At 44.8% G+C, this 115,343-nt stretch carries 109 protein-coding genes, 1 tRNA gene, 1 pseudogene, 1 riboswitch and 2 other annotated features (2 of these 114 only partly in view); of the genes and pseudogenes, 20 read left to right on the top strand and 91 right to left on the bottom strand.

Going from position 1 to position 115,343, the window contains the following annotated elements; translation table 11 throughout:
* The 11 genes from lonB to ilvB all read right to left on the bottom strand — a co-directional run.
* On the bottom strand, nt 1-54 hold the start of the coding sequence (lonB, locus tag NX903_RS13450) for an ATP-dependent protease LonB (RefSeq protein ID WP_004398923.1). The gene continues 1,605 nt to the left of window position 1, outside the view; only the first 54 of its 1,659 coding nucleotides appear in the window; the start codon lies at nt 52-54; its stop codon lies off the left edge, out of view.
* A 151-nt stretch (nt 55-205) separates the two neighbouring features.
* The gene (gene clpX / locus NX903_RS13455; protein WP_003229613.1) at nt 206-1,468 is read right to left on the bottom strand and encodes an ATP-dependent protease ATP-binding subunit ClpX; all 1,263 of its coding nucleotides are present in this window, start codon (nt 1,466-1,468) and stop codon (nt 206-208) included.
* A gap of 271 nt (nt 1,469-1,739) precedes the next feature.
* Complete coding sequence (gene tig, locus NX903_RS13460) at nt 1,740-3,014, bottom strand: trigger factor (RefSeq protein ID WP_086344162.1); 1,275 nt, start codon at nt 3,012-3,014, stop codon at nt 1,740-1,742.
* A gap of 227 nt (nt 3,015-3,241) precedes the next feature.
* Entirely contained in the window at nt 3,242-4,246 is a 1,005-nt protein-coding gene (gene ddcA / locus NX903_RS13465) for a DNA damage checkpoint antagonist DdcA (RefSeq protein WP_086344163.1), read from the bottom strand.
* Nucleotides 4,247-4,364: 118 nt separating this feature from the next.
* The gene (gene leuD / locus NX903_RS13470) at nt 4,365-4,964 is read right to left on the bottom strand and encodes a 3-isopropylmalate dehydratase small subunit (RefSeq protein WP_014480472.1); all 600 of its coding nucleotides are present in this window, start codon (nt 4,962-4,964) and stop codon (nt 4,365-4,367) included.
* 12 nt (nt 4,965-4,976) lie between these two features.
* Nucleotides 4,977-6,395 carry a 3-isopropylmalate dehydratase large subunit gene (gene leuC / locus NX903_RS13475; protein WP_003229604.1) on the bottom strand — a complete coding sequence of 473 codons (1,419 nt, stop codon included), beginning with the start codon at nt 6,393-6,395 and terminating at the stop codon, nt 4,977-4,979.
* Between the two features lie 49 nt (nt 6,396-6,444).
* Entirely contained in the window at nt 6,445-7,542 is a 1,098-nt protein-coding gene (gene leuB / locus NX903_RS13480) for a 3-isopropylmalate dehydrogenase (protein ID WP_086344164.1), read from the bottom strand.
* Between the two features lie 20 nt (nt 7,543-7,562).
* Nucleotides 7,563-9,119 (bottom strand): 2-isopropylmalate synthase, encoded by a 1,557-nt coding sequence (locus NX903_RS13485; protein WP_086344165.1) that lies wholly within the window; start codon nt 9,117-9,119, stop codon nt 7,563-7,565.
* Nucleotides 9,106-10,134, bottom strand: a complete 1,029-nt coding sequence (ilvC, locus tag NX903_RS13490; protein WP_003222549.1) for a ketol-acid reductoisomerase — start codon at nt 10,132-10,134, stop codon at nt 9,106-9,108. The genes NX903_RS13485 and ilvC overlap by 14 nt, the downstream gene beginning before the upstream one ends.
* A 23-nt stretch (nt 10,135-10,157) precedes the next feature.
* Nucleotides 10,158-10,676, bottom strand: coding sequence for an acetolactate synthase small subunit (gene ilvN / locus NX903_RS13495; protein ID WP_004399096.1), 519 nt, complete (start codon nt 10,674-10,676; stop codon nt 10,158-10,160).
* Nucleotides 10,673-12,397 (bottom strand): acetolactate synthase large subunit, encoded by a 1,725-nt coding sequence (ilvB, locus tag NX903_RS13500; RefSeq protein ID WP_021480256.1) that lies wholly within the window; start codon nt 12,395-12,397, stop codon nt 10,673-10,675. The genes ilvN and ilvB overlap by 4 nt, the downstream gene beginning before the upstream one ends.
* A 121-nt stretch (nt 12,398-12,518) precedes the next feature.
* Nucleotides 12,519-12,765, bottom strand: a binding site (T-box leader).
* A 446-nt stretch (nt 12,766-13,211) separates the two neighbouring features.
* Between ilvB and cotQ the strand changes: the two genes are divergently transcribed.
* Together cotQ and NX903_RS13510 are read left to right on the top strand one after the other, a co-directional pair.
* The gene (cotQ, locus tag NX903_RS13505; protein WP_024572292.1) at nt 13,212-13,547 is read left to right on the top strand and encodes an inner spore coat protein CotQ; all 336 of its coding nucleotides are present in this window, start codon (nt 13,212-13,214) and stop codon (nt 13,545-13,547) included.
* 163 nt (nt 13,548-13,710) lie between these two features.
* Nucleotides 13,711-14,166 carry a GNAT family N-acetyltransferase gene (locus NX903_RS13510; RefSeq protein ID WP_086344167.1) on the top strand — a complete coding sequence of 152 codons (456 nt, stop codon included), beginning with the start codon at nt 13,711-13,713 and terminating at the stop codon, nt 14,164-14,166.
* Nucleotides 14,167-14,294: 128 nt separating this feature from the next.
* Here the strand turns inward: NX903_RS13510 and NX903_RS13515 are convergent, their stop codons facing one another.
* On the bottom strand, nt 14,295-15,599 hold the full coding sequence (locus tag NX903_RS13515) for a Kelch repeat-containing protein (RefSeq protein WP_144486731.1): 1,305 nt from the start codon (nt 15,597-15,599) through the stop codon (nt 14,295-14,297).
* A gap of 217 nt (nt 15,600-15,816) precedes the next feature.
* On the opposite strand from NX903_RS13515, the gene NX903_RS13520 reads away from it, so the two are divergent.
* Nucleotides 15,817-16,641 (top strand): YsnF/AvaK domain-containing protein, encoded by an 825-nt coding sequence (locus tag NX903_RS13520; RefSeq protein WP_086344168.1) that lies wholly within the window; start codon nt 15,817-15,819, stop codon nt 16,639-16,641.
* A 63-nt stretch (nt 16,642-16,704) separates the two neighbouring features.
* Here NX903_RS13520 and NX903_RS13525 read toward each other — a convergent pair.
* The 12 genes from NX903_RS13525 to sdhC form a co-directional block, all read right to left on the bottom strand.
* Nucleotides 16,705-16,778: transfer RNA gene (locus NX903_RS13525), tRNA-Arg, on the bottom strand.
* Between the two features lie 129 nt (nt 16,779-16,907).
* Nucleotides 16,908-17,417, bottom strand: a complete 510-nt coding sequence (locus tag NX903_RS13530; RefSeq protein ID WP_086344169.1) for a metallophosphoesterase — start codon at nt 17,415-17,417, stop codon at nt 16,908-16,910.
* Nucleotides 17,418-17,432: 15 nt separating this feature from the next.
* Nucleotides 17,433-18,029 (bottom strand): XTP/dITP diphosphatase, encoded by a 597-nt coding sequence (locus NX903_RS13535; RefSeq protein WP_015251523.1) that lies wholly within the window; start codon nt 18,027-18,029, stop codon nt 17,433-17,435.
* A 12-nt stretch (nt 18,030-18,041) separates the two neighbouring features.
* Entirely contained in the window at nt 18,042-18,779 is a 738-nt protein-coding gene (rph, locus tag NX903_RS13540) for a ribonuclease PH (RefSeq protein WP_003246039.1), read from the bottom strand.
* A 110-nt stretch (nt 18,780-18,889) separates the two neighbouring features.
* A complete protein-coding gene (gene gerM / locus NX903_RS13545; RefSeq protein ID WP_021480263.1) occupies nt 18,890-19,990 on the bottom strand; it encodes a spore germination protein GerM in 1,101 nt (366 codons plus the stop codon).
* Nucleotides 19,991-20,104: 114 nt separating this feature from the next.
* A complete protein-coding gene (racE, locus tag NX903_RS13550) occupies nt 20,105-20,923 on the bottom strand; it encodes a glutamate racemase (RefSeq protein WP_015251521.1) in 819 nt (272 codons plus the stop codon).
* A gap of 7 nt (nt 20,924-20,930) precedes the next feature.
* The gene (locus NX903_RS13555) at nt 20,931-21,371 is read right to left on the bottom strand and encodes a MarR family winged helix-turn-helix transcriptional regulator (protein ID WP_003229573.1); all 441 of its coding nucleotides are present in this window, start codon (nt 21,369-21,371) and stop codon (nt 20,931-20,933) included.
* 244 nt (nt 21,372-21,615) lie between these two features.
* Nucleotides 21,616-21,840: a spore germination transcription factor GerE gene (gene gerE, locus NX903_RS13560; RefSeq protein WP_003184172.1), complete on the bottom strand. Its 225-nt coding sequence runs from the start codon at nt 21,838-21,840 to the stop codon at nt 21,616-21,618.
* 115 nt (nt 21,841-21,955) lie between these two features.
* Complete coding sequence (locus NX903_RS13565; protein WP_086344170.1) at nt 21,956-22,399, bottom strand: acyl-CoA thioesterase; 444 nt, start codon at nt 22,397-22,399, stop codon at nt 21,956-21,958.
* Nucleotides 22,400-22,459: 60 nt separating this feature from the next.
* Nucleotides 22,460-23,221: a succinate dehydrogenase iron-sulfur subunit gene (sdhB, locus tag NX903_RS13570; protein ID WP_003229569.1), complete on the bottom strand. Its 762-nt coding sequence runs from the start codon at nt 23,219-23,221 to the stop codon at nt 22,460-22,462.
* Between the two features lies 1 nt (nt 23,222).
* Entirely contained in the window at nt 23,223-24,983 is a 1,761-nt protein-coding gene (gene sdhA / locus NX903_RS13575; RefSeq protein ID WP_003229567.1) for a succinate dehydrogenase flavoprotein subunit, read from the bottom strand.
* 33 nt (nt 24,984-25,016) lie between these two features.
* Nucleotides 25,017-25,625, bottom strand: a complete 609-nt coding sequence (gene sdhC / locus NX903_RS13580; RefSeq protein ID WP_003222512.1) for a succinate dehydrogenase cytochrome B558 — start codon at nt 25,623-25,625, stop codon at nt 25,017-25,019.
* Nucleotides 25,626-25,917: 292 nt separating this feature from the next.
* On the opposite strand from sdhC, the gene NX903_RS13585 reads away from it, so the two are divergent.
* Nucleotides 25,918-26,364, top strand: a complete 447-nt coding sequence (locus NX903_RS13585; protein WP_003222508.1) for a YslB family protein — start codon at nt 25,918-25,920, stop codon at nt 26,362-26,364.
* A 43-nt stretch (nt 26,365-26,407) separates the two neighbouring features.
* Here NX903_RS13585 and NX903_RS13590 read toward each other — a convergent pair whose 3' ends face one another.
* The 14 genes from NX903_RS13590 to zapA form a co-directional block, all read right to left on the bottom strand.
* Nucleotides 26,408-27,634, bottom strand: a complete 1,227-nt coding sequence (locus NX903_RS13590; protein ID WP_086344171.1) for an aspartate kinase — start codon at nt 27,632-27,634, stop codon at nt 26,408-26,410.
* 125 nt (nt 27,635-27,759) lie between these two features.
* A riboswitch (Lysine riboswitch) is annotated at nt 27,760-27,939 on the bottom strand.
* 64 nt (nt 27,940-28,003) lie between these two features.
* Nucleotides 28,004-29,776, bottom strand: a complete 1,773-nt coding sequence (uvrC, locus tag NX903_RS13595) for an excinuclease ABC subunit UvrC (protein ID WP_015714476.1) — start codon at nt 29,774-29,776, stop codon at nt 28,004-28,006.
* A gap of 135 nt (nt 29,777-29,911) precedes the next feature.
* Entirely contained in the window at nt 29,912-30,226 is a 315-nt protein-coding gene (gene trxA / locus NX903_RS13600; RefSeq protein WP_003222500.1) for a thioredoxin, read from the bottom strand.
* A 322-nt stretch (nt 30,227-30,548) separates the two neighbouring features.
* Nucleotides 30,549-32,036, bottom strand: coding sequence for an alpha-L-arabinofuranosidase AbfB (abfB, locus tag NX903_RS13605; protein WP_086344172.1), 1,488 nt, complete (start codon nt 32,034-32,036; stop codon nt 30,549-30,551).
* A 217-nt stretch (nt 32,037-32,253) separates the two neighbouring features.
* Entirely contained in the window at nt 32,254-33,231 is a 978-nt protein-coding gene (gene etfA / locus NX903_RS13610; protein WP_086344173.1) for an electron transfer flavoprotein subunit alpha, read from the bottom strand.
* A gap of 35 nt (nt 33,232-33,266) precedes the next feature.
* The gene (etfB, locus tag NX903_RS13615; RefSeq protein ID WP_014480500.1) at nt 33,267-34,040 is read right to left on the bottom strand and encodes an electron transfer flavoprotein subunit beta; all 774 of its coding nucleotides are present in this window, start codon (nt 34,038-34,040) and stop codon (nt 33,267-33,269) included.
* Nucleotides 34,041-34,054: 14 nt separating this feature from the next.
* On the bottom strand, nt 34,055-34,831 hold the full coding sequence (locus NX903_RS13620) for an enoyl-CoA hydratase (protein WP_024573019.1): 777 nt from the start codon (nt 34,829-34,831) through the stop codon (nt 34,055-34,057).
* Between the two features lie 14 nt (nt 34,832-34,845).
* On the bottom strand, nt 34,846-35,430 hold the full coding sequence (gene fadR / locus NX903_RS13625; protein WP_070547620.1) for a fatty acid metabolism transcriptional regulator FadR: 585 nt from the start codon (nt 35,428-35,430) through the stop codon (nt 34,846-34,848).
* Between the two features lie 104 nt (nt 35,431-35,534).
* Nucleotides 35,535-37,217: a long-chain-fatty-acid--CoA ligase LcfA gene (lcfA, locus tag NX903_RS13630; protein WP_086344174.1), complete on the bottom strand. Its 1,683-nt coding sequence runs from the start codon at nt 37,215-37,217 to the stop codon at nt 35,535-35,537.
* A gap of 188 nt (nt 37,218-37,405) precedes the next feature.
* Nucleotides 37,406-37,810 (bottom strand): DUF350 domain-containing protein, encoded by a 405-nt coding sequence (locus NX903_RS13635; RefSeq protein ID WP_003237674.1) that lies wholly within the window; start codon nt 37,808-37,810, stop codon nt 37,406-37,408.
* A gap of 14 nt (nt 37,811-37,824) precedes the next feature.
* Nucleotides 37,825-40,182, bottom strand: coding sequence for an endonuclease MutS2 (locus tag NX903_RS13640; RefSeq protein ID WP_086344175.1), 2,358 nt, complete (start codon nt 40,180-40,182; stop codon nt 37,825-37,827).
* Nucleotides 40,183-40,202: 20 nt separating this feature from the next.
* Nucleotides 40,203-41,915 (bottom strand): DNA polymerase/3'-5' exonuclease PolX, encoded by a 1,713-nt coding sequence (polX, locus tag NX903_RS13645; protein WP_003229538.1) that lies wholly within the window; start codon nt 41,913-41,915, stop codon nt 40,203-40,205.
* Nucleotides 41,916-41,987: 72 nt separating this feature from the next.
* Nucleotides 41,988-42,521, bottom strand: coding sequence for a CvpA family protein (locus NX903_RS13650; RefSeq protein ID WP_014477597.1), 534 nt, complete (start codon nt 42,519-42,521; stop codon nt 41,988-41,990).
* A gap of 6 nt (nt 42,522-42,527) precedes the next feature.
* A complete protein-coding gene (gene zapA, locus NX903_RS13655; RefSeq protein ID WP_003229534.1) occupies nt 42,528-42,785 on the bottom strand; it encodes a cell division protein ZapA in 258 nt (85 codons plus the stop codon).
* A 133-nt stretch (nt 42,786-42,918) separates the two neighbouring features.
* On the opposite strand from zapA, the gene rnhC reads away from it, so the two are divergent.
* The gene (gene rnhC, locus NX903_RS13660; RefSeq protein ID WP_086344176.1) at nt 42,919-43,860 is read left to right on the top strand and encodes a ribonuclease HIII; all 942 of its coding nucleotides are present in this window, start codon (nt 42,919-42,921) and stop codon (nt 43,858-43,860) included.
* A 191-nt stretch (nt 43,861-44,051) separates the two neighbouring features.
* Here rnhC and pheT read toward each other — a convergent pair whose 3' ends face one another.
* Complete coding sequence (pheT, locus tag NX903_RS13665) at nt 44,052-46,466, bottom strand: phenylalanine--tRNA ligase subunit beta (RefSeq protein ID WP_137200915.1); 2,415 nt, start codon at nt 46,464-46,466, stop codon at nt 44,052-44,054.
* 15 nt (nt 46,467-46,481) lie between these two features.
* Complete coding sequence (gene pheS, locus NX903_RS13670) at nt 46,482-47,516, bottom strand: phenylalanine--tRNA ligase subunit alpha (RefSeq protein ID WP_004398818.1); 1,035 nt, start codon at nt 47,514-47,516, stop codon at nt 46,482-46,484.
* Between the two features lie 81 nt (nt 47,517-47,597).
* Between pheS and NX903_RS13675 the strand changes: the two genes are divergently transcribed.
* Nucleotides 47,598-47,804, top strand: a complete 207-nt coding sequence (locus tag NX903_RS13675; protein WP_004398812.1) for a hypothetical protein — start codon at nt 47,598-47,600, stop codon at nt 47,802-47,804.
* A 66-nt stretch (nt 47,805-47,870) separates the two neighbouring features.
* Here the strand turns inward: NX903_RS13675 and NX903_RS13680 are convergent, their stop codons facing one another.
* Nucleotides 47,871-48,617 (bottom strand): TrmH family RNA methyltransferase, encoded by a 747-nt coding sequence (locus NX903_RS13680; RefSeq protein ID WP_015714484.1) that lies wholly within the window; start codon nt 48,615-48,617, stop codon nt 47,871-47,873.
* Between the two features lie 118 nt (nt 48,618-48,735).
* Here NX903_RS13680 and sspI point away from each other — a divergent pair, with 118 nt between their 5' ends.
* The 4 genes from sspI (at nt 48,736) to NX903_RS13700 (ending at nt 52,972) form a co-directional block, all read left to right on the top strand.
* Nucleotides 48,736-48,951 (top strand): small acid-soluble spore protein SspI, encoded by a 216-nt coding sequence (sspI, locus tag NX903_RS13685; RefSeq protein ID WP_021480275.1) that lies wholly within the window; start codon nt 48,736-48,738, stop codon nt 48,949-48,951.
* A 68-nt stretch (nt 48,952-49,019) separates the two neighbouring features.
* Nucleotides 49,020-50,126 (top strand): CdaR family transcriptional regulator, encoded by a 1,107-nt coding sequence (locus NX903_RS13690; RefSeq protein ID WP_086344177.1) that lies wholly within the window; start codon nt 49,020-49,022, stop codon nt 50,124-50,126.
* 102 nt (nt 50,127-50,228) lie between these two features.
* Nucleotides 50,229-51,641: a glycolate oxidase subunit GlcD gene (glcD, locus tag NX903_RS13695; protein WP_086344178.1), complete on the top strand. Its 1,413-nt coding sequence runs from the start codon at nt 50,229-50,231 to the stop codon at nt 51,639-51,641.
* Nucleotides 51,638-52,972: a (Fe-S)-binding protein gene (locus NX903_RS13700; RefSeq protein WP_024572937.1), complete on the top strand. Its 1,335-nt coding sequence runs from the start codon at nt 51,638-51,640 to the stop codon at nt 52,970-52,972. Before glcD ends, NX903_RS13700 begins: the two co-directional genes overlap by 4 nt.
* 38 nt (nt 52,973-53,010) lie before the next feature.
* Here NX903_RS13700 and NX903_RS13705 read toward each other — a convergent pair whose 3' ends face one another.
* From NX903_RS13705 to NX903_RS13770, 14 genes are all read right to left on the bottom strand, one after another.
* Entirely contained in the window at nt 53,011-53,379 is a 369-nt protein-coding gene (locus NX903_RS13705; RefSeq protein ID WP_225510034.1) for a VOC family protein, read from the bottom strand.
* Nucleotides 53,294-53,482, bottom strand: coding sequence for a hypothetical protein (locus NX903_RS13710; RefSeq protein WP_080262655.1), 189 nt, complete (start codon nt 53,480-53,482; stop codon nt 53,294-53,296). Before NX903_RS13710 ends, NX903_RS13705 begins: the two co-directional genes overlap by 86 nt.
* Entirely contained in the window at nt 53,425-55,221 is a 1,797-nt protein-coding gene (gene cstA / locus NX903_RS13715; protein ID WP_046381260.1) for a carbon starvation protein CstA, read from the bottom strand. The genes NX903_RS13710 and cstA overlap by 58 nt, the downstream gene beginning before the upstream one ends.
* Before the next feature lie 151 nt (nt 55,222-55,372).
* Nucleotides 55,373-56,875 (bottom strand): alpha-L-arabinofuranosidase AbfA, encoded by a 1,503-nt coding sequence (gene abfA / locus NX903_RS13720; RefSeq protein ID WP_086344179.1) that lies wholly within the window; start codon nt 56,873-56,875, stop codon nt 55,373-55,375.
* A gap of 18 nt (nt 56,876-56,893) precedes the next feature.
* Nucleotides 56,894-57,739 (bottom strand): arabinose ABC transporter permease AraQ, encoded by an 846-nt coding sequence (araQ, locus tag NX903_RS13725; protein ID WP_014480513.1) that lies wholly within the window; start codon nt 57,737-57,739, stop codon nt 56,894-56,896.
* Complete coding sequence (locus NX903_RS13730) at nt 57,740-58,681, bottom strand: carbohydrate ABC transporter permease (RefSeq protein ID WP_003229507.1); 942 nt, start codon at nt 58,679-58,681, stop codon at nt 57,740-57,742. It abuts the gene before it with no gap.
* A 35-nt stretch (nt 58,682-58,716) separates the two neighbouring features.
* Entirely contained in the window at nt 58,717-60,018 is a 1,302-nt protein-coding gene (locus NX903_RS13735) for an ABC transporter substrate-binding protein (RefSeq protein WP_086344180.1), read from the bottom strand.
* 30 nt (nt 60,019-60,048) lie between these two features.
* Nucleotides 60,049-61,233 (bottom strand): sn-glycerol-1-phosphate dehydrogenase, encoded by a 1,185-nt coding sequence (egsA, locus tag NX903_RS13740; protein ID WP_086344181.1) that lies wholly within the window; start codon nt 61,231-61,233, stop codon nt 60,049-60,051.
* Complete coding sequence (araL, locus tag NX903_RS13745) at nt 61,230-62,048, bottom strand: sugar-phosphatase AraL (RefSeq protein WP_072557130.1); 819 nt, start codon at nt 62,046-62,048, stop codon at nt 61,230-61,232. Before araL ends, egsA begins: the two co-directional genes overlap by 4 nt.
* Nucleotides 62,026-62,715, bottom strand: coding sequence for an L-ribulose-5-phosphate 4-epimerase (gene araD, locus NX903_RS13750; RefSeq protein ID WP_086344182.1), 690 nt, complete (start codon nt 62,713-62,715; stop codon nt 62,026-62,028). Before araD ends, araL begins: the two co-directional genes overlap by 23 nt.
* A 16-nt stretch (nt 62,716-62,731) precedes the next feature.
* Nucleotides 62,732-64,414 (bottom strand): ribulokinase, encoded by a 1,683-nt coding sequence (gene araB / locus NX903_RS13755; protein WP_064670921.1) that lies wholly within the window; start codon nt 64,412-64,414, stop codon nt 62,732-62,734.
* Between the two features lie 13 nt (nt 64,415-64,427).
* Nucleotides 64,428-65,918, bottom strand: coding sequence for an L-arabinose isomerase (gene araA / locus NX903_RS13760; protein ID WP_086344183.1), 1,491 nt, complete (start codon nt 65,916-65,918; stop codon nt 64,428-64,430).
* Between the two features lie 177 nt (nt 65,919-66,095).
* On the bottom strand, nt 66,096-67,067 hold the full coding sequence (abnA, locus tag NX903_RS13765) for an arabinan endo-1,5-alpha-L-arabinosidase AbnA (RefSeq protein WP_086344184.1): 972 nt from the start codon (nt 67,065-67,067) through the stop codon (nt 66,096-66,098).
* A 196-nt stretch (nt 67,068-67,263) separates the two neighbouring features.
* Nucleotides 67,264-68,349, bottom strand: coding sequence for a M42 family metallopeptidase (locus tag NX903_RS13770; protein WP_086344185.1), 1,086 nt, complete (start codon nt 68,347-68,349; stop codon nt 67,264-67,266).
* A gap of 183 nt (nt 68,350-68,532) precedes the next feature.
* Here NX903_RS13770 and ysdB point away from each other — a divergent pair, with 183 nt between their 5' ends.
* On the top strand, nt 68,533-68,925 hold the full coding sequence (gene ysdB / locus NX903_RS13775) for a sigma W pathway protein YsdB (protein ID WP_003229493.1): 393 nt from the start codon (nt 68,533-68,535) through the stop codon (nt 68,923-68,925).
* A gap of 15 nt (nt 68,926-68,940) precedes the next feature.
* Here the strand turns inward: ysdB and NX903_RS13780 are convergent, their stop codons facing one another.
* Genes NX903_RS13780 through infC form a run of 4 tightly spaced genes read right to left on the bottom strand, consistent with a single transcriptional unit; the run spans nt 68,941 to nt 70,392 of the window.
* Nucleotides 68,941-69,210, bottom strand: coding sequence for a DUF1294 domain-containing protein (locus NX903_RS13780; RefSeq protein WP_003229490.1), 270 nt, complete (start codon nt 69,208-69,210; stop codon nt 68,941-68,943).
* A gap of 56 nt (nt 69,211-69,266) precedes the next feature.
* Nucleotides 69,267-69,626, bottom strand: a complete 360-nt coding sequence (gene rplT, locus NX903_RS13785; protein ID WP_003222420.1) for a 50S ribosomal protein L20 — start codon at nt 69,624-69,626, stop codon at nt 69,267-69,269.
* Nucleotides 69,627-69,657: 31 nt separating this feature from the next.
* Nucleotides 69,658-69,858: a 50S ribosomal protein L35 gene (gene rpmI / locus NX903_RS13790; protein WP_003222418.1), complete on the bottom strand. Its 201-nt coding sequence runs from the start codon at nt 69,856-69,858 to the stop codon at nt 69,658-69,660.
* Between the two features lie 12 nt (nt 69,859-69,870).
* Nucleotides 69,871-70,392, bottom strand: a complete 522-nt coding sequence (infC, locus tag NX903_RS13795) for a translation initiation factor IF-3 (protein WP_010886591.1) — start codon at nt 70,390-70,392, stop codon at nt 69,871-69,873.
* A gap of 58 nt (nt 70,393-70,450) precedes the next feature.
* Nucleotides 70,451-70,581, bottom strand: a sequence feature (ribosomal protein L20 leader region).
* Between the two features lie 255 nt (nt 70,582-70,836).
* On the opposite strand from infC, the gene NX903_RS13800 reads away from it, so the two are divergent.
* Nucleotides 70,837-71,535 carry a hypothetical protein gene (locus NX903_RS13800; RefSeq protein WP_144486735.1) on the top strand — a complete coding sequence of 233 codons (699 nt, stop codon included), beginning with the start codon at nt 70,837-70,839 and terminating at the stop codon, nt 71,533-71,535.
* Nucleotides 71,536-71,566: 31 nt separating this feature from the next.
* Here NX903_RS13800 and lrgB read toward each other — a convergent pair whose 3' ends face one another.
* From lrgB to lytS, 4 genes are all read right to left on the bottom strand, one after another.
* Nucleotides 71,567-72,262: an antiholin-like protein LrgB gene (gene lrgB / locus NX903_RS13805; RefSeq protein WP_003229482.1), complete on the bottom strand. Its 696-nt coding sequence runs from the start codon at nt 72,260-72,262 to the stop codon at nt 71,567-71,569.
* A gap of 21 nt (nt 72,263-72,283) precedes the next feature.
* Entirely contained in the window at nt 72,284-72,724 is a 441-nt protein-coding gene (lrgA, locus tag NX903_RS13810) for an antiholin-like murein hydrolase modulator LrgA (RefSeq protein WP_014477620.1), read from the bottom strand.
* 133 nt (nt 72,725-72,857) lie between these two features.
* Nucleotides 72,858-73,583 (bottom strand): two-component system response regulator LytT, encoded by a 726-nt coding sequence (gene lytT / locus NX903_RS13815; protein WP_086344187.1) that lies wholly within the window; start codon nt 73,581-73,583, stop codon nt 72,858-72,860.
* Entirely contained in the window at nt 73,561-75,342 is a 1,782-nt protein-coding gene (lytS, locus tag NX903_RS13820) for a two-component system sensor histidine kinase LytS (RefSeq protein ID WP_015251492.1), read from the bottom strand. Before lytS ends, lytT begins: the two co-directional genes overlap by 23 nt.
* Nucleotides 75,343-75,508: 166 nt before the next feature.
* Here lytS and NX903_RS13825 point away from each other — a divergent pair, with 166 nt between their 5' ends.
* Nucleotides 75,509-76,291, top strand: coding sequence for an HAD family hydrolase (locus tag NX903_RS13825; protein ID WP_015251491.1), 783 nt, complete (start codon nt 75,509-75,511; stop codon nt 76,289-76,291).
* A gap of 40 nt (nt 76,292-76,331) precedes the next feature.
* Here the strand turns inward: NX903_RS13825 and thrS are convergent, their stop codons facing one another.
* From thrS to NX903_RS13870, 9 genes are all read right to left on the bottom strand, one after another.
* Entirely contained in the window at nt 76,332-78,263 is a 1,932-nt protein-coding gene (thrS, locus tag NX903_RS13830) for a threonine--tRNA ligase (protein ID WP_014480529.1), read from the bottom strand.
* A gap of 395 nt (nt 78,264-78,658) precedes the next feature.
* Complete coding sequence (gene ytxC / locus NX903_RS13835; protein ID WP_041351315.1) at nt 78,659-79,504, bottom strand: putative sporulation protein YtxC; 846 nt, start codon at nt 79,502-79,504, stop codon at nt 78,659-78,661.
* A 78-nt stretch (nt 79,505-79,582) separates the two neighbouring features.
* On the bottom strand, nt 79,583-80,224 hold the full coding sequence (locus NX903_RS13840; protein ID WP_041351313.1) for a TVP38/TMEM64 family protein: 642 nt from the start codon (nt 80,222-80,224) through the stop codon (nt 79,583-79,585).
* A 33-nt stretch (nt 80,225-80,257) separates the two neighbouring features.
* Nucleotides 80,258-81,193, bottom strand: coding sequence for a primosomal protein DnaI (dnaI, locus tag NX903_RS13845; protein ID WP_038827989.1), 936 nt, complete (start codon nt 81,191-81,193; stop codon nt 80,258-80,260).
* A 27-nt stretch (nt 81,194-81,220) separates the two neighbouring features.
* Nucleotides 81,221-82,639, bottom strand: a complete 1,419-nt coding sequence (gene dnaB, locus NX903_RS13850) for a replication initiation membrane attachment protein DnaB (protein WP_021480291.1) — start codon at nt 82,637-82,639, stop codon at nt 81,221-81,223.
* A 114-nt stretch (nt 82,640-82,753) separates the two neighbouring features.
* Nucleotides 82,754-83,212, bottom strand: coding sequence for a transcriptional regulator NrdR (gene nrdR / locus NX903_RS13855; RefSeq protein ID WP_003223586.1), 459 nt, complete (start codon nt 83,210-83,212; stop codon nt 82,754-82,756).
* Nucleotides 83,213-83,485: 273 nt separating this feature from the next.
* Nucleotides 83,486-83,866, bottom strand: coding sequence for an adenosylmethionine decarboxylase (speD, locus tag NX903_RS13860; protein WP_003223584.1), 381 nt, complete (start codon nt 83,864-83,866; stop codon nt 83,486-83,488).
* Nucleotides 83,867-84,104: 238 nt separating this feature from the next.
* Entirely contained in the window at nt 84,105-85,127 is a 1,023-nt protein-coding gene (locus NX903_RS13865; RefSeq protein WP_003229459.1) for a glyceraldehyde-3-phosphate dehydrogenase, read from the bottom strand.
* 205 nt (nt 85,128-85,332) lie between these two features.
* The gene (locus NX903_RS13870) at nt 85,333-85,713 is read right to left on the bottom strand and encodes a winged helix-turn-helix transcriptional regulator (RefSeq protein ID WP_021480292.1); all 381 of its coding nucleotides are present in this window, start codon (nt 85,711-85,713) and stop codon (nt 85,333-85,335) included.
* Between the two features lie 183 nt (nt 85,714-85,896).
* On the opposite strand from NX903_RS13870, the gene NX903_RS13875 reads away from it, so the two are divergent.
* Together NX903_RS13875 and ytbE are read left to right on the top strand one after the other, a co-directional pair.
* Entirely contained in the window at nt 85,897-87,087 is a 1,191-nt protein-coding gene (locus NX903_RS13875) for an MFS transporter (protein WP_064670919.1), read from the top strand.
* A gap of 23 nt (nt 87,088-87,110) precedes the next feature.
* Complete coding sequence (gene ytbE, locus NX903_RS13880; RefSeq protein ID WP_003229455.1) at nt 87,111-87,953, top strand: aldo/keto reductase YtbE; 843 nt, start codon at nt 87,111-87,113, stop codon at nt 87,951-87,953.
* A gap of 40 nt (nt 87,954-87,993) precedes the next feature.
* On the opposite strand, the gene coaE is transcribed toward ytbE, so the two are convergent.
* The 10 genes and pseudogenes from coaE to NX903_RS13930 all read right to left on the bottom strand — a co-directional run bounded on the left by coaE (nt 87,994) and on the right by NX903_RS13930 (nt 100,142).
* Nucleotides 87,994-88,587 carry a dephospho-CoA kinase gene (coaE, locus tag NX903_RS13885; RefSeq protein ID WP_021480294.1) on the bottom strand — a complete coding sequence of 198 codons (594 nt, stop codon included), beginning with the start codon at nt 88,585-88,587 and terminating at the stop codon, nt 87,994-87,996.
* Between the two features lie 15 nt (nt 88,588-88,602).
* Nucleotides 88,603-89,253: pseudogene (gene ytaF / locus NX903_RS13890) on the bottom strand (sporulation membrane protein YtaF); the annotation flags it as partial.
* 148 nt (nt 89,254-89,401) lie between these two features.
* Nucleotides 89,402-90,232, bottom strand: a complete 831-nt coding sequence (mutM, locus tag NX903_RS13895; protein WP_015714500.1) for a DNA-formamidopyrimidine glycosylase — start codon at nt 90,230-90,232, stop codon at nt 89,402-89,404.
* 22 nt (nt 90,233-90,254) lie between these two features.
* Nucleotides 90,255-92,897 (bottom strand): DNA polymerase I, encoded by a 2,643-nt coding sequence (polA, locus tag NX903_RS13900; protein ID WP_077671524.1) that lies wholly within the window; start codon nt 92,895-92,897, stop codon nt 90,255-90,257.
* Nucleotides 92,898-93,140: 243 nt separating this feature from the next.
* The gene (gene phoR / locus NX903_RS13905) at nt 93,141-94,880 is read right to left on the bottom strand and encodes a sensory box histidine kinase PhoR (protein ID WP_077671523.1); all 1,740 of its coding nucleotides are present in this window, start codon (nt 94,878-94,880) and stop codon (nt 93,141-93,143) included.
* Nucleotides 94,873-95,595, bottom strand: coding sequence for a two-component system response regulator PhoP (gene phoP / locus NX903_RS13910; protein WP_014477634.1), 723 nt, complete (start codon nt 95,593-95,595; stop codon nt 94,873-94,875). Before phoP ends, phoR begins: the two co-directional genes overlap by 8 nt.
* A 211-nt stretch (nt 95,596-95,806) precedes the next feature.
* Nucleotides 95,807-96,745 (bottom strand): malate dehydrogenase, encoded by a 939-nt coding sequence (gene mdh, locus NX903_RS13915; protein ID WP_003237775.1) that lies wholly within the window; start codon nt 96,743-96,745, stop codon nt 95,807-95,809.
* A 43-nt stretch (nt 96,746-96,788) separates the two neighbouring features.
* Nucleotides 96,789-98,060 carry an NADP-dependent isocitrate dehydrogenase gene (icd, locus tag NX903_RS13920; RefSeq protein WP_014477637.1) on the bottom strand — a complete coding sequence of 424 codons (1,272 nt, stop codon included), beginning with the start codon at nt 98,058-98,060 and terminating at the stop codon, nt 96,789-96,791.
* A 164-nt stretch (nt 98,061-98,224) separates the two neighbouring features.
* The gene (gene citZ / locus NX903_RS13925; RefSeq protein WP_004398810.1) at nt 98,225-99,343 is read right to left on the bottom strand and encodes a citrate synthase; all 1,119 of its coding nucleotides are present in this window, start codon (nt 99,341-99,343) and stop codon (nt 98,225-98,227) included.
* A 334-nt stretch (nt 99,344-99,677) separates the two neighbouring features.
* Nucleotides 99,678-100,142, bottom strand: coding sequence for a DUF441 domain-containing protein (locus NX903_RS13930; RefSeq protein WP_004398695.1), 465 nt, complete (start codon nt 100,140-100,142; stop codon nt 99,678-99,680).
* A gap of 96 nt (nt 100,143-100,238) precedes the next feature.
* On the opposite strand from NX903_RS13930, the gene ytvI reads away from it, so the two are divergent.
* The gene (gene ytvI / locus NX903_RS13935) at nt 100,239-101,354 is read left to right on the top strand and encodes a sporulation integral membrane protein YtvI (RefSeq protein ID WP_004399115.1); all 1,116 of its coding nucleotides are present in this window, start codon (nt 100,239-100,241) and stop codon (nt 101,352-101,354) included.
* Nucleotides 101,355-101,387: 33 nt separating this feature from the next.
* On the opposite strand, the gene NX903_RS13940 is transcribed toward ytvI, so the two are convergent.
* The 7 genes from NX903_RS13940 to dnaE all read right to left on the bottom strand — a co-directional run bounded on the left by NX903_RS13940 (nt 101,388) and on the right by dnaE (nt 111,692).
* Nucleotides 101,388-101,771: an FxsA family protein gene (locus NX903_RS13940; protein WP_015251477.1), complete on the bottom strand. Its 384-nt coding sequence runs from the start codon at nt 101,769-101,771 to the stop codon at nt 101,388-101,390.
* A gap of 92 nt (nt 101,772-101,863) precedes the next feature.
* Nucleotides 101,864-103,621, bottom strand: coding sequence for a pyruvate kinase (gene pyk, locus NX903_RS13945; RefSeq protein ID WP_024573339.1), 1,758 nt, complete (start codon nt 103,619-103,621; stop codon nt 101,864-101,866).
* A gap of 42 nt (nt 103,622-103,663) precedes the next feature.
* Nucleotides 103,664-104,623, bottom strand: coding sequence for a 6-phosphofructokinase (gene pfkA / locus NX903_RS13950; protein WP_003237788.1), 960 nt, complete (start codon nt 104,621-104,623; stop codon nt 103,664-103,666).
* Between the two features lie 183 nt (nt 104,624-104,806).
* Nucleotides 104,807-105,784, bottom strand: a complete 978-nt coding sequence (accA, locus tag NX903_RS13955) for an acetyl-CoA carboxylase carboxyl transferase subunit alpha (protein WP_003229417.1) — start codon at nt 105,782-105,784, stop codon at nt 104,807-104,809.
* Entirely contained in the window at nt 105,769-106,641 is an 873-nt protein-coding gene (accD, locus tag NX903_RS13960; protein WP_024573337.1) for an acetyl-CoA carboxylase, carboxyltransferase subunit beta, read from the bottom strand. The genes accA and accD overlap by 16 nt, the downstream gene beginning before the upstream one ends.
* A gap of 334 nt (nt 106,642-106,975) precedes the next feature.
* Nucleotides 106,976-108,208, bottom strand: a complete 1,233-nt coding sequence (maeB, locus tag NX903_RS13965) for an NADP-dependent malic enzyme (protein ID WP_014664951.1) — start codon at nt 108,206-108,208, stop codon at nt 106,976-106,978.
* A gap of 136 nt (nt 108,209-108,344) precedes the next feature.
* The gene (gene dnaE / locus NX903_RS13970; protein WP_086344188.1) at nt 108,345-111,692 is read right to left on the bottom strand and encodes a DNA polymerase III subunit alpha; all 3,348 of its coding nucleotides are present in this window, start codon (nt 111,690-111,692) and stop codon (nt 108,345-108,347) included.
* Between the two features lie 139 nt (nt 111,693-111,831).
* Here dnaE and ytrH point away from each other — a divergent pair, with 139 nt between their 5' ends.
* From ytrH to NX903_RS13985, 3 genes are all read left to right on the top strand, one after another.
* The gene (gene ytrH / locus NX903_RS13975) at nt 111,832-112,173 is read left to right on the top strand and encodes a sporulation membrane protein YtrH (RefSeq protein WP_003229410.1); all 342 of its coding nucleotides are present in this window, start codon (nt 111,832-111,834) and stop codon (nt 112,171-112,173) included.
* The gene (gene ytrI, locus NX903_RS13980; RefSeq protein WP_003229408.1) at nt 112,170-112,673 is read left to right on the top strand and encodes a sporulation membrane protein YtrI; all 504 of its coding nucleotides are present in this window, start codon (nt 112,170-112,172) and stop codon (nt 112,671-112,673) included. Before ytrH ends, ytrI begins: the two co-directional genes overlap by 4 nt.
* A 101-nt stretch (nt 112,674-112,774) precedes the next feature.
* The gene (locus tag NX903_RS13985; RefSeq protein ID WP_003229407.1) at nt 112,775-112,966 is read left to right on the top strand and encodes a hypothetical protein; all 192 of its coding nucleotides are present in this window, start codon (nt 112,775-112,777) and stop codon (nt 112,964-112,966) included.
* Nucleotides 112,967-112,983: 17 nt separating this feature from the next.
* Here NX903_RS13985 and nrnA read toward each other — a convergent pair whose 3' ends face one another.
* Nucleotides 112,984-113,925 (bottom strand): bifunctional oligoribonuclease/PAP phosphatase NrnA, encoded by a 942-nt coding sequence (nrnA, locus tag NX903_RS13990; protein WP_004398971.1) that lies wholly within the window; start codon nt 113,923-113,925, stop codon nt 112,984-112,986.
* Between the two features lie 130 nt (nt 113,926-114,055).
* Here nrnA and NX903_RS13995 point away from each other — a divergent pair, with 130 nt between their 5' ends.
* Nucleotides 114,056-114,358, top strand: a complete 303-nt coding sequence (locus NX903_RS13995) for a YtpI family protein (RefSeq protein ID WP_003229401.1) — start codon at nt 114,056-114,058, stop codon at nt 114,356-114,358.
* Nucleotides 114,359-114,376: 18 nt separating this feature from the next.
* Here the strand turns inward: NX903_RS13995 and NX903_RS14000 are convergent, their stop codons facing one another.
* Nucleotides 114,377-115,343 carry the 3' portion of a CBS domain-containing protein gene (locus tag NX903_RS14000; protein WP_086344189.1) on the bottom strand. It continues 353 nt past the right edge of the window, so only the last 967 of its 1,320 coding nucleotides appear in the window; its start codon lies beyond the right edge, outside the window — the gene reads right to left on this strand; its stop codon occupies nt 114,377-114,379.

Below are 115,343 nucleotides of genomic sequence, written 5' to 3' on the forward strand. Positions count from 1 at the left end.
GATGATGATCCCAAAAAACAGCTGAATAAATAACGCGATCCCTGTCCAACTCATGGTGGTCCCTCCTGAAAAACAATTTATGTATCCAATTCATTCCTCTGATTGCTAGTATCTCCCATAGAAGACGGGAATAAACGTTTTTCCGGAAGAGTTGCATGCAAAAAAACCTCCTGAGTGTTACCACTCAGGAGGTTCGTGCTTATCTTTATGCAGATGTTTTATCTTGGCTTACCTCAGTGCCGTCTTTCAATAAGAGGCGAGGAGGCTCTCCGTGTGTCACAGTTGCCCCGGTAATTACACATTTTTCAATGTCATCACGAGAAGGCAGCTCAAACATCACATCAAGCATGATGCCTTCAATGATGGAACGGAGTCCGCGTGCTCCAGTCTTGCGTTCAATTGCTTTTTTAGCAATTTCAGAAAGCGCTTCTTCTTCAAACTCAAGCTCAACGTTGTCAAGCTCAAGCATTTTCTTGAATTGCTTAACTAGAGCGTTTTTCGGTTTTGTTAAGATCGCAACCAATGCTTCTTCGTCAAGCTTTTCAAGGCTTGCAATAACCGGAAGACGTCCGATAAATTCAGGAATTAACCCGAAACGGAGCAAATCTTCAGGAAGCACTTTTGAAAGAAGATCTTCTTTCTCAAGATCAGCAGCTTTATTGTCGGCACCGAATCCAATCACTTTTTGGCCTAAACGGCGTTTGATGATTTGTTCGATACCATCGAAAGCTCCGCCGCAAATGAACAAAATATTTGTTGTGTCAATTTGAATGAATTCTTGATGAGGATGCTTACGTCCACCTTGAGGCGGCACGCTTGCCACTGTACCCTCAAGAATTTTAAGCAATGCCTGCTGTACACCCTCACCTGACACATCACGTGTGATAGACGGGTTTTCAGATTTTCTAGCCACTTTATCAATTTCATCAATATAGATAATGCCTTTTTCGGCTTTTTCCACATCATAATCAGCAGCTTGGATGAGCTTCAAGAGAATATTCTCTACATCTTCACCCACGTATCCAGCTTCAGTCAAAGATGTAGCGTCCGCAATCGCAAACGGCACATTTAAAATGCGAGCCAATGTTTGCGCCAGAAGGGTTTTACCGCTTCCCGTAGGGCCGATTAATGAAATATTACTTTTTGAAAGCTCAACATCATCAACTTTGCTGTTAGAGTTAATGCGCTTATAGTGGTTATACACAGCAACAGCAAGTGATTTCTTCGCTTGATCTTGGCCGATGACATATTCATTCAAAATTTCGCGAATTTCCTGAGGCTTTGGTACGTCTTTAAATTCTACTTCTTCTTCTGTTCCGAGTTCTTCCTCTACAATTTCAGTGCAGAGTTCGATACATTCGTCACATATATATACACCAGGTCCAGCTACAAGCTTACGAACCTGATCTTGTGTTTTTCCACAGAACGAGCATTTTAATTGTCCTTTTTCCTCGTTAAATTTAAACATTCTTTCACCCCTTAATCTTGTCTCACTTTTTCTTTTACCGGCAGAGCAAAAGAAAATGATTCTTGAAACGAACGAGTATGTATTGCATTTTACCATACTTTCCAAAAAGACGGTAACAATGTGTTTCTGACTTGCACATTCTATATGTATGACAAAAAACAGCCCTGCATTAACTATATTGCCCCAAGAAAAAGAGATAACTCATAATTGTACAAAACAAGGCACGAATGATTCGCGCCCTGTTTTATTAGTACTATTATTATGCACCATATTAACGGTTTTCTACAAGAAAATCAATTGCTTTGCGAACTTTTAAATCTTCTTTCATCGCGTCAGTAGAACCGATGGCTTGTTTAATATTTTCAACAGGCATGTTGTATGCTTCAGCCATTTTTGTAAGCTCAGCATCAACTTCCTCATCTGATACTTCAAGGTTTTCCGCTTTCGCAATCGCCTCAAGAGTCAGGTTAGATTTTACGCGTTTTTCAGCATCTTCTTTCATTTGCTCTTTAAGCGCAGCTTCATCTTGGCCTGAGAATTGAGTGTAAAGCTCAAGGTTCATGCCTTGCATTTGCAGACGCTGTTCGAATTCTTTCAGCATGCGGTCAAGCTCAGTGTCGACCATTGCTTGCGGAACATCGATTTCAGCATTTTCAGAAGCTTTCAGAACAAGCTCTTCACGCAATTTAGCGTCAGCTTCGTTTTCTTTTGCTTCTTCTAAACGTTTCTTTGTTTTTTCAGTTAATTCAGCAAGTGTTTCCACTTCTTCATCGATATCTTTTGCGAATTCATCGTCAAGCTCAGGAAGCTCTTTCGCTTTGATTTCGTGAATTTTCACTTTAAACACAGCTGGTTTGCCTGCAAGCTCTTCAGCGTGGTACTCCTCAGGGAATGTCACTTCAACATCCTTCTCAGCGCCTGCTTCAAGGCCAACTAATTGATCTTCGAAGCCAGGGATGAATGAACCAGAACCTACTTCTAGAGAGTAGTTTTCAGCTTTTCCGCCTTCGAAAGCTTCGCCGTCAACGAATCCTTCGAAATCAAGAACAACTGTGTTTCCTTCTTCAACGGCGCCTTCTTCTTTAACAACAAGCTCAGCTTGACGCTCTTGAAGGGCTTTTAGTTCGTTTTGAACATCTTCGTCAGTTACAGCTGTGTCGTCTTTTTCAATGCCCAGGCCTTTGTATTCGCCAAGCTTCACTTCAGGTTTTACTGTTACTTTCGCAGTGAAGATTAAGCTTTCGCCTTTTTCGATTTTTTCAACATCGATTTCAGGACGGTCTACAGGCTCGATTCCAGCTTCTTCAACCGCTTTAGGGTATTCTACAGGAAGAAGAATATCCAAAGCATCTTGGTAAAGAGCTTCTACGCCAAAGCGCTGTTCGAATAATCCGCGAGGAATTTTACCTTTACGGAATCCAGGAATTGAAACTTGTTTTACTACTTTTTTAAATGCATCATCAAGTGCTGTTTTAAACGTTTCAGCATCAACTTCAACCGTTAAAACGCCTTCATTGCCTTCTTGTTTTTCCCATTTTACAGACATGTGTTTCCCTCCAAAAATCTATTCAGGTTGTGTCGGTCTTCCATTCTAAAGCAATCATTCGGCTTCGTCCAACAAAAACAAAGCTGCCAAAGATCAGAATCATTATGTATAGATGTTAATAATGAACTGCAAAGCCTGTCCAACCGTATTTCTTATAACCCGTTATACACAAATACAACCACTATATTATAACATAACACATAGCGCTTTCAACTATATGGCGCGATTTACAAATAAGAAATTTCTTCAATATCTTTTAACATTGTGCAAGCTTCATCGAGTTCTCTGTCTGTAAATTCATACATCATATGAAGTTCTTCTCTTTCAATTTCAATTCCGTGCATCTCGTAACCGACTTTATGCAGGGCAGCCGCCCAAAGGTCAGCCGACAGCAATTTCGGCTGGAACGGATATAAAACGTACAAATGTCTTCTCCACAATTCTTCTACTGCCGCATATAAGGTTGGATTTTCATTTCCAAGTGTCTCATCCAGCACCCTGAGAACACGGTGCAGAATCGGGGCGGCATCAGGCGGAACAATCTCAGACGGTTCAATTGTCAACGACTCGCCAAATTTGCTAATGTGTACAGGTTTACTGTACTCATGCTCAGCTAACAGCATGACAATCATCGTTTTGATAATCGGATGGGCTGAGGGGTCTTGGAGGATTGTTTTGAGCAATCCTGTATACTTTGCTACGTTACGGTCTTTTAAGGAATGGATGAGATTCATTTGCTCCTCAGGGCTTGCCAGCACTTTCTCGGTGTCAATTGTATCCTCATATTCTTCGGCCCAAGCCTCGTCCTCACGATCTGGATCGGTCATTTTCCGGCTGAAATCCAGCAGCTTATAAAATTGCTCGGCGCTTTCTGCCGGCAGCTGATTTTCTTCCAAAACGGCTTCAATGGTGCTTTTGACTTCTTCGTACTTTTTGAGCTGAATTAAGATGGTCATGTACACCTGCAAAACCGTAAAATAATGGCCATAACCTTCTTTGAGCATCTTCTCGCACACGCTTTCTGCCTTTTCCAGCTCGCCCAGCTCTAAAAAGCAGATGGCCATCCCTAAGTGAAGATCGGATTCAGTATCATCATATTTCATCGCTTCTGAAAACAGTTCAAGCGCTTCTTGATACTTTTTTTCCTTGAGTGATGACATCCCTTTTTCCACAAGGCGGTCTTTCAGATGAGGAAAAGGAATAATTTTTGCGTTTTTCTTGTCATGCGTCATACCTATATTCCTTTCAGGCATTTATTTTGTTCAAGTGTATCAACACCTGTGAACAAAAACAAGAAATGAAAGGTTTCACCAGGCAAAAAAAGCCGCCGGACAAATACCGGCCGCTTTTTCAGGCTTGAAGCCAAGAGCTTCTTTGTGATTCAAATTGCTTGATTTCATCTTCCAGCAGCAGCGTTAATGAAATTTCATCATATCCGTTGATCAGCATCTCTTTCCAATGCGGATCAACTTCAAATGAAATTTGATTGCCTTCACTGTCATGAATCAGCTGCTTTTCAAGGTCAACAGTCATTTGCAATGACTGGTTTTCATACTGGCCGACAAGCTGTTTCCAATTGTCATATGGCATGCGGATCGGAAGCATGCCGTTTTTAAAGCAGTTCTGATGGAAAATATCAGCGAATGACGGCGCAATGATAATTTTAAACCCATAATCATCAAGTGCCCACGGAGCGTGTTCACGCGATGACCCGCAGCCGAAGTTTTCTCCTGCTATTAAAATGGAAGCTCCTTGATAAACAGGCTGGTTTAATTCAAATTCAGGGTTCGGTTCACCATTCGCATCATATCTCCAATCAAAGAATGCAAAACGCCCGTAGCCTGTTCTTTCAATCCTCTTCAAAAATTGCTTAGGAATAATCTGGTCTGTATCCACATTGATCCGATTTAATACGGCTGCTTTCCCCGTATGTGATTTCAAAGGTTCCATCTCGCGCACTCCTTACACAACTGTTTTTTCCTGATAAAACTTTCTGACATCAACGAAGTGTCCGTGAATGGCAGCCATCGCAGCCATTGCCGGGCTGACGAGATGTGTTCTTGCACCTTTTCCTTGTCTGCCCTCGAAGTTGCGGTTAGAGGTTGATGCACAGCGCTCTCCCTCAGGAACAACATCATTATTCATACTCAAACACATGCTGCAGCCTGACTCTCTCCATTCAAATCCAGCTTCCAAGAAAATCTGGTCAAGCCCTTCTTTTTCAGCCTGAAGCTTCACGCTTTGGGATCCGGGCACGACGATGGCCCTTACGCTGTCAGCTACCTTCTTCCCTTTGATCATGTCAGCAGCCTGTCGAAGGTCAGTCATGCGGGAATTTGTGCAGGAACCGATAAATACGTGCTCCACTTTAATGTCTTCAATTTTCTGATGAGGAGTCAGTCCCATATATTCATAAGCGCGAATCGCTTCTTTTTTATCATCTTCTGCAGAAAAGCTTTCCGGCGCAGGAACTTCAGAATCGACAGGAAGAACCATTCCCGGGTTAATGCCCCATGTCACCATAGGGGAAATTTTGTTGCCGTCAAGGACGATAGATTTATCGTAAACAGCGCCCGGGTCTGTGCGCAGCGCCTTCCATTCCTCTACGGCCTTGTCAAATTCTTCGCCTTTTGGCGTGTACTTGCGATTTTTGCAATATTCAAACGTCACCTCGTCAGGTGCAATCAAACCTGCTCTTGCTCCTGCTTCAATTGACATGTTACAAACAGTCATTCGTTCATCCATCGTCATATTTCTGAATACTTCCCCAGTGTACTCAATGACGTAGCCTGTGCCGAATTTCACACCGTATTTGCCGATGACAGCAAGGATGACATCCTTTGCCGTTACCCCTTTTTGAAGCGTTCCATCCACGCGCACTTCAAGTGTTTTTGGACGTTGCTGCCAAAGTGTCTGTGTGGAAAGGACATGTTCAACTTCACTCGTCCCGATTCCAAATGCAAGAGCGCCGAAAGCGCCATGTGTTGATGTATGACTGTCACCGCACACAATCGTTTTCCCTGGAAGCGTTAAGCCCAGTTCAGGGCCGACGACATGGACAATCCCTTGATCCACACTGTGAAGATCGGCAAGGCGCACGCCAAATTCCTCACAGTTTCTTTCAAGCGCCGTTACTTGGCGTTTCGCAACTTCATCCTTTATCTCAAAACGATTGACAGTCGGGATGTTGTGGTCCATTGTCGCAAATGTGTTTTGGGGTCTTCTGACCTTTCTTCCCTTTTGTCTCAAACCTTCAAATGCCTGAGGAGACGTCACCTCATGAATGAGGTGCAAATCAATATAGAGAAGATCCGGCTTTCCCTCACCATGTTTTACAATATGCTGATCCCAAATCTTTTCGATGATTGTTCGAGGCATCATCTTTTATTTCCTCCCTCTACCTAGAGCTAAGACCGCTTAACGTAAGCTGTCACACATTAGAAATTGTATTTTCACTCATGATTGCCGCCTTAACTTCCTCTGTAATGGCCTGAGTGCCGCTGAACTCTTCACCCCGTGCCAAGTCTCTTGTTCTTTTTCCGGAAGCCAAGACTTTGTTTACCGCATCTTCTACAGCTTTCGCTTCCTCTTCAAGCCCGAAAGAAGTTCTCAAAAGCATTGCCGCTGACAATATGGCTGCGAACGGATTTGCCATCCCTTTACCGGCAATATCAGGCGCGGAGCCATGAACAGGTTCAAACAGATGAAGACCAGAGCTTGATAGGCTGGCTGACGGGAGCATTCCGAGCGAGCCTGTAAGCATGGACGCTTCATCGCTTAAGATATCACCGAACATATTTTCAGTCACCACGACATCAAATTGATTCGGTGCATAAATTAGCTGCATGGCCGCGTTATCCACAAGCATGTGCTCAAGCTTCACATCAGGAAACTCTTGTGCAACGTCCTCAGCCACTTCACGCCACAGCCGGCTTGATTCAAGAACATTCGCTTTATCTACAGAGGTCACTTTGCCTTTTCTGGCTGCCGCCATTTTGAAGCCCTCTCTGATCACTCGTTCAATTTCCGTTCGCTTATAAAACAGTGTATCTACTGCTTCCTGCTCACCTTTAGTGTTTACATAGCGTTTGCTCGGCTGGCCGAAATACAAGCCGCCTGTGAGCTCACGAACGATAACGAAATCAACATTATCTATATATTCTTTTTTCAAAGGCGAAGCGTCAGAAAGGCTTTCAAATACCTTCACAGGCCGCAAATTCGCAAACAAATCAAGCTGTTTTCTGATGCTGAGCAGCCCTTTTTCCGGTCTCAGTTCCGAAGGATTTTGATCCCATTTCGGTCCGCCGACAGCGCCAAGCAATATCGCGTCTGCATTTTTACAAGCAGCAACGGTTTCCTCCGGGAGGGGGTTATGATGTTCATCAATAGCCGCCCCTCCAATCAGGCCATATTCAAATTCAAATTCATGGTTAAAGCGTTCGGCAACACTTTTCAGTACGTCTGTCGCTGATTCTAATACTTCAGGGCCGATCCCGTCTCCGGGCAATAGAGCAATACGTTTCTTCAAGTTAACCGTTCTCCTTTCTTTTATGATCCGACAGCTGTGTGATTTTTCAACCCGCTCATATTCGACTGGAAAACCAATTGACGGTTTACTGCGTTCAAATAGGCTTTCGCTGATGCTTCTAATACGTCTTGCGCTATGCCCCGCCCTGCCGATTCTTTTCCGTTCACCAAAACTCTTACATACACCTGGGCAAATGCATCTTCGCCTTTTCTGTTAGACTGAATGCGGTAGTCTAAGAGCTCCACGTCCTTATCGATGCAGCGCTCAAGCGTATTGTAGATTGCTTCCACGCTTCCAGCTCCAGTTGCAGCTTCCTGAATAAGCTCTGCGTTTTCTTGATTTTTCAAAGAAAGAGTAGCCGTAGGGACCTGACTTGTTCCGTAATGTACTTGCAGAGAAAGAAATTCATACCCAATCTTGCGATCTGTTACTTTTTCTTCTAAAATAAGAGAAACAAGATCCTCATCAGTGATTTCTTTTTTCTTCTCAGTCAACTCTTTGAACATCATAAAGAATTTATTAATCTCTTCACTGTCAAATTGGAATCCTAAAGCAGTCAGCCGGTCTTTAAATGCGTGGCGTCCGGAATGTTTACCTAGGACAAGCGCATCTGCGGTTACGCCGACAAGCTCCGGTGAAATAATTTCATAAGTCGATTTTTCCTTTAAAAAGCCGTCCTGATGGATGCCTGATTCATGAGCAAATGCATTATCTCCAACAACCGCTTTGTTGCGCGGGACAGCCATGCCTGTCAGTTTGCTTACTAAATCACTTGTTCTCTTAATCTCGTTCAGAGTAATACCTGTTTCGACTTGGTAGAAATCTTTTCTGGTATGGAGGGCTACGGCAATTTCCTCTAGTGCCGCATTTCCGGCTCTTTCACCGATCCCGTTCACAGCGCATTCGATTTGATCAGCGCCATTTTCAATCGCAGCAAGAGAGTTTGCGACTGCCATTCCCAAATCATCATGACAGTGGGCTGAAAGCTTTGCTTTGTGAATGTTCGGAACGTTTTCCTTCATATATTTAAAGATATTTCCGTATTCCGCCGGGGCCAGGTAGCCGACAGTGTCCGGAAGATTGATAACACTGGCGCCTGCGTCAATCACTTTTTCGACGATTTCTGCTAGAAACGGCAGTTCAGTGCGGCAGGCATCTTCCGCTGACCATTGCACAATCGGAAAACGTTCTTTTGCGTATGTCACCATTTCAACCGCTCTTTCAATGACTTGCTCACGTGTCATTTTCAGCTTGTGCTTCAAATGAATGTCCGATGTGGCGATAAAAACATGAATTCTCGGGTGAGAACCTTCTTTTAACGCTTCCCAAGCAGCATCAATATCACCTTTTACACAACGGGCCAGACCAGTTACTGAACAATTTTTAATGGTTCTTGCGATTTCCTGAACAGCTAAAAAGTCACCTCGGGACGAAGCGGGAAATCCCGCTTCAATGATATCTGCCCCGAGTCTTTCGAGCTGCTTAGCTATGGCAAGTTTCTCCTGTGTATTTAAGTTCACTCCAGGGGACTGTTCACCATCACGAAGCGTCGTATCGAAAAAATTAATTTTGCGCAACGGAGACCACCGCTTCCTTCTTCTTGCCTTGTTTCACAAACGGCATCATTTCACGAAGCTTTCTTCCCACTACTTCGATTTGATGTTCGTTCTCGCTTGCATTGATAGCGTTGAAACGAGGACGGTTTACTTGGTTTTCGACGATCCACTCTTTTGCGAATGTTCCGTTTTGGATATCTTTTAATACTTCTTTCATAGATTCTTTTACTTTAGCGTCCACAACGCGAGGGCCTGATACGAAATCTCCCCACTGTGCTGTGTCAGAGATTGAATATCTCATTCCTGCAAGTCCTTCTTCGTACATAAGGTCTACGATTAATTTCAGCTCATGAAGGCACTCGAAGTATGCAAGTTCAGGCTGATAACCTGCTTCAGTTAATGTTTCAAATCCGGCTTTGACAAGCGCGCTTAATCCGCCGCAAAGAACTGCTTGCTCACCGAACAAATCTGTTTCTGTTTCTTCTTTAAATGTCGTTTCTAATACGCCCGCTCTTGCGCCGCCGATTCCTTTAGCATAAGCGAGGGCTTTGTCTCTTGCTTCTCCAGTCACATCTTGATAGATTGCGAACAATGCAGGTACGCCAGCTCCTTGCTCATATGTTCTTCTTACCAAGTGTCCCGGGCCTTTAGGGGCCACTAAGAATACATCTACATCCGCCGGAGGAACAATTTGATGGAAATGCACGTTAAATCCATGAGCGAATACTAATGATTTTCCTGCTGTCAATTCATCTTTGATTTCAGCTTCGTAGACTTTTTGCTGCTGCTCATCCGGAAGCAGAACCATGATGATTTCGGCTTGGGCTGCCGCTTCTTTTACTGAAAATACTTTATGTCCGTCTTCTTGGGCTTGAGTGAAAGATTTTCCTTGTCTAACACCGACGATCACGTCTACTCCGCTTTCTTTAAGGTTCAGAGCATGTGCGTGGCCTTGCGAACCGTACCCGATAACCGCTACTGTTTTTCCAGCCAATACGTTCTCTTTGATATCACCGTTATAATATACTTTTACCATTTCAATCTCTCCCTTGTTATGTTTTATACAATAGATATTGTTTTATTGGATGACGCCTTTTGCTGGGTACCCCTCGCAAAAGCCGTTGTACCTGTTCTCGCGATTTCTTTAATGCCATAAGGTTTCAATAACTCAATAAGCGCTTCAATTTTGTTAGATTCACCTGTCACCTGAACAACGATGCTGTCTCTGCTGACATCAACGACAGAGGCTCTAAACGGTTCTATGATTCCATTAATCTCTGTTCTCGTTGAAGGCGCGGAGACAACCTTGATTAAGGCCAGCTCCCTCTGGACAATCGATTGATTTGTGATGTCTGTGACTTTCAGCACATCAATCTGTTTGTTGAGCTGTTTCGTTAACTGTTCAACATCATTTTCTCCTTCAACGTGAACGACGAAGGTGATTCTGGAAACGCCGGCTGTTTCTGTGTGTCCAACTGTAATGCTTTCAATGTTGTAATGCCTTTTTGTGAATAGACCGGTGATCCGGTTTAACACTCCGGAGCGGTTCACCACAGTCAATGTGATAATTCTTTTCAAGGTTTCACCCCCACCATTTCATGCAGCCCTTTCCCCGGAGCCACCATCGGGAATACTTTTTCTTCGCTGGCAACCCGCACGTCAATGACAACAGGTTCTCTTGATGTTAATGCCTCTTCCAGCTTTACCTTTGCTTCCGCTTCTGATGAAATTCTGATGCCTTTAATGCCGTATGCTTCGGACAATTTAACGAAGTCAGGCTGAGAAGCGAATTTAGATTCTGAATAACGTTCTTCATAGAAAATTTCCTGCCACTGTCTGACCATTCCGAGACAAGCGTTATTTAAAATCACTACCTTGACCGGAAGATTTAATTCGCGAATAACATCGAGTTCTTGAAGCGTCATTTGGAAACCGCCGTCTCCGACAACCGCGACAACAGTAGCATCTTTTTCGGCCAGCTGTGCGCCGATCGCCGCCGGAAGACCGAATCCCATCGTTCCAAGTCCGCCTGACGTGACCCATTTATCTGCTTTTTGGAACGGATAAAATTGCGCTGACCACATTTGATGCTGGCCTACATCCGTTGCGACAATGGCCTCTCCTTTTGTAAATTGATGAATATATTCAATCAATTTCTGAGGTTTAAAACCTTCTTCTTCATTATCTACATACCAGAGCGGATACTCTTCTTTCCATTCGGCGAGCTGTTTTTTCCATTCGCTTGAATCGCTTTGTTTGCCGTCTTGTTTGATCAGCTCCTGCAGGACAATTTTGCTGTCTCCGACTACAGGAATCTGTGTTTTCATGATTTTACCGATTTCAGCTGGATCAATATCGATGTGAGCAATCTTTGCGTTTCTGGCAAAGTGTTTCAGGTTTCCTGTGACACGGTCATCAAAACGGGCGCCGATACTGATTAATAGATCACATTCATGAAGGGCCATATTGGCTGTATAAGTACCGTGCATCCCCGCCATCCCCAGGAAAAGCGGATGGTCAGCCGGGAAGCCTCCGAGTCCCAAAAGGGTGTGTGCCACAGGGATTTGCTGCTGTTCAGCATAATTTTTTAATTCTTCTGACGCTTTTCCGTGCAGTACGCCCGCACCCGCCAGGATCACCGGTTTTTTCGCACTGCTCACGGCTTCCACAAGCTTGCGGATCTGCAAATAATTCGGCTCTGTTGTCGGCTGGTATCCCGGGAGATTCATCTCATGATCGTAGCTGAATTCTCCTTCAATTGTTGCTACATCTTTCGGAATATCAATCAATACAGGTCCGGGTCTTCCAGTTGTTGCAATATGGAACGCTTCTTTAATGATGCGCGGCAGATCTTCCGGCTGGCGAACCTGGTAGCTGTGTTTTGTTACTGGCATCGTAATCCCTAAAATGTCCGCTTCCTGAAATGCATCGCTCCCGATTACAGAGGTTGCTACCTGCCCTGTAAAGACGACTAACGGCAATGAATCAATCATGGCATCAGCAAGGCCTGTAACAAGGTTTGTCGCTCCCGGTCCTGACGTGGCAATGACGACACCCGGTTTTCCGGAGACTCTTGCGTATCCCTCCGCTGCATGAATTGCGCCTTGTTCGTGACGGGGAAGGATATGTACCAACCCTGAATTGTATAGCTTATCGTAAATCGGAAGCACAGCCCCGCCCGGATAACCGAAGATCATTTCTACTTTCTCTTTTTTTAATGATTCAATCAGCATTAATGCTCCGCTCATCGTCTGTGTACATTTGGCAGATGCTGAATCCACCTGTACATTAGTCCCCATTTTAGTTCCTCCTTTTGGATTTTCATCCTCTAAAGATCAATCTTTTATTAGCTTTATAGCTGATTATTCAATAAAAAAAGCCTTTCCGCCCACAATCAGCCGCGCAGTATATGCGATAGCTAAAAGGGGCGAAAAGGCTTTTCTTTCCGCGGTACCACCCTTGTTTACGGCCTGTTAATCGGCCGTCTCATGGATATTTCTATCCGCTTTAGTAACGAGTGAATCAAGTTCACCCGGCCAAGTCCTACTGTCATTTCAGACTGGCACTCTGAGGCGAGTTCACCTTGTAAAGCTTCGCCGGTTCTCAGCTAACCCGGTTCTCTGTGGAAAGCTTTTTCAAGGCTACTTATCCTCATCTGCGCTTTTCATATTCAGCCTTCGGAACGGCTTTCCAGCTGTTCAAGAAGGTCGTTTGTTTTTCATTTTTTTAGAATCATATTGCGATGATTTTCGCTTGTGAAGCTTGCGTTTATCTTTTGTTGAACTCATATTACGCCGCTTTGGACGCAGTGTCAACAGCATTTTTTAAAATTATTAGACAATTTTGATTAATCAATCTATATTGTATACGCTTTCATTATTGGTACAAAAGGAATTGCAAATGTTAAAAGTTTTTATAATTTTTTTATTAATCTATCAAGAATACACCAGAATTATTTAATTTTATATAAACATGTAAGATTTTATAACACGCTATGGTTCGTATATGGATTGAGTCTGACAGATCATCTTGCAATCCATTTCAATTTCGGATAGGCACCCCTATTATTCCCCGGCATACATTAATGGTATCTTGCAAAGAAAAGGTGATACGATGAATAAATCATTAGCAGACATGCAAGGATTCCCTGCAGGCTTTCCGAGCTTCCCGAGCTTTCCGCAGCAGTACTATCCTGCTGTCCCTTCCTTTTACCAGCAAAGCCATCAGCCATTTGGAGGCTACGGATACGGACAGCCGTTCAGCCAGGCATATAGCCCGTTAACCACTCCCTCTGCTATGTACTCCTCTTATCCATACACTTCAGATTTTTTCGGGCAGCAATTTTCAGGCACTGGCTTCAGCGGCCATAGCGGCGGGTTCAGTATTCCGGCGACACATGTCGGCGGTTTTAGCGGAACAGCCGGTGTGCATGGAGGCTTTAGATATTAAAGAAAACTGCAAGGGCCGAACACGATTTCGGCCTCTTTTTTGCTTTCAAGCATCTTTTGAAGCTCATACATTCCAAAAAGGCTTCAATACTGTCAGATTATCTGTCTTTATAGTTGGAAACAGGATCGAATATGATTAAGATGAATGTTTGAGGAGGAATAAAATGTATATAAAACTAGATGATTTAACCGGTCATCAGGTGGTTTCACTGGTGAATGAGCATTTACATAGCATGACGCTTATGTCCCCGCCGGAAAGCATCCATGCCTTAGGTTTAGAGAAACTAAGAGGGCCTGGAATAACATTTTGGAGTGCATGGGAGGGTGATGAACTAGCCGGTTGCGGAGCGCTAAAAGAACTGGACAGCCGGCACGGAGAAATCAAATCAATGCGAACATCTGCATCACATTTAAGAAAAGGCGTTGCCAAACAAATTCTCCAGCATATCATTGAAGAAGCTGGAAAGCGAGGCTATGAGCGGTTAAGCTTAGAAACGGGTTCAATGGCTTCATTTGAGCCGGCAAGAAAGTTGTATGAAAGCTTCGATTTTCAGTACTGTGAACCGTTTGCAGACTATGTTGAAGATCCAAACAGTGTGTTTATGACGAAGGAATTGTGAGACGGCTTTATAAGGATAGATAAGTACAGAGGAAGGTCTGTCTATCTCTTACCGTTTTCCCTTCTAAAATTTAATAGAGTAAGTCAACAAAAACCATCCAGCATTGCATTGGATGGTTTTTGGGTGGTTTATTTATATTTATTTACTTCGTACATCAAGATGTTTTTAAACACAACATAATCCTTTTTACTCTCAAAAGGCCCTTTGTTGTTGTCATGCTCATCTATTTCATAAAAGCCTGGTCCCTCTCCGGCATCACGCTGCTTGTACCATTTGAGGAATCCGTTCACTTCTTTCATAGACAGCTGATATTCTTTTTGCAAACCGTTTACCATGGTGACAACAAGAAGGGCGTCTCCGTCTTCTGCTGAGTTATCCTCAGAAGGGGTTGTTGATCCTTTGTCCTTATCTCCTGAATTGCCTTCAGAAGGGGTTGTTGATCCTTTATCCTTATCTCCCGGAGTTTCCTCTGAATCGGATGGTATGTTTAAATCTTTTAACGAAATAGATATAACTGATTTAATTTTAGCATTTGCATATCCACCAACAAAACTTGATGTCTCCTCCCTTCCACCGATGACGTAAAGCGTATCATCAATAATGGCAGAAGAATGCGCCATTCTGTATAGTGCTTTCGGATTTGTCACTGCTGTAGCTGATTGACTTTTAGGATCGTACACCTTAATTCGGTTTACACCTCCAGTCATCAGAATTTTTCCTTTGTAAGCAAGCGCAGAATAATACCCTGCTGTGAATCCGGTACCATTTTTTACCCACGTATCTTTTTCTGGATCATAAACATAAACGATTTGGGGAATATAATGCGTTCCGCCAAGTAAATATAGTTTATTATCAATCACTGCTGTAGAAGCTCCAGTTACTTCATAATTTTTTAATGTCTGTTTTTTCTCCCATTTCTTCGTTTCTAGATCATAACTGTAAGTGGTTCCATCAAACCTATTTTCGAAGCCTACCACGTAAATTTTCTTTCCTATAACTTCAGCGTATATTTGATAGGCTGGAACCTTTCTTTCAAAAGGAAGATCATCTAATTTTTCCCACATGTCTTTTTTTGGATCATATACTTCTATTGTGTTGACAGCTCCATCGTTTGACATTCCGCCCAAGACATAAATTTTCCCATCTACAGTAACTGATGCAGCTCCCCCCCTCGCCGTGGGCATGTCGGCTTTTCTTGTCCATTCATTTGTTTTAGGATCATAGACAAACGTTTGATTCCCATAAGTACCAGGTTTTACAGTTCCTCCACCTATCACATATATCTTTCCATCTACTACACCGCTGCTTGCACCGACACGCGGCTCAGGCAAATCTGCTCTTTCTTTCCATTCAACTGTTTCCGCGCTAACTGTTTGGAGCGATTGAAACAGCGTAATAACGAATAAGAAAAAAACAACGAACCATTTTTTCAAAAGAAAACACTCCTTTATTTAATTGTTTCACATAACAAATATCGGCATGACTATGAATTTTTTCATATCTTTTCCTGTATATTCATTTTTCAGGAAATTCCAATTAAAGTTTTCTCTAAAAAACTCGGATGTTTTCAATTTTGTTTAATTCAAAGAACAGCGGGAATTACAAACCACATGAACGATATCATGCAAATTCATAAAGGAGGAGATTGATATGAAAAGCATAGTTGGTGTATACGATACCCCGCAGGAAACCATCGCAGCGATTGAAGGCTTACTCACAAAAGGCTATGATTCTGATGACATTTCTGTTGTGACAAGCCGGCGAGATACAGATTATTTGGAGTCACGTACAGGAACAGAAGTCAATCAAGCTATCGATGCACATCAGGACGAATCTGAATCTTTTTTCGATAAACTGAAAGATTATTTCACAATGGATGATACTGCTACACACAGCAAAGCATTATCCGATTTGGATATTAAAACTGATGAAATAGACAAGTATCAAGAAGATTTGGATGACGGAAAACTTCTGGTAGCCGTCGATACAGATGCAGATGTAAATGCTCCTATTGATAACGGCAATGCCCTTTCAGGCGGCTTTTCAAGCACAAATGAAATGGCGGATTATACAACGAAAGAAGAAAAAACGATGCCGCTCCGAGAAGAACAGCTGAAAGTCGATAAGGAAGACGTTCAAACCGGCGAAGTAGAAATAGGAAAAGAAGTGAAAACAGAAAAAAGAGATATGGACATCCCGGTGAGACATGATGAAATTTATGTCGAACGTCGTCCAGTGGATGAAAATAAAACGGACGCTGCTCCCGTCAACGATTCGGAAGAGATCAGAGTTCCAATCGTTGAGGAAAAGCTGGAAGTGACTAAAAAACCGGTTGTCACTGATGAAGTGGTTGTCGGCAAACGCACTGTTGAAGAAAATGAACATATTTCTGAAACTGTGAAAAAAGAAGAACCTCGTCTGAATAAAGAAGGAAAAGTTGACGGCTTGGATGATGATCCGTTAAATAACAAATGAAAATCATAGACCGACAACAAAAAACCTCAAATCCAATTAGGATTTGAGGTTTTTCTTTTGGTACGTCCCAGGAGAGATTCGAACTCCCGACCGACGGCTTAGAAGGCCGTTGCTCTATCCAGCTGAGCTACTGGGACACGTTTTGTTTTTTGTTTTTCGCTTTAACTATCAGCGACAAGATTTATTATATATGGGATGCAATAATAAGTCAACGGTTTTTTAGAATTTTTTTCATGAGGAAGAAAATTTTCTTCCTCATGACATTTTCATAGTGTGACTCGATTTTGCAGATCCTCAATTTCATTGCCTGCTTGGTCGTAAAAACGGACTGACGCAGCATCATTTTCTAATGTCAGTATAGCATAGCTTTCTGTCCTGCGCACCCTCGGAAGCCGGATGCTGCCTGGGTTAATCATCAGTTTTCCGCGCAGCACTTCGCTGCCCGCGATGTGCGAATGCCCGAAGCAGATAACATCCGCTCCGAGCTCCTCTGCACGATAGTATACGCTTAACAAGGTCTGTTTTATACCGTGAAGGTGGCCGTGTGTGACCAGTATTTTTCTTGAGCCGGCAGTCAGAAGAAGCTCGTCCTTAAAATCGCCGGCAAAATCGCAATTGCCTTTTACAACCGCATAAGGCTCCAATGCAGGATGCCTCGTTTCAAGCTCAGAGTCCCCGCAATGAATCATGAGATCAACTTCTGCCTCATGCCGTTTCGCAATGGTTTGGAGTTCTTCTTCAAGCCCATGGCTGTCACTGATAATCAGCACGTTCATGTACAAGCTTCCTCCTTATGCCTCCAAAAGCTTAGACAGCTTTTTAAGCGCGTCAGCCCTATGGCTGATTTTATTTTTTTCATCACTTGTCAGTTCAGCCATTGTCTTATCTTTATCTTTCACGATAAAAATTGGGTCATAGCCAAAGCCATATTCTCCTCTCGGTTCTTCAGCAATATACCCTTCAACATGGCCTTCGACTGTTTTTGTTTCCTCTCCGGGAATACTCACGGCCAGTGCGCAGCGGAAACGGGCGGTGCGCTGTTCTTTTTCGATACCTTTCAGCTCGCTGAGCACTTTTTCGATATTTGCCTGGTCGTCTTTCTGTTCCCCTGCATAGCGGGCTGAATAAACCCCGGGTCTGCCGCCAAGATTATCGATGGATAGACCGGAGTCGTCCGCAATTACCATTTTGTTCACTGCTTTGGCAACAGCTTCCGCTTTCAGAATGGCATTTTCTTCAAATGTATGGCCTGTTTCTTCAATTTCTTCTGTGAATCCAATTTCAGCTAAAGATTTGACATCATAGCCTCTTGGCTCAAGAATTTCTTTGAATTCCTTCACTTTTCCCGGATTATGTGTTGCAATAATTGCTTCTTTCATGATGATCAAGCCTTTCTGTCTTTATTTCAGTTCTGGCAGAGAATCACCCAGCACTTCTTTTTGCTTGTCAATCAGCTCTTGAATTCCTTTTTCTGCAAGACCCAGAAGACCGTTCAGATCCTCTCTTGAAAAAGTCGCCTCTTCCCCGGTTCCCTGCAGTTCCACAAAACGGCCGCTGCCTGTCATGATGACATTCATGTCAACTTCAGCGGAGGAATCTTCTTCATAATTTAAATCTAACAAAATTCCCTGTTCCTTATCAATTCCAACAGAGATTGCAGCAAGAAAATCAGTGATCGGATTTGTCTTGATTGTTCCTGCTTTGATCAGCTTGCCAATCGCAATCGCCATAGCAAGAAATGCGCCTGTGATGGAAGCTGTTCTAGTTCCTCCATCAGCTTGAATGACATCACAGTCAATCCAAATCGTCCGTTCACCGAGCTTTTCCAGATCTACAACAGCTCGAAGCGCGCGGCCGATCAGGCGTTGGATCTCCATTGTTCTGCCGGAAATTTTCCCCTTAGAAGATTCTCTGATTGTTCTTTGGTTTGTTGCCCGCGGCAGCATGCTGTACTCTGCTGTAATCCAGCCTTTCCCTCCGCCCCGCAAAAACGGCGGTACGCGGTCCTCAACAGACGCGTTGCAGATTACCTTTGTATTCCCTGCTGTTATTAGAACAGAACCTTCCGGATGGCTGATAAAATCCAAATCGAATGTGATTGGACGCAGCTCATCGTGTTGTCTTCCGTCATGTCTCATGTTTTACCTCCGATTGTATGTACATAAACCATTTTTGTCCCGGAATTGAATAAAGAAAGAGGCAGCCGGAACGCTAACCTCTTTCTTTCTAGTATATCAAAAATCCCAATTTAAAAACTACCCGTATTCACTTGAGATGGTCTGGAGACCGGTTCTGTGAGCTTTTCGCCTTTTTCATTTACCAGCTCTGATTTTCCGTTCACTTTAACAGACACGCCTTTTATATCCGGCTGCTCCGTTAACGTGAGCACAATGCTGTTCAGCACTTCTGAAGAAATCATTTTCGTCTTCTCATCGGCGCTGCCGAATATAGATTGATTGAAATCCAACGTCACGCGCCCGTCTTTGATTTTCGGTTTGCTGACCAGCTTTACATCTTCACTGAAGTCTGTTAACAGCCCGCTCACCTTGCTTGGCCCTTTAGCCAATTCATTGATGGCTGCCGTGATGTCGTCTTTTTCCGAATTGTCGATTCGTTTGGTCACCGGCACGTAGTATTCACTGTCTTCGTTTTCCGCCAAGTAGTAGACTGTCAGCGGATGGGTAGCAGTGAGATCATTTACACCGGCTGTTTCCAAATTAATGCCGTCTTTGCGGCTTAAATCATCTGAGATCGGCGTCCCTCCTACAGGCATCTCCTTCAGTTCATGCCCGTTTATTCTCAGCTTCACTTTATCTATCGAACTAAATTGCGTCAGCGTCCACGTCACAGACTGAACGATTTTCTGTTCGTCTTCTTTCTTATAATTTTTGAACTCATTAGAGAAATCAGCTATCGCGGTTCCATCTTTTTTGATGTCAACGTTAACGGTGGTGTCAGCCGGCAATACAGCTCTGAAGCCATTCGGAAGAATTTCAGACACAGGCCCGCCCTGTACAAGGTATTCAAGCGCCTGCTTAGCCGTGCTCTCACTTTTAGGGAGAGGCAGCGTTTGCGCAACAACATACCCGTTTTTATCAATGAGATAAAGCTCCCTCATGACAGTAGATGAGGCTTGATCTGCTTTTGCGGTATCGCTTTTTTCACTTTCTGTTTTTTTGGCTGCTGTTGTATTTGAATTGGCACCCGCTTCATCGTTCACGAATGTAACGTCTTGAGGCGGATCAATTTCCTCGGCTGCCTTATCAGATTGAAACAAACCGCATCCGGATAAAAGCAAGGCAGAGGTGAGACAAGTGGCACCAATGACTGCAGGTCCTTTTTTCAGCATACTTTTCCCTCCTAAGGATGTTTGTACTATTATGTATACGAGCCTCTTTAGGAAATAGACCGAAGAATTCCGGCAAAACAGAAAAAAACCCGCAACATACCGTTGCGGGGAAAACTATCTTCTAATCGGTTCTTGCAGTGAGATGCATTCCACATGGCCCACCTCATGGCCAAACCAATCGTCTGCGATTTTCGCAAACTGATCACGCGCTCCTGTTGTCAAGAACTGATGATCAGGGGCATTCGCAGACTGGTTCAGCAGCCCTTTATACGAGAGAATCGTGCTGACTTCCCGGGCTGTTTCATCGCCGGACGAAATAATGTTCACGTGTTCTCCCATATATCTTTGAATGGCTTCTTTCAAAATGGGATAGTGGGTGCAGCCTAAAATCAGCGAATCAATCGATGTATCTTTTAACGGATACAGCGAGGTTTTGACAATCTCGTCTGCTGTTTTGTCGAGAAACTTCCCGCTTTCCACAAAAGGCACAAGCAGCGGGCAGGCAAGGTTTTCAACCTTCAGATCAGGGTTTAATGCCAAAAGCGCCTCTTCGTATGCATTGCTCTTAATCGTATTCTCTGTGCCGATGACACCGATATGCTGATTATCCGTCACTTTTATCGCTGCTCTCGCACCAGGCTGGATCACTCCGACCACCGGTATACCGACGCTTCGCTGGATGTCATCCAATGCGATCGCTGTTGCTGTATTACAGGCGATCACCAGCATTTTGATGTGGTGGTTTTCGAGTAAATAATTCGTCAGCTCCCACGTATATTGAAGCACCTCTTCTTCAGGGCGCGGCCCATAAGGACACCGTTTCGTATCCCCGACGTAGATAATATTTTCTTTAGGTAGCTGTCTCATGATTTCCTTCGCAACGGTTAAACCGCCAACCCCGGAATCAATGACTCCTATTGGTTGTTCCAACAAAATCGCCTCATTTTCTCTTCATTTCATGCTGCAGTTTCATCAAAGATTTTTCGAAGATGGCTATTTCTTCATCTGTAAACGATTCGAACATATCACGCAGATATTCCTGTCTTTTTGTAATGACCTCTTGGATAATCCGTTCTCCTTCAGGCAGCAGATGTATCCGGACAACACGTCTGTCCGCCGGGTCCTTGACCCGCTCAACAAGCTCATTTTTTTGCATGCGGTCGATTAAGTCCGTTGTCGTGCTGCATGCCAGATACATTTTGCCCGATAATTCACCGATTGTCATATCTCCTAATTCATAAAGCCATTGCAAGCCGACAAATTGCGGCGGCGTAATCGCATATTGATTAAGGATTTCTCGTCCTTTTTGCTTAATGATCGCGGCAATGTGGCGGAGTGACTTTTCAATATCCGCAACATGCTCCAAAGGTTTTGATGTCATTTGTCCATCCCTCACTCAAGGATCTCTTACGCACAAAAGCGTTCCGTGTCTATTTTCCTTCTTTTTTGAAGAAAATGCAAGACTCGCAGGAGAGAAATAGAGGACTTTAGTCAAACAACATCAAGAAATAAAATTTATTTTATGACTTGCCTACGTTTTGCAAAGCATTCCAAAAATGATTTCGAATGTTTCAAACAAACAGCAATAACCGGCTCCTTCCTAAAAGAAGGAATACCGGCAAGGATTAAAGCTCTAGCTCACCCATTCTAAGAAGCTCAACAACGGCTTGCGAACGCCCTTTCACACCCAATTTCTGCATGGCATTTGAAATATGGTTTCGAACGGTTTTCTCACTGATAAATAGCTCGCTTGCAATCTCCTTTGTTGTCTTATCTTGAACGAGCAATTCGAACACTTCTCTTTCTCTTTTCGTTAGCAGCGGCTTCGATTGAAATTCTTTCTCCTTCAAGTATTGTAACCCTCCTTGCTAAGGTGAGAGCGAATCAGAAACGAATGGGTTTTGATATAGTCGAGATATCATATGTAAGAAGGGCACAGGAGGTGACGTTTACAAGATAATTAGTTTATCGTGTATGAAGAAGCGTTTCTTTCTCCTCATCCGTCCAGCTGACAGCCTTGCCGCTATCCTTTGAGACTTGAACCATCACGACTGCCCCGGTGAAGCAGGGCTCGCCTTCGCGGTTCTCTCCGAGATAGTGCAAGGTAAGAGATGAACTGCCGACTGCGCTTGTTTTCACATAGATGCGCAACTCTTCATAAGGCATGACTTGGCGCAAATAATCGCATTGCTGGCTTGCCACGACTGTCATGGTCTGTTTGTTTTCACTCATCATATTCAGCTTTTTAAAATAAGAAATCCGCGCCTCCTCAAAATATATAAAAGGGGTTACATTATTCATATGCCCAAACATGTCTGTCTCGGAAAATCTTACGGATACCTCATTGAAAAAAGAAAAGGATGTTTTCCATTCTTGAAACGGCATATCAATATAAGCGGGAAGCTTCATCTTCTTTCATCTCCTTATTGTTTAAAAAAACCTCTCCCATGCGGAAGAGGTTTTTTCTTCTTATACTCTGTCGCTTCCGAAGAAATTGCGGAACGCTTGTAAGTTTGTATCTCTATTCAAGGCTGCAATCGAAGTGGTAAGCGGAATCCCCTTCGGACAGGATTGAACACAGTTTTGCGAGTTGCCGCAATCTGCAAGGCCGCCTTCATCCATTAATGCTTCTAATCGTTCAGATTTATTCATGGCGCCTGTCGGATGTGCGTTAAACAGGCGGACTTGCGACATCGGTGCAGGCCCCATGAACTTCGATTTGCTGTTCACATTCGGGCAAGCTTCGAGGCAGACGCCGCATGTCATGCATTTTGATAATTCATATGCCCATTGACGGCGTTTTTCCGGCATTCTCGGCCCCGGTCCTAAATCGTACGTACCGTCAATCGGTATCCATGCTTTAACTTTTTTCAATGAATCAAACATTCTGCTGCGATCAACCTGCAAATCACGAACGACTGGGAATGTTTTCATTGGTTTTAAACGGATCGGCTGTTCAAGCTGGTCGATAAGCGCCGTACAAGACTGGCGGGGTTTTCCGTTTATGACCATTGAACATGCGCCGCATACTTCCTCAAGACAGTTCATATCCCATGTGACAGGGGTTGTCTTCTCACCTTTGACATTAACCGGATTCCGGCGGATTTCCATCAGAGCGGAAATGACGTTCAGATTCGGGCGGTATGGAATCTCAAATTCTTCATCGTAAGGCGTGCTGTCGGCTGTATCTTGACGTGTGATAATAAATCGTATGGTTTTTTGTTCACTCATATTATTTCGCCACCTTCTTCTTCGAGTAATCCCGTTTCCGAGGCGTTATCAGTGATACATCGACATCCTGATACTCAAATTCCGGCGCTTCATACGGGCTTACATGTTTAGCCATTGTTGTTTTGAGCCATTCGTCATCATTACGTTCAGGATAATCCGGTTTATAATGGGCGCCCCGGCTTTCATTACGGTTGTATGCGCCAAGGGTAATCACCCTAGCAAGCTGAAGCATGTTTGAGAACTGGCGTGTGAACATCGCTCCCTGGTTGCTCCATTTTGTCGTATCATTGATGTTGATCTTTTTGAAGCGCTCCATTAACTCCTGAATTTTGTCATCCGTTTTCAAAAGCTTGTCATTATGGCGGACAACCGTTACGTTCGCCGTCATCCACTCACCGAGCTCTTTGTGAAGAACATAGGCATTTTCGGTTCCGTCCATACTCATAATATCAGCCCATTTTTCTTCTTCTTTCTTAACGTGAGCGTCGAATAATGATGAAGACATGTCTTCCGCTGAAGATTCTAAGCCGTTTACATATTTCACCGCATTCGGTCCGGCCACCATGCCTCCGTAAATCGCAGACAGCAAGGAGTTCGCTCCCAAGCGGTTGCCGCCGTGCATAGAATAATCACATTCCCCAGCCGCAAACAGTCCAGGGATATTTGTCATTTGATCGTAATCCACCCATAAACCGCCCATAGAATAATGGACCGCCGGGAAGATTTTCATTGGGAGCTTACGCGGGTCGTCTCCCATGAATTTCTCATAAATCTCAATGATGCCGCCAAGCTTAATATCAAGCTCTTTCGGATCTTTATGAGACAGATCGAGATATACCATGTTTTCACCGTTAATGCCGAGCTTCTGGTTCACACACACATCAAATATTTCGCGTGTCGCAATATCACGCGGCACCAGGTTTCCGTATGCCGGATATTTTTCCTCTAGGAAATACCATGGTTTGCCGTCTTTATATGTCCACACGCGACCGCCTTCACCACGCGCTGATTCACTCATCAGTCTTAATTTGTCATCGCCCGGTATGGCTGTCGGGTGGATTTGAATGAATTCTCCGTTTGCATAATACGCTCCCTGCTGATAAACGATTGATGCAGCAGATCCTGTATTAATCATGGAGTTCGTTGATTTTCCAAAGATGATTCCCGGTCCGCCCGTCGCCATAATGACAGCGTCTGAACGGAAGGATTCAATTTGCATGTTTGTCAGGTTTTGTGCAACAATTCCACGGCAGGTTCTGTCATCATCTAAAACAGCGCCAAGGAATTCCCAGCCTTCGTATTTTGTGACCAGACCCGCAACTTCGTATCTGCGCACTTGCTCGTCCAGTGCGTAAAGCAGCTGCTGTCCCGTCGTCGCACCAGCATAAGCAGTTCTGTGGTGCTGTGTACCCCCGAATCGGCGGAAATCAAGCAGGCCTTCAGGCGTCCGGTTAAACATGACGCCCATCCGGTCTAATAAGTGGATGATTGAAGGCGCCGCTTCACACATCGCCTTGACCGGCGGCTGGTTGGCAAGAAAGTCTCCCCCGTATACCGTGTCATCAAAATGTTCCCACGGAGAGTCACCTTCCCCTTTTGTATTGACCGCTCCGTTTATGCCGCCTTGCGCACAAACCGAATGAGAACGTTTGACAGGAACGATGGAAAACAACTTAACCGCCATTCCTGATTCCGCTGCTTTAATTGTCGCCATGAGGCCGGCAAGACCCCCGCCGACTACGATAATGCTTGATTGACTCATGATAGCCCCTCTCCCTCTAGTAATCTAGTACTCTTAAACAAATGCGAAAATCGCTTTTAAGCCTACGTATGACAGTGCAACAAAAATAATCAGCGTAACGTATGTCGAAATTCTTTGAGAACGAGGCGTTACCGTGATGCCCCATGTAACAGCGAAAGACCATAAACCGTTCGAGAAGTGGAAAATTGTTGATAAAACACCGACAATGTAAAAACCAAGCATAGCCGGAGAGCTCAAAATATTCGCCATCATGTCGAAATTGACCTCAGCGCCCATTTGTGCGGCAATGCGGGTTTCCCACACGTGCCAGCTGACGAAAATGAGGGTGATGATACCGGTTACACGCTGCAGGACGAATAGCCAGTTTCTCATGTAGCTGTATTGACCTGCGTTATTTTTCGCAGTAAACGCTATGTACACACCATAAACTGCATGATAAATTAATGGTAAGAAGATAATAAAAATTTCCAAGGCATACCTGAAAGGCAGACTATCCATAAAATGAGCAGCGCTATTGAATGCTTCAGCGCCCCTTGCGGCAAACTGGTTGACGACTAAATGCTGAATAAGAAAGATGCCGACCGGTATGACGCCAAGCAAGGAATGCAATCTTCGAAAATAAAACTCTCTGTTCCCAGACATTACTTTACCCCCTGTTTGATAAGTGCGAAATGTGCTAAATCTCTTCCCCCACTTCTTTCAATTGTAAGCACTTTATTAAGATTTATTGACAATTTCATTTTACTCCTCCCTCAAAAGGGCGTCAAGAAAACGCGTACATAAATTATAATTTTCCGAATTGATTAGTTGATTGAAAAATTTTATTTTATCAATATATATTTCTTGCTTAATTTTTCATAAGAATTACAGGATCATTCTGTAATCCTCCCCCCTGTTTAAGCTATAATATACGCAGGAGAGAGGGGAGACAGATATGAAGTCTAAATTTGAAGCATCTATTGACAACCTAAAAGAAATTGAAATGAACGCCTATGCCTACGAACTAATACGAGAGATCGTTCTCCCAGATATGCTTGGCCAAGATTACTCTTCCATGATGTATTGGGCAGGAAAACATCTCGCCCGTAAGTTTCCTCTTGAATCATGGGAGGAATTTCCGGCCTTCTTTGAAGAAGCGGGCTGGGGAACCCTCACCAACGTAAGCGCTAAAAAACAGGAGCTTGAATTTGAACTTGAAGGGCCGATCATTTCCAACCGGCTTAAACATCAGAAAGAACCTTGCTTTCAGCTGGAGGCTGGTTTTATCGCTGAACAAATTCAATTGATGAATGATCAGATTGCCGAATCATATGAACAAGTGAAAAAGAGAGCCGATAAAGTGGTTCTGACTGTGAAATGGGATATGAAAGACCCAGTGTAATCAAAAAGGCGGTGACTGCATAGTCCCGCCTTTTTGATTGTCATTACACAGCTGAAGGGTGTTTTGAAAGCTCAAATGCATCGTGAAGCGACTCGACTGCTTTCACCATGTCATTTTCGCTTACGACTGTTGACACTTTGATTTCAGATGTGCTGACCATTTTGATTAAAATGTTTTTTTGCGCCAGTACAGCAAACATTTCAGCCGCTACACCGGGATTTGAGACCATGCCGGATCCAACAATGGATACTTTAGCCAATTTGCTTTCTGTCTCGATTTTCTCAAATTCCAGCGCGTCTTTATACTCTTCAAGCACCGCAACGGTTTGGTCTGCATCTTCTGTTTTGACAGAGAAGGAAATTCCAGTCTTGTCCTCGGCCTGCGTTTGGATAATGATATCCACGTTTATGTTTCTTTTGGCAAGTGTCGTAAAAATAGTAGACAAAGTTGTCAGACCGCTAGTCAGCCCGTAAATGGTTACTCTTGTGATTCGATCTTCAAATGCAATTCCTCTGACAATTAAATTCTGTTCCATGGATGATTCCTCCTCAATTAATGTTCCCGCTTCGGTTTCTGTACTTGAACGCACTTCTAACGGCACTTGGTAATTTTTCGCGAACTCAACTGCTCTCGGATGAAGAACGCCGGCGCCTAAATTGGCAAGCTCAAGCATTTCATCGTATGAGATGCCCGCAAGTTTTCTCGCTGATTTCACATAGCGCGGATCGGTTGTAAACACACCTGGCACGTCTGTGTATATGTCACATTTATCAGCTTTTAAAGCGGCAGCCAAAGCAACTGCTGTTGTATCTGAACCGCCCCGGCCCAATGTCGTAATTTCACAATCCTCTGTCATGCCTTGGAAGCCTGCAACAATGACAATTTTTCCTTTTTCAAGCTGGTCTGCTAAAACCGAAGTGTCGATATCTGTAATTCTGGCGTTTCCGTGAATGGCCTCCGTACGGATTCCCGCCTGCCAGCCAGTATAAGACACAGCGTCATAGCCTTTTTCCTGCAATGCCATTGAAAGGAGTGAAATCGTGACCTGCTCGCCTGTCGCCAGCAGCATATCCATTTCGCGTTTGCTCGGCTGGTCAGAAATAGCTTTTGCAAGGCTGACCAATTCGTCAGTGGATTTTCCCATTGCTGAAACGACGACAACGACTTGATGGCCTTTCTGTTTTTCTGCAATTGCGCGGTTTGCCGCATTTTGAATTTTTTCGACTGAGCCGACGGAAGTGCCTCCGAATTTTTGTACAATAAGACCCATGTATTACCACCCTTTACATTTTGGTTCGTGCGGGTGAGGAGAAAGAGCGCTTTGTCCACAATAAAAAAAGCAATGAGAGGAATACTCTCATTGCTTATCAATTAATCATCATGAATGATTATGAACAACGAGATAGCCCTCCAAGAAAATGATTTCTTGACAGCCTTACATTTATTCAATGCACGGCCAGCAAATAATACCGATGGGGTTTTATTTGCTTCGGCGACGCTCCCCTTTCAGCCTTTTTCACAGAATCCATCTTTCTCCAAAGGCATACTCTTGAAGTTCGCACCTCTATCTTCACCATATAACACGATCTAACTATGAAATTAGTTCACATTTTATCAGATCTTATTTAAAAGGACAACATTATTTTTGCAATTTGTCGTAAAGGAGCTGAGCCGCCGCTGCGGGAACACCGGCTTTTTTGATGTCCTCAAGGCTTGCTTCCTTCATTTTTTTAACGGAACCGAAATGCTTTAACAGCATTTTCTTTCTTTTCTCTCCGATACCCGGGATGTCGTCCAAAACGGATTGAAATGCGCTTTTTCCGCGGATTTGCCTGTGAAAACTGATTGCAAAACGGTGCACCTCGTCCTGAATGCGCTGCAGGAGGTAAAATTCCTGGCTGTTTCGTTCCAGATACACCACCTCCAGCGGATCACCGATCAGTAAATTTGAGGTTCTGTGTTTTTCATCTTTCGCTAAACCGGCGATCGGGATATCCAAGCCGAGTTCATTTTCAATGACATCCCTTGCTGCGTTGATCTGCCCTTTTCCTCCGTCAATGATGATCAGATCGGGCAGCGGCAGATTCTCACGAAGCACTCTCGTATAGCGTCTTCTGACAACCTCTCTCATAGAACCGTAATCATCCGGCCCTGTAACGGTTTTGATTTTATATTTGCGGTATTCCTTTTTGTATGGTTTGCCGTCGATAAACACAATCATCGCGGAAACCGGGTTTGTCCCCTGTATGTTTGAGTTATCAAACGCTTCAATTCTGTGCGGCGTATAAATATTTAATGCCTCACCTAGTTTCTGCACAGCCCCGATTGAACGCTCCTCGTCCCGTTCGATTAAAGAGAATTTTTCTTTCAATGCGATTTTCGCATTTTTATGGGCAAGCATGAGCAGTTCTTTTTTCGGGCCTTTTTTCGGCTGGTGAACGTTTGTTTCCAGCAGCTGCTCGATCATAGATTGATCTACGCTGTCCGGAACTAAAATCTCCTTCGGAAGGAAGTGGTTGTTTTTTGAATAGAACTGCCCGATGAACGTGAGGAACTCTTCATCTGCTTCCTGATAAAGCGGGAACATGCTGACATCGCGTTCAATGAGCTTTCCTTGGCGGATGAAAAAGACCTGCACGCACATCCAGCCCTTATCGTACGCGTACGCGAACACATCACGGTCGACTAGATCGTTCATCGTCATTTTTTGTTTTTCCATCGTTGATTCAATATGGGCCATTTGGTCACGAAGCTCTTTTGCTCGTTCAAACTCAAGATTCTCAGCAGCTTCATGCATTTTCTCTTCAAGCTCTTTTTTGACCTCATTATAGCCGCCCCTTAAGAAACGTGTAATGCTTTCAACCAGCTCTCTGTTCGTCTCTTCGGAAATATCCTTTACGCACGGAGCAAGACATTGGCCCAGATGATAATAAAGGCACACTCTGTCCGGGAGCTTGGAGCATTTTCTGAGAGGATACAGACGGTCGAGCAGTTTTTTTGTTTCCCTTGCTGCCTGTACATTCGGATACGGCCCGAAATAGCGCCCTTTGTCTTTTTTGACATTGCGGGTGACAATCAGCCTTGGGTGGCGTTCATGGGTGAGTTTTATGAAAGGATAGGTTTTGTCGTCTTTGAGCATGACGTTGTATTTCGGATCATGCTTTTTGATCAGATTCATTTCTAAAATAAGCGCTTCAAGATTGGAGGACGTCACGATATATTCAAAATCCTCGATTTCCGTCACAAGCCTTTGGGTTTTCGCGTCGTGAGAACCGGTGAAGTAGGAGCGCACTCTGTTTTTCAGCACTTTTGCTTTCCCTACGTAGATCACAGTCTGCTGCCGGTCCTTCATGAGATAACAACCCGGTTGATCGGGAAGGAGGGCGAGTTTTTCTTTCAGTTGTTTGTTCATATGTTACCCTTCCTTATGTTTAATCCTTTATATCCAGTTTAACACGAACGTTTGTTTTTCTCTATGGTTCACAATTGGCGAATAAAAAAAGCGATCCCTCAATCGGAATCGCTCTGGCATGTAAGCAGCGGAAAATTAAAGATGTTTGTTTACAAGCTCTTGAAGCGCTTCTTTTGGTTTGAAGCCGACTGAAGTTTCAACTACTTCGCCGTCTTTTAACACAAGAAGAGTCGGGATGCTCATAACGCCGTATTTTCCGGCAGTTTCTTGGTTTTCGTCTACATCGATTTTTACGATTTTCAGTTTGTCTCCCATTTCTTGATCCAATTCTTCAAGAACAGGTGCAATCATTTTACAAGGTCCGCACCAAGGAGCCCAGAAGTCTGCCAGTACGACGCCTTCGCTTGTTTCAGCTGAGAAAGATTGATCAGTTGCTTTTACGATAGCCATTATTGAATTCCTCCAATGTGAAATGATGATTTTTAGTATAGCATCTCCCATTCGTTCACGCTATTTTAATGCTTACAAATTATTTTTTCCTGATCACAGCCGGTTTACTCATTTTTATATGGTTGAATGGGATATGCTCTTTTTTTAAAACACAAATCTGATAATGGCCCCGATCACTACAATTGCCCCAATAATCATTAAAATGGTACGAAGCATAAGATCACATCTCCTCTTCACTGTCATGTACTTTACCATGCCCTGCCGGAGCTGTTTTAAAACCTGAAAAAGAGCGCCGGCATGAAGCTCCGGCGCTCTTGCGCGATTAAGAATCAGCACGCAGCGTAAGTAAGACGACTGACATTGGCGGGAGTTTTACTTTCAGTTTGTTTTTGCTGAGCGTGTATTGTCTGAAGGATTCCGGTTTAACATGATGAGGATCGTCAAACGTGTTATGCGCATTCATTTTTTCTGCCGTAAGAATGACTCCGGAATGGTCCGCTGCCTTTTGTAGGCCTCTCAGCTCGATTTCCGCCTCCGCTTTGTTTTGGTGATCGATGTTGCAAATTGTGATATTGATATCGCCTTCAGCTTGTTTCGACGCTGAAATGCTGATTTGCGGAAGCGTTTCACCCTTCCATTCATAGTCGGCAGACATTGTCTCTGTTGCTAAAAGAGAAGCGTCCTGGTGCACCTTAAACATATTGAATACATGGTACGTCGGTGTCAAAAGCATCCGCTTGCCCTCAGTCAAAATCATCGCTTGTAGAACGTTTACTGTTTGGGCGATGTTGGCCATTTGCACCCGGCGGCAATGCTGATGGAAAATGTGGAAATGAGAAGCCGCCACCAGTGCATCACGAATGGTGTTTTGCTGATATAAGAAACCGGGATTCGTGCCTGGCTCGGGATCAAACCACGTGCCCCATTCATCAATAATCAGCCCGACCCGCTGCTCCGGATCGTACCGGTCCATAATCGTGCCGTGTTTTTGAATCAATTCATCGATGTATTTGGCTTTTTTCATCGTAATAAACCATTCATCTTCCGTGAATTCTGTGGCTGATCCTTTGCCCTTCCAGAAATCCCCCGGAATCGTGTAATAATGAAGACTCAACCCGTCCATCAGGCCAGCGGCTTTTTTCATAAGCACGTCCGTCCAATTAAAATCATCCACATTTGCGCCGCCTGCAATTTTATAAATTTCATTCCCGCTGTAATTGCGGACATAAGTCTGAAAACGCCGGTACAGATCTGCGTAGTATTCGGGATGCATGTTGCCGCCGCAGCCCCAATTTTCATTACCCACGCCGAAATATTTCAGATTCCAAGGCTCTTCTCTTCCATTTTGTTTTCTCCAGTCTGACATCGGCGTGCCTTCTTCAAATGTCATATACTCAATCCACTCCGCCATTTCCTGAACGGTTCCGCTTCCGACATTGCCGCAAATATATGGCTCGCATTCAAGCAGCTCGCAAAGCATCATAAATTCATGCGTTCCGAATTCATTTGATTCAATTGTACCGCCCCAGTGAGTGTTCAGCATTGTCTTACGGTCACCGACACCGTTTGCCCAATGGTATTCGTCCGCAAAACACCCGCCCGGCCACCTGAGGACAGGAATGTGCAGCTGTTTGAGCGCCTCCAGCACGTCCTTTCGTATCCCGTTGATATTGGGGATGTCTGAGTCCGTTCCAACCCAGATCCCCTCATAAATCCCTCTTCCTAAATGCTCAGCAAAATGACCGTATATATTTTTGTTAATGGTTCCTTTTACGATATCTGTTTGAATCACTGCTTGATGTTCAGACATGCCTCTGATCATTCCTTTCATACGGATATGAAAAGCACCACAGTCAAATATGTGATCTGTCTTTTGCCTGAGGAGTCAGCATGAATGTAAGCGCTTTTAAAGTAACCATATTATATATGTTCGTACATGTCAACGACATTTTCTATTGTTTTTATATTTGTACGTATGTATTTATAAATATGAAAAAATCCCGAACTTTTAAAGTCCGGGATTTCCTTTATGAGTGTATATTCAATTGTTTGAATTCCTCAGTTAATAACGGGACAACTTCAAATAAATCACCGACGATGCCGTAATCCGCTATTTTAAAGATATCGGCTTCGGGGTCTTTATTGATGGCGACGATCACCTTGCTGTTTGACATGCCGGCCAAATGCTGGATGGCGCCGGAAATGCCGCATGCAATGTACAAATCCGGAGTGACGACTTTCCCGGTCTGCCCGATTTGGAGAGCATAATCGCAATAATCAGCGTCACATGCCCCGCGAGAAGCCCCGACTGCGGCCCCTAGCACCTCTGCAAGCGCCTGCAGCGGCTGAAATCCTTCCTTGCTTTTGACTCCTCGGCCGCCCGCAACGATAATTTTCGCTTCGGAGAGATCAACACCGTCCGCCGTTTTTTTCACGACCTCTTGAATCACGGTGCGAAGGTCAGTAAGAGAGACATTCATGCTTTCGATGCTTCCCGACCTGCTGATGTCTTTTTCTGAAGCTTGAATGTTATTGGGGCGAATTGTTGCAAAGATCATCGGATCGGTTGAAATGACGCGTTCAAAAGCTTTCCCCGAGTAAATCGGGCGTGTGAACACAACATTCCCTCCGGTAACGCTTACATCTATAGCATCAGAAATTAAGCCTGTTTGCAGCCGGGCAGCAAGCTTCGGTGAAAGATCCTTGCCCATTGCCGTATGCCCGAAGATGACTGAATCAGGATTTTCTTGCTCGATAACACCTCTCATGACCTGGCTGTACCCGTCTGCCGTGTATGTTTTCAGCTTCGGGTCCTCAGCGGTAAGAACTTTATCTGCTCCGTAATGAATAAGCTCTTGTGCAATGCTTTGTATATTTTCACCGATGAGAACACCGATGACTTCCCCGTCTCCTGAAATGGTTCTTCCTGCAGCTATTGCTTCAAAGGTGACATTCCGCAATTCCCCATCGCGTATTTCTCCAAGCACGATCACTTTTTTTCCCATTCTAACATCCCCCTGTTTCTTTGAATGTCCAAGCTTTAAATGACTTTAGCTTCGCTGCGGAGCAATGAGACAAGCTCTTTTGCCTGTTCGGCAGGCTCACCTTGGAGAAGCTTCCCGGCTTCTTTTTTCGGCGGCAGAAAACGCTCAATGGTTTTCAGCTTTGGTTCAGCATCCTCTTCGTCCAGGTCAAGATCATCAAGTTCAAGCTCTTCAAGCGGCTTTTTCTTAGCCTTCATAATTCCCGGAAGCGATGGATAGCGCGGCTCGTTTAAGCCCTGCTGAGCTGTGACAAGCAATGGGAGCGTCGTTTTGATTTTTTCAACATCCCCTTCGACGTCCCTTTCTGCTTCTGCATCAGTGCCGTTGATTTCGAGTTTGGTGATCGTAGTGATACATGGAATGTCCAGTAGCTCGGCAAGCCGAGGCGCCACTTGTCCTGATCCTCCGTCAATGGCAACATTTCCGCCGAGAATCAAATCAAACTCCTGATCCTTCATATAGTGGTATAAAACTTGAGAAATGGAATATTGGTCGGGTTCTTCGAGATCATCTTCTATGTTGATTAAAACAGCTTGGTCACAACCCATGGCAAGCGCCGTACGCAATTCTTTCTCCGCTTCTTCACCGCCGACCGTGACGGCGGTGATCGTGCCGCCATGCTTTTCCTTCAGCTGGATGGCTTCTTCTATCGCGTACTCATCATATGGATTAATGATCCATTCCGCTCCGTCATCCTGAATCTTTCCTGTTTCAATGACGATTTTTTCTTCTGTGTCAAACGTCCGTTTCATCAGTACAAATAGATTCATGATCATATCCCCTTTTATTCGCCTTTGAACTGAGGCTTTCTTTTTTCGAGAAATGCCTGGATGCCTTCCTTGGCGTCCTCTGACTCAAATGCTTCCCCAAATCGTTTTGCTTCAAGCTTTAAGCTGCCTTCATAGGAATACACCTTGTTGGAATAAAGAAGCTCAAGCAAAGACGCGAGCGTTTGCGGGCTTTTCTCTGCAAACTTAGCGGCAAGTGCTTTTGCTTTTTCAATCACTTCTGCCTCATCTTTCGCTCCAATTGAGACAAGTCCGAGATCAAGCGCTTCTTTTCCGGATATCGGTTCTCCTGATCCGATGAGCTCTAATGCTTTGGCTGTACCGACATATCTCGGAAGGCGCTGTGTCCCCGCAAAACCCGGAATGATACCGAGATTAAGCTCCGGGAGCCCCAGCTTAGCATCTTCTGCTGCGATTCTGATATGACAGGCCATCGCAAGCTCCAGCCCGCCTCCGAGAGCAGCGCCGTGAATCGCTGCGATAATCGGTTTTGGAAAGCTTTCGATTCTCTCCATTAACTGCTGGCCGCGCTCAGCGAGCAATGAGGAATCCTCATTGCCTTTAAGCGATGTAAATTCTTTAATATCAGCGCCGGCTGAGAAAAATCTTCCCTCGCCGTGAATGATAATGCTTCGTACGCCTGCATCTGTCTCACATTGATCAAGACAGGAAGACAGCTCTTCTAATATCCGGCTGGAAAGCGCATTTGCCGGCGGATTGTGAATCGCCAAAACTGCCACAAATTGATCAACTGCCAGTGATATTGCATTCATAGGACAGAACTCCTTTACTTATTATGAATTCCGGACACCAATAATTCTAAAACGCTGTCTGAAAGCGAAGCGAGATCGTACTTTTGGTCATTCATCACCCATGTTGTCACGGTTTCATCAATCGTTCCAAAAATCATCTGCCGGGCGAGGCGGACGTCGAGGCCTTCTTTTAATTCGCCTGATTGTATACCTTCCGTCAAAATGCCATCCAAAATATTTAAGTAGCCTTTTAATATTTCGTTGATTTTTTGGCGCAGCTCCAAGTTGGATTGGCGGAGCTCAAGCTGCGTGACAATCGCGAGATTATGGTCACCCGCTAAAAGGGAAAAATGCTTTGAAATCACAAGCGCCAATTTCTCTTTCGCTGTTGCTTTTTCTTTAATGTCCTCTTCCATCCTCTCAATAAATTGACCCATTTTTTCTTTGAAAAGAGAAATTAAAATATCTTCTTTGTTTTTAAAGTAGAGATAGATGGTGCCGTCCGCTACTCCGGCTTGTTTGGCAATTTTGGATACCTGTGACTGATGGTAGCCGTTTTCTGCAATGACTTCTACTGCTGCATCAATAATCTGCATATACTTTGGCCGTTTTTGCTTCAATGTTCATCGTTCCTTCCTATAGAAATGAATGACTATTCATTCATAATTTTATGATAAGAAGGATTTTCAGGTTTGTCAAGTTTATTCATGGACGTTCTCTTTTTTTATTTGATATGATGATTTTCGGTTTCTTCTTCAAGTAAACGCCTTCTTAAAATTTTTCCCACCGCCGTTTTCGGCAGCTCTTTTCTGAACTCATAGGCTTTGGGCACCTTATAGGGAGCTAGACGTGATCTCGCAAAAGTGTCCAGTTCTTCTGCATCGGCTTTTGTGCCTTTCTTTAATACGACAAATGCTTTTACTGTTTCTCCCCTGTAGGAATCGGGAACGCCTGCGACAACAATTTCCTGGATGGCTTCATGTTCATAAAGCGCTTCTTCTACCTCACGCGGGTAAATATTGTAACCGCCGGCAATGATGATATCCTTCTTCCTGTCAGCAATATAGAAGAAGCCTTCTTCATCCATATAGCCCATGTCCCCGGTGAACAGCCAGCCATCTCTCAGCACAGCGGCGGTTTCCTCTGGTTTATTCCAGTATCCTTTCATGACTTGCGGACCTTTTACAATGATTTCTCCATGCTCATACGGAGCGGCAAGCTCACCCGTCTCTTCAGAATAGATCGCGGCGTCCGTACTCGGCCAAGGACAGCCGATACTGCCCGGCTTGTTTTTTCCCCAGATAAAATTGGCGTGCGTCACTGGGGATGCCTCAGACAAACCATAGCCTTCCACAAGCTTTCCGCCAGTCACCTTTTCAAATTTCTGCTTTACCTCCACGGGGAGCGCGGCTGATCCGCTAAGACAGCTTTTAATGGATGACAGATCATAATGCTGCAATTCGGGGTGATGCAAAAGGCCAATGTAAATTGTCGGTGCGCCAGGAAAGAGCGTCGGTTTGTGTTTGTCGATGATTTTAAGTGTTTCGAGCGGATCAAACTTAGGAAGAAGTATCATTTCGAAGCCTAGTTTAATCGAATAGTTCATGACTGCCGTCAGTCCGTAGACATGAAAAAACGGGACGATGCCCAGCACTTTTTCAGCGCCTTCTTTCACGTCATACATCCAAGCGGCGCACATTTCAGTATTTGCCAAAATATTTTGGTGCGTGAGCATGACCCCTTTTGGAGCTCCGGTTGTTCCTCCGGTATACTGGAGGACAGCGATATCATGCTCAGGATCGATCTTCGGGATTGTCAGGAGTTCAGTTTTTTCCTGCTTCATACTGGAAGCGAACGTGTGAATGTTAGCTGTTTTGTCAAAGTCGATATGCACTTTTTGTTTTTGCGTCAGCGGGTAAAGAATATTCTTCGGAAAAGGTAAATAGTCTTTTACGCTGGTTATCAAAATCTGGTCGACTATTGATAACGTTTTCATTTTTATTGCCTTCGGAAAAAGCAAATCTAAGGTGATGATTACACTTACCTGAGCATCTCTAAGCTGGTATTCAAGCTCATGCTCGGTATAAAGCGGATTCGTCTGCACCACGATGCCACCGGCAAACAAGACGCCATAATAAGAAATCACTGTTTGCGGGCAATTGGGCAGCATAACAGCCACTCTGTCTCCTTTTTGCAGGCCATTGCACTGCAAAAAAGCTGCAAGTTTAAGAGCATCCGTCAGAATGTCATGAAAGGTGAGTTTTTTTCCATAAAACGATATTGCGGTTTTATCAGGGAATCGTGCGGCGGAGTCTGTCAGGATGGATTGCAGGGTTTTATTCGGCAACGGAAGCTCATGCGGGATATCGTTGGGATACTCGGCAAGCCACGGCTTTTGAGACTGCATAAAACCTCCCCTTTCGATTTTAGAGATCCACCTTATCATTATAGCAGATGGACGGCAAAAAAAAGAAAAAGAAAGGTAAATCTTTCTTTTTCTCATAATATGAACAGATATATAAGACCAATTAACAAAAAGATTCCCGCCGCGGCGAGCAGTATTTTCGCAAGCTTTTCCATTTATTCTCCGTCCCCTTATATTCCGGCTGCCACTACAAATGAAAGCCCGACAGAAATGACAAATGAAATAAAGCCGACAGCCCGGTTATCATTTTCGATTTCCTGATCAATTTTAAACCGCGGAGTCAAAAACTCAAAAATAAAGTAGCTGATCAGAAGCATAACAAACCCGTAAACGCCCCAGCCGATCATTTGCAGAAGCGAATTATGCTGGGAGATGGAATGCTGAAATACGTTTGCGATCCCCAAAATTTTTCCGCCGGTCGCCATTGCCACCGCAAGATTTCCTTTTTGAATCTCTTCCCAGTTTTTATAAGCCGTCACCAGCTCAAACACAGTCAAAAAGAGGACGAGGCAGAGAACCGCGACACTGTAATATGCCGCGATTTCCACAAGCTCGTTTTCCCAAAAATCACTCATGGCCATACTCCCTTTTATTTTAGTTCAACTACCGTAACGCCTGATCCTCCCTCACCTGCTTCACCGAAACGGGAACTTTTGACGCTGCGGTGGTTTTTCAGAAGATCCTGTACGCCTTTTCTTAAAGCGCCGGTTCCTTTTCCGTGGATGATTGACACTCTTGGATATCCGGCTAACACCGCATCATCCAAGTATTTTTCAACCCGGCTGAGGGCATTTTCATAGCGTTCGCCGCGAAGATCAAGTTCAAGCGATACGTGATAGTCCTTTCCCTTGACCGCTGTAATCATTTTTTCTTTTTTTGGCTCCGGAGCTGATTTGATAAACTCCAGATCTTTTTCTTTTACTTTCATCTTTAAAATACCGATTTGAACGTTCCATTCATTGCCGCCTGTTTTTTCGAGCAATGTTCCTTTTTGCCCGAAAGTGAGGACTTTCACCTCGTCGCCAGGCTTAAAGTCGCGTTTTTGCGTTTTCGGCTTTTCCGGTTTCTTGGACTTTTCAAAAGCAGGCATAGCGCCTTCTAACCGTTTCTTCGCGTTAATCAGCTCGTGATCCTTGAAGGATTTGTGTTCTTCTTTTATGGTGCGCAATTCATGAATAATGTCCTCGGCTTCTTTCATTGCCGCTTTTACTTTTTCAGCAGCCTGCTGTTCTGCCTCTTCAAGCATTTTGTCTTTTTTGCTGTTAAGCTCGATGATTTGCTGCTGCAGCTCTTTATGCAGTTTTTCCGCTTCTTTTCTGATTGATTCTGTCTCAGAAAGCTCTTCTTCCGCACGTTTTTTGCTTTGTTCCAGCGACGCAATCATCGTATCGACTTCGTTATGCTCGGCCGTCATTTCTGACTTCGCCTGCCCGATGATATGGTCCGGAAGCCCGAGGCGTTTTGAAATTTCGAAAGCATTGCTTCGACCCGGCACACCGATTAAAAGTTTATAGGTCGGTGACAGCGTTTCGATGTCAAATTCAACGCTGGCATTCATGACGCCTTCTCTGTTATAGCCGTACGCCTTCAATTCCGGATAATGCGTCGTAGCTAACACTCGTGCATTGGTGCGATGCACGTCATCCAAGATGCTCATGGCGAGGGCCGCCCCCTCCTGCGGGTCTGTCCCTGCACCAAGTTCATCGAAAAGCACAAGGCTGTTTTCATTGACCTGTTCTAAAATGCCGACAATGTTCACCATATGGGATGAGAACGTACTTAAACTTTGCTCAATCGACTGTTCATCACCGATATCAGCGAATACGTGCTCAAATACTGCCGCTTCTGACCCTTCATCTGCCGGGATATGAAGACCTGATTGCGCCATTAAGGTTAGCAGGCCTAACGTTTTAAGGGTGACTGTTTTCCCCCCTGTGTTTGGCCCTGTGATGACAATGGTTGAAAAATCGCGGCCAAGCTCGATGTCATTGGCAACAACCTGGTCAGGCGGAAGCAATGGATGGCGGGCTTTTTTCAAACGGATAAAGCCGGTGTCGTTCATAATCGGTTTTGTTGCTTTAACCGCTTTTGCATATCTAGCTTTTGCAAAAATAAAGTCAAGCGTCTGCAGCACTTGCAAATCTAGAAATAGCTCCTCTGTATACTCTGCCGTTTTCTCTGTCAGCACACGCAAAATCCGTTCAATTTCTTGCTTTTCTTTCACTTTCGTCTGTTGAAGGGAATTGTTCATATCTACAATCGCCTGCGGTTCAATGAATAGTGTCGCACCAGAGGATGAGGTGTCGTGCACAATTCCTCCATAGCTGGATCTGTACTCCTGTTTGACCGGGATCACAAAGCGGTCATTCCGAATCGTAACAATCGTATCAGACAGCATTTTCGATGCGGAAGAGGAACGCAGCATCGACTCTAACCGGTCTCTGACTCTTGATTCGAGTGTTCTGAGCTGTGTGCGGATTCCTCTTAATGTTTCCGATGCATGATCAAGCACTTCTCCGTGATCATCGATGCAGGAATTAATGTCCCGCTCTAAATCGGACAGCGTGATAAGCTGTTCAGCATGCTGATGGATCAGCGGAATGTCGACACCGTCTTCAGCCATTTGGGTGATAAAATGTTTCATTTGTTTAACTGCATAAAGCAGGCCTGAGATTTCAGTGAATTCAGATGGACTGAGAACGCTGCCGATTTCCGCCCGTCTTAACGCTCCTCTGATATCTACAAGGCCGCCAAATGGCGCTTGGCCTCTCAGCCGGATAATGTCAGAAGCTTCGTCTACTTCATCCAGCTGTTTTTTGATTTCGTCTATAGAAGCAGAAGGCTTAAGCTCGAGAAGCATTTCTTTTCCGAGCGATGAAGCGGCATGCCCAATAACCTGTTCTTTCACTTTATGAAATTCAAGAGCTGATAATACTTTTTGCTGCACGATTGTGTGAGCCTCCTTACTTAATCGTTGCGCTTCAGAAATGCCTCTACGTCTTTAAGCGACCGGGCATTCAGAACGTTTTTCGTTTCCGTCCATCCTTTGCGCGCGGCAGTAACGCCAGTTTTCATATCGTCTAACATCTCAATATTATGGGCATCAGTATTAATCACCAATGTAACCCCTTGTTCATTTGCTTTCATTAAATGCTCTGTGCGCAGATCAAGGCGCGCAGGGTTGGCGTTGAGTTCAAGCGCCGTATTTGTTTTCCTCGCAAGCTCAATCAGCTGATCAATATCGATTTCGTAACCGGCCCGTCTGCCGATAAGGCGCCCGGTCGGGTGTGCGATAATGTCAACATGCTTGTTTGTCAGTGCCGTCTCAAGCCGTTTCATAATCACGTGTTCCGGCTGATTAAAACTGGAATGAATCGATGCAATAACGATATCCATTTCCGCAAGCACATCGTCATCATAATCGAGCGTACCGTCAGGCAGGATATCCATCTCAACGCCTTTCAAAATACGGAAGTTTTCGAACTCTGCATTCAGCGCGTCAATTTCTTTTGCCTGCTGCTTAAGTCTTTCTGCAGTAAGCCCGTTGGCAACCTTTAAATATTGTGAGTGATCGGTGATCGCCATGTATTGATAGCCTTTTTTGATGCAGGCTTCAGCCATCTCTCTGATCGAAAATGCGCCATCGCTCCACGTTGAGTGCATGTGGAGATCACCTTTGATTTGCCCGAGCTCTATCAGTTCAATGCTGTCGCTGTAAGTTTCCACTTCCTGTCCGCTTTCACGAATTTCCGGCGGAATCAGCGGCAGGCCGAAGTGCGCATAAAATTCACGTTCACTCGGAAATGTTTTGATCTCTCCGGTTTCAACTGTCTCAACGCCGTATTCACTGATCCGCTCGCCGCGTTCTTTGGCGATTTGGCGCATCTTAATATTGTGATCCTTTGATCCCGTAAAATGATGGAGTGTTGTCGGAAACTGCTCTTCCGTCACAAGACGGAAATCGACGCTTGTTTCATATTCAAAGGAAAGGATGACGGACACCTTCGTATCTCCGCTTGCGATCACGCTTTTGATGTTTGGCAGCTCAAGAAGCTGCTCTCTTACTTCAGCCGGATGATCTGTAGCAATGATATAATCCAGATCCTTCACCGTTTCCCGCGCTCTGCGGAGACTTCCGGCACGGGAAAATTTGATGATATGCGTAAATTGAGAAAGATGCTCCTCAATTTCCCGCGCGATCCGGAGGGCGTATCCGATCGGGAACCGTTCAGGCTGTTTTCCGGCTTCCCCGAGCGCCTGTAATATTTTTTCTTCCGATTTTTTGCCGAAGCCCGCAAGACCCTGGACCTTTTGCTGCTCACAGGCTTCCTTCAGAGATTCTGCATCGTGTACGCCGAGCTCTTTATACAGCTTTGCGATTTTTTTGCCGCCGAGCCCTGGCAGCTTCAATAAAGGCACGAGTCCTTCCGGCACTTCTTTCTGCAGCGATTCGAGCGTGCTTGACTTTCCTTCATCTATATACTCTTTAATGACGCTGTACGTTCCTTTTCCAATTCCGGACAGCGACATCATATCGTCCATTTCTGATAAGCTTCGGTCGTCCTGTTCCAAGGCTGCCGCCGCTTTTCGGAAGGCGGATACTTTAAACGGGTTGTCCCCTTTGAGTTCCATATAGACTGCAATGGTTTCAAGCAGCCGGATAATATCTTTTTTATGCATATCATAACCCCCAGACGTTCACATATGTTTCCATCATACTTGAAAAAAACTTCTCCGGACAAGAGAAGTTTTTTATGCCCCGTACTGTGTCCACAGCTCTTGTAGGAGCCCTGACAAGTATGGTGTATGGTTAATGATCACATTTGCGAGGGACGATTGCCCCATCATTTGCTGCAGTGCATCTATCGGAAGAACGGATGCGACATACAGCAGCACAAATGTAAATAAATAGACTTCTAGAAAACCGAGAACGGCGCCCAGCATCTGGTTAATTTGTTTAATCACCGGAATGCCGGCTACAATACTCAGGAACGAGCCGATGATTCTCAGTAAGATTTTAGCAATGATAAATAAAACGATAAACGCAATCGCATTATAGTACGCTGCTTCCAAATTCCCCGTAAAAAAAGAAAGAGCCGGCTGTCCCGCTGAAAAATCGGGTGCGGGAATCCAATGTAAATGCGGTGCCACGTTTTTATAGAATAAAGCCGCAAAGGCAATTGATAAAATAAAGCTCGTCAAGCGGATAAACTGCAGGATAAAACCGCGTTTTAACCCCAGTAAAGTCCCCATCAGGAGCAAGATTAAGATGATGATATCTAGCATAGTTGTTCAATCCTTTTCTTTAAGCTGACGCTCCAGTTTTTCACATTTCTCTTGTAATTTGACATAATCGTGCACCACATTTACCGCTGTCAGCACTGCAAGTTTATTTATATCAAGGTATGGATTTTTTTCATTGATTTCTCTCATTTTATCATCAACAATTCCGGCGACATACCTCATATGGGCTCTGCTTTCTTCACCGACAATCGTGAAGTGCTGGCCGTAAATGTCAACGGTTGTTTTTGTTTTTTTGCCGTCAGACAACGTTTCTCCTCCATTCCGCGAGAATCCTAGTTCTTATCATAACACGTTTATTAAATGAATGGAAAGACGAGCCTCCCGCTGTTATGATACACTGGTATATACAGTGAAAAGTGTAAAAAAAGGAGATTATTACGTGTCCCATTCAGTGATAAAAGTATCGTTGTCTGCTATTGACCAAATGAAAATGACGTACAGCGGTTCGCTTACAGCCTCTGTTCCGCAGGGAGCCGTTTTTCAGGCGAAACCGCCCGGCTGTACCATTACAGCATATAAATCAGGCAAGGTCTTGTTTCAAGGCAAAAACGCTGCGGCAGAATCCGCGCGCTGGGGAACAGCAGAGCCTCAGGAAAAGAAGAAAACGGCCAAAAAGCCGGCTGATCCCCGCTATGCCCCTCCGGCAGATATCGCCGGAATGTCTGTTATCGGTTCTGACGAAGTCGGAACCGGAGATTACTTTGGCCCAATGACGGTTGTATGTGCGTACGTCGACAAAACCATGCTTCCTTTAATGAAGGAACTCGGTGTTAAGGATTCTAAAGATTTAAAAGATCCGCAAATCATCGAGATTGCCCGAAACCTGATCAAAACCATTCCATATAGCCTGCTGGTTTTAAAGAATGAAAAGTATAACAGTATGCAGGAAAAAGGCATGAGCCAAGGGAAAATGAAAGCTTTGCTGCACAATCAGGCGATCACCCATTTATTAAGAAAATTGGATGGAGTAAAGCCTGAAGCCATTTTGATTGACCAATTCGCTGAGCCAGGCGTCTACTTCAATCATTTAAAGGGCAGAGACATTGTGAAGGAGCGGACCTATTTTAGCACAAAAGCTGAAGGTATTCACCTGGCTGTCGCCGCTGCTTCAATCATTGCAAGATATTCGTTTTTAATGGAAATGGATAAACTATCACGCGCGGCAGGAATGACGCTTCCAAAAGGCGCCGGTCCGCACGTCGATGAAGCGGCCGCCAAGCTAATCCTCAAAAAAGGGGCATCTGAACTCAGAACCTTTACAAAACTCCATTTCGCCAATACGCAAAAAGCGCAGCGCCTTGCTGATAAAAAACGCTCATAGAAAAAAGCTTGCAGATTTCTCTGCAAGCTTTTTTCATATTTTCAGCGTGATTGAAAACCCTTGAAGTCTAGGAAAGGCGAGCATTGGAGCACAGCGAATGTTCTAATGCGTGAGCACCAACGCGCAGACCTGACAACGAATGCGGGGGTTTGCCGACACGCTGAGCTTGCATTTCTCTGCAAGCTTTTTTATCATCCTCTTAAAACAGCTTGATATGTGTCTTCCAACGCTTTCAGCACTTTGCTGTGCGCCTTTGTCACTTCTTCTTCAGTCAGTGTTTGTTCAGGATTGACATACTGGAGTGAGAAAGCGACTGACTTCTTGCCTTCCTCCATATGTTCGCCTTCGTATACGTCAAAGACGGTTACCTCTTTCAGAAGCTTGCCGCCAGCCTCTTTAATGACGCTCTCGAGCTGTCCGCTTGTGACGGTTTTATCTGTTACAAGGGCGATATCACGTGTCACAGACGGATATTTCGGAATCGCCGTGTAAACAAGCGGTGCTGTTTCTGCTGCGAGCAACGCATGAAGATCGAGCTCAAATACGTATGTTTCCTTTATATCCAGTTCTTTTTCCAATGAAGGATGGACTTGGCCGATGAAGCCGATCAGAGAACCATTCAATAAAATGTTCGCTGTTCTGCCCGGATGCAGCTGTTTGCGTTCAGACTGTACAAATTCAATGCTGTCTAGGACGTTGAGTTTGTCTAACAGCCCTTCCACAATTCCTTTGACAACAAAGAAATCAACTGGTTTCTTTTCACCCTGCCATAGCTGCTTGCGCCATAATCCGGTAACAGCTCCTGCTACGCGTTCTGTTTCAACAGGTTTTGTGTCCTCTTCCTTCGTTAGGAAAACGGAGCCAACTTCGTACAGTGCAACTGAGTCAGTCTGCCTCGCAAGGTTGTAAGAAACAGAATCAAGCAGATTCGGAACAAGACTGTGTCTGAGAATGCTTCTTTCTTCACTCATTGGAAGCGCAAGCACAGTATTCAGTGATTTTTCAATCGCAAACGCTGCCGCTTTCTTCTCGTTTGTCAGTGAGTAAGTGATGGCCTGTGATAAGCCTGCGCCTTCAAGGAAGCGTCTGACTTTACGGCGTTTTGCCTGATATGGCGTTAATCCGCCTGTAGTTCCCGCTGTCTCAGGAAGCGTAGACGGAATGTTATCGTAGCCGTACAGTCTTGCCGCTTCTTCAATTAAATCCTCTTCTATTGTAATGTCGCCGCGGCGTGATGGGACAGTCACAACGAGAAGTTCATCCGCTTCACCGACCGTAAAACCGAGACGTTTATAAATGCTGATCAGTTCTTCTTTACTGATCGTCAGGCCTAGAACGCTGCTCACTTTGTTAGCAGATACGTGAATGTTATTTGCTTCGATTGTCAGGTGATCTTCCTCAACTGTTCCAGCAAGCACCTCACCGCCGGCATACAGATGGATCAGCTGCGCAGCCCGTTCTGCTGCAAGACGTACGCGCGCCGGATCAATTCCTTTTTCAAATCTTACGCTTGATTCACTTCTCAAACCAAGGTCTTTGGAAGCCTTGCGAACCGTCTGCCCGTTGAAATACGCAGCCTCAAGCAAAATCGTTTTCGTATCTTCCTGAACCTCTGACTCTGCTCCTCCCATGACACCCGCAACGGCCTGCGCTTTCATTCCGTTTGTAATGACAAGGTGATCGGCGGACAGCTTACGTTCTTGATCATCAAGAGTGACGATCATTTCATTCTCAGCTGCTTTTCTTACTACGACTTCCTTAGAGCCAAATCTGTCATAATCAAACGCATGAAGCGGCTGTCCGTATTCCAACAGGACAAAATTTGTGATGTCAACGACGTTGTTGTGCGGACGAATGCCTGCATTCATCAGCTTTGTCTGCATCCAAAGCGGTGACGGAGCAATCGTGACATTTTTAATGATTTTTGCAGTGTACAGCGGGTTCGCTTCTTGATCTTCAATTTTGACTGAAATGTAATCAGACGCTTGTTCTGAAGCAGCCGGGTAATCCGTTTGCGGAAGCTTTACCTCAGTGTCTAAAATTGCGGCAACCTCGTAAGCAACACCAAGCATGTTCATGGCATCCGCGCGGTTTGGCGTTAAACCCAGCTCAAGAATCGCATCGTCAAGCTGTAAAGCCGCTAAGGCATCGCTTCCTGTTTCAGCGTCATTAGGGAATACGAAAATGCCTTCTGCATACTCCTTCGCCACAAGTTTGCTTTCGATACCAAGCTCCTGTAAGGAACAGATCATGCCATTTGATTCTTCACCGCGAAGCTTGGCTTTTTTGATTTTGAAATTGCCCGGCAGCACCGCTCCGACTGTTGCAACTGCGACTTTTTGTCCCTTATCCACATTCGGCGCGCCGCAAATGATTTGTACAGGGGCTTCAGCTCCGATATCCACAAGGCACTTATTCAGCTTATCAGCATTCGGGTGCTGCTCGCGCTCCAGCACATGGCCGATGACAATGCCTTTGATGCCTTCTCCTTTGTATTCAATTCCTTCAACCTCAATACCGGCTCTTGTAATTTTTTCAGCAAGAACAGCCGGGTCCATGCCTTTTAAATCAACATAATCCTCTAACCATTTATAAGAAACAAACATCCTTACATCCTCCTCTTACGCCTGTTTAAACTGCGAAATAAATCTGACATCGTTTGTATAGAAGTGGCGGATATCATCAATGCCGTATTTCAGCATCGCGATGCGCTCAACACCCATTCCGAATGCGAAGCCCTGATATTCCTTCGGATCAAAGCCAGCCATTTTAAGCACGTTCGGGTGAACCATTCCGGCACCGAGGATTTCAATCCAGCCTGTTCCTTTACATACTGAGCAGCCGTTCCCACCGCATTTAAAGCATGTCACATCCACTTCTACTGAAGGCTCAGTAAACGGGAAGAAGCTTGGGCGGAGTCTGATTTCACGGTCTTGCCCGAACATTTTTTTCGCAACGAGTTCAAGCGTTCCTTTTAAATCACTCATGCTGATGTTTTTGTCAACGACAAGCCCTTCAATTTGCATAAATTGGTGAGAGTGCGTCGCATCATCGTTATCACGGCGATATACTTTACCCGGGCAAATGATTTTAACGGGACCTTTGCCTTCATGCTTTTCCATCGTCCGTGTTTGGACAGGGGAAGTTTGCGTTCTCATCAAAGTCTCCTCTGTGATGTAAAAGCTGTCCTGCATATCGCGCGCAGGGTGTTCTTTCGGAAGATTGAGCGATTCGAAGTTGTAGTAATCCGTTTCAACCTCTGGCCCTTCCTCGACTGTGTAGCCCATACCGATAAATAAATCTTCAATTTCTTCAATGACAACAGTGAGCGGATGGCGGCCGCCGACTGCAACAGGGTTCCCCGGCAGCGTGACGTCAATTGTCTGTCCTGCAAGCTTCTGTTTCATTTCCTCTTCTTCAAGCTTCTCGTTTTTGTCAGCAATCGCATTGGCAATACGCTCCCTTACTTCGTTCGCGAGCGCCCCCATTTTCGGACGTTCCTCAGCAGAAAGCTTGCCCATTCCGCGCAGCACTTCTGTAATCGGCCCTTTTTTTCCGAGATATTGCACCCGAATATCATTGACAACCTTCAATGAGCTTGCCGCTTCTACTTGTTCTAAAGCTTCTTGTTCCAGCTGTTTTAGCTTCTCTTCCATTTTGCATCCTCCTTTTATGTAAACAAACCGTCATATGTCTTTGGAAAATAAAAAAAACCCGTCCCTTGTACAAGGGACGAGTTGTGGCCGCGGTACCACCCTTATTTCAGACAGACTGATGCTGTCGTCAGCTTCATTGACATAACGGAATCAGATTCCGGTTCACCTTTACGCGCAGTGTACGCGGTCCCGGCGACAACTCAAGAGGTGAAGCCAATTTCCGGCTGCGTTAAAAATGCTCTCAGTCAGCGGCATTTTCTCCCTGGAAAGCAGTTGATCAGAAATTGAGGTCCTCTGTCACGGTTTTTGAAATATTATGTTCTATTATAGAGAAATCCAACGCTTGGCGCAACACTATCCTCGCAAGTGATACACGAGGATGGCAGCCGCAACCGCAACGTTTAGTGATTCAGCCTGTCCGTAAAGCGGCACGTACAGGTTCAAATCCGTTTTTTCCAGCAATGCAGCATCCACCCCTGCACCTTCATTTCCTACAATGAGCGCAAAGGATTCAGACTGAGGAATCTCCTGGTAAGGCGCTCCGTTTTGCAGCGCCGTGCCGTATACTTTTACGCCCTCTGCCTTCAATTCGTCCACATATGAAGGCAGGTTTCTTCTCACAACAGGAATATGGAAGTGAGATCCTTGAGCAGATCGCAGTGTTTTTCCGTTAAAGGCGTCCGCCGTGCCGTCACCGAGTACAACCGCATCCAAACCGGCCGCATCAGCCGTTCGAATCATTGTGCCAAGGTTTCCCGGATCTTGAACAGCGTCAATCAGCAGCACCTTGCGTGCCGTTGCCAGCTTTTCTTCAGGCATATGGCACACAGCGGCAATCTGCTGCGGCGTTTCGGTTTCAGTCACAGCTGAAAACGCATCTTCACTCAGCATATAGCACTGGATACCAGTCTCAAGATCTGAAGGAATCTTCGTTTCATCCTTTACAAGGATTTCTTTCACAATGCCCGGGCTTTTCAACGCCTCTTCAACGAGATGTTCTCCCTCTATCAGAAATGTATTTGTTTTTGTTCGTTCTTTTTTTGTGTGAAGCTTTTTCCAATCCTTCACTTTTTGGTTTTTTGCCGATTCTATTTGTTTCACTGTCTATGTGGCGCTCCTTTTTTTAACATGATGTTATTATATCGCAAGAACAGCACATAATAAACCAGGTGCAGGGTTAGAATATACGTATTACATTTTAGAAAAAGGAGCGTTTTACATGGATCTTAATTTACGTCATGCCGTCATCTCCAATGTCACCGGCAATAATCAGGAGCAGCTTGAGCATACAATCGTAGATGCGATTCAAAGCGGTGAAGAAAAAATGCTTCCAGGGCTCGGCGTTTTATTCGAAGTCATTTGGCAGCACGCATCCGAAAGTGAGAAAAACGAAATGCTGAAAACGCTTGAAGGCGGATTAAAACCCGCCGAATAAGACATGAAACCGGGTGACAGCGCCCGGTTTTTTTCTTATATAATAAAAACATGATGAGGGGGAACGCCATGTTTTTACAGCCGTTATTAGCGAAAAAAATTATTGCTGAAGTTAAAAAAATGTACGAACGTGAAGTCATTATTGTAAACACGGACGGTCTTATTATGGCAGGCACAAACGATGAGCGTGTCGGACAATTTCATGAGGGAGCGCTTATCTGCGCAAAAGAAAGACGCAGCGTGATTATTACAAAAGAAGATGAAACAAGATTAAAAGGAGTGAAAGCAGGCATAAACCTCCCTGTATTTTTTGACCATGATGTGATCGCCGTCTTCGGGCTGACAGGTGAGCCCGCTGAGATTCAGCCATTCGGAGAACTGCTTCGAAAAATGACAGAGCTGTTCATTAAGGAATCACGGCATTTAGAGCAATCCCAGTGGCGTGAGAGAATGCTGGAGTCCTTTATGATCGATTGGCTGCAATTAAAGGAGTGGTCTCCCAGTTTTCTTGAGAAAGCTCAGCTTCTTGGTGTTGACCTTGCCTCCCGGCGCCAAATGATTCTTATTCAGGGGTATGAGTTGTCACCTCATGATATTGAACAAATGGCACGCAGCTGGAAATCCTCGTACCCTGCGGATTTGTTCATCAGGTGGGGAAATGAACGGATCTTGATTAATCATGAAGTGCCGCAGCATGAACAAAGGGATCGGCTTTTACGGAAGATCCTTCACATTTGTTCGTTTGCCAATACCGCAAACAGCCAATTTGCAGCAGCTGGCGCCGGAAGAGCCGTCGCAAGCTCCAGCCTGACAGATTCATACGAGCAAGCGGAAAAAGCGCTGGCTGTCAGCCTTAAGCGAAAAACGCCCATATTTGAAGAGGATCTGAAGCTTGATATGTGTCTGACGGAGATCAGCCCGGGAACCCGAAACGAATTTCCGCAAAGAGTATTAGGAGAGGCGCTTGAGCATCAGGAACTTATGAATACGTTACGGACTTTCTTTCATCACGATTTGTCTTTGAAACAAACCGCAGAAGATATGCATATTCATATCAATACATTGCGTTATCGTCTGGCTAAGGCTGAACAGCTAACGGGTTTACGTTTTGACCGTACCGAGGACATCGTCACGATGTACGTTGCACTCTATTTTTTAGATCAAGATACAAAATAGAGAGAGTTTCAGTTTCATTTTTTGTATGTTTCTCCATGGAAGGCTTTGCTTTTTTTCTTTTACAATAGATTGAAAGCGTTTTTTGACAGGGGGATGGGTGAAATGATCACCAAGGATGTAAAGGAGCAGCTGATTCGGGTCTCCGGACCAGAAAACTTTGATGACTCGAATGCCGGCCGTCTCGTCTATTCATATGATGCGACGCCTCAGTATCAGTCTATGCCTGATGCCGTGATTGCTCCAAGGAATACTGATGAAGTATCACGCATTTTAACAATTTGCAGCGAACATCGAGTGCCGATCGTTCCAAGAGGATCAGGGACAAACCTGTGCGGCGGCACGTGCCCGACTGAAGGCGGACTTGTGCTTCTCTTTAAGCACATGAACCGGATTCTTGAAATTGATGAAGAAAATTTAACTGCCACAGTTCAGCCGGGCGTCATTACGTTGGATATGATCCGGGCAGTTGAAAGCAAAGGTTTGTTTTATCCGCCCGATCCGAGTTCTATGAAAATATCAACTATCGGGGGCAACATCAATGAAAATTCCGGCGGGCTCCGCGGATTAAAATATGGCGTCACCCGCGACTATGTTATTGGACTGGAGGTTGTGCTCGCAAATGGTGACATCATCCGCACCGGCGGAAAACTCGCAAAGGATGTGGCCGGATACGATCTCACACGGCTTTTTGTCGGCTCAGAAGGAACACTCGGCATTGTGACAGAGGCAATCGTCAAACTTGTTCCAAAGCCTGAAACAAAAAAGACGCTGCTTGCCCTATATGAAAATATCGATGCCGCTGCTCAAACGGTATCAGACATCATTGCCGCAAAAATCATACCCGCCACGCTTGAATTTCTCGACCAGCCTACACTTTTGGTGATTGAGGATTATGCCAAAATCGGACTTCCGACAAACGCAAAGGCGGTTCTATTAATTGAGCAAGACGGACCGCTTGAAATCGTGGCACGGGATATGGAAAAGATTGAGGCGATTTGCAAAAAAGGCGACGCCGTTTCCGTTCAGACCGCACAAACAGAGGAGGAAGCGTTTGCCCTGACTGAAGCCCGGCGTTCTGCACTTTCTGCCCTAGCCCGCCTCAAACCGACGACGATTTTAGAGGATGCGACCGTTCCTCGCTCAGAAATCGCCAATATGGTAAAAGCGATTAATGATATTGCTGCTAAATATGATATTTCCATTTGCACCTTCGGCCACGCAGGAGACGGGAACCTCCATCCGACATGCACGACAGACATAAGAAATGAGGATGAAATGGAACGTGTCGAACAGGCTTTTGCCGAGATTTTTGAGAAAGCGATTGAACTTGGCGGGACGATAACCGGAGAGCACGGAGTCGGGGAAATGAAAGCGCCTTACTTGGAAATGAAGCTGAAAAAAGAAGGCATTGATGCGATGAAAGCGTTGAAAGCGGCATTTGACCCCCGGAACATATTAAATCCGGGCAAAGTGTTTGCGAAAGATGCCAGAAAACGTGTGGTGGCGGAAAGATGACAACAGAAAAAGAAATGAAACAGATCCAAAATGAATTTAAAGAGCGTATGGATGAAGGCGAGTTATTAAATTGTATGCGCTGCGGCTTCTGTCTTCCTTCCTGTCCGACCTATATCGAATCGGGATTTCAGGAAACACACTCTCCGCGCGGGCGTATCGCCTTAATGAAAGCAGTAGCGGACGGTATGATTGAACCGGATGAAGATGTCGAACGGTCGCTGTCACTTTGCCTCGGTTGCCGCGCCTGTGAACCTGTATGCCCGTCAGGCGTGAAATACGGACAGCTGCTTGAGGAAGCCAGAGATATTATCCACCAAAATAAAAAACACTCGCTCGGCGCACGTGTCATGCGAAAGACGGCTTTTCACGAGCTGTTTCCGCATCAAAACCGCATGCGCTCAGCTGTAAGCCTTATCGGTTTGTATCAGCGGTCAGGACTGCAAACCGCTGTGCGTAAAACCGGTATGCTTCGCGTCCTGCCTGAGCATTTGCGAACGATGGAAGCTGTTCTTCCTGATGTTCCAAAAAGCAAAGACATGAAACATCGGCCGCGTTTCCTGCCGTCAATTGGCCCCATGAAAAAACGGGTCGCCTTTTTTTCGGGCTGCTTAATGGATACGATGTTTTTACCGACTAACAATGCCACATTGAAGCTTTTACAGCTGGCAGGCTGCGACATTGTCATTCCGCCTGAACAGGCTTGCTGCGGGGCGCTGCATGGACACAGCGGTGAAAAAAACACAGGGAAAGAGCTAGCGAAACAAAATATCGCTGCTTTCGAAGCATTAGACGTGGATGCAGTCATTACAAACGCAGGAGGATGCGGAGCCTTTCTGACCGAATATGATCATTTGCTGAAGGATGACCCGGAATGGTCGGAGCGGGCCGCCGCTTTTGTTCAAAAGCTGAAGGATTTTTCTTCTGTTTTGGTTGAACTCGATTTCCATCAAATGGACTTAGCGCTCGAGACGCCTCAGGTCGTTACCTACCAAGATTCATGCCACCTAAGAAATGTAATGCATACGTCGCTTGCGCCCCGCCAGCTTCTTAAAAGCATCAAAGGGGCGGAATTCAAAGAAATGGAGAAAGCAGACAGCTGCTGCGGATCAGCGGGAATTTACAACATCGTCGAAGCTGAAATGTCTATGAGAATACTGGACAGTAAAATGGCTGCCGTCAAAGCAACCGAAGCGATCCTCATTGTAACAGCAAATCCCGGCTGCCTGCTGCAAATGAAGCTCGGCATTGAACGCGAAGGACTAAGCGGTAAAGTCAGAGCCGTTCACCTGGCTGATTTGCTATTGGAAGCAGCCGGGCACAAAACATCATGAGAAAGCCCAAAACAGATATTGTTTTGGGCTTTTGTGCGTTATTCCATCGGACTGCAAATTTCGATATAATGTCCATCCGGATCAGCGATATAGGCGACCGTCTGCCCCCATGGTTTCACTTTCGGCTCCCCGATAATCGATACGCCTTGTTCTCTCATCCTTTTGATGACCGCTTCTACATTTTCAGTAACAAACCCGATTTCAAATGTGTTTGAAGCAGATGTATCCGGAATGTCCAGCGCCGTGATGTCTCTGGCGCTTTCCCGCGTATTAAGCGCCAATATCGTAGACCCTGTATCAAATTCGACATACGTGCCGTGTTCAGCACGAATCGGCAGTCCTAAAATATCCCGGTAAAAATGAATAGCCCGCTTGCTGTCCGATACGTATAGAATAAGATATTTCATTGATAGATTCATTGCCAACCCCCCTCAGCATTTTCAATAGTCCTTCTAGCCCGGTATAGATGCTTCCATCCTTAAGCTCGGATCTTTCCACATCTGCGCCCATTTTTTCACAGCCGCCACAATAATGATGAAGCCTAACACCAGCATGATGATAGATAATACGCCATTCAATACACTATATCCTGCTGCTTCAGGATTGAGATACACATTGCGCACCATCCAATAGCCCGCATAATTGACAGTGACATATAAATAGGCAAGCGGGATAAGGCAAGTCAGAATGTACCGGCGTTTATCAGCGATTTTCAGCACGATGGTCGCTCCGATAATCAGCCCCACTGAAGCCATCAGCTGATTAGAAACGCCGAACAGCGCCCAAATGGAACCGATATCTCCTGAATACAGCAAGTACCCCCACATCAAACAGGCAAGCGCGCTGGCAAATATAGAGCCCGGAATCCAGTCTGTTTTCTTCAGCGGTTTATACACCTCCCCGAAGAAATCCTGGATCAAATAACGGGCGACACGTGTGCCGGCGTCAATCGCTGTTAAAATAAAGACCGCTTCAAACATAATGACAAATTGGAAAAAGTATGAGGCCAAATGGCTGAAAAACGGCATTCCGGTAAAAATATAAGTCATCCCCACCGCAAGCGTAACGGCTCCCCCTGTTCTTCCTTCTAAGTCCAAACCGATTTCCCTGCTCAATTCAGGCAAATGTACGACATTCATGCCAAGCGTACGGAAAACCTCAGGCGTGCTGTTAATCGCAAAGTAATCAGCAGGCTGTAAAGCGGTCGCTGCAATCAGCGCCATGATGCCGACAAGACACTCAACAAGCATTGCGCCAAACGCAACCGGCTTCATATCACTCCATTTATTCAGCATTTTCGGTGTTGTTCCTGAGCCGACAAAGGCATGGAACCCAGAGATCGCCCCGCAGGCGATGGTTATTGAGATGAACGGCCAGACAGGTCCTGCCAGCACCGGCCCGCCGCCTTTTACGAATTCTGTAAACGCAGGAAACGGAATAGACGGATTGACGACAAACACACCAACAATCAAAGCGATAAAAACACCGATTTTCATAAAGCTGCTTAAATAATCACGCGGAGCCAGAAGCAGCCAAACGGGAAGCGCAGCCGCAAAAAACGCGTAAACAGGGAGCGCGATTGCAAGCGTTTTCGTATCTAGCGTTAAAAAGTCACCGAGCGCGGTAGTCTGTACCCATGGACCAATAAAGACTCCTGCCATTAAAAAGAGAAAGCCGACCGTTGAAGCGAGCTTTAAATTTCCCGTTTTCTTATAAAATAAGCCCACACCCATCGCAATCGGAATCGTAATCCCTACCGCAAATGTTCCCCATGGATTACGTTCAAGCGCATGCAAGACAACCATCGACAGGCCCGCCATTGTGATCGTGATGATAAACAGCATGGACAGACCTGTACAAAATCCTGCAACAGGGCCAAGCTCATCCTTCGCCACTTCCGACAGCGATTTTCCGTTTTTGCGCATCGATGCAAACAACACCACAATATCATGGACGGCTCCCCCAATTACCGCCCCGATTAACAGCCACAATAATCCCGGCAAATAGCCAAACTGCGCCGCCAGAATTGGTCCGACCAGCGGTCCGGCCGCTGCGATCGCGGCAAAATGGTGGCCGAACGAAACCCATTTATTTGTAGGCACATAGTCTTTCCCATCCTCAAGCACGTGAGCAGGTGTCGGCTTGTCATCATTTACTTTGAGAACCTTCACCATCATAAATGTTCCGTATAAACGATAGGCAATAGCCAAAATACACATTGACGCTATCACAATTGTAACCGCATTCATTTTCTCCCATCCCCTTTGCTGTTTTTCATAAATATATCATAATTTCATGGTGAAAAGCGGTCATTTTTTCCTATACAAAAAGCCGGCTTGAACGGGCCGGCTCGTGGCAGTTGAAAGACAAGCCGGAGAGAAATCTCCGGCTTCGCTTCTCTTATGACTCTTTTTTCAGGCGTATCACATTCCAGGAAAGCGGCGTGAAATGAGCAGTTAAGCCATTTTCGCTGACAGACGATGATCCGTTGGAATGCGGAACGACATTTTTTCTGTTATGCTGGTTTGTCGCTTTGATATCCTGATGCTCAAGTACGATGTGCTCTGCGATTTGGTAGGATTCAAAGCCTCTGAGCGAAATCTCCGTCTCCATCTGATCCTCAGCCTTGTTTACCGCAAAAATAGTGAGTGTTTCTTCCTCTTCAGAGTACACAACAGCAGCATCAACATATGGCACATCAGTGAAATCAGAACAATCGTACTTAGGAGAGGAAATAAGCGGTTTCAGTGACTCGCCCCTTCCGTAAACAGAAGCATGCATGTATGGATAGAAAATCGGCTGTCTCCATGCTTCTCCGCCTTTTTCCGTCATGATCGGCGCGATGACATTGACAAGCTGTGCAAGACACGCAATTTTCACACGGTCTGCGTGCTGCAGCATCGTAATGAGCAGAGAGCCGACTAATAAGGCATCTTCAAAATTGTAAATATCCTCTAAAATCGGACGCGCAGTGATCCACGGCTCGACTTTTTTATCAGCCTCATTTGAGTGGTACCAGACGTTCCATTCATCCAGAGAAAGATTAATTGTTTTCTTGCTGCGTGTTTTTGCTTTTACATAGTCACAGGTCGCAGCGACTGATTTGATAAAATGATCCAAATCCATAGAACGTGCCAAGTAGTTTGGCAGATTGTTATCCCGGTTTCCGTAGTAGGTGTGAAGAGAGATATAGTCGACATGCTCATACGTATGCTCCAGCACCTTCGCTTCCCAATCGATAAAGGTCGGCATGCCGCTGTTTGAGCTGCCGCAGGCAACGAGTTCAATTGATGGGTCAACCCACTTCATGACCTTTGCTGTCTCTGCGGCAAGCCGTCCGTATTCATCAGCTGTTTTGTGGCCGATCTGCCACGGTCCATCCATTTCGTTTCCTAAGCACCATGTTTTGATGCCATACGGCTGTTCATAGCCATGCGATCTTCTTAAATCACTCCAGTAAGAGCCTTTCGGGTGGTTGCAGTATTCAACGAGATTACGGGCGGCATCTATGCCTCTTGTGCCGAGGTTGACGGCCATATTGACCTCAGTGTTCACCTTTTTGGCCCAAGATAAAAATTCATTTGTTCCCACTTCATTGGTTTCTGTCGTTTGCCATGCCAAGTCAAGCCGTCTCGGGCGGTTTTCGACTGGTCCGACACCGTCCTCCCAGTTGTATCCGGATAAAAAGTTTCCGCCCGGATAGCGGATGATGGGAACCTGTAATTCTTTGATCAGCGACTGAACATCTTTTCTAAACCCATCTTCATCCGCTTCAGGGTGATCAGGCTCGTATATGCCTTCATATACCGCACGACCCATATGTTCGATAAACGAGCCATAAATCCGTTTATCTACTTCACCGATTTTATATTCTTTGTCTACAATCATTCGCGCTTTTTTCATCACACGTTTCCTCCTTCATTAACCTTTGACTCCCCCTACCGTCAGGCCGGAGATAAAGTACTTTTGGAAAAACAAGAAAATGATAATCACCGGCAAAATCGCAAATACTGAGCCGGATATAAGCATGTCGTAATTATTTCCATAAGGGCTCAGCAAGCTGGACAGCCCTATTGGAAGCGTAAACATTTCTTTCGACCGAAGCACAATCAGCGGCCACAAGAAGTTGTTCCAGCTGTTTAAGGACTGAAGGATAATCATCGCACCGAAAGCCGGTTTCATCAGCGGTGCCATAATCCTGAAAAAGATGCCGAATTCCGTACAGCCGTCCATCCTTGCAGAGTCCAGCAGATCTCTTGGAAGGCCAAGAGCATATTGCCTAAAAAAGAAAACGGCAACAGGTGAAACGATAAACGGCAATATGACACCTGTATATGAATCGATCAAGTGCAGTCCGACGGTAAGCTTAAACAGAGGAAGCATCATCACTTCCAGCGGAACCATCATGATAATCAGCACAAGAACAAAGATGATATTTCTGCCCTTAAAATCATAAACCGCAAGCCCGTACCCGATCATCGAAGAAAAAAACAGGGTGAGCATGGTTGTGAAAAGCCCAAGTACAAGACTGTTAAAAAACCATTTGAAATAAATGCTTCCGCCGTTAAACAGAAATGTATAATTATCAAGACTCATTACTTTAGGATCAATGTCGAGATTGAGCCCCACACGCAAAAGCTCAGATGACGGCTTTAATGATCCTAAAAGCAAACAGAAAATCGGAAAAAGATACAATAGGCTCAGCATAATAAAAAACAGGGTTAGTGCGATTCTGTAAACGCTGAACTGAGGACTGTGCCGCAACATTTATCCCTCCCCCTTAAACGAGCCTGACAGCTTTAATGAAATCAGGCTGACAACAAGGATCACAATCAAAAGCACGATGCCGATGGCTGCTCCGTACCCCATTTCGTTGTAGGCAAGTCCCTGCTGATACAAATATCCGACAAGCGTCAGACCAATATTACCCGGGGAATTATTCTGCCAAAGGACGTAGCTTTCCTCAAACATCCTGAAGCCGCCGATAATGCTGATGGTCAGCACATATACGGTTACAGGCTTGAGAAACGGCAGCGTGATGTGCAGAAATTTTTTCATTGTATTCGCGCCGTCTATATCAGCGGCTTCGTACAGCTCTTTCGGCACATTTTGCAAACCGGCTAAAAAGTAAAGGATGTTGATTCCCATCCATCTCCATGAAGCAAGCAGCACCATCAAAAACATGCCGGTATGTTCATTGTTCATCCAGTTCTGAGGTGAAAAGCCGAGTTTGAGTAGGATGGAATTGGCCAGAGACGTTTCCATTTCTCCGAAGATCAGCCGAAAAATGATCCCCGCGACAATGGTGGAGGTCAATGCCGGGATGAATAGTGCTGATTTAAATATATTTCTAAATTTGACCAGCTTTGAATTCAGGAATATGGCCAGAAGCAATGGGACAGGAATCAGCACGATTAGCGTCCAAAAGGTGTATTCCAGCGTATTCCAAAGGGCGGTATAGAACGTCGGGTTGTTTAGCGCTGTATAATTAGACAATCCGACAAAGGACACCTCTCCCGGCAAAATTCTTTGGAAGCTCATGATGAAGACACTAATGATGGGGTATAGAAAAAATACGAGAAAGGATAAAACGAATGGCGCTGTAAACAGATAGGGCGCCGCTTTTTTTGAATAAAATAGATCTCGCCAGCCTGATTGTTTCGCAGCTGAAGGAACGGGATGAACCGTTCCTGTTTTCACAGGTTTCATGAGAACCTCCCCGCTTTCACTTTTTGAATGGGATTCTATTTCTGTTTCAGTTCACCTGCCGCTCTGTCCAAGGCTTGTTTAGGCGTTTTTTGCTGAGATTTAAGTGCGTCGAACAACACGCTTCTGTTGACAAGGTCTGAAGCCTTGGCAAAATCCTCATGTAAATAAATCGGATTGATTTCATCCTTGATATCGAGCAGCACGGAAAAAATGCCTGTTCCGTTTTGGAAGTAATCCGTGTATTTGTTTTTCTCTTTCAATTCCTTGGAGCTCCAGACATCCCAGCGAAGCGGGTCAAACCCAAGTACGCTCCAGAGCTTTTTGTTTCCTTCTTTAGAGCCCTTCGCAAAGGCTAAAAACTCTGTTGCTAACTCAACATGCTTGGCTTGCTTCGGCACAACGGTTGCCGTACCGCCCAAACCTGCCGAGCGGTCGCCTCCCTCTTTCCATGCCGGGAGCGGCCTGATGGCAATCTTCCCTTTCAGATCAGGCATATAGTCGATAAATCTTCCCATATACCAAATCGGCATGAGGACTGAAGCAGCTCCTCCTTGGTTCATAAAGCCGTAGTATTCTTCACTGTGATGCCCGCCGCCCGGCGCAGGAATCATCGTTTTATCATTGATTATGTCTTTTAAATATTGAAGTGTTTTTACGTTGGTGTCATTATTGAGGATCAGCTTGCCGTTTTTATCAAAATAGCCTGAGTTTTGCTGTGAAATCATAGATAAGAACGTTCCGGAATCATTTGTTTCCACCGTTCCCATCGGCTTCCCGGTCACTTTGCGCACTTTCTGTCCGGCTTTATGGTAATCATCCCATGTTTTAATATCGTCAGGATTGACGCCGGCTTTCTTCATAACATCCATGTTATAAAACATGACTGTTGTTCCTACATGCGTATCGAGTCCGTAAAGCTTGCCGTTTTTGCTGTACAGGGTCAGCCGCGCCTCAACGAATTTATCACGGTCCTTTTCAATCAGCGGAGTCAAGTCGGCAAGCGGTATGTCAGAGCCCTTCAAAAAGTTTGAAAAACGGGCCAATTCGACATCGGCAATATCAGGGACGCCTTCTCCTGCAATTAAGGAGATAGACAAGTTATCGTGCATTTGTCCATACGGATAAACGACCGTATTCAGCTTAATTTTGCGGTCAGGATATTTTTCATTCCATTCCTTCACCATTTCTATATAGAACTGCTCATGAAGTCCGTTAAATGTCCAAAAGGTCAGCTCGGTTTCACCCGACTTCCCGGATGATCTTTCTGCTGAACACCCAGCAATGACTAATGTCAGCAGCATCATGAGCACAAGAAAACAGACAGTCATTTTTTTCATCTGCGTTACCCCTTCCATTCGAGGTGCGGGCTATTCATATAGACCATGGTTGATCAGTGTTTTGTTTTCATTAATGATTCTTAATCCGGTGCAGCGGTCTCTTAAGGTATGCGCGTGTCTGAAGGCATTCTTGACAGAATCCTGCCCGACACCGATTTCGTCAAAATACGCAGGGCCTCCGGCTGATCTCAGCCAATCAGCCAGCACTTCTCCTTCCGGGAGAGTTTGATAAGCCGATTGGATGGCTTGCCGCCGGCTCGGTGAAAATTCGTTGAGCCCGTCATCCTTAGCGAGCTTTCTGTATGTGTCAGTTAATAAAACAGCTGCACAGCCCACCTTTGCCCCATGAAGAATCTGTGGCCGTTTTTTCTCCATTAATTCCATCTCAATCCAATGTGAAATATGATGCTCTCCGCCTGATGCCGGGCGGGAATGATCTAATGCCAGCATGACAAGCCCCGATACAAGTAAAGACTCCATCAAAACCCGTATGCCTGTTTCCGTTTTCATCGCAATGTCTTCTGTGTGTTCAATGCAGGCAGCAAGCGCCTCCTGAACAATCTTAGCTCCTGCTGGCGAATAAGGCTCGCCGGCAAGATGCCGGGATATTTCCCAATCTGCTAAAGACGTTATTTTACCGAGCATGTCACCAAATCCAGCCGCCACCATTGACTGCGGTGCCGCTTTTAATAGATCCAGATCAGCGAACAGTGCAGACGGGGCCTTCGTTTGAATGGTTGTTTTCGTACCGTATAAAATAATCGGCGCCCCTGCTGATGTAAAACCGTCTACAGATGGAGCAGTCGGATAAGAAATAAACGGCAAATCTCTTTGAAACGCTGCAAAGCGGACGATATCATGAATCGTGCCCGAACCGACTGCGATCATGACATCCGTTGGTTGTTTCGTATGGATCAGCACATGAATGAGCGATCGTTCATCAGCTGTCACATCTCCGGCTTCATTTTCTGGAATGATCAGGCACTCGGCCTGAAATCCTTCTTGATTCAGCTGATTTTCCAGATCAATTCCTGCAATGCGGTGTGTATTCGCGTCGCAGACAAGGACAATATGTTTATTGTTTTTTCGTTTTACATAATCCAAAAGCGAATCAGCTGCTTGTTTACCGAGAACAATTTCTTCAACTTTTATAGGCAACGTCTTTTCTCCGGCGTGTTCAAAAGCACGCTGAACGTCAGCTGCGATACGATTCATATCAGAATCCCCTCCTCAGCCAATTTGGTTACATCCTTAACAGAATCCAGCACATAATCCGGCGTGTACAAACGCTGTTCGCCCTGTTTCGCAGAACCAGTTAGCACTAAGGCGCTTTTCATGCCATAAAGCTTCCCCATCGCAATGTCAGATTCAATGCTGTCTCCTATAATCATGCATTCATGTGCGGACAGCCCCATTGCTGTACAGGCAGCCTCCGCCATCAGCCATGACGGCTTTCCGACAACAAGTTCAGTCTTCGCTTGTGCGGAAGCCTCTATCGCCCCAATCATTCCGGCCACATCAATGGCATTTCCGTCTTCGTTCGGAAAAGAGCGGTCTTTGTTTGTAGCGATAATACGAGCGCCGCCGGCAGCCGCTTGAAAGGCTTGATTTAAATCTTCGTACGTGAGCGTTTCATGAAGGGAGATCACGAGCCAATCCGCTTCCTTCGGTTCGTTCGCGTTCTGCACACCGGCCAGCCTCAGCTCGTCAACCAAGCCTTGCTCCCCAAGCACCCATACCTTTGAAAAACGATAATGTTTTTTCAGAAAAGCCGCTGTCACGCTTGATGACAGAACAATGTCGTTTACGTCCGTTTCAATCCCCGCGCCAAGAAGTTTTTTTCTGCACATGGCACGGGAGATATTCCCCCGGTTGCTTAAAAAGACGATTTTCTTTCCCATTCTCCTAAGCGTTTTGATCGCTTCTCTTGCTCCTTCGATCAACTCATTTCCTCTGAATACAGTACCGTCCAAGTCAATCAGAATGCCGGCCGGTGACACAGGCGTATCATGACTGGCCATAATACGCATTTGCTCCGTGTTTTCGATAAAAATGCTTTTCATGCAGAACTGTATTGATTGGGGTTACATCCTTGTTCAGCATAATGGAGTGATAGGCCATTTCGGCAACCGTTTCTAATACAACTGCGTTATGAATGGCATTTAAGGCGTCAGTGCCCCAGCAGAACGGTCCGTGATTATTCACGAGCACACCCGGCACCTGTTCGTAGTTATGATGCTGAAAGGTTTCCGCTATGACTTTTCCTGTATTCAATTCGTACTCATGAATGATTTCTTCATCGTACATTTCTCTAGTACACGGAATCGCACTGTCAAAATAATCAGCATGAGTCGTGCCTAAAGGAGGAATGTCTCTGCCTGATTGCGCCCAGCTTGTCGCCCATTGAGAATGGGTATGAACTATTCCCCCGATATTCGGAAAAGCTTTATATAAATAAACATGGGTAGGTGTATCTGAAGAAGGCTTAAGCGAGCCTTCGACGACCTCTCCATCAAGGTTCAAAACAACCAAGTCATCTGCTGTCAAGTCGCTGTATTCGACTCCGCTAGGTTTGATGACAATTCTTTCTTTTTCACGGTCAATCCCGCTGACATTTCCCCACGTAAAGGTTACCAGCTGATGCTCTTGAAGCTTCAGGTTGGCAGCCAGCACTTCCTTTTTTAATGTTTCAAGCATGCTCCATCACCCTTTATCAATTCTTTTTGGCGGCAGATGAAAATTGAAGATTTTTGATCGTTTTCAGACGCTTCATGACATGGTTTTCTTTTCCGAAATAATGAACCAGCTCTTTATATTCAGCGTACAATTTTTCATAAACCGCGGCGTTTTCGGCATTTGGCGTATAAGTTATATCTTTCAGTTTTCCCATGTTCGCCGCTGCTTCTTTGATGTCATCGTATCCGCCTTTTTCTTTGCCTGCTGCAAGCGCGCCGAAAATGGCAGATCCTAAGGCTGGGGCTTGCGGTGAACCAGAGATTTTAATGTCCATGTTTGTCACATCCGCATAAATCTGCATGACAAACGGGTTTTTCTCAGCTATTCCGCCGGCTGCGAACAATTCCTCAATCGGAACACCGCTTTCTTTGAATGTTTCGATAATCATCCGGGTTCCGTAAGCTGTCGCTTCAACTAACGCTCTATAAATCTCTTCAGGCTTCGTCAGCAGTGTCATGCCAAGCAGCATCCCTGTTAAATCTGCATCAACAAGAGTTGAACGGTTTCCATTCCACCAATCTAAAGCAAGCAGGCCGCTTTCACCTGGCGCTTGATGGTTTGCTTTCTCACTCAGCAGCTCATGAACGCCAATGTTTTTTTCCTTTGCTTCCTTTTGATAAGCTGGCGGGACACATGTTTTCACAAACCAGTCAAAATGATCGCCGACACAGGACTGCCCGGCTTCATATCCCGCATAGCCCGGGAGAATTCCGTTGTCCACAACGCCGCACATACCTGGAACGATATGCACCTCTTCACCAAGAAGAACATGGCACGTTGAGGTTCCCATAATCATCAGCATTTTCCCTGGCTCTGTAATGCCGACCGCAGGTACGGAAACATGAGCGTCCACATTGGCAACCGCAACAGCCGTTCCCGGGAGAAGCCCTGTCAGCTTTGCCATTTTTTCAGTCAGACTGCCGGCTTTTTCTCCTACTGAATGAATAGAACCTGACAATTTGTCCTTTGTAATCGTTTTCATTGAAGGATTTAATTTCTCAAAGAAATCATCTGACGGATACCCCGCTTTTTCACTCCACATCGCTTTATACCCTGCAGTACAGTTGCTTCGCTTGAGCGAGCCGCACAGCTGGTACACGATCCAGTCCGCAGCCTCGATGATCCGGTCAGCCGCTTCATAGATGTGAGGCGCTTCCTCGGCAATTTGCATGACCTTTGGAATCATCCATTCTGATGAAATTTTTCCTCCGTACCGCTGTAAAAAAGCCTCTCCTTCTTCTTCCGCGATTTGATTGAGCCGATCAGCATGTTTTTGAGCCGCATGATGCTTCCAGAGCTTCACATAGCTGTGCGGCTCCTCTTCATATTCAGGCAGCATGCATAACGGCTGCCCGCTGCTGTCAATAGGAAGGATCGTACATGCCGTGAAATCAATTCCAATCCCGATAATGTCTTTCGGTTCAACGCCCGTCTGTTCGAGTAAAGACGGAATGGTTGTTTCCAAGACTTCGAGGTAATCAGCAGGGTGCTGCAGCGCCCAGTCACGCGGCAGCTTTTGACCCGTTTTTGGAAGGACGGTATCAATGACAGCATGCCTGTATTCTTTTACAGCAGCCGCAAGTTCCTCCCCTGTTTGGACATGAACGAGCACTGCTCTTCCTGATAAAGTTCCAAAATCAACCCCTATTGTGTAAGCCATGTGACATCCCCCTCTACTTTTGAAGCCGGTAAAGCGCCTCGTTCCATTTTAACTCGTGTTTCAGTTTATGAATTGTCGTATCACGGGAAATGAGAACACTTTCGATTCCCGCCATTTCCGCCCAATCAAGCATTTGCTCCGCTGTAAGTTCATAAGACAGGCAGGTATGGTGTGCACCGCCGGCTAAAATCCATGCCTCCGCTGCTGTTTTCAATGACGGCTCCGGCTTCCAGAGAACACGGGCAACCGGTAAATTCGGCATGTCTTTTTCAATTTCCTGGCCGTTGACTTCATTCAGCACAAGGCGGAAACGCCCGCCAATATCAACAATGCTAGCTTGAATGGCAGAACCGCTGATGCCGTTAAATACAAAACGCGCAGGGTCCTCTTTGCCGCCAATCGAAAGCGGATGAACCTCGATTTTCGGCTGATCCAAAGCGACAGTCGGACACACTTCAAGCATGTGAGAGCCCAGAATCATTTCATTTCCCGGTTCAAAATGGTACGTGTAATCTTCCATGAAGGAAGTTCTTTTTCCTTTAGCCATGATTTTCATCATCCGTACAAGGGCCGCTGTCTTCCAATCTCCTTCACCGGCAAACCCATAGCCTTTCTCCATCAGGCGCTGAACGGCAAGTCCCGGCAGTTGTTTCATTCCGTGCAGCACTTCAAACGATGTCGTAAACGCTGTGTATCCGCCTTGCTCAAGGAAAGCGGTTAAGCCAAGTTCAATTTTCGCCTGTTCTTTAATGGACGCTACCTTTGCTTCGTCACGTTTTGTTTCCTCACTGATCACATATAGTCTGTCATACTCGGCATAAAGCGTGTCAACCTCGTCGTCCGTAATGCGATCCATCACTTCAACGAGTTCCCCGATGCCATATCCGTCAACCTGCCAGCCAAATTGAATATGCGCTCCCACCTTGTCTCCGTCCGTTACCGCGACATGACGCATGTTATCTCCAAATCTGGCAACCTTAATATGTCTGCTTTCATTTAATGCAGCCGCCGTATCCATCCACTGGGACATTTCTTTTTTCACTTCTTCATCATCCCAATAGCCGGCAATGACTTTTCGGCTAAGCCCCATTCTCGAGTTGATGTAACCGTACTCTCGATCGCCATGCGCGGATTGGTTGCTGTTCATAAAATCCATGTCAATCGTACCCCACGGGATATCGCGATTATATTGGGTATGCAAATGCATAAGCGGTTTTTGATAAGAGGAAAGGCCTTCTATCCACATTTTTGCAGGGGAAAATGTGTGCATCCATGTAATGATGCCAGCACATGTCTCACTGTACTCCGCTTCTCTTAACAGCTCTCTAATGGTTTCCGGTGAAGTGACGACGGGCTTATGAGTGATTTTATATCTGGAAGAAACCCCGCTGAGCCCCTCACAAATGCTTTTAGCATGCTGATCTACCAGTTCCAGCGTCTCTTCCCCGTATAGGTGCTGGCTTCCTGTCACAAACCAGAATTCATAATCCTTTGTCTGAAGCATGTAAACTGCCCCTTTCTCATAAAATAAAACGCTTTCAAATATAAAAGATACGTACTAATGATAGAAAATAAACCTATAAATAAATATTTGTACGAACAATTTTATTATAGTAATTGACTATTATACTGTCAATCTTTTCTTTTAAAAAAAGCCGGGGGCAGAGCCCGGCTTTTTGATTCAATAGGACGGCCAGCCCGAGCTCCAATTCAAATCATTGATGAGAAGCTTCGGAATGCCATTGTCATTGGCATCATAGGCATGGCGAACAAGAATGTTTCCGTTCACAATATCCTGGCCTCCAGGTCCTTTCCATTGGTCATTGCCCGAATCCAAAATAGTGCCTCCGCCTTCAAGCATGCTTTTTCCGCTTTTATCAAGATAAGGGCCTGTAATGTTTTTGGATCTTCCGTAAGCAATTTTGTACGTACTGTTTACCCCGTCACAGCATTTATCAAATGAAACCATTAAATAGTAATATCCATTTTGATACGTAAGAGTAGGAGCTTCTAAGGCACCTCCATTATTCGGTCTAGCTGCAATCGAATAGAGCGAGCCTGTAGGCTTCATCGTACTCTTATCGAGCTTAGTCAGCTTAATGCCGCTCCAAAACGAGCCGAATGCAAGCCACGGGTTGCCATCCTTGTCGAATGTCAGCTCCGGATCAATGGCGTTATAATTATTTGAGCTTGTCGAACGAATCACCAAGCCCTCGTCCTTCCAGCTCCCCGAACTGATGCTTGTTGAAGATGCCAGGCCAATGGCAGATGTATTGCTTCCAAAAGAAGAAACGGAATAATACAGCCAGTACTTGCCGTTATAGTATTGGATGTCCGGCGCCCACTGGTTTTGACCATAATTCGGCACATAATTGGACCACCACGATAGCGGTGTAGTGAAAATGGATTTTTGTACGGTCCAATTTTTAGCGTCTGTAGACTTCAAAACCCGCAGTCCCCGTTCTTCAGTAAGCCCTGTTCCGAGCGCATACCATGAGCTCCCCTCTTTAATCATAGTCGGGTCATGAAGCAGCTCATTGGATGCACCCCAAAATGCTGCCTCTGCGGGAGCAGCAGAAGTGAATATCAAACCTGCAGCCAGAGCTGCACTCGAAAAGTGTAAGAAGCGTTTCCATGTTTTTTTCTTTTTCAATTTTGTTCAACCTCCTTTATTTCAGAAAGCGCTTACAAATTAGATTATTTATCCTCCCTTCCTGTCAAATCGACTGCGTATCGTATATCGTCATGTTCAGGAAATTTTCGGTATCCCCTTTATTGTAGTCACTATGCTGTAATTTGTACAGACAAAAAAATAGAATCCACCTCAACAGGCGGATTCTTCCGTATCTTTATTGGTACGTAATTTCGTCAACCGTTTTTCGGTCTAACTTCTTAATGACTTCTGTAATTAACTTTACCGCGTTTTCATAATCATCACGATGCAGCATGGCCGCGTGCGTATGAATGTAGCGGGTTGCAATGGTAATGGACAGCGCAGGAACGCCATTTGCCGTCAAATGGATGGCACCCGAATCAGTTCCGCCGCCGGCAATGGCATCAAATTGGTACGGAATGCCGGCTTCCTCCGCAGTGGCTACAACTGCATCGCGCAAACCTTTGTGAGAGACCATGGATGCATCGTAAACGATAATCTGCGGGCCTTTGCCCATTTTGCTCTGCGCTTCCTTCTCGGAAATGCCAGGCGTGTCTCCTGCTATTCCTACATCAACACCAAACGCAATATCAGGCTGAATGGTGTGCGCAGCCGTTTTCGCTCCCCTCAGGCCGACTTCCTCCTGCACGGTTCCGACGCCATACACTATATTTGGATGGTCTGTGTTTTGTAAGTTTCTTAACACATCAATTGCAATCGCACAGCCGATGCGGTTGTCCCAGGCCTTTGCGAGTAGGAATTTTTCATTGTTCATGACCGTAAACTCAAAATGCGGAACGATCATATCTCCCGGGAGTACCCCCCACTCCAAGGCTTCTTCCCGGCTTGAAGCTCCAATATCAATAAACATGTCTTTTATTTCCACTGATTTTTTTCTTGCTTCAGGAGACAAAATATGAGGCGGCTTAGATCCGATAACCCCTGTGATTTCTCCTTTTTTTGTGACAATGGTGACGCGCTGGGCAAGCATAACCTGAGCCCACCATCCGCCAACGGTTTGAAAACGGATAAAGCCTTTATCTGTGATTTGTGTCACCATAAAGCCGACTTCATCCAAATGTCCGGCGATCATAATTATCGGGCCATTTTCTGCACCAGTTTTTTTGGCAATTAAACTGCCCAGGCGATCTGTTGTCACCTCATCAGCAAATGGTTCTATGTATGATTTCATCACTTGCCTTACTTCTCTTTCATTGCCGGGTATGCCTTTTGCATCTGTTAAATCTTTCAGCATGGTCAATGTTTCATCTAATTTTGCCATGTTCCAAACCCTCCTTCATCAGTCCTGCATTCTTATTATACAAAACATGGCGCGAACCATACGACTATTTCACTTGAAAATCGGGTATATGTTTTTACAGCTTTCTTTTAGAAAAAGTGAAACCTTTTTCTATGCTTTTCGTATTACATCAGATCATCACCATAAGGGAGGTGCCTTCACACAATGTTTGTCATGGTTCTAAGGATTATTTTGCTTGCACTTTTTGCTTATTGTATTTATGCCGTGGTCAAATATGTCGCGAATCCTAAGAGAAGGCTTAAGCTGGCCCAATCAAAAGAACATTTTTATATTATTGATGAACAAAACAATACCCGGAAGAATTTTCAGCTGACGTATAAAGGCGTGCTTTTTGAGGGAGAAAAGCATATTCCTTCCAAGGATCATCCGCTGTTTATTCACACGATCTTTGTCTGGACAGAATCTCCTGAGAAGCTGAAACATTTCTCTGCAAAAGATTTTGAGAACATTGAAGAAAAAGTGCTGGAACGATATCCAAATTGTAAGATTGACTGGGACCAGCCCATTAAACTCGCAAAAAAAGCAGAAGAGCGTTAAACGCTTTTCTGCTTTTTATAAATCAAACGGGCTGTAGTAAATAGCGATGAGAATCGCTTCAATTACCAGAAGAAGCGGTACTCCATACTTAAAAGAAGCGTGTTTCGTTTTATGTCTGAAGGTTTGCATGCCAAGCCAGACACCGAGCGCTCCAAACACGATGGCTATCAGCCACAGCCGGTCTTCAGAAATTCTCCACTTGTGCTGCTGCGCTTTGCGTTTGTCAATGCCCATCACCCAAAAACCGCACAGATTAATCAACACCAAATAAGCAGCAATAATCATGTTGCCTCATCCTTTATATAGAAAAAGCCGCTCTGCTGGAGAGCGGCTCTATATGATTACTTGTTTAATTGAGCTTTAGCAGCATCAGCAAGCTGATTGAATGCAGTAAGATCGTTTACAGCAAGATCAGCAAGCATTTTACGGTTTACTTCGATACCAGAAAGCTTAAGACCGTGCATTAAACGGCTGTAAGAAAGGCCGTTCATGCGAGCAGCTGCGTTAATACGAGTGATCCAAAGTTTACGGAAATCACGTTTTTTCTGACGACGGTCACGGAAAGCATAGTTTCCAGATTTCATGACCTGCTGGTTAGCTACTTTGTATAATGTATGTTTTGAACCGAAATAACCTTTTGCTAATTTAAGAACCTTTTTACGACGCTTACGTGTAACAGTTCCGCCTTTTACTCTTGGCATTGAATTTCCCTCCTAATTGTTCCTTATCCGATTACTTGATGTTAGCAAGCATTTGTTTGATACGTTTGAAGTCTCCTGCGCTTACAACAGCACTCTTGCGAAGCTTACGCTTTTGCTTTTGAGATTTGTTGGCGAATAAGTGACTTGTGTACGCGTGAGAACGTTTTAACTTCCCAGAACCTGTCTTTTTAAAACGTTTAGCAGATCCGCGGTGAGTTTTCATTTTTGGCATGGGATTTCCTCCTTATTGCTTTTCGTTTTTCGGTGCGAGCATTAAGAACATGCTGCGGCCGTCCATTTTTGGTTTTGTTTCGACTGTCGCAACCTCAGCACATGCTTCGGAGAAACGGTCTAATACACGCTGACCGATTTCTTTATGAGTGATTGCGCGTCCTTTAAAGCGGATAGAAGCTTTCACTTTATCGCCTTTTTCAAGGAATTTAATCGCATTGCGCAATTTCGTGTTAAAGTCATGCTCATCGATTGTCGGACTTAACCGAACTTCTTTTAAGTTAATGATTTTTTGATTCTTGCGTGCTTCTTTTTCCTTTTTCTGCTGCTCAAATCGGAACTTACCGTAGTCCATGATTCGGCAGACAGGCGGTTTTGCATTCGCTGCAACTAACACAAGGTCAAGATTTGCGCGGCCGGCGATTTCAAGTGCTTCCTGACGGGACTTGATTCCAAGCTGGTCGCCATTTTGTCCGATTAAACGGACCTCACGTGCACGGATACCCTCATTAACCAATTGATCTTTGCTAATAATGAGCCACCTCCATAGTTTCTTCGAATTGATTCACAACTCATTTTGAATGCATTTTGCAGGCAAACAAAAAGTGTGGGCATTATAAAACACCCACACTACGAACATCTGTATCAATAAAAATGTACGGTCAACCTGCCAACTACATGCATGTGTCAATCAGGTGAGAAGCGGGTGCTTCTGCTTGTGATTTATATTCAATTCAATAACTATTCTACACAATACCGGATCTTTAGTCAAGGACGACTTATCCGGAACAACTTTTTCATTGTAACATGGGTTTTCTATGAGCGCAAGAGAGAAAAAGAAAATCTTTCAGCCTAACCAAGATGCAAAGAACCAACAATTCCCCCTTATTACGCAATTTACAACAAAACCACCGACAGGAAGAAATGTAAAATAAAGTTAATCTCTGACCGATATAAGAAGCAGAAGGGAGCCTGACACATGAACAAACTGATACAGCTTGCTTTATTTTTCACATTGATATTAACCGGTTGCTCGAATAGCAGCACATCTTCCGAATCAAAAGTCGAAACCACTGTTAAGACAACTGCAGCATTTCCTCAAAAGGAGCTGGAGAAAGAGCTAAAAAAACTAAAGCCCGTTTCATTGGACATGAAGTTCGAGAGTCCACTCGCTACTGAGTTAGGAAAGCGGAAGGCAAAAGAGGAAGCTGAAAAGCAAAGACAAATCGCCGCTGAGAAAAAGCTTGAAAAAGAGCGGGAGGCGAAACGAAAGAAACAGCAGGAGGAAAAAGCGGAGAGACAGCGATTAGCAGAGCAGCAGGCTGCAGAGAGACAGCGATTAGCAGAGCAGCAGGCTGCAGAGAGACAGCGATTAGCCGAAGCGGAAAGACAAGCTGAACTTGAAAGACAGCGGCAGGCAGCAATCCAAAAAGAGCAGAAAGCGAACGCTGAGAAAAAGCGGCAATCACAGGCACAACGGCAGCAGACTGAGGCACCCTCATCTAATAGTCAAGATCCACCATCTTCCTCGAGTCAGACAGATAAAACCATTCAACAGCCAGCTTCAGAGCTTCCTGATGACGATGGTTATGGTTATGAAGAACGAAAAAAGTGGCATGACGATCAAGTAGAATGGGGCATTAAACAAGGGTATATCGATCCCGAAGACGCACCATAAAATAAAAAAAGCCAAGGCATTCAGCCTTGGCTTATCCTCCGATCAGCTGCACGAACACAGGGATGACCAGAACCGTTACCACTCCTACTACGACAACAGCAATACTTGCCATCGCAGCTTCAACTTCTCCCATCTCAATCCCGACCGCTACACCAAGTGCATGTCCGGATGTTCCAAGAGCCAATCCTTTAGAAATCGGATTTTTCACTTTAAACACCTTCAAGAACAATGCTCCGAGCGCATATACGATGACAGCGTTAAAGATGACCGCAAAGGCTGTGATGTCGCTGATGCCCCCGATGCCTTTTGATAAAGGAAGCGCAATTGCCGTTGTAGCCGCCTGCGGAAGCATGCTTTTCATTACGGCCGAATCGAGATGAATGCCTTTAGCGAGCAAATAAACAATCGTGACAGAGCAGATAGAGCCGGCAATAATGGAGGCCATGATTTGCCACCAGTACTTTTTAAGCTTATCTCTTTGTTTGTACAAAGGAATTGCAAATGCGATCGTTGCCGGTTCAAGGAAAAACTTAATGATCTCTCCCCCGTTATTATAATCCGCGTAGGAAAAACCGCCGATTTTTAAAAATGCGATCCCCAGTACCATGGCAACAAACAAAGGAGTGAAAAGGAAGAAGCCTTTCGTTTTCTTAAATAAAAAGGTGCCGATGCCGAATGCAGCAAGTGATACGACAATCCCAAAATAAGGACTCATTGTGCTTTCCATGTGAAGAACCTCCTGTTTCCCTTAATGGTGAACGAGTTCGTTATTGTTCTGCGGGCTTTGCACTGTTTTTGTTTTCATGTCCGCTGCGGTTTTGCGTTTTCCGCTCAGCGAAAGAATCAGCTGAGAAAACAATCCCGTAGCCCCCAGCAAAATAATCGTTGCGAGCAGAATGACAAGAACAATTTGCAGGCCGTATTGCTGCATCACACCAAGCGAATTCATAACAGATATACCTGACGGAACAAATAAAAATCCGATCAGAGAGGTCAAAGACGTTCCGAGCGTCTCCACTTGTTCCAGTTTAATGACTTTCAAACATAATAGGAGAAATAATAAGACCAACCCTACAACCGATGCCGGGATAGGTATTGGGACAATAGCGGCAATCATATTTGAAACCAGCATAATGACGGCAAAAATAAATGCTTGTGTTAAAAACCCGTACACTTTTTTAGCACTCATTTTCTTCACCTCTTTCTCTTTGGTACCCCCATTATAAATAAGAATTCCCTGTTATAAAGCGCTTACAAGATAACATGCCGAATAGCGGGTCTGAGTTGCAGAATCAAATGGCTGAAATGCAAAAAGCCGCCCATCAAATATGGAGCAGCTTTTTCAATTCCTTCGCATATGTCCGGCTGACCGGTATTTTCGATCCGTCTTTCATGATCAAATTATACGTTGAATTAAACCATGGCTGAATTTCTTTAATATATTCGGTATTCACGACAAAGCTCCGATGGACGCGGATAAAATCAGAATCCGGCAGCTTTTTCTCAATCACAACGAGTGTATCGCTGACCGTATAAGAATGATCGAAGGTTTTTACATTGACATGACCATCTTCTGTTCCGGCATAGATAATGTCCTTCGTATCCACAATCACAATCGATTCCCCCACAGATAGCGCGAGCTTGTGCTGGCCGGCATGGCTGTTTTGCTCTGTTTCTACAATATCCCGATTGACTTTTTTATATTTTTTCAGCGTTTGCTGAATTCTTTCTTCATCGAATGGCTTGGTTAAATAATCAAGAGCATCCACCTCAAACGCTTTGAGTGCATACTGGTCATACGCTGTCGCAAACACAACAGCAGGAGGATGCTTCATTTTCTTCAATCGCTTTGCGATATCAAAACCGTTTTCTCCGGATAAATCAACGTCTAAAAACAGCAAATCAGGTTTTTGATCCATCATTTGGTCAAAAGCGCATTCGATATTTTCCGCTTCATTGATTTCCATTTCCTCATTGGTCCGCTTAAGCAAGTAAGCCAGTTCATCCCTTGCCAGCATCTCATCATCAACTATTAACACCCTGAGCATGTTCTTCTCCCTCTTTCATCTGTTGCATTGGCACTTGAAAGGAAACCTCTGTCCCTTTATGAACCTCACTGCTGATATGCAGTGCAGCCTGCTGTCCGAATAAACCGATCAGCCGCTGATTTAGGTTATAAAGCGCTGTACCGGTTCCCTCCTTAGACGGAAACGGTTTCTTCCCCAGTTCCGGCAAGACGTCCGGCGGAATTCCGCGTCCGTTATCCGCCACCTTCATATAGACGGATGCGTTATCAGATAAGACACAGACTGTAACCTTGCATATGTCTTGTTTTTTCGGAAACGCGTGCCGAAGCGCGTTCTCGACAAGCACCTGCAAAACAAACGGAGGGATTTCAATCTGCTCCAGTCTGCTGTCGATATTAAGCTCAATTTTATATTTCCCGGGAAAACGCGCCTGTTCTAATGACAAATAGGCGTTAAGATGGTTCAGCTCCTTTGAGAGCGGAATCAGCAGCTGTCTCGCTCCTTGAAGGTTTGAACGAAAATAAACACTGAGCTGCAATAGGAGCTTACGGGTTTTTTCAACATCTGTACGGCATAGCGCAGAAATCGTGTTGATCGCATTAAATAAAAAATGCGGATTCACCTGTGCTTGAAGCGCTTTAATTTCAGCATCCTTGAGAAGTTTGCTTTGCAGCTCTGCTTCCCCAAGCTCAAGCTGTGTCGAAAACAGCATGGCCAGCCCCTCGGCAAGTTCCTCCTCTACCTGACTCAGGCCTGCCGGGCTTTTAAAGTACATTTTTAAGGTGCCGATTGTATTGCCGTTCGATGTCAGCGGCAGGACAATTGCAGCGTGCAAAGGGCATTCAGCATGCGTGCATTCAATCTCTTCCTGCGAAATCGCCTTCATAATATGCCCTGTTTTAATCACCTTTTTGGACAGGCCGGTGATCAAGCTTTTCGATGGGATGTGGTGATCCATTCCCGCACCGACATGCGCAAGGATCTTTTCTTTGTCAGTGAGAGACACCGCATCTGTTCCTGTCAGCTTATGGATAATAGCCGCTACACTTTTACAGGAGTTTTCATTTAATCCTTGGCGAAAAAATGGAAGTGTCTGATCAGCAATCGTCAGCACTCGATGCGTTTCGAGAGCCCTTGCCTGTTCTTCCTTGCGAATGATCGCTTGAATAATAGACAGAAAAATAAAACTGCCTGTTCCATTGATGAGTATCATCGGAATTCCGATCATGCTGACAAGCTCCCAGGCGTCACTGAACGGCTTTGCCATCAGCAAAATAATGATCATTTGCAGTGACTCCATGCCGATTCCCACAAGAGCGGCGATGCGCGGTGTCGGCATTCGATATCGCTTCGTAAAATACCTGCCGATCAAGCCTGCAAGAACACCCGCTAAAATAGATGAGACGGCACAGCTTAAGGCCGTGCTGCCACCGAGTGAAAAACGATGCAGGCCCGCAAGTATGCCGATCCCAGCCCCTACAAAAGGACCTCCGAGAAGGCCCCCGATTTCCACGCCCAAAATACGGGTATTCGCGATAGAGCCCGATGGATCTATCGTAAACACCCAGTCATTGTTTACAATCATATTTCTTTGAATTTCGATGCCTGTATAATTGCTGATGATGCTGAAAAGAGAAAAAATAGAAATTAAAATCGCTTTTCCTTTATAGCCGTCCTGATTCTGAAGAGCTTGTCTGAAAAGTTTCGTATGGGCGAGAATGAACCCTAATATAACAATAATCCCCACTCTCTCCAGCATCATAATCATTAAATGAATCATTCATGTCACCTGTTCTTTCCGTTTTCATTCTAGCATGTTTTCGTTTTACGGCTGACTGTTTTTTTAAAATCGTCTGAAAACATATTTCACAAGGCTTTTATCTATTGTAAAATAAAACATGAGCCTTTTGGCAGAAAGATTTGAATCTGAAGCAGAGGAGAAGATCATGAAAGCCGTATTTTTTGATTTAGATGATACACTACTTTGGGACGAAAAAAGCGTCAGAACAACATTTGCAGAAACTTGCTTACAGGCGGAGAAAAAATATGGCCTTGCCCCTGAGGAATTCGAAGCAGCTGTTCGCGAAGCGGCGAGAGAATTGTACATGTCATATGAGACGTATCCATATACAGTGATGATCGGCATTAACCCGTTTGAAGGACTGTGGTCCAATTTCTCAGAGCCAATCAGTGAAGGCTTTCAAAAGCTGAACAAGATTGTGCCGGAGTACAGAAGAAATGCATGGACAAACGGACTGAAAGCGCTTGGGATCGATGATCCTGCATATGGCGAATACTTGGGAGAGTTTTTTGCGGCAGAGCGCAGAAAACGCCCTTTTGTATATGATGAAACTTTTGCTGTACTCGATCAATTAAAAGGCAAGTATGAATTATTGCTTTTGACAAATGGCGATCCGAGTCTGCAAAAGGAGAAGCTTGCCGGCGTGCCTGAGCTCGCTCCTTACTTCAATGAAATCGTCATCTCGGGCGCATTCGGCAAGGGCAAGCCGGATGTTTCAATTTTTGAACACTGCCTTAAGCTGATGAATATTGAAAAAGACGATGCCATCATGGTCGGCGATAATTTGAATACTGATATTTTAGGCGCTTCAAGAGCCGGAATCAAAACCGTTTGGATCAACCGGACGGATAAGAAAAACGAAACTGACGTAACGCCTGATTACATCATCAGCAGCCTTCATGATTTGTTTCCTATATTAGAGAAATAAAAAAAGCATGATCTCTTCAATGAGATCATGCTTTTTTATTTTATTTTTTCGCTTCAGCTACTGCCTTTTTCACAAACTCATCAAGTGAAATGGTTTCAGAGTTCTGTTCTCCGTATTTACGCACGTTTACCGCTCCGTTTTCTGCTTCTTGGTCACCGACCACCAGCATGTACGGGATTTTTTGCATTTGGGCTTCACGGATTTTGTAGCCGATTTTTTCATCGCGGCTGTCGACTTCAACACGCAGGCCTTCACGCTGCAGGCGTTCCTGCACTTTTTTCGCGTAGTCTAAATGCACAGCCGGAGAAACCGGGATGACTTGGAACTGAACCGGTGCAAGCCATGTCGGCAGCGCGCCTTTGTGTTCTTCGATTAAGAAGGCAACAAAGCGTTCCATTGTTGAAACGACACCTCTGTGAATGACAACCGGACGGTGCTGCTTGCCGTCCTCACCGATGTATGTCAGGTCGAAACGTTCCGGCAATAAGAAATCAAGCTGTACCGTAGACAGTGTTTCTTCTTTTCCGATCGCAGTTTTCACCTGAACATCAAGTTTAGGGCCGTAGAATGCCGCTTCACCTTCTGCTTCGTAATAGTCGTGGCCGATTTCGTCCATTGCCTCTTTCAGCATGGATTGCGCTTTGTTCCACATTTCATCGTCATCAAAATATTTCTCTGTATCTTCCGGATCGCGGTAAGACAGACGGAATGTGTAATCACTTAAACCGAAGTCTTCATATACATCCTGGATTAAACGGACTGTGCGGATAAACTCATCCTTAATTTGATCCGGGCGCACAAAGATGTGTGCATCATTTAACGTCATCCCACGTACGCGTTGAAGCCCTGACAGCGCACCTGACATTTCATAGCGGTGCATCGTTCCAAGCTCCGCAATACGAATCGGAAGCTCGCGGTAACTGTGAATGTCTTGTTTGTAAATCATCATATGGTGCGGGCAGTTCATCGGACGCAATACAAGTGTTTCATTGTCCATTTCCATCGGAGGGAACATGCCTTCCTGATAATGATCCCAGTGTCCTGATGTTTCATACAGCTCTTTGCTGCCTAGCACAGGTGTGTATACGTGCTCATAGCCGAGGCTGATTTCTTTATCGACAATGTAGCGCTCGATGACGCGGCGGATTGTCGCGCCTTTTGGCAGCCAAAGCGGCAGGCCTTGTCCGACTTTTTGAGAGTTCGCGAACAGCTTTAATTCTTTGCCGAGCTTTCTGTGGTCGCGTTCTTTCGCTTCTTCTAGCATACGAAGATGCTCTTCAAGATCAGCTTTTTTGAAGAAAGCTGTACCATATACGCGCTGAAGCATTTGGTTTTTGCTGTCACCGCGCCAGTATGCGCCAGCAAGGCTTAACAGCTTAAACTCTTTGATTTTTCCGGTTGAAGGAACATGGACGCCGCGGCACAGGTCAAAGAATTCGCCTTGCTCATAGATCGAAACGGTTTCTCCTTCAGGAATCGCATCCAATAGTTCAAGCTTCAGGTCGTCGCCGATTTCCGCAAAACGGGCTTTCGCTTCTTCACGGCTGACTTCTTTTCGAACGATCGGAAGGTTCGCATTAACGATTTTTTTCATTTCTTTCTCGATTTTCGGCAGATCCTCCGGTGTAATCGCTTCGTCCATTTCGACATCGTAGTAAAACCCGTTTTCGATAACCGGACCGACGCCGAATTTAACATCCTTGTAGATGCGTTTAATCGCTTGAGCCAGCAAGTGAGCCGTACTGTGGCGCATAATTTGAAGACCTTCTTCTGAGCCTTCTGTAATGATTTCCACTGTACCGTCTTCATTGATCGGCGTTCTCAAATCGATTTCTTTTCCGTTCAGTTTTCCGGCTAATGATTTTTTCTTTAATCCCGGACTGATGGATGCCGCGATATCTTCTGTTGTTGTTCCTTTCGCAAACTCCTTGACTGCTCCATCAGGAAATGTGATTTTTACCATATCTGACATCTTTGTCACTCCTTTTTTTGCATATAAAAACCCCGCCCCCTATGAAAGGGACGAGGTTGAATAAACGGAATCGTGGTTCCACCCTTTTTTCCGCAAAGCCAATACACGGCACCTGCGGCTCTTAGCTCTGTAACGGGAGTTCCCGTCAGCCATTACTGTTCCTTTTCAAGAGGTTCACAGCTGAAGTTCAAAGGCGGTAAAGCGAATGGTCCTTAGCTGGGAAGCTTGCAGCCAGGGCTTCCCTCTCTTTGAGCCGGTATCATTCCTTCGTGTCCTTATCAATACGTGTGTCTTTCTTAATCTCCTATGTATTATAAATTGTTCAATCCAAAAAATCAACACGATCGCGTTTCCTTTTTTAAACCGACAGCCTTATATAGACAGGCTGCCGGCCCTCACCCTTCCGAGTGCTTCACCGGTATTTCTGCATCTGTAAAAGCATGCAGCGGGAGCATTTCCACTCTCTCTTGAAATACGTTTTGAATGGTCCTTGCCATCATGTGCTCGGGCTGGTCGGTATAAAGCACGACTTCATCAGGCGCAATGGAAATCAGCGGCGCGAGCAAATGAGAATCAATATACATAGGATGATCCCGGACAAATCTCCTGTCTATGTATTTCATTTTTTCCCGTTCCGACACATAGCGCAGCTCCCATAATGTAAAGGAACCATCATGGACAATATGCACTTTTTTGATTCGCGGCTGTTTGGCGTTTACATAGTCTCTGAGTGTTTGAATAAAGTTTTGATATTCCTGTTCCATTTTATATTCATCAATCGCTGCTTCTGTAATATCTCTCAGCTGCTTATAGTATGATCCAAGTCGGAAGGTCTGAAAGGAGCGAATGTAAAATACTCCTTCCTCTAAACAGATCGTTTGGAGTTCATCCAAAATTGATTGTTTCCGTGAAAGCTTCAGCGGCTCAAACGGAAGATCGTCTGCTTCACCTTCAATAATACTGTGTGCGAGCTGAAGGATTTGCTGCTGTTCATCCTGATCCGTGAAACAATACGTTTCCTCAATCAATGACAGCATATGCTCGTCTTCTTTGCATTCCAAAAAAAATTTGACCAGAATCGGCTCCATAAAACGCTGAATAGGAAAAGCCGGATTCGCTTTTTCAATCCCGATTTTTCGTATGCCTTCACGGACAATGATATTGTTCCGATCGTCCGAATGCTGAATGAGATGTAAAAAAGCGGCTGCATCATGGTCATCTTCAAAGATTATTTCAAGCATGTTTGTCCCCCCTTACGGCATCTGTTACAAGTATATGGGGGATGTTTTTAAAATAGACGTAAAGGTCATTGGCAAATCTTAATTTGATTCCTGGAACAAGTTTTGCATTTTCTTTCTGAAGATAAATGGCAGCGAGATAAACACGATATATAGAGCGAGGACAAGTAAGAAAGCTGGCAGATTGCCAGTCAAAAAGCTTGCTCCCAGCACATTCAGCGCAATCGTCCCAGGGATGATTCCCACAGCCGTTGCCGCAAAATACGGCAGCGCTTTGACATTGGAAAGGCCTGCCGCATAGCTGACGAAATCAAAGTTGATCGGCAGGATTCTCAAAAGAAAGATATAGAAAAATCCGTTATCCTCCATTTGCTTCTGTATGGCTTCAAGCCTTTCGTAATGCCCGTTCTTTTTCGCCGAAAACAAACCGGCCGCAAAAAACGAAACAGCTGAAGCGCACATCGAACCGAATAACGTATAAAGCGTACCGAGAAGCGGGCCAAACGCAAGTCCGCCAGCTATTGAAATAACAGATACCGGAAATAAAACAAGTGGCCTGACGATGGATATCCCGATAAACATCAGAGGTGCAAAGACTCCGAACGACAATACCCATACCCTGATTTCTTTCGGCGATACATTCAAATATTTTTTATTTCCCCAAAAGATTAAACCTGCACCTGCCAGCACTGCCAGCCATTTAAAAGCGGTTTTTCGTTTCATACCCTCAGTTCCTTCCCCTTTGAACCGCAGCAGTTACGGATGGCGGCGGTTTTCTCCGTCAAGGCGGATCGGAGCAGCCAAATATAATATCCGCTCCATTAATCTTGCCGCTTTTACTTCTTCCTTTTCCCCCCTTTGCGAATACGTAAAATGATGCTTCAGCTCGTCAGGTGAGAAATTAGAAGAAAAGAAAGTAGGCAGCTGCTGGGACATTCTGTGCTGAAGCACCGTTCCGATGACTTCATCCCTTACCCAGCTTGTCATTGATTCTGCTCCGATGTCATCAAGCATCAATACGGGTGTGGTCTTTACCATATTGAGCTTCTCTTCCAATGTCTGGTCTTGCAGCGAATTCTTAAGCTCTCTCACAAATTCAGGCACATAGACAATCATGGAAGAATACTCTTTTTCCGCCAGCTCATTGGCAATCGCAGCGAGCATAAACGTTTTTCCTACCCCGAATTTCCCGTATAAATATAATCCTTTCCCTTTTCCCGTCTCATTATAGCTTTTCAGAAAGTCTGTAACATGCTGAAACATCGCGAGCCTGCTCGGGTCACTGATATCAACTTGCTGGAACGTCGCTCCGAGAAGATCCTGCTGGATATACATGCTTTTCATAAGAGACTTTTGTTTCTTCTGCTGGTCGAGCTTCCGTTTGACTGGACATTCATAATACTCGATATCAATAGACCGCCCACTGACAACAAGTTTCGGATGGTAGCCCTCCAACAAATTGTTGCAGTTTTCATCTTCCGAACAATAGGAGCAATTCTTGCTTTGTTCAATATATTCATAAAGCTTATTTAAGCTCTTTTCGATCATTTTTTGGTCAATCACTTCTTCGTTTTCCTTCAAAAATGCTTGAACATCTTGATCTTTCATGACTTTTTCCTTCATTTGTTCAAGACGTTTTTGGAAATCCGGCCTGCCGGTTACGCCCTGCAGGGAACGGCCGATTGGTTCCATCTATTCCTTCACCCCGCATCTCTGTCTTTAATAGGCAGAGTATTTTTTCAGTTTTTGCATTTCTTCCATCATCTTTTTCTTCTGTTCTTCCAAATCCTGCGGATGCAGCTTCTGCTGTCCGGATTCTGAGTCAGACGCTGTTTCCTTTTCTGTCATCCAATCAGGAAGCTTTTCTTCACGAATCACTTTTTGGTTTCGTTTCGAAGACTTTGTTTTTCCTTCAGCCCATTCAAGATACTGGCGGTTTTCTTCTATTGCGAGCTTCATCGCTTCCCTGACCGTTTTTACCTTTTTGCGTGCCCAATGCGAAGCGATTTTTTGGATATAGTTTTTGGACAGCTTCATGTCGGTTTTCAGCATGACATAATAAATTAACACATTTGTGACGCCTGGCTCGAGCTTCTGTTCGAACATAATTTCTTCTATGATCTTCAGATCAGCTTTTGACGGCTCTGTTCCGTCAGCAATGTCCTGCAGAAGCTTCTTCGGGGAAATCGCCTCAAGCAATGCAATCAGCTTCCCATCCAGAGAATCCTCTTCTGCCGGTTTTTCGCCTTCACGCAGATGCATCGGCTGTGTTTTTTCCACCAAATCGGGCAGCTGTCCGTTTCTTTCAATTTGATACCAGTCGCTCGCCGCTTTTCTTAATGCCTCCGTCGTAATGACGTCACGCTCATCAATTGCGCTCATTACAACATTTTGCATTTGCAAAGGGTCAATTCCGTACAGATAAGAAAGCTTTTTGATTGTGTCCCGCACCTGCTGGGTCATCGCTTTTCTCGGTATCATCGTCTCAGAAAGTCCCGCTAAAAACAAATCAAAATCAAATACATCCTCCGTTATGGTGTAGGATGGAGACTGTCCGACAGAAGTATACTCGGACCCCTCGGCAAGCCTTACCGTTTCCTCCATATCGGATGTGAGCTTCCATTCACTCGGCTGCAGCGATTCAAACGCATGATTAAACGGACGCGTAATGTCCTTCGCATCTTCTGAAATGGCCGGGTGCGTAAAAAATTGTTTTAATTGCTGATATTTCGTTTTTCCGACTCTATTATACAGAAAAACATTCAGCATTCCGTCTTCAAAAAATTCATTCGGTCTGAGCGGCGGAAGGAGTTCATATATAAAGAGGCGCTCCTGCCGCTCGGATTCTTTCATATATACTTTCAGCAATCCGATGCCCTCGAGCTTCCCCTGTTCCTGATGGATCGTTTTTAAGTTAGACTGTGTCATCCCCATCAGCTGTCTATGTGTGGACTCTCCGCCCCACAGACGGTTTTGTTCAAGCTCTCCCCACAATGTCATATAAAGAGAGAATGCAACAGGGCCGATTAAGGGCTGGTACAGTTGTGTAATAATTTGTCTGTCAATATCCTGCAGCATCGATCTGCTTTTAACCACATACGGGTCTACAGGCAGTACATCTTTCCAATAGTCAGCCATACATTCTCAAACCTTCCGAATTTGTTTCTACCTTTCATTTTACACCGTTTCTTATATCTATCAAATGCCAATTTTGCACATGAGAAAAGAGCTAGAAGAATCCTCTTAGCTCTTTTAACGCTCTTTCTTTATTAAGTCTTTTAATTCGTCGATAAAGACGTTTATATCTTTAAACTGCCGATAGACGGACGCGAACCGCACATATGCGACTTCGTCAATCTTAGCCAGCCGGTCCATGACCATTTCTCCGACGAGCTCACTCTTCACCTCGGAGCAGCCTTGATTGCGAAGCTCTTTTTCAATATCAAAGCACATGTCTTCAAGCGTTTTGAGTGAAACAGGCCTTTTTTCACATGCTTTTATGAGGCCGCGCAGCATTTTTTCTCTGCTGAATTCCTCACGCACACCTTCTTTTTTCACGACGATGAGCGGGGTTTCCTCCACTTTCTCAAAGGTCGTAAACCGGTAGTGGCAGGATTCGCACTCGCGTCTTCGGCGAATCGACTTTCCGTCATCCACAGGCCGTGAATCAAGGACTCGTGTTCCGTTATGCTGGCATGAAGGACATTTCAATAAAATCAGCTCCCAACTATATCGTTCCCTGCAATGTATTTTCGGCAGCCTCCGCCTTTTAAAAATAGATGTGACAGCATCTGTCGGGAGAGCCGTTGTTAAATTTGTTTCTATAGCATTAGGTGGTTTGTGAAAATCTCCTTCTTATTTTACAAAAAAAATAAAAAAAGAAAAAGCTGACACTCTCGTTTCTTTATAAAAATAAAAGGAGCATAAGCTAAAAAGCGCATAATGGCTTTCTAGCTTCAGCTCCCTTTGTGTTCGCAATTTACTTTATAGTACTTTCGCTTGCGCCTGTTTAATTTGCACAGGCCCCATTCCTCTTGGTATTTCAATGTTTTCTCTTGTATCAGCATGTAATGCCTCTGCAATGTAATCAGCAGCGACATTAGGATCTAAGTCTCCACAAGTATAAACATCAATGCTCGCATATCCGTGCTCAGGAAAACTGTGAATCGTTAAGTGTGATTCAGAAATAATCACAACTCCGCTTACGCCTTGCGGTGCAAATTTGTGAAATGCAACCTCGCGCACCTCAGCACCTGATTTTAGAGCAGCATTTACAAACGTTTTTTCAATAAAATCCATGTCATTCAGCTTATCAAAATCGCATCCCCATAGCTCGGAGATAACGTGACGCCCCATTGTTTCCATAGTCATGGACCCCCCTTAACAAGAATTAAAAAGTGAAATTCCAACAACTGGGTCGGCCATTTACCACGGGGGAAAGTTAGTCCGGAGAGGTCCTAACCCTTTAAGTAATTCCGAAACAGTCTCAAGCAAGAAGTTCACGAAAAATAGTATACTGTGTTTAAGTCTAATTTGCAAGGTGCGTTTTTTCAGAAATATGCTGTTAAGGGTTTTTTCTTTAAAATGTGTCCATGACCTTATTTTATACAGCAGACGGATGTTTCATTCGTGCCGCTACATGGCGGATCAGATCAACAACTCTGCAGGAGTAGCCCCATTCGTTGTCATACCACGCCAGCACCTTTACTTTCCTGTCTTCCATTACCATTGTTGTAAGCCCGTCAATGACCGCTGAATGCGGATTCGTATTATAATCAGTCGAAACGAGCGGTTCATCTGAGTAATCAAGTACACCGTACATCGACGTTTTGGCAGCGCGTTTAAATGCCTCGTTTACTTCTTCAGCCGTAACATCCGTTTTCAGATCAACAACGAGATCAACCAATGAGACGTTCGGAACAGGGACACGCAAGGCGAGGCCGTGAAGTTTTCCTTTCAGATGCGGCAGCACAAGTGAAAGCGCCTTTGCCGCTCCTGTTGTCGTCGGAATGATGGATTCACCGCAAGCCCGCGCCCGGCGCAAATCTTTGTGCGGGTTATCAATATTTTTTTGGTCATTCGTATACGCATGAACTGTAGTCATCAGACCGCTCTCAATGCCAAACTCTTCATCCAGCACTTTTACAACAGGCGCAAGGCAGTTTGTCGTGCATGACGCATTTGAAATAATGACGTGGCGCTCAGCGTCAAATTGGTCCTCATTTACGCCCATCACAATGGTAACGTCTTCATTTTTTCCCGGAGCGGTCAAAATCACTTTTTTTGCGCCTGCTTCTATATGGCCCATCGCTTTATCTTTAGCATTAAACTTCCCTGTTGCTTCGACAACTATGTCAATATCATATTCCCGCCAAGGCAGCTGTTTTGGATCACGGCTGTTTAACAAAAGCACTTTCTTTCCATTTACGATCAGGCTGTCTTCACCAGCCACAACCTCTTTGTCGTATCTGCCGTGAATTGTGTCATACTTTATTAAATGAGCCAGCGTTTCTGCGGAATAGCTGGCGTTAATGGCCACTACTTGAATTTGATCGTCTAACATCGCTTTTCTAAAAACCATTCTTCCGATTCTTCCAAACCCGTTGATCGCTACTTTTACCTTCATGTTGGACACCCCTTATCAATTATGCCATCCTAATTTGTTACTATCTAAAATTAGTATAACACATTAAAACAAATTCGCCAGTACATATTGATAAAAATCAACGATTATAACGCTAATTTATGATGCATCTTATGTTTTCTTGCACAGAATATCAGGCGTAAGAACCAAAAAGCAGCCAGCGCTCCGCACTGACTGCCCTCATGCTTTATGATTCCTGTTTTAACTTATCATTGAGCACACTTTCTTCTAGCACAGAAAATGTATCCCCGTACACTCTGTTAATATGATTCGCTCCCCAAGCACACAGCATATCTAAAATTCCTTCTAAGCTGCGGCCGTATTCGCTGAGCTCATATTCCACTTTGGGAGGAACTTGATTATATACGATTCGTTTAATGACACCGTCCGCTTCCAGCTCGCGCAGCTGCTGAGTCAGCATTTTTTGCGTGATGTTGGGCATTAGGCGTTTTAATTCGCTTGTGCGTTTTTTTCCGTGCGTCAGATGGCATAAAATGACGCATTTCCATTTCCCACCGATCACTTCAAGAGTCGCTTCAACAGAAATGTTATATTTTTTCTTCTCCATACAATCCATTCTCCTCACAGGCACCAAAAAGTGACTATAGCACTTCAAAGTACGTACTTTTATTTCTTAACGATATGTTTCATAATCACATTTGCCGGCTGATTTGAATCTGCTCTTTTTTATTTATATAGCTTACTCGGCAGAATTTCAATCATACAACACATCTTACAAAGGAGGAACATCATGACTTCAGCCAATAAAAGCAGTATTCCTGCACTACTGGCTTTGGCCGTAAGTGCATTCGCAATAGGGACAACTGAATTTATCAGTGTCGGCCTTTTGCCGCTCATTGCTGATGACCTGCATATTCCAGTCACGACAGCAGGATTAACCGTTTCCCTTTATGCGCTCGGCGTTACATTTGGGGCACCTATATTAACTTCATTGACCTCAAGCATGTCACGTAAGACACTATTGCTTTGGATCATGTTTATTTTTATTGCCGGTAATACGATGGCAGCAACCGCTTCAAGCATCGGGATTTTACTAGCAGCACGTGTGATATCGGCATTTTCGCACGGTGTGTTTATGTCGATCGGTTCGACAATCGCAGCGGAAATTGTCCCGGAGGATAAAAGGGCTAGCGCGATTTCAATTATGTTTACCGGCCTCACTGTGGCAACTGTAACCGGAGTTCCTTTTGGGACATTTATCGGCCAGCAGTTCGGCTGGCGTTTCGCCTTTATGGTCATTATCGCCGTCGGAATCATTGCTTTCATTACAAATGGCATTCTTGTACCGTCCAAATTAAGAAAAGGGACGAAAACAACGATGCGGGATCAATTGAAGCTTGTGACAAACAGCCGGTTATTGCTTTTATTTGTCATTACAGCGCTTGGATACGGAGGAACATTCGTTGTGTTCACGTATCTGTCTCCCCTGCTTCAGGAAGTAACAGGCTTCAAAGCCGGGACTGTTGCAGTGATTCTGCTCGGATACGGAATAGCTATCGCGATCGGCAATATGATTGGCGGAAAGCTGTCAAACCGAAATCCGATTGCCGCTTTATTCTATATGTTTATCGTACAAGCAATCGTTCTATTCGTACTGACATTTACAGCCCCCTATCAAGCAGCAGGGCTCATTACCATTCTCTGTATGGGATTGCTGGCCTTTATGAACGTGCCCGGCCTTCAGGTGTATGTCGTCATGCTGGCTGAGCGTTTTGTCCCGAGTGCAGTTGACGTCGCATCCGCGATGAATATCGCTGCCTTTAATGCAGGGATCGCGCTTGGGTCATACCTTGGCGGTGTGATCACCGATTCAATCGGATTGATTCATACCGCTTGGATAGGCGGATTAATGGTGGTCGGTGCAGTCATTTTAACAGGCTGGAGCCGCTTGATGGAAAAACGAGATCGGCAGGAAGCCTGACAATTTTAAAGGAGGAAATGAACATGACAACACATTTACAAGCAAAAGCAACACTTCATAATGGGGTAGAAATGCCTTGGTTCGGCCTTGGCGTGTTCCAAGTGGAAGAAGGATCTGAACTGGTAAACGCAGTTAAAACTGCCATTGTTCACGGGTACCGCAGTATTGATACTGCAGCAATCTATGGAAATGAAGCTGGAGTCGGAGAAGGGATTCGGGAAGGCATTGAAGAAGCAGGCATTTCAAGAGAGGATCTGTTTATCACATCGAAAGTATGGAATGCGGATTTAGGCTACGAAGAAACACTCGCCGCGTTTGAAACAAGTCTGTCCAAACTCGGTCTGGATTATTTGGATCTATACCTCATCCACTGGCCTGTAGAAGGAAAGTATAAAGAAGCTTGGAGAGCGCTTGAAACGCTGTATAAAGAAGGCCGCATCAAAGCGATTGGCGTAAGCAACTTCCAAATTCACCATCTTGAAGATCTGATGACGGCAGCTGAAATTAAGCCTATGATTAACCAAGTGGAATTTCACCCGCGCCTCACACAAAAAGAGTTGATAAGATACTGCCAAAATCAGGGCATCCAGATGGAGGCTTGGTCACCTTTAATGCAGGGACAGCTGCTGGATCACCCTGTATTGGCTGACATCGCTCAAACATATAATAAATCTGTCGCACAAATTATTTTGCGCTGGGATCTGCAGCATGGCATCATTACGATTCCTAAATCAACGAAGGAACACCGCATTAAAGAAAATGCAAGCGTATTTGACTTTGAATTAACGCAGGATGACATGAACCGAATCGATGCACTGAATGAAAACTTGCGCGTCGGTCCTGATCCGGACAACTTTGATTTTTAATGGCAAAAAAACACCGTTCAATATGAACGGTGTTTTTTGATTATGCCCAGCTGTTCATGATTTCATCAAGCTGCCTTTTGGTCTCTTCAAGCGTGCCGCTGTTATCAATGACTTGATCTGCTCTTGCTGTTTTTTCCTCTAAGGGCATTTGAGAGCGGATACGGCTGACTGCTTCTTCTTCCGTCAGCTGATTGCGCTTCATCAGACGTTCCAGTTGAAGATCTTTTGTCACACTGACCACAATAATTTTATCAACCAATGATTCCAATTTGCTTTCGAACAATAGCGGGATATCCAATACAACAAATGCCTCCCGATTTGCAACGGCTTCATCACGGCGATTGAGCATTTCCTGCCTGACTGCGGGATGAACAATTGCATTTAAAGCGAGACGTTTTTGTTCATTTGTAAATACCAGCGCTCCAAGCTTTTTTCGATCTATATCGCCATTTGAGAGCAGTATGTCTTCACCGAATTCGTCAATGATTTGCCGGTAGGCCGGCATCCCTTTTTCTACCGCTTGTTTTGCAATGATATCTGCATCTATAACTGTTATTCCTTTTTCAATCAGCATATTGGCTACCGTGCTTTTGCCGCTAGCTATTCCTCCCGTTAAACCAATGACTAAGGTCAAGAGATCCACTCCTTTTTACAATTTCCAGAGCCCAATCGTGATTAATAGAAGCCCCGGCAAAAACGCCATTTTATCGATCCATTTCCACTTAGACAGAAAATGGCCGGCATTGATTCCAATTGATACAAACAGCGAGCTCATGATTGCCACGGCGATGCTCATCACAATCGGCGAAAAACCGAGAATGGCTGCGCCTATACCCGCTCCAAAGGCATCAATCGATAAGGCAAATCCCAATAAGACCGCCTCAATTCCGTTGATCACACCCGATTTGTCGATATCCGCACTCATGGGTTTTCTCAAAATATGAATCACAATTCCTAATGACCGAACCTCTAAATTAAGCAGTGTTTTTTCATGCAATAGGTATTCTTTATCTTTTGCCGGTTTGAAAAATTGATACAGAACCCACGCACCGATTCCAACCAATATCAAACCGCCAAGCTTCTCCGTCACATATACAGGAAAAAACTTCGTGAGAAAGCTTCCGATCAGCATGGATATAAACATGACAGCACCGGAACAGCAGGCGATAACCAAAATCGCTTTAAACGGTATTTTCATTTTTCTCAATCCGTACGTAAATCCGACTGAAAAACTGTCCAAGCTGACAGCCAACGCCAGCAGCAGTATAGAAACCATTTGCATATCCGTTTCTTCCTTTCTGTTGGTGCTCTTGTATCAGATGTGAAATGCCCGGGATTCATCACAATCATATATATGGGAAAGTGAAAAATCCGTGTTTCGAAAATGGCATCCTCCATTCCAGAGTTACTGATATATGCACCGACAGCTTGGACGATGAAGCATTATGCTACTTTTTTTTCTGGCATTTTGCGCAAAAATGCGTGCCTCTTCCTCCAACGACAATTTTCGAAATCATCGTTCCGCAATTTTTGCATGGCTCGTCTTTTTTTCCGTACACAAAATGCTGCAGCTGGAACATTCCGATTTCCCCTTGGGAGTTGATATAAGAACGGACTGTGCTTCCGCCCGCATCAATCGCCTCCTGCAGAGTGTTTTTGATTTCAGCGTGAAGGGTTTTGATTGTTTTATCTGATAATTGATTTGCTTTTGTCTCGGGATGGACACCTGCTCTGAAAAGAGCCTCATCCACATAAATGTTCCCGAGTCCAACTACCGTTTTTTGATCCAGTAGGGCAGTTTTGACAGCGCGGTTTGTTTTCGCAAGCCGTTCTTTTAAATACGCACTTGTAAATTCTTCTGCATCCGGCTCCGGACCTAACTGAGAAAGCGGGAGCTCGCCCGCTTCTTCTCCCGGTTTAAATAAGTGCATGGTTCCAAATTTCCGCACATCCCTGTACCGGAGCTGGGTTCCATCCGTCATCGTGAATATGACATGCACGTGTTTATCGTCAGGCTCCTCGGCTTGATGAAGACCGTATTTTCCTTCCATTCGAAGGTGAGAAACCATAACATAATGATCTAAATGAAACAGTAAAAACTTTCCCCGTCTTCCGATGGACTGTATCGTTTCTCCTGCTAGTTTTCGCGCAAATTCCTCCGGTTCGGCAGGCCGTTTGATGATATTCGGCCATCTGATCTCTACCGATTTGATTGTTTTTCCCTTTACAAGCCCGGTCAGAGTGCGCCGGACCGTCTCAACCTCTGGTAATTCCGGCACATCCATCACTTCCTATCTCTGTTTATTTCGCATCGTACCAAGATGGGCCTGATGCAAAGTCCACCTTTAACGGCACATCTAATGCAAGCGCATGCTCCATCACTTCAGGAACAAGCTTTTCAAGAATTTCAATTTCTTCCTTTGGCGCCTCAAAAATCAATTCATCGTGTACTTGAAGCAGAAGCCTTGCTTTCAACTGTTTTTCTTTCAGCTTGGCAGCCATGTCAATCATGGCTTTTTTGATAATATCAGCGGCGCTTCCTTGAATCGGCGTATTCATGGCCGTCCGCTCCGCAAAACTTCGGATATTAAAGTTCCGGCTCGTCAGCTCAGGGATGTAGCGGCGGCGATGCATAAGCGTTGTTACGTATCCTTTTTGTTTCGCTTCCTGTACTGAATCTTCCATGTACGCTTTTACGCCTTGGAAGCTTTCCAGATAGCGGTCGATAAATGCTCCCGCTTCCTTCCGGGTAATGCCGAGGTTCTGTGACAGACCGTAATCGCTGATCCCGTAAACAATCCCAAAGTTGACCGCTTTCGCCTGGCGTCTCATCGCAGATGTCACTTCATCCTTAGCGACATGGAACACATCCATTGCCGTTTTCGTGTGAATATCCATATCATTTGTAAAAGCTTCGATCAGATTTTCATCCTTTGAAATATGGGCAAGCACCCGCAGCTCGATTTGTGAATAATCGGCTGCAAAAATGAGCCAGTCTTTTTCAGACGGCACAAAAGCTTGGCGAATTTTCCGCCCTTCCTCAAGCCTGATCGGAATGTTTTGCAGGTTCGGATCAGTCGAACTGAGACGGCCAGTTTGCGTTAAGGCCTGGTTAAATCGCGTGTGCACTTTATGCGAATCCGGTCTCGTCACCTTTAAAAGCCCTTCGATATATGTTGATTGAAGCTTGCCGATTTGTCTGTACTGTAAAATATAGTCGACAATATCATGCTTGTCAGCCAGCTTTTCAAGCACATCGGCAGACGTAGAATAGCCTGTTTTCGTTTTCTTTACGACAGGAAGGCCGATCTTTTCAAATAAGATGACGCCTAGCTGTTTCGGAGAATTGATGTTAAACGGCTCTCCCGCAATCTCATGGATTTTTTCTTCATATTCCTTCAGCTTCGCACCCAGTTCTTCACCCATCCGTTTTAAACGGTCAACATCGACCTTGACGCCAGTTGATTCCATTTCGCCAAGAATAAGCGCAAGAGGCATTTCCAGCTCTTCAAACAGTTCAAGCTGGTCGTTGTTTTCCAGCTCCTGAACGAGCTTTTCCCGAAGGCTTTGAATCGCTAACGCTTTTCGGCCAAGGTGCTCAGACAGTACGTCTTCTGACGGCACTGCCCGTTTTGCTCCTTTTCCATAAACTGATTCATCACTTGAAACGATATGCAGGCCGTAATCCTTAGCCACACTCGCAACGTCGTCATATGAATTGCCCGGGTTGATGATATAAGCCGCAAGGAGCGTATCAAACTCGGCTCCTTTCAGCTCAATGCCCTGCCAGCGCAAAGCGACAACAGCCCGCTTGCTGTCGAAGACCCATTTCTTCTGATCGTCATTTTCCACCCATTCTTTAAACACCTCAGACTCAACGGCAATGTCTTTCGGAATGAAATAAGCTCCCGTTTCATTTACGATCGAAAATCCGAGGATCGGCTCTTCATGATAATTATCGCCAATCTGTTCAACGACAAATGCGGATGGAGAAACCAATATATCGCTTGTCACGTCTGTGACTGTTTTGACATTAATGTCTTCCAACGATTGATCCTGTTCTGCTTCTGCACTGCCTTCTCCAAGCCGTTCAAGAAGCGTGTTGAAGCCAAGATCTTTAAAGATGGCAATGACCTGTTCACGATTAAAGCCCTGATATTCCAGGCCGGAAACAGATACCTCAATCGGAGCATCCGTCATAATTGTCGCAAGCTCCTTGCTCATCAATGCCTGATCCTTAAACTCCTCAAGCTTTTCCTTCAATTTCTTTCCGCTCACCTCGTCAATGGACTCTAGCAGCTTTTCAACGGAATCAAATTGTTTTAAAAGCTTAATCGCAGTCTTTTCTCCGACGCCGGGCACACCCGGAATATTATCTGAGGAATCGCCCATCAGACCCTTCATGTCAATGATTTGTTCAGGCGTAAGCCCGTATTTCTCTTTGACATGCTCCGGTGTGTAAAATTCAACATCGGTAATTCCCTTTCTCGTAATGGCAACTGTCGTTTTGTCCGTTGCCAGCTGGGTTAAATCCTTATCTCCTGAGAAAACCTTAACTTCAAATCCGTCTTTTTCAGCCGATTTGGCCAGTGTGCCGATAATATCATCCGCTTCATATTGTTCCAGTTCATAGCGGCTGATCTGGTAGGCATCCAGCAGCTCGCGGATAAACGGCATTTGTTCGGAAAGCTCAGGCGGGGTTTTCTGTCTGCCGCCTTTATATTCTTTAAATGTGCCGTGACGAAATGTTGTTTTCCCGGCATCAAACGCAACCAGCATGTGCGTCGGTTTTTCATCCTCAAGCATTTTCATCAAAATCATCGCAAAGCCGTATACAGCATTCGTATGAACACCTTTATCATTGCTTAACAGCGGCAATGCAAAAAACGCCCGGTAAGCCAGACTGTTTCCGTCTACAAGCACTAATTTTTTTCGTTCCGTCATTCAATTTCCTCCTAAGAAGCCTCAGGCTTCCATTCATCTCTTACATAGTCATTAGCTCCTCTTATTTTAACAAAGTTCAATTTGAAAGGAAAATACGTGAACTATAAGAGAAGACACAAAAAAGGACGGGAACACAAATAGGTTCCCGCCGTCAAAATTGGCTCCTTGGATGAAGGGGTTCTACTACATCCTACCAGCATAGGTTTAACAGTGCATGAAGATATTGTTAAACCTTTGTAAACATTAGGCGGACTTTTCAGCGGCCCGTTTCAGCGTCACGGTAAAGACAGTTCCCCGTCCAAGCTCGCTTGTGACATCAATTTTCCCTTCATGAGCCTCTATTAAATGCTTGACAATCGCAAGGCCCAGCCCTGTTCCGCCCGAATTCCTGCTTCTGTCTTTATCTACGCGGTAAAAGCGTTCAAAGATGCGCGGAATTTCTTCTTTCTGAATTCCGATTCCAGAATCGGCAACCTCAATCTGAATGTCTTTTTCTCTGGGTTTTACATTGATAGCCACGGAGCCCCCCTCAGGCGTGTAGGTTAACGCATTGTTTACGAGATTAAGAAATACCTGTTTCAGCCTGTACGGGTCACCAGATACATATTGAGGGTCTTTCGGGACATTCAGGTGCAAGGAGATGCCTTTCTCATCCGCTTTATGCTTCAGAAGCGTTTCTATCTCACCAAGCATTTTGGCCGGTTCAAACGTTTCGATACTGAGCGTGAAATTTTGCTGCTCGATTTTTGAGAGATCGAGCAAATCCTGAACCAAAGACTGAAGCCTTTCGCTTTCCTTAAGAATAATAGAGAGAAATTCAGAAAGCGCCTCTTTGTCCTCCATCGCCCCATCCAATAACGTCTCCGTAAACCCTTTTATGGACGTAATCGGTGTTTTCAGCTCATGAGAAACATTGGCCACAAAATCCTTCCTCATCTGCTCTAATTTCTTTGTTTCCGTCATGTCATGGAAAACGAGCACAATTCCTTTCCATTCATCGTCCGGCCCCATAATCGGAACGCCGTCCACTTCAAAATAACGCCGTTCTATTTTGATCGGAAGTCTTAACAGCTTGCATTTCTTTGTCTCCGTCATAAAAATGTCTTCGACAAGCTGGATCACTTCTTCATGTTCAAATGCATCGTGATAAAGACGGCGCAGCATATGATTCGGATTGATATGAAACTGCTTGGCGTAAGATCTGTTTACGAGATTAATAAAGCCTCTTCCGTCGATCATAATCAGCCCGGAGCCAATGTTTTCAATGACTGTCAGCAGCCGATCCCGCTGCATTTCCTGCGTTCGCGTCATTTCCATCAGATCAATGGCAAGGCTGTTCATCGCATGTCCTAGCTTATCAGAACGCCTAATATAGCCGCCGTACGTCCGTGCATCGTAGTTGCCCTTAGAGAGTTCTGTGGCTACATTTGTCGCTGACTCAATTGACCTTTTATAACGTGAGGTCATGCTGGAATAAAAATAAACAATGACGATAAATGCGGTACAAAGACTGGCCGTCAGCATCCCCCACAATTCGCCTTTTAAGCCGTCGCTTTTTTCAGAGGCGGAAAGCAGCACATATCCTGTTTTTTCACCTTCGCTTCTAAGTGAAAGTCCGTAATAAAGCTTGTTATCTGTTGTTGACAGAATACCCTCATGGCCAGAAACAAGCGCCTGCACCTTTTGGGAATCAGCCGATCTCCCGTTTGACCCATACAGCACCTTGCCGTCTGTATCAATAACGGATGCGCTCACATCAAGCGCGCCGCCTGCATCTTTAATGATTTTCTCATTTGCTTGATTATTCAGATTGCCGGCATCAAGAAGCGAAGCCAAGTATTTTGCTTCTTTTTCAATGTGTTCCTCTGCTTTCCTTTGATCAGATGTTTCAAAAAGCTGCTGTAAAAACAGCCCGAGAACACAAAACACCAGAATCATACAGACAACGAATATAGAAAAAAGGCGCACACGGTATTTATTCATTCATTTTTGGCTCCTCCAGTTTATACCCCAATCCCCTAATCGTTTTAATGTAGATCGGTTTTTTGGTATTGTTTTCAATTTTGTCGCGAAGATGGCTGATGTGCACATCAACAATTCTCGTATCTCCGGCAAAATCATAATTCCAGACTGCGCTCAGCAGCAGGTCTCTTGTCAGAACTCTGCCTTTATGTCTGCCTAAATAGAGCAGCAGTTCGAATTCTTTCGGTGTCAGTTCAAGCTGACTTTCTTTAAAGTACGCTTCATAATGATCAGGCAGGATTTTCAGATCGCCGATTACGATCTGGCCTTCCATTTCATCGTTCTTCATCTCACTAGAGGGCGCAGCCATTTCCGAACGCCTTAAAATCGCTTTGACTCTCGCATTTACTTCCCTTGGACTGAACGGCTTGGTCATATAATCATCAGCACCGAGCTCAAGCCCTAATACTTTGTCGAATTCCTCATCCTTCGCTGTCAGCATTAAAATGGGAAACATCAGTTTTTGCTGTCTCAGCTGCTTGCATACTTCGATTCCGTCCAATTTTGGAAGCATCACATCAAGCACAATCAAATCAGGCTTCTCTGTTTCCGCTTTTTTGAGTGCTTCTTCCCCATCCGAGGCGGTAATGACATCATAGCCTGACCGTTCCAAATTGTACTGTAAAAGAGTAACAATAGATTCTTCATCATCCACAACTAAAATTTTCTTGTTCATGCTGTGCCTCCAGTATTATAATTCCCCGACATCCTATTTCTCTATTTTATGTCATCTTAACATGTTTCATGATTTTATTTTAGCGAAAGCAGGACATTCCGACAATTCGCCTTTTACATCATTTTTAAAAGAAATAAAGATGTTCATGATAGCGCTTTCATTTATAGTAAAAAGAGAAAGGCTGTATTAAGCAAGCCTTTCTCTCTTTTTATTAGGATAATACTTTCATGACATTTTTGACAGATTCAACTGATTTATTCAGCTGCGCTCTTTCATAGTCTGTCAGTTCAAGTTCAATGATTTGCTCAAGACCGTTGCCGCCTACAATTGTAGGAACACCAAGGTAGATGCCTTCATAGCCGTATTCCCCTTCAAGATAAGCAATTGTAGGAAGGACGCGGCGCTGATCCTTCAAGATCGCTTCGACCATTTCTGTCAGAGAAGCCGCAGGCGCATAATACGCGCTTCCGTTTCCAAGAAGATTCACGATTTCGCCTCCGCCTTTTCTAGTACGCTCCACAATTGCGTCAATCCGTTCTTTCGGAATAAGAGTTTCAAGCGGGATACCGCCAGCATAAGAATAACGCACAAGCGGAACCATATCGTCACCGTGTCCGCCGAGTACGAAACCAGTCACATCTTTCACTGACAGGTTTAATTCCTCTGCCACAAATGTTCTGAATCTTGCCGTATCAAGCACACCGGACTGGCCGATTACACGCTCTTTAGGGAAGCCTGATTCTTTGTACACCGCGTATGTCATTGCATCAACAGGATTTGTCAGCACCACAATAATAGAGTCAGGAGAATATTTCACGATTTCCCGCGTAACGCTTCTCATAATCTTTTCGTTTGTAGAGACCAGATCATCTCTGCTCATACCAGGTTTTCTTGCGATACCGGCTGTAATGACAACAATGTCAGAGCCAGCTGTATCCTCGTAATTAGATGTTCCCGTAATTTTTGCGTCAAAGCCTTGAACTGGGCTTGCTTCAAGCATATCAAGCGCTTTTCCCTTTGTCGGGTTCTCCAATTGCGGAATGTCAACAAGAACAACGTCTGCCAGCTCTTTTTGAGCGATTAAAAATGCAGTTGTAGCTCCGGTAAAACCTGCTCCGATAACAGAAACTTTTTTACGAGTATTTCCCATGTCTCTCTTCTCCTTTATGGCTAGTTTTAGGCTTTTTCCTTGCTTAGTCCATGTTTTTGATCAGTTCTTCTCCGAACTCTGAACATTTCACTTCAGTCGCCCCGTCCATTAATCTAGCAAAATCGTAAGTTACGACTTTGGAAGCGATTGTTTTTTCCATAGATTTGATAACCAAATCAGCCGCTTCGTTCCATCCTAAATGCTCAAGAAGCAGAACGCCTGAAAGAATAACTGAAGATGGGTTTACTTTATCAAGGCCTGCATATTTAGGAGCCGTTCCGTGCGTCGCCTCGAAAATCGCATGTCCTGTTTCGTAGTTGATGTTCGCTCCAGGAGCAATGCCGATTCCGCCGACTTGCGCAGCAAGAGCATCAGAAATGTAATCTCCGTTCAAGTTCATTGTCGCAACGACATCAAACTCGTTTGGACGCGTTAAGATCTGCTGAAGGAAAATGTCAGCAATGCTGTCTTTGATAATGATTTTTCCTGCTGCTTCCGCTTCGCTTTGCGCTTTGTTGGCAGCGTCTTTTCCTTCTTCTTCAGCAATGCGGTCATATTGAGCCCATGTGAAGACTTTATCTCCGTATTCTTTTTCAGCAAGTTCATAGCCCCAGTTTTTGAACGCGCCTTCTGTGAACTTCATGATGTTTCCTTTGTGAACAAGCGTTACAGATTTGCGGCCATGCTCGATCGCATAATCAATGGCAGCTCTGACCAAGCGGCTTGTTCCTTCTTCTGAAACAGGCTTAATGCCGATACCTGATGTCTCAGGGAAACGGATTTTATTGACGTTTAACTCATTTTGAAGGAAGCTGATAAGCTTTTGCACTTCTTCAGAGCCTTTTGCATACTCGATGCCTGCGTAAATATCTTCTGTATTTTCACGGAAGATGACCATATCAGTATCTTCAGGGCGTTTTACCGGTGACGGCACTCCAGTAAAGTATCTTACAGGTCTTAAGCAGACGAATAGGTCAAGCTCTTGTCTGAGCGCTACGTTCAAAGAACGGATACCGCCGCCGACAGGTGTCGTTAACGGGCCTTTAATCGCGATGAAATATTCGCGGATCACATCTAATGTTTCAGCAGGGAGCCACTCACCTGTTTTATTATAAGCCTTTTCTCCGGCGTAAACTTCTTTCCATGTAATTTTCTTTTCGCCTTTGTATGCTTTTTCTACTGCTGCTTCCAAAACCTTCGAAGCCGCGTTCCAAATATCAGGACCAGTTCCGTCTCCTTCGATAAATGGGATAATCGGGTTGTTTGGTACGTTTAATACTCCGTTAGAGACTGTAATTTTTTCACCTTGTGCCACAATAAAAACCTCCCAGTATGTAATTCATATTTAGAAAACATTTTATTTTTCTTATATAGAAAATAAAATGATTTTTCCTAACATTCAATTTAAAGTGTAACCCAATTTTGATGTTCTGAACAAGAGGCTAACCTCATTGACGCAAGCCAGCCTCCAATGGTTCTTTAGGCTCTTTCTTCAATCGGAACGAATTTTTGTTTGTCAGGGCCTGTGTAATCTGCCCGCGGGCGGATCAGACGGTTGTTGTCATACTGCTCAAGAATATGAGCGAGCCAGCCGGACATTCTGCTTACAGCAAAAATCGGTGTAAACAAATCATGGTCAATACCGAGGCTGTGATATACAGAAGCCGAATAGAAATCAACGTTAGGCGGAAGCTTTTTCTCTGATGTGACGATGTCTTCTATACGAATCGACATCTCATACCATTTGCTTTCGCCTGTCAGGTTGGTCAGGCGCTTGCTCATTTCTTTCAGATGCTTCGCGCGCGGATCACCATGCTTATACACACGGTGGCCGAATCCCATGATTTTTTCTTTCTTTTCAAGTTTAGCGCGGATGTACGGCTCAGCGTTTTCCACTTCACCGATTTCTGTCAGCATTTTCATAACGCCTTCATTCGCTCCGCCGTGAAGAGGCCCTTTCAGCGCGCCGATTGCTGCAGTAATGCCTGAATAGATGTCAGAAAGTGTTGCGACGCAGACCCTCGCTGTGAACGTTGACGCGTTCAACTCATGGTCAGCATGTAAAATCAATGCTTTGTTGAAGGCTTCAACTTCAATTGGTGAAGGCTCTTCACCGTTTAATGTGTAAAGAAAATTCTCCGCAATACCGTAATCTTCTCTCGGTTCAACAGGCTCAAGACCCTTGCGAATTCTGGAAAACGCTGCAACCAGGCCAGGCACCTTTGCCTGAAGGCGGATCGCCTTTCTGTAGTTGGCTTCCGGGTTCATGGTATCAGCCTCGCTGTCAAGCAGGCCTAGTAATGAAATTGCTGTCCGAAGAGCAGCCATGGGATGAACATTTTCGAGGGAATAAGATTTGAAGTGCTCAATAATTTCTTGCGGAACGGCAGCTTCCTTTGCAAGCTGCTGCTTTAACTCTTCAAGCTCTTTTTTGTTTGGCAGCCTTAGATGCCAAAGCAAGTAGATGATTTCTTCAAAACTTGCATTCTCTGTCAAATCATCGATATCATACCCCACATATGTAAGGGTATCATCAATAATAGAACTAACAGATGATGTTGTTGCTACAACCCCTTCAAGACCGCGTGTCGCTGTCATATATAACATCTCCTTTTCAATAAATTTCCCCTTTAAGAGTGTTGTAAAAACATGAGGCTTACTTAAAAAGCACGATGCAAGTATTTCTCTCCCCCAAAAAGAAAATGCTTACATTTTACTGGCTGCTGGAACTAAAACCCTTTGCTTATGAAAGAACATAACAAATTCTTATAAGCTTATTTAAGTTTAAGCCTATTCTCATTATAAACAATAATCAGACATTTGTTAAATGTTTACCTATAATTTTTTTTTTTCATTCTGTGATTTCCCCGAAAAAACGCCTTTATTTGCGGGTTTTTGCATAAAAAAAAAGCGGCTTTCAGGCCGCTTTTTTTTATGAAGTGAACAGTTTTACGATCTGCATGGCTAAATAAGCAATCCCCGCTCCGATCAGCGGCCCCACCGCAACTCCTCCAAAAAGCGCGACTGCAAGAATGGTCCCGATCACGAGAGCAGTTGTAATATGTGGATCATTTTCAAGCAGGGTCAGGCCGTTTTTTGCAATCAGCGCCACTGCGATCCCCGCTCCAAGGGCGATCCATGCGTAGGAAGACCGCATTGCTTCTCCAAGCTGCTTAAATCCGATTTCTCCCGTGGCAATCGGGACAAGAACGGCGATGGTAATAATGGTCACACCCCAGTTAATACCTTTTGACTGGATGGTCGGAAATAATTTCTGATCAAGCCCAACGATTTTGATGATCAAAAGGACGGATACAGCAAAGAGCAATGATTGGTTTTTTGCGATAAGTGCGATAGCCAAGAGTAAAATTAAAAATAAATTCGCTTGTGTAAACACATGCCATCCCTCCTTTAAGATGAATGTATTCATATTCAGCAACAGCGTGAATACATATAAAAAATAGGACATGCTGACGAGAGGAGGACCGTTTTCGTGAATCAATCTTATATCACTATTTTTTTCAGAACCCTCTTTGTCATATCAATGACCGCAGGGTCGATAGCTGCGGCCTATTATTCGTTTCCGTTAACTTATCCGTTCCTGATCGCCCTTATTCTTTCATCAGTGATTCATCCTGTTGTCGATTATTTGGACAAAGTGACAGGATTCCCCCGAACGATAAATGTTCTGGGCGTTCTTGCTTTTTTTCTGCTCGCAGCCTTCGGCGTCCTTACCATTCTGGTAGCCGAAATCGTAACGGGAACAGCCTATCTAGCAAAAACGCTGCCTCCGCATATCAGCACGTTTATTTCATATTGCGAAAAATTGTTTACAACACATATTCAGCCGCTCTATAACGAGTTAACTCTTTTGTTTCAAGAATTGGAAACGAACCAGCAGGCTTCCATCGTCACTCATATCCAGACACTCGGTGATTCTGCCGCTAAAAATGCCGGGCTCCTGCTGTCCCACATTCTAGAGATGATCCCGAGATTTTTCGCTCTTCTTCCCAATACGGCGGCGGTTCTGATTTTTTCTCTTCTGGCAACCTTTTTTATGACAAAGGATTGGCATAAGCTGAAAGCCATGCTTGTTTTAATTCTGCCGGATCGTGTGACAGCTAACAGCAAAGCAATCAGCAGCGAATTAAAAAAAGCAATGACTGGTTTTATCAAAGCACAAGCCGTCCTCGTTTTCATCACGATGGTGATTGTATTTATCGGCCTTTCTCTCTTAAAGGTTGAACACGCCGCAACAATTGCTTTTTTAATCGGGCTTGTAGATCTTCTCCCTTACTTAGGTGCCGGCTCCGTATTTGTGCCCTGGATTTTGTATTTATCGATTACGGGCCAGCTGCCCCAAGCGATCGGAATTGGTATCCTGTACCTCGTCGTTCTTATTCAGCGGCAGCTGACAGAGCCCAAGATACTAAGTAAATCTATCGGGATAGATCCGCTGGCAACACTCATCGCCCTGTTTGCTGGCTTTAAATTATTCGGGTTTTTAGGACTGATTGCGGGACCGGCTGTACTCGTCATCATCCAAGCTTTCATCACTACAGGCGCATTAAAAGAAATATGGTCCTATATCACCGTTCAGCAAAAATAAAACGGCAGCCGTTTTTTTCATGGCTGCCGTTTTTTATTTGATGATGATCCGCTTATTCTTCGACATTCCTCTCAGCCATTTGAACAGAATCGGCTTACACCAGCCGCGGGTAAACGGGATAAGAAGACAGGCGCCGGCCAAATCTGATAAAAAGCCCGGAAGCATCAGCAATAGACCGCCAATGAAAATGCACAGACCGTCAGCAATCGCTTCCCCCGGCATTTTGCCATATTGAAGATCACGCTGAACCTTATAATACACTTCGGTTCCTTGTTTTTTTGCAGCTGCTGCGCCGATAATGCCCGTCAGAATCATGAATAGAACTGTCGGTAAAATGCCAATCAGCTTGCCTAAAAATAGGAATATGCCGATTTCTATTGCCGGAAACACAATAAAAAGCAAAAACAAAAATCTCATATCCAAGCCCCCCACACGTGTAACACGTTCTGTTCAACAAAAGGCATGATAAAGAGAAAAGGAAGGGATTCCCCTTCCGTTTTCACCTGTAATTAAAGAACGCTCGCACGGCCTTGATAGACTGCACCTCTGGAAGCGTCAACTGTAATATCCTGGCCATCTGTCAAAATAGATGTCGCATTTTCCAGACCCACGATAACCGGGATGCCAAGGCTTAATCCGACTACCGCCGCATGGCTAGTCAAACCGCCTTCTTCTGTAATAAGAGCAGACGCTTTTTCAAGGGATGTAATCATATCACGGTCAGTGCTTTTGGTAACAAGTACCGCACCGTCAGTCATTTTTTGCTCAGCTTCTTTTGCATTTTGTGCAACGACAACCGGACCGTAAGCTGATTTGCGTCCAATGCCTTGGCCTTTAGCGATGATATCACCGACAGTATGAACCTTCATTAAATTCGTAGTGCCGGACTCACCGACAGTGCCTGCTGTAATAACGATAAGATCGCCGTGTTTTACAATTCCGCTGTTCAATGATTTTTGGACAGCATCCTCAAGCATCTCATCTGTTGAGCTCGCATTTTGGCCGCTTTCCGCGAATACGCCAGATACGAGGGCAAGCTTTCTGGAAATAGAGTCATTTACAGTAACCGCAACAATCGGAGCCTGCGGACGGTATTTTGCAATCATACGTGCTGTATGGCCGCTTTCTGTCGGCGTTACGATCGCAGCAGCATTCAGGTTAATCGCCGTATGCGCGACAGATTGTCCAATTGCGTCTGTAATTGTCATGCCCACTTGATCTCTGCGTTTTGAGAGAATTTCTTTATAATTTAAAGCTTCTTCAGAACGGGACGCGATGTTATGCATTGTTTGAACTGCTTCAACCGGATAGCTTCCGGCAGCAGTTTCACCAGATAGCATGATCGCATCTGTTCCGTCGAAGATCGCGTTTGCAACGTCACTTGCTTCCGCACGAGTCGGACGCGGGTTGCGCTGCATGCTGTCAAGCATTTGTGTCGCTGTAATAACAGGTTTGCCCAGCGCGTTGCATTTTTTGATCAGTTCTTTTTGCACAAGCGGCACTTCTTCAGCTGGAATTTCCACACCTAAGTCTCCGCGTGCAACCATTAAGCCGTCAGACACTTCGAGAATCGCATCGATGTTGTCAACGCCCTCTTGGTTTTCGATTTTAGGGATGATTTGAATATCCTGAGCGTTGTGCTCTTCAAGAAGCTCACGGATTTCGAGCACATCCGTAGAACGTCGAATGAAAGATGGTGCGATGAAGTCTACTCCTTGCTCAATACCGAAAACGATGTCTCGCGCATCCTTTTCAGTAATCCCCGGAAGATTGACACTTACGCCCGGTACGTTAACACCTTTTTTATTTTTGAGTGTTCCGTTGTTTAATACTTTTGTTTTGATTTCGCGTTTAGCGGCATCTACATCAAGTACCTCAAGACCGATAAGGCCGTCATCTAACAGAATCGTTGAACCTTGTTCGACGTCATGGACTAAACCTTCATATGTCACTGAAATTTTATCTGTTGTTCCTACAACCTCGTCCATTGAAATAATGAGCTCTTTGCCTGTTTCAAGCTCAATACCTCCGTTTTCCATTGTATGTGTGCGGATTTCAGGACCTTTTGTATCAAGCAGAATTCCAACGTTCTTGCCAAGTTTTTTACTTGCTTCGCGGATATTTTTAATTCTTGCACCATGCTCCTCAAAATCTCCGTGAGAAAAGTTTAATCGAGCCACGTTCATTCCTGACTCCATTAATTTCGTAAGCATTTCAATACTTTCACTTGCCGGACCGATGGTACAAACAATTTTAGTTTTTCTCATTTGGTTCACTTCCTTCTGAAATCTTCAGCCTTCAGCTGCACATTAGATAGACAGTTCTTTTGAAAGCTGATACATGTTTTGCTCAACTGTGTGTTTTGTCTCAAGTATTTCTATAATATCATGGTCTACAAGCTTATTGTTTTGTATACCTACACAGCGTCCGCCTTTTCCTTCAAGCAGCAGTTCAACTGCATATGCGCCGAGACGGCTTGCTAACACACGGTCAGCAGCACTCGGAGAACCTCCGCGCTGGATATGGCCCAATACAGATACCCTAGTTTCAAGATTTGTTTCTTCTTCAATGCGTTTCCCGAATTCAACACCGCTGCCTACACCTTCGGCAACAATAATAATACTGTGCTTCTTGCCGCGTTCGTGGCCGCGTTTTAAGCGGGCAATGATTTCGTGCATGTCATAGTCTGCCTCAGGGATTAAGATCGATTCCGCGCCCCCTGCAAGACCGGCCCACAATGCGATATCGCCGGCATGACGACCCATTACTTCGATTACATATGTACGTTCATGAGAAGTCGCTGTATCGCGAATCTTATCAATTGCGTCAATTACTGTATTTAAAGCTGTATCGAAACCGATTGTAAAATCAGTGCCCGGAATGTCATTATCAATTGTACCCGGTACACCTACACATGGAAACCCGTGTTCCGTTAATTTTTTCGCACCCATATATGAACCGTCTCCGCCGATAACAACAAGGCCTTCAATACCAAGCTTCTTCAAGTTTTCTATCCCTTTTTCACGGCCTTCAACTGTTTTGAATTCAGGACATCTTGCCGTATAAAGCTTAGTTCCTCCACGATGTATAATATCGCCTACTGATCCGAGTTCAAGCTTTTCAATCTTTCCGCTGATCAATCCCGCGTATCCGTTGTAAATACCGTAAACTTCAACATCATGATAGATCGCTTTTCTGACTACTGCGCGAACTGCTGCGTTCATTCCCGGGGAATCCCCGCCGCTCGTTAATACCCCTATACGTTTCATTCTCCATTCACCTCAGCAACATATATGATTAAACATAACATGATCATTGCCCTAAAAACAATGAAAAGGGATCTCCATCCTCCCTATGAAACCTTACCTATTATACAATTAAATAAATTGTTTTTAAATAAAATTTAAGGAATGTCACAAAAAATAAACGTGAGCCAAAGGCTTCACGTTTATTTAGTTTACCCCGATATATTGATCTTCAACCGAGACTTTGCCAATTGCTTTATATTTTTCATAGCGCTGCTGAACTAATTCTTCTTCGCTCAGCTTCAGCAAAGTTTTTAACGATTGTTTAAGGGTTTCGTCCATATAGCTTGCCTGCAGCTTCACATCATGGTGCGCTCCGCCTTTTACTTCTTTAATCATATGATCTATAATACCTAATTCTTTTAAATCCGGCGCAGTGATTTTCATTGTTTCTGCTGCTTTTTTAGCAAGACTGGAGTCCTTCCATAAAAGTGCCGCGGCACCTTCCGGAGAAATAACAGAATAAGTAGAGTTTTCCAGCATATGCAAATGATTGCCTACACCCAGACCAAGGGCTCCGCCGCTTCCGCCTTCACCGATGACGATACAGATAACAGGCACTCGAAGGCCGGCCATCTCAAACAGGTTTTTGGCAATAGCTTCACTTTGTCCTCTTTCTTCAGCTGCTCGTCCAGGGTATGCCCCCTTCGTATCAATAAAACAGATAATCGGCCTGTTAAATTTGTCAGCCTGTTTCATCAGACGAAGCGCTTTTCTGTAGCCTTCTGGATGCGGCATCCCAAAATTGCGGACTAGGTTTTCCTTCGTGTCTTTGCCGCGCTGATGCCCGATTACCGTTACAGGGAGGCCGTGGAACTTCGCAATCCCGCCGACAATGGCTTCATCGTCCCCGTACGCTCTGTCTCCGTGACATTCAAAAAAGTCGGTAAACAGGTGTTCGATATAATCAAGAGTTGTCGGACGGTCCGCCAGACGCGCGATTTGAACCCGGTCCCACGGCTTCAAATTTTTGTAAATATCATCCTGAAGCTTAGCGAGACGGTCTTCGAGCCGTTCGATTTCCGCACTTAGATCCATATCGGAATCTTGGGTGAATTTTTTTAGTTCGGCGATTTTGGTTTGCAGTTCAATCACCGGTTTTTCAAATTCTAATCTTGGAGCCACTCAATGTCACCTCCTGTTTGATGCATATCCAGCAGATTTTCTAACGTTTTTTTCATATCGTCGCGATGAATAACCGCATCAAGCTGTCCATGTTTTAATAAAAATTCAGCCGTTTGGAAGTCCTCAGGCAGTTTTTCTCCTATTGTCTGTTCAATAATCCGTCTTCCGGCAAAGCCGATCAGCGCGCCAGGCTCAGCGAAATTGTAATCGCCAAGGGATGCAAAGCTTGCTGATACGCCCCCGGTAGTCGGATGCGTCATTACTGAAATAATAAGACCCTGTTCTTCACTGAACAGTTTTAACGCAGAGCTTGTCTTAGCCATCTGCATCAAACTTAATACGCCTTCCTGCATTCTAGCGCCGCCTGAAGCCGTAAAAATAATAAACGGAACTTTATCAGCTTTTGCTTTTTCAATCGCAAGCGTGATTTTTTCACCGACGACTGAACCCATGCTGCCCATTCTGAATGAAGAGTCCATGACGGCGACTACAGCCGGGTGTCCGCCGATGGTGCCCTTGCCTGTCACAACAGCCTCGTTTAAGGATGTTTTCTCGCGATCTTTTTCAAGCTTTTCCAGATATCCCGGGAAACCAAGCGGATTTTCCGAGAGCATTCCCTGATTGAATTCCTCAAAGGATTTTTCATCCATCAAGCTTTCGATACGCTGTTTTGCGTTCATTGGGAAATGATAATCGCAGTTCATGCATACCCGCATATTTTTATCCAACTCTTTAGTGAGCATGATTTTTTTACACTTAGGACATTTTGTCATAATGCCTTCCGGAACATCGTGCTTCGCTTGATCAGATGGTACGGAAGCATACTTTTTCTTTTTCGTGAATATATCCTTTAACAAATGATTACCTCCCTTTTGTGAAGGGTTCTCTTCACCGCATGTCATCAAACAGATAGACTTGCTAATAACTTTACCGAAACTATTGTACTTTTTTTGTCAAACGCTGTCATCCTCAATTCGACAACTTTTTATTCGATGACGTGCTCGGAAAGGCTTGTATGAAATCAGATAAGGTGTTGAAACGACAAGGTTGACAGCGCATTCAAAAATAATGTTAAACCCGGCTGAAATTTTTTTAAGGCTAACCCCCTAAAAAAATTTCAGCCGTCAGTTTAACTTGAGAACAGCGCGCCGGTCTCCGCCAACGCGCTGCCATTTTTGGAATGAATTAAAATTATTCACCAATAATCGTAAGTTTTCTTGTTTTTTCTGCGACTTCCTCAGGGTCAACAGTGATTCTTGCAACACCTGTTTCCATCGCAGCTTTTGCCACAGCCTTCGCAACAGCAGGCGCAACACGTTTATCAAACGGTGCAGGGATGACATAGTCTGCGCTAAGCTCATCTTCTGAAACCAGTGAAGCAATGGCTTCAACCGCTGCGATTTTCATTTCCTCGTTAATATGAGTGGCACGCACATCAAGCGCTCCGCGGAAAATACCAGGGAATGCAAGAACATTGTTTACTTGGTTCGGGAAGTCAGAACGGCCAGTTCCGATAACGCTTGCGCCGGCTTCACGCGCATCTTCCGGCATGATTTCCGGATTTGGATTTGCCATTGCAAAGATAATTGGATCTTTTGCCATGCTTTGAACCATTTCTTTTGTTAACGCGCCTGCTACAGAGACACCGATAAATACGTCAGCATCAACGATGACATCTTTCAGAGAACCGTCTTTGCGATCTTGGTTCGTGAACTTCGCCACTTCATTTTTGACATCATTCATGCCGTTCGGGCGCCCTTCATAAATGGCCCCTTTGGAATCGCACATCACAATGTCGCGAACGCCATAATGATGAAGAAGCTTGATAATCGCAATGCCAGCCGCACCCGCGCCGTTTGCGACAACTTTAATGGATGACATGGATTTTCCAGACAGTTTCAGCGCGTTCACAAGACCTGCTACGGTTACAATGGCAGTACCATGCTGATCATCATGGAAAACCGGGATGTTTGTTTCTTTTTTGAGGCGCTCTTCAATGATAAAGCAATTTGGCGCTGCAATATCTTCAAGGTTGACGCCGCCAAATGTCGGTTCCAGCAATTTTACAGTTTCAACGATTTTATCAACATCGTTTGTGTTTAAAGCAATCGGGAACGCATCTACGCCCGCAAAGCTTTTGAAAAGAACTGCTTTCCCTTCCATAACAGGAAGCGCCGCTTCAGGGCCGATGTTTCCAAGGCCAAGTACAGCTGTACCGTCAGTTACAACTGCTACCATGTTCCCCTTCATTGTATAATCATATACTTTGTTAATGTCTTCATGAATATCCTTACACGGTTCTGCAACACCCGGAGAATACGCGAGGCTTAGATCTTTCGCATTTCTGACCTCTACTTTTGATTTAGACTCCAGTTTCCCCTGGTTGACTTTATGCAGGTGTAATGCTTCTTCTCTTAATGACATTCTCCTAAACACTCCTTATGGATATTTTTTGATTCGTATACTGCTGCGTTGATTGCTGCATTCTGCGGAGTAAATCTATCTGAATATTTAAACAGGATCACATAATTGCTCCAATTGTATAACAAAAAGCGAATCGTTACCACTGTTTTAAAACGACGTTTTTTTGACCCAACAGCTCTTTTAAGCGATATAACACCTGGTGATCTGCATTGATATGGAACGACTCAGGTAGCTTAATCGTCTGTTTTTGCCTTTCATAATAGAGATAAACGCCTGTTTCCCCTTTATGCTCCAGCAAAATGCGCTTAATCTTTGCCAGGATCTCCTGGCTGTGCTGACTGCTTTCTATTTTTATATAAACCGATGGCGCTTTTTCTGCATCCATATTTTCTAATAATTCTGCCCGGGACATGATGAATTGGATCTTATCTTGTCTTACTTCGCATTTCCCCGCTGTGAACAAAAGAGCGCCTTCTCTTAAAACGGGAGAAAGCTGTCTGAATTGTTCAGGGAAGACTACGGCTTCTATCTCGCCGGTTTCATCACTGAGCGTTAAAAACGCCATGTTTTGACCTGTTTTCGTCCGAATCGTTTTGATCTTCGACAGCAGAACGCCTAGTGAAAGCTGCCTTTTGACTGCCCGCTGAGCCTGCAGAATAGAGACTGCTCCTTGCGCAGTGAGCTGTTTTCGGAAGGCGGAGAGGGGATGATTTGAAAAATAAATGCCGAGCGTTTCCTTTTCAAACGCAAGTAAATCCACCAGAGGAAGCTCCTCCGTCTCCACATACTTCGGCTTAATTGAAAACGATTCATCTAAAAACAATCCCATTTGGTCATCGTCCGCGGCGAATAGCTCAGCATGTTCCAAAGCAACATCAATGGATGCGAGCAGCGTGGCCCGGTTTTGGCCGAATTCGTCCATCGCACCAGAAAAGATAAGTGCTTCAAGCATTTTGCGATTTACGCTTTTTGACGGCACGCGAAAGCAGAAATCGAAAAGATCTTCAAATGGTTTCTCTTTTCTTGCTTTATATATATCTTTGACTGCTGAGACGCCTACACTTTTTATTGCGCGGAGGCTGTATCTGACAGATCCGTTTTCAACTGTAAACGGAAAACTGCTTTTATTCACTGACGGAGGAAGGATACGAATCCCGCTCCCCTTTGCTTCGTAAAGATATTGAGAGATTTTATCCTCATTGCCAATGACACTTGTCAGCAATCCGCACATAAAATATAACGGATAATGAGCTTTCAAATACGCAAGCTGGCACCCGATCATGCTGTATGCCACCGCATGGCTTCGGTTAAAGCCATAGTTTGCGAATTTGACGATTAAATCGTAGACCTCATTTGCAGTGTCTACAGAATACTCCTTTTTTAAGCACCCTTCAACAAAATGGCTTCGCTCTCTGTCCAGGATTTCTTTTTTCTTTTTGCTGACCGCCCTTCTCAATAGGTCCGCTTCGCCTAAAGAAAACCCCGCCATACGGGAAGCAATCATCATAATTTGTTCCTGATACACAATGACGCCATATGTATCTTCCAAAATGCTCCTTAAATCTTCATGAGGATAGTGAACAGGCTCCCGGCCGTGTTTACGGTCGATAAATAACGGAATATTTTCCATCGGACCCGGCCGGTACAGTGCATTGACCGCCACAATATCTTCTAGGCCCGAAGGTTTCAGCCGTTTCAAGACGCTTCTCATCCCTGCAGATTCAAGCTGGAAAATGCCTGTCGTATCCCCTTTTGACAGCAAGGAGAACGTTTTGTCATCGCTGTAGGAAATACTTGAAAGATCTATTTTAATATTTTCTTCTTTTTCAATCATTGAAGTGATGGATTCAATAAGTGTCAGATTCCTCAAACCTAAGAAATCCATTTTTAAAAGGCCCAAGTCTTCAAGATGGTCCATCGCGTATTGCGTTAAATAGATCCCTTCATGCCCTTCTTGAAGCGGAACAACATCTGTTAAGGGTTCTTCACTCAGGACAACGCCCGCTGCGTGGGTTGATGCATGCCTTGGCAGCCCTTCTATTTTCCGGGCAATTGAATAGACTTGCTGAAGCAGGCTTGACTCCCGAAGCCGCTTATCCAGCTGCGGTGACTGCTGTCTCGCTTCATCCAGCGTCATGCCCGGTCTTGAAGGAATGAGTTTTGCAAGCTGATCTGCCTCCTTCGGGCTGACGCCGAATACTCTGCCGACGTCCCGGAGCGCCGCCTTTGCCGCAAGTGTTCCAAAGGTGATAATCTGTGCGACGTGCATTGCACCGTATTTCTGCTGAACATATTGAATGACTTCATCCCTTCTAGTATCGGGAAAGTCAATATCAATATCCGGCATGCTGACGCGCTCGGGATTTAAAAATCTTTCAAACAGAAGGTGATTCTTAATCGGGTCAACATCTGTGATATACAGCACATATGCCACAAGAGAACCTGCCGCAGAACCCCTTCCCGGTCCTGTAACAATCCCTTTTTCATGGGCGTGCTTCATAAAATCCCACACGATCAGAAAGTAATCGCTGAACTTCATCCGCTTGATGACATCAAGCTCATATTGAAGACGGCGAAGGTATCGTTCATTAGGCTTGCCGAAACGGCTGCGGAGTCCCTCCATACAGATATCCGTTAAATAATCATCAGCGGACGTTCCGTCTGGGGTCGGAAAAGACGGTAGACGGGTCTGCCCGAGACTGACGTCAACCCGGCATTGTTCGGCGATCTCTACAGAAGCTTGCAGTGCCTCGGGATGCTCTCGATAAATGTTTTGCATTTCTTCGAGTGGTTTCAAATCGAGATCAGGCAAATCTTCAGCGGGTGCATCCGTCAGTTTTTCCCCCGCTTTAATCGCTTTCAAACAACGGTAGGCAGCCTTATCTTCCTTCCTTATGTAATGCACATCGCCTGTGGCCGTAACAGGGATACCCGTTTCTTCTGACAGCTTTAGAATCTGCTCAGACAAGACTTGATTCCCTTTAAAAGGCTGATAGGAGAAATAAAAAGCTCCCTTTCCGAATATAGACTGAAATTCCAGCGAGGCTTGAGCAGCCTGTTCGAACAGCCCTCCTTCAAGAAGCGTTTCAATATATCCTTTTTCGCCGGGCGTTATTGCGATAATCCCTTCTCGATAACTGTGAAGCCATTTCGGCTTCAGTCCGCCTTTTGATTTAGATTGCAGAACGCTGCTGATTTTCAGCAGGTTTTGATAGCCTGTATTTGATTTTGCCAGCAGGACGAGCGGGTATGCTTCAAGCTCGCTGTCATCCGTAAAAACAGAAGCCGTCAAACCGATTATTGGGTTGATCCCTCTCGCCTTGCAAGCTTTATAAAATTGAATAGCTCCGTACATGACATGATCATCTGTCAGCGCCAAAGACGCATATCCGAGCCTGTCAGCTTCACTGACGAGCTCTTCCACAGCCGCGGCGCTGTTTAGCAGGCTGTACCCGCTATGCACTTGCAGGTGAACAAAAGACATGCTATCACCTCTTTCTCATTACGATCCATTTCTTCCTTCATTATAAGGCCGGTTTCCAAAAGAAACAAATGTTCTTTTTTGACTCATCATCATACTTGTCCTGAAAGCTCAATATGATATAAAAGGTGAGGTGATAAAGATGGATCAGGAAGCAGGATTTATGGTGAATTTTATCAATAGCTACTTCATTGCGTTAGGGGTGCTGATCGGGGGCGCACTCATCGGAGGGCTCGGAGCATATTTGGCAGGCGAACCCCCGCTTACAGCCATTACAAAGCTTGCCAACCGGTTAAAAATATGGGCGCTTGTCGCAGCTATCGGAGGCACCTTTGATGCGGTATACAGCTTTGAACGCGGCATACTCGAAGGCAATACGAGAGATATCTTTAAACAGCTTCTTTTAATTATTTCGGCCATGGGGGGCGCGCAAAGCGGCTGGCTTATTATATCATGGCTGACCCAGGAGCATCTTTCTTCATGAGGGTCCCCCAGCATTACAAAAAACCGGGATGGCAGCGTTTTTTCGCGGGAATGATGTGCGGAGCCGTAATTAGCTGGTTCTTTTTCCTGTTTACTTACGGAACATTCCAAGAGGAGCAGGTCAGCCTCATCGAAAAGCAAAAAGAGCATGTAAAAGACTTGAACAATCAAATTTCGATCTATCAGGAAGACCTCCATAAACTGAATGAAGATAATAAAAGAAAACTGCTGATTCAAAGCGTCAGCGTCAAATTGCTGAATGGGGATAAATATAAAATATCACAGCCGGATAAAACGAAATTCGAGGAGCATGTAAAGGATGATATTTCAGAGGTGATTACAAAAGACATAGAGAGTGTCTATCAAACAAAGGATCTCTTGAAGCGGACAATTGAAAATAAAGTCTATATGATCAATGAAAAAAAATACGAGGCAACCGTCAGAGAATTGATTATTTATACGAGGCTGACAGTGGAACTTGAAATATCTTTCGCCACATAATTATGGATTTTTTTTAAATTCTCCAAACTTCTGTCGCTTTTTCCCATTCTTTTTTATAAACTATATGTGAGGCTTAATGGCGAAAGGAAGGAGGAAGGGAAATGGAGGTTTACAGTGACCGTCAGTTAGCAAAAGATCAAGCAGCCCGTCTCAGACAAGGTTTTTCTGCATATGCCGAAACAAACTCACTCGCTTCCCTCATCAAAAAAGAACTTCAATCACACAATCTCCAAGTCTACGAGGACCTTACTGATTTCGGCTGCTGGTTCATCCCCGTCACAGATGAACACTAAGAGAGAGGGTCTCCCCTCTACTCGTGTTCTTTACATAATGTTTCCAGATCAGCTAAAATCCGATCAGCTTCATCCCAGCTGTAAATAGAGGCGCCTGAAGCTAACGGATGCCCTCCGCCGTTATATTTCCGGGCAAGTCCGTTAATGACAGGCCCCTTCGAACGGAATCTGACTCTGATTTGATCGTCTTCTTCTACGAAAAACACCCAGGCGCGAATACCTGAGATATTGCCGAGCGTCCCGACAAGCTGTGACGCTTCAGAAGCCGTTGTGCCGAATTTTTCAAGCGTATCCTTTTTGATGAAAACAGAAGCCGCCCCGTTTTCGGACAAAGACACATTTTGAAAGATAAAGCCGTTAAGCTTCACCACATTCAGTTTTGTTTCATACAATTGATTAAATAACTCTGAGGAAGAGAATGGATACTGAATGAGCTCGCCTGCATATTTTAATGTTTTTTCCGTGGTATTCGGAAATAAAAAGCGTCCGGTATCTCCAACAATGCCGGCGTAGATCAGCTCTGCCGCTTTCGTATTCAGCTTCCAGCCGTGCTCTTTTCCTTCTAAATACAGCTCGTAAATCATTTCACTTACTGAGCTGGCGCTTGTATCGACCCAGAGAAGGTCACCGTATGGATCTTCGTTCGGATGGTGGTCGATTTTCATTAGTTTGGCGCCTGAAGGATAACGCTGATCGTCGATTCTTTCCTGATTTGCCGTATCGCAGACAATGACAAGTGCGCCTTCATATGTTTCATTGTCCACCTCATCAAGGGAATATAAGAAAGAGAGGGACGGTTCAGGCGTGCCGACCGCAAAAATATTTTTTTCAGGATATGTTTCACGCAGGATTTCCGTAAGCCCGCACTGTGATCCGTAGGCATCCGGATCAGGACGCACATGTCTATGTAAGATAATCGTGTCATATAATGATATGGTTCTGATCAATTCTGTTTTCATTTGATACTCCTTTATTGTTTTTATTCATTAAATCACATTCTCTGCCGACGGAAAAGAAAAATAACGTCAAAACCAAGCCCGTTTTTGTATAAAATGGGTTTGTAAACTTTTACGATGGAGGATTTCATTTATGCTGGTTCTTGTTTTTTTGATTGGGCTTTCCGCCTGCTTTTATGTGTACTATAAAGTAAAAGGCGTACGGGCAAAGCCATCTTTGGCAAAAGAAATATGTTCAGCAAAATCAAGCATGGCCTTAGGGTCACTAGTCCTGTTCTACGGGCTCAACCAAATGATATTATTCCATTCAGTATTAACGTTAGTAATCGGCGGTATCTTTATCGTCATAGGAGCAGGAAGCGCTTGGGCAGGTTATAAAGCCTTCAGGCATTACAATCCCCTTCACGCCAAAGAAGCTGAAAGAGATCACGCGTAAGGGGCGCCTGAACGTCCCTTAGCTTCTTTCCATCAGCTGAACCATCAGCATCGCTTTAGACACGATATGACCTTGGCTGTGCACTTCCACTTCCATTTTCCCAAACTTTCTGCCAGCCTCCAAGATGCGAGGTTTGACTTCGATGACTGATTCCATCTGCACAGGCTTCAAAAAGAAGATGGTGATGCTCTCTATGACGAGTTCGCCGCGTTTTTTCGAGCGCAAAAATCGGTTTGCCGCTTGCGTCAAAATGGTCGTAAATACGCCATAAGAAATGGTTCCAAGCTGATTTGTCATTTGCGGCGTGACTTCATACTCGTAAACCGTTTGATTTTCTTTATCATCACCCTCATCTTTAAACCCCCTTGAAACGATATCATCAAGCTTCTCCCCGACCTGTGGCTGCTTTTGAATCATTTGAAGAGCTTTCAATACGTCTTGGCGGCTGATCATGCCGATGAGTTTTTGGTGGCCGTCAGTGACGGGAAGCACTTCGATCCCTTCCCATACCATCATTTGCGCAGCTGAAGCGACAGATGTTTTCCCAATAACCGTGACTGGATTTTTGGTCATAACTTTTTCTATAGATGCATTTCGGTCATGGCCGGCAATATCTTTTGATGTCAGAATGCCATGGATTTTCATTTGATCGTCGACAACCGGGAAGCGGCCGTGGCCGGTTTCAAAATTTTTCTCATACCATTTTTCAAGTTTATCCTTAGGCGAAAGATATACCGTGCGGTCAGCAGGTGTTAGGATGTCCTCCACCAAAACAATTTCTTTTTTGATCAGCTGGTCATAAATTGCCCGGTTAATCATCGCTGCGACTGTAAAGGTGTCATAGCTCGTGGATAAAATCGGCAGTTCAAGCTCATCTGCCAGCTGCACAATGCTGTCATCCGTGTTAAAGCCCCCGGTCACCAATACGGCCGCGCCCGCTTCAAGCGCCTGCCTGTGTGCATTGATTCTATTTCCGACAATCAAA

The organism is Bacillus sp. FSL R5-0576, assembly GCF_038004765.1.
Lineage (GTDB): Bacteria > Bacillota > Bacilli > Bacillales > Bacillaceae > Bacillus > Bacillus subtilis.

Bases quoted from the DNA above. Each gene is read 5' to 3' on its own strand.
- NX903_RS13510 (WP_086344167.1), top strand. From the start codon at position 13,711: ATGTATATAAAACTAGATGATTTAACCGGTCATCAGGTGGTTTCACTG.
- ilvC (WP_003222549.1), bottom strand. From the start codon at position 10,134: ATGGTAAAAGTATATTATAACGGTGATATCAAAGAGAACGTATTGGCT.
- araD (WP_086344182.1), bottom strand. From the start codon at position 62,715: ATGCTTGAAACATTAAAAAAGGAAGTGCTGGCTGCCAACCTGAAGCTT.
- NX903_RS13700 (WP_024572937.1), top strand. From the start codon at position 51,638: ATGACAACAGAAAAAGAAATGAAACAGATCCAAAATGAATTTAAAGAG.
- rph (WP_003246039.1), bottom strand. From the start codon at position 18,779: ATGAGACATGACGGAAGACAACACGATGAGCTGCGTCCAATCACATTC.
- cotQ (WP_024572292.1), top strand. From the start codon at position 13,212: ATGAATAAATCATTAGCAGACATGCAAGGATTCCCTGCAGGCTTTCCG.
- nrnA (WP_004398971.1), bottom strand. From the start codon at position 113,925: ATGAAAACAGAATTGATCAGAACCATATCATTATATGACACGATTATC.
- NX903_RS13530 (WP_086344169.1), bottom strand. From the start codon at position 17,417: ATGAACGTGCTGATTATCAGTGACAGCCATGGGCTTGAAGAAGAACTC.
- dnaE (WP_086344188.1), bottom strand. From the start codon at position 111,692: ATGTCTTTTGTTCACCTGCAAGTGCATAGCGGGTACAGCCTGCTAAAC.
- uvrC (WP_015714476.1), bottom strand. From the start codon at position 29,776: ATGAACAAACAACTGAAAGAAAAACTCGCCCTCCTTCCCGATCAACCG.
- maeB (WP_014664951.1), bottom strand. From the start codon at position 108,208: ATGTCATTAAGAGAAGAAGCATTACACCTGCATAAAGTCAACCAGGGG.
- NX903_RS13985 (WP_003229407.1), top strand. From the start codon at position 112,775: ATGGAGGTTTACAGTGACCGTCAGTTAGCAAAAGATCAAGCAGCCCGT.
- polA (WP_077671524.1), bottom strand. From the start codon at position 92,897: ATGACGGAACGAAAAAAATTAGTGCTTGTAGACGGAAACAGTCTGGCT.
- sdhA (WP_003229567.1), bottom strand. From the start codon at position 24,983: ATGAGTCAATCAAGCATTATCGTAGTCGGCGGGGGTCTTGCCGGCCTC.
- sspI (WP_021480275.1), top strand. From the start codon at position 48,736: ATGGATCTTAATTTACGTCATGCCGTCATCTCCAATGTCACCGGCAAT.
- NX903_RS13565 (WP_086344170.1), bottom strand. From the start codon at position 22,399: ATGAAGCTTCCCGCTTATATTGATATGCCGTTTCAAGAATGGAAAACA.
- trxA (WP_003222500.1), bottom strand. From the start codon at position 30,226: ATGGCTATCGTAAAAGCAACTGATCAATCTTTCTCAGCTGAAACAAGC.
- pheS (WP_004398818.1), bottom strand. From the start codon at position 47,516: ATGGAAGAGAAGCTAAAACAGCTGGAACAAGAAGCTTTAGAACAAGTA.
- lrgB (WP_003229482.1), bottom strand. From the start codon at position 72,262: ATGGAAAGCACAATGAGTCCTTATTTTGGGATTGTCGTATCACTTGCT.
- tig (WP_086344162.1), bottom strand. From the start codon at position 3,014: ATGTCTGTAAAATGGGAAAAACAAGAAGGCAATGAAGGCGTTTTAACG.
- leuD (WP_014480472.1), bottom strand. From the start codon at position 4,964: ATGGAACCTTTGAAATCACATACGGGGAAAGCAGCCGTATTAAATCGG.
- etfB (WP_014480500.1), bottom strand. From the start codon at position 34,040: ATGAATCTATTTGTACTGATGAAACGGACGTTTGACACAGAAGAAAAA.
- NX903_RS13730 (WP_003229507.1), bottom strand. From the start codon at position 58,681: ATGAAACCTGTGAAAACAGGAACGGTTCATCCCGTTCCTTCAGCTGCG.
- citZ (WP_004398810.1), bottom strand. From the start codon at position 99,343: ATGACAGCGACACGCGGTCTTGAAGGGGTTGTAGCAACAACATCATCT.
- abfA (WP_086344179.1), bottom strand. From the start codon at position 56,875: ATGAAAAAAGCGCGAATGATTGTAGACAAAGAATATAAAATCGGTGAA.
- abfB (WP_086344172.1), bottom strand. From the start codon at position 32,036: ATGTCTGAACATCAAGCAGTGATTCAAACAGATATCGTAAAAGGAACC.
- etfA (WP_086344173.1), bottom strand. From the start codon at position 33,231: ATGGGAAAAAAAGTGATCGTGCTTGGAGAAATACGCGATGGGGAATTG.
- dnaB (WP_021480291.1), bottom strand. From the start codon at position 82,639: ATGGCTGACTATTGGAAAGATGTACTGCCTGTAGACCCGTATGTGGTT.
- NX903_RS13870 (WP_021480292.1), bottom strand. From the start codon at position 85,713: ATGGAGAAGAAAAAATATAACATTTCTGTTGAAGCGACTCTTGAAGTG.
- NX903_RS13995 (WP_003229401.1), top strand. From the start codon at position 114,056: ATGCTGGTTCTTGTTTTTTTGATTGGGCTTTCCGCCTGCTTTTATGTG.
- egsA (WP_086344181.1), bottom strand. From the start codon at position 61,233: ATGAATCGTATCGCAGCTGACGTTCAGCGTGCTTTTGAACACGCCGGA.
- dnaI (WP_038827989.1), bottom strand. From the start codon at position 81,193: ATGGAACCAATCGGCCGTTCCCTGCAGGGCGTAACCGGCAGGCCGGAT.
- NX903_RS13865 (WP_003229459.1), bottom strand. From the start codon at position 85,127: ATGAAGGTAAAAGTAGCGATCAACGGGTTTGGAAGAATCGGAAGAATG.
- sdhC (WP_003222512.1), bottom strand. From the start codon at position 25,625: ATGTCTGGGAACAGAGAGTTTTATTTTCGAAGATTGCATTCCTTGCTT.
- thrS (WP_014480529.1), bottom strand. From the start codon at position 78,263: ATGTCAGATATGGTAAAAATCACATTTCCTGATGGAGCAGTCAAGGAG.
- NX903_RS13585 (WP_003222508.1), top strand. From the start codon at position 25,918: ATGAAGTCTAAATTTGAAGCATCTATTGACAACCTAAAAGAAATTGAA.
- lytS (WP_015251492.1), bottom strand. From the start codon at position 75,342: ATGATTCATTTAATGATTATGATGCTGGAGAGAGTGGGGATTATTGTT.
- phoR (WP_077671523.1), bottom strand. From the start codon at position 94,880: ATGAATAAATACCGTGTGCGCCTTTTTTCTATATTCGTTGTCTGTATG.
- NX903_RS13840 (WP_041351313.1), bottom strand. From the start codon at position 80,224: ATGAAACGAAAAACCGCTTTTAAATGGCTGGCAGTGCTGGCAGGTGCA.
- ytxC (WP_041351315.1), bottom strand. From the start codon at position 79,504: ATGCTTGAAATAATCTTTGAAGATGACCATGATGCAGCCGCTTTTTTA.
- glcD (WP_086344178.1), top strand. From the start codon at position 50,229: ATGATCACCAAGGATGTAAAGGAGCAGCTGATTCGGGTCTCCGGACCA.
- lcfA (WP_086344174.1), bottom strand. From the start codon at position 37,217: ATGCAGTCTCAAAAGCCGTGGCTTGCCGAGTATCCCAACGATATCCCG.
- cstA (WP_046381260.1), bottom strand. From the start codon at position 55,221: ATGAATGCGGTTACAATTGTGATAGCGTCAATGTGTATTTTGGCTATT.
- ddcA (WP_086344163.1), bottom strand. From the start codon at position 4,246: ATGACGCATGACAAGAAAAACGCAAAAATTATTCCTTTTCCTCATCTG.
- araB (WP_064670921.1), bottom strand. From the start codon at position 64,414: ATGGCTTACACAATAGGGGTTGATTTTGGAACTTTATCAGGAAGAGCA.
- NX903_RS13590 (WP_086344171.1), bottom strand. From the start codon at position 27,634: ATGGGTCTTATTGTACAAAAATTCGGAGGCACTTCCGTCGGCTCAGTC.
- lytT (WP_086344187.1), bottom strand. From the start codon at position 73,583: ATGCTCAGGGTGTTAATAGTTGATGATGAGATGCTGGCAAGGGATGAA.
- clpX (WP_003229613.1), bottom strand. From the start codon at position 1,468: ATGTTTAAATTTAACGAGGAAAAAGGACAATTAAAATGCTCGTTCTGT.
- NX903_RS13650 (WP_014477597.1), bottom strand. From the start codon at position 42,521: ATGCTAGATATCATCATCTTAATCTTGCTCCTGATGGGGACTTTACTG.
- NX903_RS13705 (WP_225510034.1), bottom strand. From the start codon at position 53,379: ATGAAATATCTTATTCTATACGTATCGGACAGCAAGCGGGCTATTCAT.
- NX903_RS13770 (WP_086344185.1), bottom strand. From the start codon at position 68,349: ATGGCAAAATTAGATGAAACATTGACCATGCTGAAAGATTTAACAGAT.
- sdhB (WP_003229569.1), bottom strand. From the start codon at position 23,221: ATGAGTGAACAAAAAACCATACGATTTATTATCACACGTCAAGATACA.
- NX903_RS13555 (WP_003229573.1), bottom strand. From the start codon at position 21,371: ATGACATCAAAACCTTTGGAGCATGTTGCGGATATTGAAAAGTCACTC.
- pyk (WP_024573339.1), bottom strand. From the start codon at position 103,621: ATGAGAAAAACTAAAATTGTTTGTACCATCGGTCCGGCAAGTGAAAGT.
- araA (WP_086344183.1), bottom strand. From the start codon at position 65,918: ATGCTTCAGACAAAGGATTATGAATTCTGGTTTGTGACAGGAAGCCAG.
- rpmI (WP_003222418.1), bottom strand. From the start codon at position 69,858: ATGCCAAAAATGAAAACTCACCGCGGATCTGCTAAACGTTTTAAAAAG.
- araL (WP_072557130.1), bottom strand. From the start codon at position 62,048: ATGCGTATTATGGCCAGTCATGATACGCCTGTGTCACCGGCCGGCATT.
- NX903_RS13520 (WP_086344168.1), top strand. From the start codon at position 15,817: ATGAAAAGCATAGTTGGTGTATACGATACCCCGCAGGAAACCATCGCA.
- pfkA (WP_003237788.1), bottom strand. From the start codon at position 104,623: ATGAAACGTATAGGGGTATTAACGAGCGGCGGGGATTCCCCGGGAATG.
- gerM (WP_021480263.1), bottom strand. From the start codon at position 19,990: ATGCTGAAAAAAGGACCTGCAGTCATTGGTGCCACTTGTCTCACCTCT.
- leuC (WP_003229604.1), bottom strand. From the start codon at position 6,395: ATGATGCCTCGAACAATCATCGAAAAGATTTGGGATCAGCATATTGTA.
- NX903_RS13825 (WP_015251491.1), top strand. From the start codon at position 75,509: ATGAAAGCCGTATTTTTTGATTTAGATGATACACTACTTTGGGACGAA.
- rplT (WP_003222420.1), bottom strand. From the start codon at position 69,626: ATGCCAAGAGTAAAAGGCGGAACTGTTACACGTAAGCGTCGTAAAAAG.
- phoP (WP_014477634.1), bottom strand. From the start codon at position 95,595: ATGAACAAGAAAATTTTAGTTGTGGATGATGAAGAATCTATTGTTACT.
- ysdB (WP_003229493.1), top strand. From the start codon at position 68,533: ATGTTTGTCATGGTTCTAAGGATTATTTTGCTTGCACTTTTTGCTTAT.
- ytrH (WP_003229410.1), top strand. From the start codon at position 111,832: ATGGATCAGGAAGCAGGATTTATGGTGAATTTTATCAATAGCTACTTC.
- ytrI (WP_003229408.1), top strand. From the start codon at position 112,170: ATGAGGGTCCCCCAGCATTACAAAAAACCGGGATGGCAGCGTTTTTTC.
- araQ (WP_014480513.1), bottom strand. From the start codon at position 57,739: ATGTTGCGGCACAGTCCTCAGTTCAGCGTTTACAGAATCGCACTAACC.
- polX (WP_003229538.1), bottom strand. From the start codon at position 41,915: ATGCATAAAAAAGATATTATCCGGCTGCTTGAAACCATTGCAGTCTAT.
- NX903_RS13635 (WP_003237674.1), bottom strand. From the start codon at position 37,810: ATGAGTGATTTTTGGGAAAACGAGCTTGTGGAAATCGCGGCATATTAC.
- NX903_RS13875 (WP_064670919.1), top strand. From the start codon at position 85,897: ATGACTTCAGCCAATAAAAGCAGTATTCCTGCACTACTGGCTTTGGCC.
- NX903_RS13780 (WP_003229490.1), bottom strand. From the start codon at position 69,210: ATGATTATTGCTGCTTATTTGGTGTTGATTAATCTGTGCGGTTTTTGG.
- NX903_RS13940 (WP_015251477.1), bottom strand. From the start codon at position 101,771: ATGAGATTTTTGTTTTTGCTTTTTATTGTGTTTCCGGCAATAGAAATC.
- NX903_RS13710 (WP_080262655.1), bottom strand. From the start codon at position 53,482: ATGGGCGCAGATGTGGAAAGATCCGAGCTTAAGGATGGAAGCATCTAT.
- pheT (WP_137200915.1), bottom strand. From the start codon at position 46,466: ATGTTTGTTTCTTATAAATGGTTAGAGGATTATGTTGATTTAAAAGGC.
- lrgA (WP_014477620.1), bottom strand. From the start codon at position 72,724: ATGAGTGCTAAAAAAGTGTACGGGTTTTTAACACAAGCATTTATTTTT.
- mdh (WP_003237775.1), bottom strand. From the start codon at position 96,745: ATGGGAAATACTCGTAAAAAAGTTTCTGTTATCGGAGCAGGTTTTACC.
- NX903_RS13800 (WP_144486735.1), top strand. From the start codon at position 70,837: ATGAACAAACTGATACAGCTTGCTTTATTTTTCACATTGATATTAACC.
- speD (WP_003223584.1), bottom strand. From the start codon at position 83,866: ATGGAAACAATGGGGCGTCACGTTATCTCCGAGCTATGGGGATGCGAT.
- NX903_RS13690 (WP_086344177.1), top strand. From the start codon at position 49,020: ATGTTTTTACAGCCGTTATTAGCGAAAAAAATTATTGCTGAAGTTAAA.
- ilvB (WP_021480256.1), bottom strand. From the start codon at position 12,397: ATGGGGACTAATGTACAGGTGGATTCAGCATCTGCCAAATGTACACAG.
- ytbE (WP_003229455.1), top strand. From the start codon at position 87,111: ATGACAACACATTTACAAGCAAAAGCAACACTTCATAATGGGGTAGAA.
- NX903_RS13620 (WP_024573019.1), bottom strand. From the start codon at position 34,831: ATGAATGCAATATCACTGGCAGTTGATCAATTTGTGGCAGTTTTGGCG.
- NX903_RS13735 (WP_086344180.1), bottom strand. From the start codon at position 60,018: ATGAAAAAAATGACTGTCTGTTTTCTTGTGCTCATGATGCTGCTGACA.